This is a genomic window from Stomatobaculum sp., from assembly GCF_057248925.1.
Genome location: NZ_DBHIHF010000002.1, coordinates 57,672 through 150,452 on the forward strand (window position 1 = coordinate 57,672; position 92,781 = coordinate 150,452).

At 52.2% G+C, this 92,781-nt stretch carries 84 protein-coding genes, 1 tRNA gene, 2 pseudogenes and 1 CRISPR repeat array (1 of these 88 cut by a window edge); of the genes and pseudogenes, 8 read left to right on the top strand and 79 right to left on the bottom strand.

Going from position 1 to position 92,781, the window contains the following annotated elements; genetic code table 11:
- The 11 genes from ACO4XG_RS00845 to ACO4XG_RS00895 all read right to left on the bottom strand — a co-directional run.
- A protein-coding gene (locus ACO4XG_RS00845) for a type II toxin-antitoxin system HicB family antitoxin (protein ID WP_308508859.1) crosses the window boundary here: on the bottom strand, positions 1–13 show its beginning. Its footprint begins 302 nt before the window's first position; the window shows 13 of its 315 coding nt (coding positions 1–13); the start codon lies at positions 11–13; the stop codon falls past the left edge of the window.
- Positions 14–332: 319 nt separating this feature from the next.
- A CRISPR array of direct repeats spans positions 333–5,424; the repeat unit is 29 nt; unit sequence CGGATCACCCCCGCGCATGCGGGGAAAAC.
- Positions 5,425–5,456: 32 nt separating this feature from the next.
- On the bottom strand, positions 5,457–6,356 hold the full coding sequence (gene cas2e / locus ACO4XG_RS00850; RefSeq protein ID WP_308508858.1) for a type I-E CRISPR-associated endoribonuclease Cas2e: 900 nt from the start codon (positions 6,354–6,356) through the stop codon (positions 5,457–5,459).
- Entirely contained in the window at positions 6,353–7,294 is a 942-nt protein-coding gene (gene cas1e / locus ACO4XG_RS00855; RefSeq protein ID WP_308508857.1) for a type I-E CRISPR-associated endonuclease Cas1e, read from the bottom strand. The genes cas2e and cas1e overlap by 4 nt, the downstream gene beginning before the upstream one ends.
- An 8-nt stretch (positions 7,295–7,302) precedes the next feature.
- Complete coding sequence (gene cas6e / locus ACO4XG_RS00860; RefSeq protein WP_308508856.1) at positions 7,303–7,938, bottom strand: type I-E CRISPR-associated protein Cas6/Cse3/CasE; 636 nt, start codon at positions 7,936–7,938, stop codon at positions 7,303–7,305.
- A gap of 13 nt (positions 7,939–7,951) precedes the next feature.
- On the bottom strand, positions 7,952–8,662 hold the full coding sequence (cas5e, locus tag ACO4XG_RS00865; RefSeq protein WP_308508855.1) for a type I-E CRISPR-associated protein Cas5/CasD: 711 nt from the start codon (positions 8,660–8,662) through the stop codon (positions 7,952–7,954).
- Positions 8,662–9,801, bottom strand: a complete 1,140-nt coding sequence (gene cas7e / locus ACO4XG_RS00870) for a type I-E CRISPR-associated protein Cas7/Cse4/CasC (RefSeq protein ID WP_308508854.1) — start codon at positions 9,799–9,801, stop codon at positions 8,662–8,664. Before cas7e ends, cas5e begins: the two co-directional genes overlap by 1 nt.
- Positions 9,802–9,902: 101 nt before the next feature.
- Positions 9,903–10,553: a type I-E CRISPR-associated protein Cse2/CasB gene (gene casB, locus ACO4XG_RS00875; RefSeq protein ID WP_308508853.1), complete on the bottom strand. Its 651-nt coding sequence runs from the start codon at positions 10,551–10,553 to the stop codon at positions 9,903–9,905.
- A gap of 14 nt (positions 10,554–10,567) precedes the next feature.
- Complete coding sequence (gene casA, locus ACO4XG_RS00880; protein ID WP_308508852.1) at positions 10,568–12,301, bottom strand: type I-E CRISPR-associated protein Cse1/CasA; 1,734 nt, start codon at positions 12,299–12,301, stop codon at positions 10,568–10,570.
- Positions 12,270–15,077, bottom strand: coding sequence for a CRISPR-associated helicase Cas3' (gene cas3 / locus ACO4XG_RS00885; protein ID WP_308508851.1), 2,808 nt, complete (start codon positions 15,075–15,077; stop codon positions 12,270–12,272). The genes casA and cas3 overlap by 32 nt, the downstream gene beginning before the upstream one ends.
- A 597-nt stretch (positions 15,078–15,674) precedes the next feature.
- Positions 15,675–17,063 (bottom strand): DUF4236 domain-containing protein, encoded by a 1,389-nt coding sequence (locus tag ACO4XG_RS00890; protein ID WP_308508850.1) that lies wholly within the window; start codon positions 17,061–17,063, stop codon positions 15,675–15,677.
- Positions 17,064–17,540: 477 nt separating this feature from the next.
- The gene (locus ACO4XG_RS00895; RefSeq protein ID WP_308508849.1) at positions 17,541–18,083 is read right to left on the bottom strand and encodes a prolyl-tRNA synthetase associated domain-containing protein; all 543 of its coding nucleotides are present in this window, start codon (positions 18,081–18,083) and stop codon (positions 17,541–17,543) included.
- Between the two features lie 168 nt (positions 18,084–18,251).
- Here ACO4XG_RS00895 and ACO4XG_RS00900 point away from each other — a divergent pair, with 168 nt between their 5' ends.
- Positions 18,252–19,340, top strand: a complete 1,089-nt coding sequence (locus ACO4XG_RS00900) for an acyltransferase family protein (protein ID WP_308508848.1) — start codon at positions 18,252–18,254, stop codon at positions 19,338–19,340.
- A gap of 205 nt (positions 19,341–19,545) precedes the next feature.
- Here ACO4XG_RS00900 and msrB read toward each other — a convergent pair whose 3' ends face one another.
- The 7 genes from msrB to ACO4XG_RS00935 all read right to left on the bottom strand — a co-directional run bounded on the left by msrB (position 19,546) and on the right by ACO4XG_RS00935 (position 26,477).
- Positions 19,546–20,484, bottom strand: a complete 939-nt coding sequence (msrB, locus tag ACO4XG_RS00905) for a peptide-methionine (R)-S-oxide reductase MsrB (RefSeq protein ID WP_485129629.1) — start codon at positions 20,482–20,484, stop codon at positions 19,546–19,548.
- On the bottom strand, positions 20,460–20,963 hold the full coding sequence (locus ACO4XG_RS00910) for a rhodanese-like domain-containing protein (protein WP_308508846.1): 504 nt from the start codon (positions 20,961–20,963) through the stop codon (positions 20,460–20,462). The genes msrB and ACO4XG_RS00910 overlap by 25 nt, the downstream gene beginning before the upstream one ends.
- 121 nt (positions 20,964–21,084) lie before the next feature.
- The gene (locus ACO4XG_RS00915) at positions 21,085–22,050 is read right to left on the bottom strand and encodes a hypothetical protein (protein ID WP_308508845.1); all 966 of its coding nucleotides are present in this window, start codon (positions 22,048–22,050) and stop codon (positions 21,085–21,087) included.
- Between the two features lie 120 nt (positions 22,051–22,170).
- Positions 22,171–23,406: an ATP-binding protein gene (locus ACO4XG_RS00920; protein ID WP_308508844.1), complete on the bottom strand. Its 1,236-nt coding sequence runs from the start codon at positions 23,404–23,406 to the stop codon at positions 22,171–22,173.
- Positions 23,407–23,562: 156 nt separating this feature from the next.
- On the bottom strand, positions 23,563–24,369 hold the full coding sequence (locus ACO4XG_RS00925; protein WP_308508843.1) for a hypothetical protein: 807 nt from the start codon (positions 24,367–24,369) through the stop codon (positions 23,563–23,565).
- A 32-nt stretch (positions 24,370–24,401) separates the two neighbouring features.
- A complete protein-coding gene (locus tag ACO4XG_RS00930) occupies positions 24,402–24,989 on the bottom strand; it encodes a hypothetical protein (RefSeq protein WP_308508842.1) in 588 nt (195 codons plus the stop codon).
- A 342-nt stretch (positions 24,990–25,331) separates the two neighbouring features.
- Positions 25,332–26,477 (bottom strand): CdaR family transcriptional regulator, encoded by a 1,146-nt coding sequence (locus ACO4XG_RS00935; protein ID WP_308508841.1) that lies wholly within the window; start codon positions 26,475–26,477, stop codon positions 25,332–25,334.
- Between the two features lie 153 nt (positions 26,478–26,630).
- On the opposite strand from ACO4XG_RS00935, the gene ACO4XG_RS00940 reads away from it, so the two are divergent.
- A complete protein-coding gene (locus ACO4XG_RS00940; RefSeq protein ID WP_308508840.1) occupies positions 26,631–27,767 on the top strand; it encodes a glycerate kinase family protein in 1,137 nt (378 codons plus the stop codon).
- Between the two features lie 15 nt (positions 27,768–27,782).
- Positions 27,783–29,045 (top strand): GntP family permease, encoded by a 1,263-nt coding sequence (locus ACO4XG_RS00945; RefSeq protein WP_308508839.1) that lies wholly within the window; start codon positions 27,783–27,785, stop codon positions 29,043–29,045.
- A 92-nt stretch (positions 29,046–29,137) separates the two neighbouring features.
- Here ACO4XG_RS00945 and ACO4XG_RS00950 read toward each other — a convergent pair whose 3' ends face one another.
- From ACO4XG_RS00950 to ACO4XG_RS01050, 21 genes are all read right to left on the bottom strand, one after another.
- Positions 29,138–29,452, bottom strand: coding sequence for a hypothetical protein (locus ACO4XG_RS00950; protein ID WP_308508838.1), 315 nt, complete (start codon positions 29,450–29,452; stop codon positions 29,138–29,140).
- A gap of 263 nt (positions 29,453–29,715) precedes the next feature.
- Positions 29,716–30,099, bottom strand: coding sequence for a hypothetical protein (locus ACO4XG_RS00955; protein WP_308508837.1), 384 nt, complete (start codon positions 30,097–30,099; stop codon positions 29,716–29,718).
- The gene (locus ACO4XG_RS00960) at positions 30,096–30,488 is read right to left on the bottom strand and encodes a DUF2500 domain-containing protein (protein ID WP_308508836.1); all 393 of its coding nucleotides are present in this window, start codon (positions 30,486–30,488) and stop codon (positions 30,096–30,098) included. Before ACO4XG_RS00960 ends, ACO4XG_RS00955 begins: the two co-directional genes overlap by 4 nt.
- A gap of 24 nt (positions 30,489–30,512) precedes the next feature.
- Positions 30,513–31,118, bottom strand: coding sequence for a 3'-5' exonuclease (locus tag ACO4XG_RS00965; RefSeq protein WP_308508835.1), 606 nt, complete (start codon positions 31,116–31,118; stop codon positions 30,513–30,515).
- Between the two features lie 357 nt (positions 31,119–31,475).
- Complete coding sequence (locus ACO4XG_RS00970; protein ID WP_308508834.1) at positions 31,476–33,035, bottom strand: ATP-binding cassette domain-containing protein; 1,560 nt, start codon at positions 33,033–33,035, stop codon at positions 31,476–31,478.
- 145 nt (positions 33,036–33,180) lie between these two features.
- Complete coding sequence (locus ACO4XG_RS00975; protein ID WP_308508833.1) at positions 33,181–34,326, bottom strand: aspartate-alanine antiporter-like transporter; 1,146 nt, start codon at positions 34,324–34,326, stop codon at positions 33,181–33,183.
- Between the two features lie 237 nt (positions 34,327–34,563).
- Positions 34,564–35,220 (bottom strand): hypothetical protein, encoded by a 657-nt coding sequence (locus tag ACO4XG_RS00980; protein ID WP_308508832.1) that lies wholly within the window; start codon positions 35,218–35,220, stop codon positions 34,564–34,566.
- Positions 35,221–35,350: 130 nt separating this feature from the next.
- Positions 35,351–36,253 carry a HEAT repeat domain-containing protein gene (locus tag ACO4XG_RS00985; RefSeq protein ID WP_308508831.1) on the bottom strand — a complete coding sequence of 301 codons (903 nt, stop codon included), beginning with the start codon at positions 36,251–36,253 and terminating at the stop codon, positions 35,351–35,353.
- A 282-nt stretch (positions 36,254–36,535) separates the two neighbouring features.
- The gene (locus ACO4XG_RS00990; RefSeq protein ID WP_308508830.1) at positions 36,536–37,711 is read right to left on the bottom strand and encodes a M20 metallopeptidase family protein; all 1,176 of its coding nucleotides are present in this window, start codon (positions 37,709–37,711) and stop codon (positions 36,536–36,538) included.
- 114 nt (positions 37,712–37,825) lie between these two features.
- Positions 37,826–39,235, bottom strand: a complete 1,410-nt coding sequence (locus ACO4XG_RS00995; protein ID WP_308508829.1) for a YfcC family protein — start codon at positions 39,233–39,235, stop codon at positions 37,826–37,828.
- Between the two features lie 480 nt (positions 39,236–39,715).
- Positions 39,716–40,099, bottom strand: a complete 384-nt coding sequence (locus ACO4XG_RS01000; RefSeq protein ID WP_308508828.1) for a VOC family protein — start codon at positions 40,097–40,099, stop codon at positions 39,716–39,718.
- Positions 40,100–40,103: 4 nt separating this feature from the next.
- Positions 40,104–40,958, bottom strand: coding sequence for a hypothetical protein (locus ACO4XG_RS01005; RefSeq protein WP_308508827.1), 855 nt, complete (start codon positions 40,956–40,958; stop codon positions 40,104–40,106).
- 32 nt (positions 40,959–40,990) lie between these two features.
- Complete coding sequence (locus ACO4XG_RS01010; RefSeq protein WP_308508826.1) at positions 40,991–41,644, bottom strand: ABC-2 transporter permease; 654 nt, start codon at positions 41,642–41,644, stop codon at positions 40,991–40,993.
- The gene (locus ACO4XG_RS01015; RefSeq protein ID WP_308508825.1) at positions 41,641–42,507 is read right to left on the bottom strand and encodes an ABC transporter ATP-binding protein; all 867 of its coding nucleotides are present in this window, start codon (positions 42,505–42,507) and stop codon (positions 41,641–41,643) included. The genes ACO4XG_RS01010 and ACO4XG_RS01015 overlap by 4 nt, the downstream gene beginning before the upstream one ends.
- A gap of 1 nt (position 42,508) precedes the next feature.
- Positions 42,509–42,886 carry a GntR family transcriptional regulator gene (locus tag ACO4XG_RS01020; protein WP_308508824.1) on the bottom strand — a complete coding sequence of 126 codons (378 nt, stop codon included), beginning with the start codon at positions 42,884–42,886 and terminating at the stop codon, positions 42,509–42,511.
- Positions 42,887–43,132: 246 nt separating this feature from the next.
- Entirely contained in the window at positions 43,133–44,458 is a 1,326-nt protein-coding gene (locus ACO4XG_RS01025; RefSeq protein ID WP_308508823.1) for a serpin family protein, read from the bottom strand.
- A gap of 11 nt (positions 44,459–44,469) precedes the next feature.
- Positions 44,470–45,276: an aminoglycoside adenylyltransferase domain-containing protein gene (locus ACO4XG_RS01030; protein WP_308508822.1), complete on the bottom strand. Its 807-nt coding sequence runs from the start codon at positions 45,274–45,276 to the stop codon at positions 44,470–44,472.
- The gene (locus ACO4XG_RS01035; protein ID WP_485129631.1) at positions 45,273–45,833 is read right to left on the bottom strand and encodes a histidine phosphatase family protein; all 561 of its coding nucleotides are present in this window, start codon (positions 45,831–45,833) and stop codon (positions 45,273–45,275) included. The genes ACO4XG_RS01030 and ACO4XG_RS01035 overlap by 4 nt, the downstream gene beginning before the upstream one ends.
- Positions 45,834–46,002: 169 nt before the next feature.
- Positions 46,003–46,587 (bottom strand): hypothetical protein, encoded by a 585-nt coding sequence (locus ACO4XG_RS01040; RefSeq protein ID WP_308508821.1) that lies wholly within the window; start codon positions 46,585–46,587, stop codon positions 46,003–46,005.
- Entirely contained in the window at positions 46,587–48,824 is a 2,238-nt protein-coding gene (locus tag ACO4XG_RS01045) for a DEAD/DEAH box helicase family protein (RefSeq protein ID WP_308508820.1), read from the bottom strand. The genes ACO4XG_RS01040 and ACO4XG_RS01045 overlap by 1 nt, the downstream gene beginning before the upstream one ends.
- Before the next feature lie 529 nt (positions 48,825–49,353).
- Complete coding sequence (locus ACO4XG_RS01050; protein ID WP_009533344.1) at positions 49,354–49,662, bottom strand: type II toxin-antitoxin system RelB/DinJ family antitoxin; 309 nt, start codon at positions 49,660–49,662, stop codon at positions 49,354–49,356.
- A gap of 103 nt (positions 49,663–49,765) precedes the next feature.
- On the opposite strand from ACO4XG_RS01050, the gene ACO4XG_RS01055 reads away from it, so the two are divergent.
- Positions 49,766–50,116 carry an FCD domain-containing protein gene (locus ACO4XG_RS01055; RefSeq protein ID WP_308508819.1) on the top strand — a complete coding sequence of 117 codons (351 nt, stop codon included), beginning with the start codon at positions 49,766–49,768 and terminating at the stop codon, positions 50,114–50,116.
- Positions 50,117–50,170: 54 nt separating this feature from the next.
- Here the strand turns inward: ACO4XG_RS01055 and ACO4XG_RS01060 are convergent, their stop codons facing one another.
- The 10 genes from ACO4XG_RS01060 to ACO4XG_RS01105 all read right to left on the bottom strand — a co-directional run bounded on the left by ACO4XG_RS01060 (position 50,171) and on the right by ACO4XG_RS01105 (position 60,289).
- Complete coding sequence (locus ACO4XG_RS01060; RefSeq protein ID WP_308508818.1) at positions 50,171–50,809, bottom strand: methyltransferase domain-containing protein; 639 nt, start codon at positions 50,807–50,809, stop codon at positions 50,171–50,173.
- Between the two features lie 205 nt (positions 50,810–51,014).
- Entirely contained in the window at positions 51,015–51,764 is a 750-nt protein-coding gene (locus ACO4XG_RS01065) for a PepSY domain-containing protein (RefSeq protein ID WP_308508904.1), read from the bottom strand.
- A 137-nt stretch (positions 51,765–51,901) separates the two neighbouring features.
- Complete coding sequence (locus ACO4XG_RS01070) at positions 51,902–53,050, bottom strand: SseB family protein (RefSeq protein ID WP_308508817.1); 1,149 nt, start codon at positions 53,048–53,050, stop codon at positions 51,902–51,904.
- On the bottom strand, positions 53,043–53,885 hold the full coding sequence (locus tag ACO4XG_RS01075) for a DUF6630 family protein (RefSeq protein ID WP_308508816.1): 843 nt from the start codon (positions 53,883–53,885) through the stop codon (positions 53,043–53,045). Before ACO4XG_RS01075 ends, ACO4XG_RS01070 begins: the two co-directional genes overlap by 8 nt.
- 13 nt (positions 53,886–53,898) lie before the next feature.
- A complete protein-coding gene (locus tag ACO4XG_RS01080; RefSeq protein ID WP_308508815.1) occupies positions 53,899–55,476 on the bottom strand; it encodes a transglutaminase-like domain-containing protein in 1,578 nt (525 codons plus the stop codon).
- A gap of 84 nt (positions 55,477–55,560) precedes the next feature.
- Positions 55,561–56,739 carry a DUF819 family protein gene (locus ACO4XG_RS01085; RefSeq protein WP_308508814.1) on the bottom strand — a complete coding sequence of 393 codons (1,179 nt, stop codon included), beginning with the start codon at positions 56,737–56,739 and terminating at the stop codon, positions 55,561–55,563.
- Between the two features lie 32 nt (positions 56,740–56,771).
- Positions 56,772–57,863, bottom strand: a complete 1,092-nt coding sequence (locus ACO4XG_RS01090) for a dipeptide epimerase (protein WP_308508813.1) — start codon at positions 57,861–57,863, stop codon at positions 56,772–56,774.
- A gap of 267 nt (positions 57,864–58,130) precedes the next feature.
- Positions 58,131–59,039 carry a leucine-rich repeat domain-containing protein gene (locus tag ACO4XG_RS01095; RefSeq protein ID WP_485129630.1) on the bottom strand — a complete coding sequence of 303 codons (909 nt, stop codon included), beginning with the start codon at positions 59,037–59,039 and terminating at the stop codon, positions 58,131–58,133.
- A gap of 5 nt (positions 59,040–59,044) precedes the next feature.
- A complete protein-coding gene (gene pcp, locus ACO4XG_RS01100) occupies positions 59,045–59,686 on the bottom strand; it encodes a pyroglutamyl-peptidase I (RefSeq protein ID WP_308508811.1) in 642 nt (213 codons plus the stop codon).
- 60 nt (positions 59,687–59,746) lie between these two features.
- The gene (locus ACO4XG_RS01105) at positions 59,747–60,289 is read right to left on the bottom strand and encodes a helix-turn-helix domain-containing protein (protein ID WP_308508810.1); all 543 of its coding nucleotides are present in this window, start codon (positions 60,287–60,289) and stop codon (positions 59,747–59,749) included.
- A gap of 118 nt (positions 60,290–60,407) precedes the next feature.
- Between ACO4XG_RS01105 and ACO4XG_RS01110 the strand changes: the two genes are divergently transcribed.
- Positions 60,408–60,638, top strand: a complete 231-nt coding sequence (locus ACO4XG_RS01110; RefSeq protein ID WP_330670142.1) for a hypothetical protein — start codon at positions 60,408–60,410, stop codon at positions 60,636–60,638.
- Here the strand turns inward: ACO4XG_RS01110 and ACO4XG_RS01115 are convergent.
- From ACO4XG_RS01115 to ACO4XG_RS01150, 8 genes and pseudogenes are all read right to left on the bottom strand, one after another.
- A complete protein-coding gene (locus ACO4XG_RS01115) occupies positions 60,631–61,944 on the bottom strand; it encodes an alpha-amylase family glycosyl hydrolase (protein WP_308508809.1) in 1,314 nt (437 codons plus the stop codon). The two genes, ACO4XG_RS01110 and ACO4XG_RS01115, sit on opposite strands and share 8 nt — an antisense overlap.
- Before the next feature lie 268 nt (positions 61,945–62,212).
- On the bottom strand, positions 62,213–63,091 hold the full coding sequence (locus ACO4XG_RS01120) for a DUF4357 domain-containing protein (RefSeq protein ID WP_308508808.1): 879 nt from the start codon (positions 63,089–63,091) through the stop codon (positions 62,213–62,215).
- A gap of 147 nt (positions 63,092–63,238) precedes the next feature.
- On the bottom strand, positions 63,239–63,601 hold the full coding sequence (locus ACO4XG_RS01125) for a toxin-antitoxin system HicB family antitoxin (protein ID WP_308508807.1): 363 nt from the start codon (positions 63,599–63,601) through the stop codon (positions 63,239–63,241).
- Positions 63,588–63,838, bottom strand: a pseudogene (locus ACO4XG_RS01130) (toxin HicA). Before ACO4XG_RS01130 ends, ACO4XG_RS01125 begins: the two are co-directional and overlap by 14 nt.
- Positions 63,777–65,090, bottom strand: coding sequence for an adenylosuccinate synthetase (locus ACO4XG_RS01135; RefSeq protein ID WP_308508806.1), 1,314 nt, complete (start codon positions 65,088–65,090; stop codon positions 63,777–63,779). Before ACO4XG_RS01135 ends, ACO4XG_RS01130 begins: the two are co-directional and overlap by 62 nt.
- Positions 65,087–65,971 (bottom strand): hypothetical protein, encoded by an 885-nt coding sequence (locus tag ACO4XG_RS01140; RefSeq protein ID WP_308508805.1) that lies wholly within the window; start codon positions 65,969–65,971, stop codon positions 65,087–65,089. The genes ACO4XG_RS01135 and ACO4XG_RS01140 overlap by 4 nt, the downstream gene beginning before the upstream one ends.
- A 14-nt stretch (positions 65,972–65,985) precedes the next feature.
- Positions 65,986–66,855, bottom strand: coding sequence for a TFIIB-type zinc ribbon-containing protein (locus ACO4XG_RS01145; protein ID WP_308508804.1), 870 nt, complete (start codon positions 66,853–66,855; stop codon positions 65,986–65,988).
- A gap of 210 nt (positions 66,856–67,065) precedes the next feature.
- Complete coding sequence (locus ACO4XG_RS01150; RefSeq protein WP_330670022.1) at positions 67,066–67,509, bottom strand: flavodoxin; 444 nt, start codon at positions 67,507–67,509, stop codon at positions 67,066–67,068.
- 162 nt (positions 67,510–67,671) lie between these two features.
- On the opposite strand from ACO4XG_RS01150, the pseudogene ACO4XG_RS01155 reads away from it, so the two are divergent.
- Positions 67,672–67,980 (top strand): annotated as a pseudogene (locus ACO4XG_RS01155) (aldehyde dehydrogenase family protein); the annotation flags it as partial.
- Positions 67,981–68,218: 238 nt separating this feature from the next.
- On the opposite strand, the gene ACO4XG_RS01160 reads toward ACO4XG_RS01155, so the two are convergent.
- From ACO4XG_RS01160 to ACO4XG_RS01200, 9 genes are all read right to left on the bottom strand, one after another.
- On the bottom strand, positions 68,219–68,806 hold the full coding sequence (locus ACO4XG_RS01160; protein WP_308508802.1) for a sugar O-acetyltransferase: 588 nt from the start codon (positions 68,804–68,806) through the stop codon (positions 68,219–68,221).
- A gap of 438 nt (positions 68,807–69,244) precedes the next feature.
- A complete protein-coding gene (locus ACO4XG_RS01165; protein ID WP_330670141.1) occupies positions 69,245–69,529 on the bottom strand; it encodes a MarR family winged helix-turn-helix transcriptional regulator in 285 nt (94 codons plus the stop codon).
- Positions 69,530–69,555: 26 nt separating this feature from the next.
- Entirely contained in the window at positions 69,556–69,861 is a 306-nt protein-coding gene (locus ACO4XG_RS01170; RefSeq protein WP_308508800.1) for a hypothetical protein, read from the bottom strand.
- 638 nt (positions 69,862–70,499) lie between these two features.
- Positions 70,500–71,264 carry a methyltransferase domain-containing protein gene (locus tag ACO4XG_RS01175; protein WP_308508799.1) on the bottom strand — a complete coding sequence of 255 codons (765 nt, stop codon included), beginning with the start codon at positions 71,262–71,264 and terminating at the stop codon, positions 70,500–70,502.
- Positions 71,265–71,359: 95 nt separating this feature from the next.
- Positions 71,360–71,641 (bottom strand): helix-turn-helix domain-containing protein, encoded by a 282-nt coding sequence (locus ACO4XG_RS01180; RefSeq protein ID WP_485129632.1) that lies wholly within the window; start codon positions 71,639–71,641, stop codon positions 71,360–71,362.
- A 210-nt stretch (positions 71,642–71,851) separates the two neighbouring features.
- A complete protein-coding gene (locus ACO4XG_RS01185; protein WP_308508798.1) occupies positions 71,852–72,118 on the bottom strand; it encodes a Txe/YoeB family addiction module toxin in 267 nt (88 codons plus the stop codon).
- A 1-nt stretch (position 72,119) separates the two neighbouring features.
- The gene (locus ACO4XG_RS01190) at positions 72,120–72,386 is read right to left on the bottom strand and encodes a damage-inducible protein J (RefSeq protein ID WP_308508797.1); all 267 of its coding nucleotides are present in this window, start codon (positions 72,384–72,386) and stop codon (positions 72,120–72,122) included.
- 124 nt (positions 72,387–72,510) lie between these two features.
- Positions 72,511–73,722, bottom strand: coding sequence for a sensor histidine kinase (locus ACO4XG_RS01195; RefSeq protein ID WP_308508796.1), 1,212 nt, complete (start codon positions 73,720–73,722; stop codon positions 72,511–72,513).
- Complete coding sequence (locus tag ACO4XG_RS01200; RefSeq protein WP_308508795.1) at positions 73,719–74,426, bottom strand: response regulator transcription factor; 708 nt, start codon at positions 74,424–74,426, stop codon at positions 73,719–73,721. The genes ACO4XG_RS01195 and ACO4XG_RS01200 overlap by 4 nt, the downstream gene beginning before the upstream one ends.
- A 192-nt stretch (positions 74,427–74,618) precedes the next feature.
- On the opposite strand from ACO4XG_RS01200, the gene ACO4XG_RS01205 reads away from it, so the two are divergent.
- Positions 74,619–75,344 carry an ABC transporter ATP-binding protein gene (locus tag ACO4XG_RS01205; protein ID WP_308508794.1) on the top strand — a complete coding sequence of 242 codons (726 nt, stop codon included), beginning with the start codon at positions 74,619–74,621 and terminating at the stop codon, positions 75,342–75,344.
- Positions 75,341–76,861 carry an ABC transporter permease gene (locus ACO4XG_RS01210; protein WP_308508793.1) on the top strand — a complete coding sequence of 507 codons (1,521 nt, stop codon included), beginning with the start codon at positions 75,341–75,343 and terminating at the stop codon, positions 76,859–76,861. Before ACO4XG_RS01205 ends, ACO4XG_RS01210 begins: the two co-directional genes overlap by 4 nt.
- Before the next feature lie 232 nt (positions 76,862–77,093).
- Here the strand turns inward: ACO4XG_RS01210 and ACO4XG_RS01215 are convergent, their stop codons facing one another.
- The 13 genes from ACO4XG_RS01215 to ACO4XG_RS01275 all read right to left on the bottom strand — a co-directional run bounded on the left by ACO4XG_RS01215 (position 77,094) and on the right by ACO4XG_RS01275 (position 92,614).
- Positions 77,094–78,035, bottom strand: a complete 942-nt coding sequence (locus ACO4XG_RS01215) for a GNAT family N-acetyltransferase (RefSeq protein ID WP_308508792.1) — start codon at positions 78,033–78,035, stop codon at positions 77,094–77,096.
- A 93-nt stretch (positions 78,036–78,128) separates the two neighbouring features.
- Complete coding sequence (locus ACO4XG_RS01220) at positions 78,129–78,920, bottom strand: methyltransferase domain-containing protein (protein WP_308508791.1); 792 nt, start codon at positions 78,918–78,920, stop codon at positions 78,129–78,131.
- Between the two features lie 61 nt (positions 78,921–78,981).
- Entirely contained in the window at positions 78,982–80,211 is a 1,230-nt protein-coding gene (locus tag ACO4XG_RS01225) for an ATP-binding protein (protein ID WP_308508790.1), read from the bottom strand.
- Positions 80,212–80,327: 116 nt separating this feature from the next.
- Positions 80,328–81,878 (bottom strand): glutamine-hydrolyzing GMP synthase, encoded by a 1,551-nt coding sequence (gene guaA, locus ACO4XG_RS01230; RefSeq protein WP_308508789.1) that lies wholly within the window; start codon positions 81,876–81,878, stop codon positions 80,328–80,330.
- A gap of 206 nt (positions 81,879–82,084) precedes the next feature.
- The gene (gene uvrA / locus ACO4XG_RS01235; protein WP_308508788.1) at positions 82,085–84,907 is read right to left on the bottom strand and encodes an excinuclease ABC subunit UvrA; all 2,823 of its coding nucleotides are present in this window, start codon (positions 84,905–84,907) and stop codon (positions 82,085–82,087) included.
- A gap of 135 nt (positions 84,908–85,042) precedes the next feature.
- The gene (locus ACO4XG_RS01240; RefSeq protein ID WP_308508787.1) at positions 85,043–86,389 is read right to left on the bottom strand and encodes an FAD-dependent oxidoreductase; all 1,347 of its coding nucleotides are present in this window, start codon (positions 86,387–86,389) and stop codon (positions 85,043–85,045) included.
- Positions 86,390–86,544: 155 nt separating this feature from the next.
- Complete coding sequence (locus ACO4XG_RS01245; RefSeq protein ID WP_308508786.1) at positions 86,545–87,282, bottom strand: amino acid ABC transporter ATP-binding protein; 738 nt, start codon at positions 87,280–87,282, stop codon at positions 86,545–86,547.
- Complete coding sequence (locus ACO4XG_RS01250) at positions 87,272–87,964, bottom strand: amino acid ABC transporter permease (RefSeq protein ID WP_308508785.1); 693 nt, start codon at positions 87,962–87,964, stop codon at positions 87,272–87,274. The genes ACO4XG_RS01245 and ACO4XG_RS01250 overlap by 11 nt, the downstream gene beginning before the upstream one ends.
- Before the next feature lie 7 nt (positions 87,965–87,971).
- Positions 87,972–88,802 carry a transporter substrate-binding domain-containing protein gene (locus ACO4XG_RS01255; RefSeq protein WP_308508784.1) on the bottom strand — a complete coding sequence of 277 codons (831 nt, stop codon included), beginning with the start codon at positions 88,800–88,802 and terminating at the stop codon, positions 87,972–87,974.
- A 180-nt stretch (positions 88,803–88,982) separates the two neighbouring features.
- The gene (locus ACO4XG_RS01260; protein ID WP_308508783.1) at positions 88,983–90,317 is read right to left on the bottom strand and encodes a S41 family peptidase; all 1,335 of its coding nucleotides are present in this window, start codon (positions 90,315–90,317) and stop codon (positions 88,983–88,985) included.
- The gene (locus ACO4XG_RS01265; RefSeq protein ID WP_308508782.1) at positions 90,301–91,401 is read right to left on the bottom strand and encodes a PucR family transcriptional regulator; all 1,101 of its coding nucleotides are present in this window, start codon (positions 91,399–91,401) and stop codon (positions 90,301–90,303) included. Before ACO4XG_RS01265 ends, ACO4XG_RS01260 begins: the two co-directional genes overlap by 17 nt.
- 145 nt (positions 91,402–91,546) lie before the next feature.
- The gene (locus ACO4XG_RS01270; protein WP_308508781.1) at positions 91,547–92,392 is read right to left on the bottom strand and encodes a CvfB family protein; all 846 of its coding nucleotides are present in this window, start codon (positions 92,390–92,392) and stop codon (positions 91,547–91,549) included.
- Between the two features lie 149 nt (positions 92,393–92,541).
- A tRNA-Gln gene (locus ACO4XG_RS01275) sits at positions 92,542–92,614 on the bottom strand.
- Positions 92,615–92,781 lie beyond the last annotated feature (167 nt).

A 92,781-nucleotide genomic window follows, 5' to 3' on the forward strand; every position in this document is an offset into this window, starting at 1 on the left:
CGTATCTAGACATATGATTCTCCTTTAGTGCTCTTGAGCCTCTTCGGTCTGCGAGGATACTGCCGGTAGTTTTTTCCGGTTGGAACGTAGTCCGTCTATATGCTCGTGTAAATTTGGCTTTATACTTGCCCACAAAGGGTCGAGGATGAAATCAATCCCCTCTCTGCGTGCAAGCTTAGCGGCGGGAACAAAGTCGCTGTCACCTGAAATTAGAATAATCTGATCGACTTGCATCGCTCTGAAACGCAATCGCCCGCCCGAGCATGTGCACATAATCGATCCCCCCGTGTGCGGAAAAAACCTTTGCGGGGCTTCTCGCGACTCAAAACGGCGGAATCACCCCCGCGTATGCGGGGAAAACGGTTTCAGGAATAGAATCCTTAAATCCAAGTTGGGATCACCCCCGCGTGTGCGGAGAAAACACGAAGCGGATGCGCGACGAGATGGGCGTCAAAGGATCACCCCCGCGTGTGCGGGGAAAACTTCATCGCCAAACCGTAGTATTCTTACTCTTGCGGATCACCCCCGCGTGTGCGGGGAAAACAGAGAAATCGTTCTTAGCAGCAAAATCATAACAGGATCACCCCCGCGCGTGCGGGGAAAACTGGAGTACCAGGGCGACGGGCGATTGGCGACTAGGATCACCCCCGCGCGTGCGGGGAAAACAGCCCGTACCACGCACCGAACTTTGTGTAGTTCGGATCACCCCCGCGCATGCGGGGAAAACCAACCATTGGGGTTTTTCAAATGCTGCTAAACAGGATCACCCCCGCGCATGCGGGGAAAACTATCCTGTGCAACGGGTTTCTTTGCGCGCCACAGGATCACCCCCGCGCATGCGGGGAAAACAGGTCGTTGACCCACACCTCGCCCCACGTGCCAGGATCACCCCCGCGCATGCGGGGAAAACCCTCGCCGAGCCAGTCGGACACCAGCTGCGCGAGGATCACCCCCGCGCATGCGGGGAAAACCGTCCGATCCTAAGGCTCCCTGCCCTGTTCTCAGGATCACCCCCGCGCATGCGGGGAAAACCACGGAAGATGCTGCATCGGGAAGGGGCTGCAAGGATCACCCCCGCGCATGCGGGGAAAACATTTGTACGGAGGCAACGCGCATCGAGAGAATGGGATCACCCCCGCGCATGCGGGGAAAACCGGGCACGGGCACTATGTCGGACAACGGCGGGAGGATCACCCCCGCGCATGCGGGGAAAACTCAAAAAGCTTTATCGGCAGCTCATGAAGGAGAGGATCACCCCCGCGCATGCGGGGAAAACTTCTTGTGTAGCGTATGCATGGTAGAGCAGGAAGGATCACCCCCGCGCATGCGGGGAAAACTATTCATGTAGCTGATCTTTTTCCTTTCTTAAAGGATCACCCCCGCGCATGCGGGGAAAACAACGAATGCGACTATCAATTGCAATTTCGACTAGGATCACCCCCGCGCATGCGGGGAAAACTTAGAACAAGTTTTGAACAACAATATGGAAATAGGATCACCCCCGCGCATGCGGGGAAAACATCACGAATGGCGCGCTCTTTAAACTTAGCCAGGGATCACCCCCGCGCATGCGGGGAAAACAGTGCTTAACACATAGCGCAAAGGAGGCGCGAAGGATCACCCCCGCGCATGCGGGGAAAACCGCGGCTTTATAAAATTGGGAACAGACAAAATAGGATCACCCCCGCGCATGCGGGGAAAACTTGGAAAGAATGCGAATGTAAGCCCGCGAAGTAGGATCACCCCCGCGCATGCGGGGAAAACTCAATAACGGTCGTGTCGTCACCCTTCGGGCAAGGATCACCCCCGCGCATGCGGGGAAAACAAGTGCCTAAGACAAGCGCAAAGGAGGCGCGAAGGATCACCCCCGCGCATGCGGGGAAAACTTTCTACAATGGAGGTGATAGCCGGAAAACTGAGGATCACCCCCGCGCATGCGGGGAAAACTGACAGGGGTATCGGATGAGCAAGCAATCGACAGGATCACCCCCGCGCATGCGGGGAAAACTGAATGAGAAAATGGGGGCTATGAAAGCGGTTGGGATCACCCCCGCGCATGCGGGGAAAACAATCGTAAGTGATATTGTTGGCACGGTTCAGGAGGATCACCCCCGCGCATGCGGGGAAAACTCTTCTATCGTAGAACCTTCAATCGCGAACCAAGGATCACCCCCGCGCATGCGGGGAAAACTTCTTGTTTACATTGGTTTGCTATGTCAAGATAGGATCACCCCCGCGCATGCGGGGAAAACTCAATATTATCATCAGCCCTACCATCAATCGCAGGATCACCCCCGCGCATGCGGGGAAAACGCCGTAAGGATACTAATATCGGTCTGCAAAGGAGGATCACCCCCGCGCATGCGGGGAAAACTCCAGCGCGACCGTATTTGCATACACTTTCCCAGGATCACCCCCGCGCATGCGGGGAAAACAATATTGATTCCGTAAGTTCTGTAAACTATCAAGGATCACCCCCGCGCATGCGGGGAAAACACTCATCATCAAAGTCTTCTTCAACCTCTGTAAGGATCACCCCCGCGCATGCGGGGAAAACAACACATCGTCGCACACAAAACATTTCTTCTGAGGATCACCCCCGCGCATGCGGGGAAAACCCTGGTAGGATTTCACAATTTATCTCCTCTGCAGGATCACCCCCGCGCATGCGGGGAAAACAGCCGGACCCGCCGCCGCTGCAATCATTGCCCAGGATCACCCCCGCGCATGCGGGGAAAACCACGATTTGGGAAGATAATTACAAGGGATTTAAGGATCACCCCCGCGCATGCGGGGAAAACAAGAATACATTTACGGGGATACGGATTCTATAGGGATCACCCCCGCGCATGCGGGGAAAACGATGATGGACAGCGTATTATTACGGATACGGCAGGATCACCCCCGCGCATGCGGGGAAAACTTCGTTGAAGTTAATTGCGTTGCCATTGTCTGAGGATCACCCCCGCGCATGCGGGGAAAACTTGTTCTTTACTTTTGTTATTAAAGTAGTATAAGGATCACCCCCGCGCATGCGGGGAAAACTTATAACTTTTGTCAAGATTTGCAAGTTCAGCGGGATCACCCCCGCGCATGCGGGGAAAACTGTAAAAGCCGACCTTTTCCAACTGTTCACCGAGGATCACCCCCGCGCATGCGGGGAAAACACTAAGGGAACGCGAGACTATAGCACACAGGAAGGATCACCCCCGCGCATGCGGGGAAAACGTTTTCTTAATCATGTTTCTTTACTTGGTAATAGGATCACCCCCGCGCATGCGGGGAAAACGTCCGAACGGAACGAACGGAAATGATGAACGAAGGATCACCCCCGCGCATGCGGGGAAAACTCTATATGTAGTCTACCTTCTAATATACTTAAAGGATCACCCCCGCGCATGCGGGGAAAACATTTTAGTTGTTCGGAGTTTGTGCGTGCCCTTAGGATCACCCCCGCGCATGCGGGGAAAACACTAAGGGAACGCGAGACTATAGCACACAGGAAGGATCACCCCCGCGCATGCGGGGAAAACCGTATTTCGATTGCACGGTATCGCCGATGCAAAGGATCACCCCCGCGCATGCGGGGAAAACGACAGGAAAAGCCGGTAATTATCCACCACCTCAGGATCACCCCCGCGCATGCGGGGAAAACGCTACGCTGATAGCGCATCGAGAGAGCCGCTTAGGATCACCCCCGCGCATGCGGGGAAAACGTGTCCAAACTCGGCACCATGGCGGGGGATGCGGGATCACCCCCGCGCATGCGGGGAAAACTCGTAAAGCATCGCTTCGTCATATCCTGCCGCCGGATCACCCCCGCGCATGCGGGGAAAACTTGTCCGGACATCTACGCCAAGGGCCCGAAGGCGGATCACCCCCGCGCATGCGGGGAAAACAAAAAGTACAGCGCCCTGCAAATCGCGGCAGCCGGATCACCCCCGCGCATGCGGGGAAAACTCTACCGGATCTACTCGCTGCGTGGTCGCGTCCGGATCACCCCCGCGCATGCGGGGAAAACAAAAGCGTTGCCACTGATACTTTGTCCGTGTCCGGATCACCCCCGCGCATGCGGGGAAAACGCGGTGAGCAGGCCGGAGGCGTTGCGTACGGTCGGATCACCCCCGCGCATGCGGGGAAAACACCGCGGGAGAGTCGACATCTGCGTCCGAGTGCGGATCACCCCCGCGCATGCGGGGAAAACATCTACGCGGTAGAGATAGACGATGAGGCGACCGGATCACCCCCGCGCATGCGGGGAAAACGTTGGCCGCCAAGCAGAGGCACAGCAAGGACTCGGATCACCCCCGCGCATGCGGGGAAAACCTGGGCACTAACGCCGAGCGTGGCGCTTGCGCCGGATCACCCCCGCGCATGCGGGGAAAACCCCGTCATAGGTCAAAGCAAGAATTTTTGAGACGGATCACCCCCGCGCATGCGGGGAAAACTGGACAGAAGCTCTTGTGCGGGGACTACACCGCGGATCACCCCCGCGCATGCGGGGAAAACTATCTGCTTCGACAGTCTCTTTTTCCACATCTCGGATCACCCCCGCGCATGCGGGGAAAACCTGTAAATCGCGTCGCTGACCGAAATGTCGAGCGGATCACCCCCGCGCATGCGGGGAAAACCCGCAGGCTATCTGGCCAAGGAACGGGATGCGCGGATCACCCCCGCGCATGCGGGGAAAACAGCTCCTGTGCTGTCTCGTCGTAGTAGACGCGCGGATCACCCCCGCGCATGCGGGGAAAACTAGTACAAGCGATGACGCAGCTGCTCAAAACGCGGATCACCCCCGCGCATGCGGGGAAAACGATTGACATCGTGTCGATTACATGTACTTCGTCGGATCACCCCCGCGCATGCGGGGAAAACAGCGGTGGCTTAACTGCCCTGCCTCGATCGCCCGGATCACCCCCGCGCATGCGGGGAAAACCGTCTTTCTCATCCCCCGCTTCTTCCTCTTTTCGGATCACCCCCGCGCATGCGGGGAAAACGCGAGCGCGCTGTCCTCCGGATCTCTCACGGGCGGATCACCCCCGCGCATGCGGGGAAAACGTCGATGACCTGCCCGGGCACCGGCGGGAAGCCGGATCACCCCCGCGCATGCGGGGAAAACTGCCTCACGCTGTTCGCCGTAGTTGGCAGCGTCGGATCACCCCCGCGCATGCGGGGAAAACAGGACGACGACGCAGAGGATGACGGGCTTCACCGGATCACCCCCGCGCATGCGGGGAAAACTGCTAGAAGAGAGCGGCAAGACGCAAAAAGAGCGGATCACCCCCGCGCATGCGGGGAAAACCTTGTGCAGCAGCTCCACATCCGCGCGCACATCGGATCACCCCCGCGCATGCGGGGAAAACCAGAACACGAAACGACAATATTACCCGGCTTCCGGATCACCCCCGCGCATGCGGGGAAAACACTTCGGAAATGGCGTATTTCCGTGGTTGATCCTAGTCCTCAGCCTCAATCCTCTTTAACTTCTCGTAAAGCTGATGCGTCAAGCGGCAGTCAGCGAGCGCCCTGTGCGGCTCCAGTATAGCAAAATGAAAATACTTTGATAAGGTCAAGAGTTTGTAATCTTCCACCTCCTCTATCTTTTGCCGTGCAAGATTCAGTGTATCAGTAATGTGAGGATGTCCCGGCAAGATATTGTTTTGCTTGCAGGCCTGCTGCAGGAAACGCCAATCAAAACTCGCATTGTGACTCACAATTCGAGTATCTCCGATGAACTCCAGCAGCTCTTTCAGCACCTGTTCAATCGGCTTTCCCTCGCTTTTAAGCTTATCCGATGTAATTCCGGTCAATTCAACAATTGTCTCCGGTACAGCATCGCAGTAAATCAAGCTACTGTAACAGGATACTTCTCGCCCTTCCTCTACTCGGATAGCCGCAACTTCGATTATTTGGTCGCGCGTTATATTAAGGCCGGTCGTCTCCAAATCGAGCACCACATATTCTGCTGTACTTCGTTTGTGTGCCTGATGCTTCTGAATCTGCTGCACCTGATAGAACTTCTCCGCACGGCTCATCGCGGCCTTCTCTGTCTCAACTTGTTCGGAATTCTCTTCTCGTTTTTTTATCCCGGGCTTTCTCACCAGCTTGATGCCATCGTAATCTACCGGCAGCCAACTGGTATTATGAATTGCAAAGTCTAGTTTCTGCTCTCCGTTGCTGCTGTAAACCATGGTCGCTCTGCCATCTTTGACGTGCTCACAAATGCGTCCCCAAAGTTCATCGCGAACGCGTGCACTGAGATTCCCAACATAAACGCCTGTCGAAATTTCAAGCAGCCATTTAGACAAATCTCCTCGCACCTTGGGCGGACAATCCGTCAAGGTAATCACTATCATGCCTGCTCCTCCACGCTATACGAGATACCATGGCGAACCCTTCCCTCACGATTATCCCAGAGATAGATAACCTCGTCTTCTGCGACATCCTCTTCGCTTTCTGATAGTAAATAGTGTAAATCCCGCACCATACGTTCTAACAAATGATTGCGAGACATCGTATCTCTTACCTTTCGTCTTACATACGCAGGCAAATCCAGAGGATTTTCAGCGGTGGCCTCAAACGCAATCGGAATCGTAAATTCCGCCTTATAGAGATCCGCGAAATCATATACAAACGAAAGGTCGCCTCCCACATGGACAAAGCCAAGTCCCGGAGAGCAGCCCAATGCAACAATCACTGCATGTGCCAGACCGTAAAGGCACGCATGTCCCGCACTGAGTGCCTGGTTAATCGCATTACTCTCCTCAAAATCCCCCATTTGATATGCTCTTCCGTTCCAAGGAATTCCGTACTCCTTCGAGCACTTGCGGTATATTTCCCGTACTCGACTTCCTTCTCTTCCTCGAAGTTGTTGCAAGGTCAATTTGCTTACATCTTCTCCTGGAAAACGCATCGCATACATTTTCCTGACAACTGCGAGATGTAAGCGCTGGTTGCTGACCAATTTCGCTTGCTGTAACAGAAGGCCTGCACGCTTAGTGAGCGGGCGTCCGCTCGCATAATAGCGAACGCCGTGCTCTCCAACCCAAATGACAGTAACACCTGCATCTCCGATCAGCTCCATCGCACGGTGGGTAATGCTACTGCCCGGTCCCAACATCAGTACCGAGATGGCTGCCGCCGGAATATCTACCGTACCGTCATCATCCATCACTTCAATCGCACTGTCACGTCGATTCAGCTTGCAGCGTTCCAGATACAGAAAGGTCATTCGATCTTTGACCTGTGGTAACTGTTGTAATTCCGGGCGTATGATGCCTGGAATCTCTTTCATCTTTCACCTCAGGGCAGACGCATAATGGTGAGCAATCCCATGCCGTAAGCTCTTCCTCTGCCCATACCGCGGCACAGAAGCTCTTTGAATTTTTCTACATCCGTTACCGTTAAGACACCTTCGTAACTTACTTCACGGAGAGAAACAGATCGGTCTTTTTCTTCTCGTTTGCGGAAGATATGCCAGTCGTTTCCGACAACACGAAAATTTCCTTCCTCCAGCATAAATCCATGTTTTCCGGCCCGTTTCCTAAGCCAATCCTCTTGCTGAACCACGCCCGCACAAGCCCTTACCTTGCCACGTTTTCCCGTGCTTGCATGAGAAATGCTTTGCGTGGGATTCGCGACTAGTCGAAAACGCCACTGGCTCTGCTCTGTGATACGTGCCAAGAGCGGCTCATACTCTCTCGTCAAAAAGCCTTCTTTTAGATTTCCGTATTCACGTACCGCAGCCTCCAAGTTTGGCTTTTCTTCGCTGAGTACAAGGATATAAAGCCTACCTCCAAGTGAATCCAAACGCCAGAGTCTCCGTTCTCTGCCTCCGGAAAAGGCGCCTTCCACCATTCCATGAATCTTACTGCGAGAAGTAAGGAGTTTCCTTGTGCTCCTTCTGTCTGTATCCAGTTCCATACGTGTCAGATACATTCCTTCTCTCCTCTCACAGTTCAGCCATGGCATCATGTTCTTCTGCCGATTCTTCTGTATTTACATCATCCCGAAGCCAAATTTCTTTTGCGCGTCGATAACCGAATTCTCGTTTCATCGGATTAAAAGAAATCGGCACATCCTGTACAACAGCACCTTCCAATTCGTCCGGCATGCTGTCTAAACGGATATATCGACGCGTCCGCTTATTGCTTCTCGCATTTTGGTTCTGATTTTCTTCTTCCCGGAGTGCAGTCTCCAAGTCTTTTTCTCGAAGTCCCAGAACCAAGGGTAAGGTCGGTGGACAAGAGCGCCTTCCTAGAAACAACGGAAAGCAAGGCGTCCGTAACGCTGCCTCTAATTTTTCAAGAAATGCATCATCTTCTGACTCTAATCCCACCAAAAAAACAGCATCCGAAAGATAGTATCTCGATGTTACATATCCTATTTTTTCGGGTTCTTCATTTTTATCTTTTTTTGCTGTCTTCACCGCCTGTGCGGTATGGAAGTCCTTTATGACTTTCCCCTCTCGATCCACGCGAACTCCGAACCGCAATGCTGATAGTTCCGATAAATCAGCGTCTCGCCGAAGTCCCAATGCCGCTGCGAGCATCCCGATTACGCCGCTCTTCGATGGCTCTCGCTGCGTTCGTCTGCTCTCAAACTTGGACTCCGTACCCCACGCCTGCAGCGGTGCCGCAAGTCGCAATAAAAGCGTACTCATTATTTCTCTCCTGCTTTACTCTGCAGTTCACGCACGTATTTTTCCAGTAAATCAAGATTCTCCTTCATCGGTCGCTCACCGCACAATTTCTCCATATACTCTCCGGTGCCCAAAGCATATGTAGGTACTTCAACAAAGTTCTGATAACTCTTTTTCACATACTCCACAAGCCGCTCGACAGAGGGCTTGCTGAAGCCGTTGCGACTCACAACCGCATCTTCAAACGCGCCGCTAAAATTCACCGGCTGATCCTCTCGAATGGTAATGTAAACAGCGTCCGGAACGGTTCGGTTTGCAAATGTAGACTGCTTTCCGGTCGGCATCGAGTAGATAAAGGCTTCCGCAAACGTCCTGATAACCTTCTCCGGATTTCCGACCCACTCCTTAAATGCAGCCAAGCTGACAGTCGCATAACGATAGAGGGTAGAAGAGTTGAATTCAACCGTTCCCAAATGACCTGCACCTGAACTGTCTCCCACCTTAAGGTCATCTACCGCCGTGAAATAATCATATTCATTGTGTACGGTGTGTGTCGAAATACTGTGCGCAACCTGTGACGCAGCATCGTAGTTGATAGAAGGGTCTGTTGCAACCATACGTCCGAACAATATCATCTCAAAACTCGGATTATTCTTCAGTGCTAATCTCGCATCTTCTTTCAACTTTTTTTCTTCTTTTTTTCCTAAACTCCCATCCTCTGTAATAGTATCCACTACAAGCTTTGCCAACTCTCTAATCTGCTTCCAGCTGATATAAAGAAGCGTCTCTAATTCCTCTTTATTATAACTGTCTTCCTGCTTTTTGTTTTTTTTCTTATCCTTATGTCTCGACGCTCCTTTGCCTAAAATCGTTCCAGCCAAATCTTCACACTGCTCACGACTCAATTTGCCGTTCAACTTCTGGATTTCATCCGCAATCTTTCCACGGACATACTTTGTTCTGACACCCAATTCCTCTTGCGGAATATTCTGCTGAAAGTAAACACGCATAGCATGTTTCCACGCCTGTGAAGATACGCGCGCACGCATACTTCCCCCATAGACTGCAGTCTTAGGGCTTCCCGTGTCATCGCGATTGATGCAGCTCGGCGGCACTGTCTGAATCACATGAAAATCCACAAATAATCTCTTCTCATCCATAATTTCATCCTTTCCGGTCTGTTTGACCTACAATAAACTAACTTCATTCTCTATCGTATGCTCAAATTTTAATCCGCAGAGGTGCTTACAACTGTATCCTCTTACTCTTCACTTTCTGTCCCCGGCTTTTCTGCTGAGCCATCGTTTTTCAACCCTTCAAAGGATGAGAGCTCTCGGTAAAAATCACGTCCCCATTTAAGCCGCACTCCGTCAATCCGATCCGGATTCTGATAATCGTACAGATCCTTTGCAAGAGCTGCGTAATCCATCGGAATATCTTCTCGTTTGCAAAGCTGAATGATGTTTCTCAAATACCAACTAAATCCGGTCAGATCTGCTGCGCTTACTGCTACATTAAATCGCTTTATAATAGCTTCCTTGGCATCCGAATTACAACTGATTAACTGTGCGACTGCTCGTCCGAAGGTGTTTTTCTCTTGGAACATAAACTCGCTCTCAAGATTTCTCTTTCCCTGCTGGTGTAAAGCAAATAATGTAAGTGCTGTGAAAATAGCCCATTCCGCACGACTTGGCTTGCTACCTCGCCCCTCTAAGGACTCGGGCAAATCTGTGAAGAGCATGTCCCAGAGTTCCGGTATTGCACCCGGCTGTTCCCCGACACCGCGCCGCATTTTCGCAAGGATAGCTCGTACTGCCGCTTCGTTGGGATTGCTTTGCAAACTCATAAGCTTGCGCTTTACAAATTTAGCGATATCACTCTGTCGTGACTCTGTCTTACTCCTCTCTTCCATGCATACCTCCTCAATTATGAGTTTCTCCCCCGCAAAGCAGGGTATAGCTTATTGATTTCTTTCACCATGACCTCAAATGCAATCGGCGAAGCATAATGCTTTTTATCCAGTTCTTTTCCGGTTAGTGCTTTCATTCCGGCATCTCGTATGGTTTCTCTTCCCAAATCCAGCGCTATTTGCTTCGCAATCTTTTGCCACTCCAACACTTTTTCTTCCATTGCCTCTCCAAGACAATTCGAGTCAATAGAATTCAACCATCTTCTAAAAGGAACATCTAACGATGCGTAGCAAGTCTCTCGCCCCGCATCAACAACCGCTTTTCGCTGATCTTTGTCAGTACTGTATCCTCCGGAAAGCGCAACATTATAAAAGAACTTTCCGAATGTTTCTGTGAGTATCTCACACTTCTTAATCTCTTCTTTGATTCGATGAATCCATGCTATTTGGGAACGCTCCTCTGTTCCGGATAGAATTCCGGATGAAAACGCCAATGAATCCGAAAATGTATCTTTTACAGTCGCATTTTGATCTCCGTATTGCGCAGACACAATTTTAAATCTGCATTTTAAATCTGTGGTGCTTTTTAGCTTTCTGTAAAGCAACTGATTCCAACGAACCAGGCCCGGCATATGTCCGTCTTCATTCTCACAGAATATGCTCCCAAACTCTCTCCACATCTGACGATCCGGCTCATGTGTCTTTGGAATCATCCACTTCTTTTTCCCACTCTGCGAATCGATTTTCCAAACCGTCATTTGCTCTGTAAAAGCATTTTCCGGATTAAAATAGTCTCCGCTCAGAACCCAATATCCTTTGATATGACTGCTATCGCCACGCTCTAAAAGCAGTCTTCTGGATTGCCAGGTCAACAATTCTGCTTGATTCTCGGGAAGCGGATAAAGTTGTCGTTCTTCTTTGGACAACTCATTATCTGTTTTCTCCCAAATGGCCTTATTCTCCTCTTTCCAGAATTCATCCCCGTCTTTTAATAGCGTTAAGTTTAACAATAAAGTCTCAAACAGATTTCTTCCGGTCGCCGAAACAACACCCATTTTACCTAGCCATGCAAGTCCCGGCCCCTTACTACCTTTCTTTTTCTTTGTATCGTTATCCTGCTCCTCCGTCTTTTCCCCTCTTACAGCAGGCTTTACGGCACTATCATCAAACGCGTTGAGATATACCATCCATCTGCTTGCCTCTGCAAATGTTAGAGAATCCCGAGACACACCGCTACGCACAGGAAAAAGTCTAATTTTATTTGAACTCTGAGAAAGCTCTCCGTTCAATTTGCACGACGGATAAAGTTTTTTCTCATTCGCTTGTAAAACTTCCTTGACATCTTTCACCTGCCAAAACGGCCTCTCCTCATGAAACAACCAGAACCGCTCCCGCCACTGCTCTAGGTAGTCTTGAATCGGCTCTTCCGGAAAATGTCCCAAGTCATAAAGTGCTTTCCAGCGCCGAAACACTTCATCCTCTAACTCATCATCCTCCAAATCAAACAGTAAGTTCTCTTCTCCGTTCTCATCCACCCGAGAAAAGGTGCAGTGCAGTACCGCAAGCAACAGACGCAGCATGGCCACATCTTGCGCAGCCGTTTCACCGGCCAGATCCTCATACTCTTGCGCATGGACAAAGACATCTTTGAGCGATACCTCTTCGACACGACAATCTCGTGTTCGAACCCGTATCCACGGCTCATCCAGCAGGTTAAACTCAGGTTTTATCATCCGCAGCTCCTTTCTCATAAAACAGGCCTTCCTCCTCCGAGTACCACAAGCGAAACCCCGCAAGCTCTGTTTCCAACTGTTCGTTCAACAAGAGAAATGATTCCTCTCTCAACATCGGATCGTGCTTCCACTCACCGGATAACACAAGCTCATTCATCGGTTTCAGCGCATCGAGAGTCTTTTTGATTTGATATGCACGACAGAGCTTTCCGGGTAACTTCACACTTTGCCGCAACATGTCTCGTTTCTCTTCCGGAGAAGGAATACGTTCCACCGGAAGTCTCTGCCCTTCGTGTTGCCAGGGAAGATAGTGGATTTCATTTCCTTTTTGTAGAAATAGGAGCACTTCGATGCTGTTTTCTGAGTCTCTTACTTGCGCCTGTGCTTCCTCCTCGTCCAATTTGGTCTCCACATTGCTAATCCAGTTCTCAAGACTTCTTCTGGGCTTATCGAGACAGTATGTATCCGCTTTCGTCTTTTTACATCCGATTTTATTCTCCTCGCCCTTTTTCGCGTCTAGGTAAACTGCCTTCTCAGCACAGGATTCCCATTGAGGTTCCCATTCGCCGTAACAATCCTGAACCAAATTCGGAATATCCGTTGGCAGTGTGATTTTGTCCGGCAAACGCTTTTTGGTTCTCATGAGGAGATAATCCCCGTAAATGGCACGCGTTCCGGATTCAAGCGCATCTTCATCTGGCGCTATGACGTAGCACTGCGCCTCCCTCAGCTGTTCCGGCCGCATTGCGTCGTGTGTCGGATGGCGATGTAAGCGTCCCAAACGTTGCAGGAGTAAGTCCATGGGGCAGAGATCAGTGAGCATCACATCTCCGTCGATATCCAAGCTTTGTTCCAGCACCGATGTTCCGATTACTATCAAGTGATCTCGCTCCGCTTTGGCGGAGTGCTTCCCCAGTTTTTGCAACAATTCGCGCTCACGTGCTGCGCGGTCCGGCATCAAAAAAGCACTGTGCAGGAGAATAATCTCCGAATCCGGTATTTTCTCCCTAACTTCCTTGGCAAACTCTTGCGCACGGCGTATGGTGCTCAATATCACGATGGCGCAGCCGCCGTCCCGTAGCTTATCTCGCAACGTTTGAATGCGCTCCGATTCTTTGACATGTCGAATCGCTACACTTCTCGATGCACTCTGTAGTTGCAGCCCCTTCTGGTGAACCTCTTTTCCGTCGGTCCAAGTGAGCAGCGGATACGCACGCGAATATCTCCAATCCTCTTCTTCGCCTTGCGTAAACCGCTTTTCGCGCTCACGTATTTCTCGCTTAGATGTATTCAGATAGGCATCCACAAAATCGATGCGCCTTGACGCGGGCAGAGTAGCTGAGAGAAGAATTACCGGCACATGATAGGCACCGAGCCAGCACAGTGCGCGCTCCAGGTACACGCCCATGTAGGCGTCGTAAGCATGCACCTCATCGATAATCACGATTTTTCCCGCCATGCCGAGATGCCGGAGCATCAGGTGTTTTTGCTTCAGCGCAGCCATCAAAATCTGGTCCACTGTTGCTATTACAAAATCGGAGAGCAATACTTGCTTGCGGCCGCGGAAAAAGCTGTGTACTACCAGCGCTTTGCCTTCATCCTCACCGATGCACGCTTCCCCCGTGAACTCTCCCTTTCCCGCTTCCAGCAAATCGGCATAGTCCTGATTTAACTCCGCTTTGCCGTGCGCAAGGCGTATCGAGAGCTTCTCCTTGCTCTCTCCCTGAACCGCAACCTGCTCCTCCGCCCATGTCCTTATACGCGGGAATATACCGTTTGCCGTCGCCTGTGTCGGCAGGCCGAAAAAGAGCCCGCCGCTACCGCACTTTCCGGCAAATATTTCGGCAGCAGCAAGTGCCGCCTCGGTCTTACCGACGCCCATCTGCGCTTCGACAATGAGGATACCCGGTTCATTGACAACATCTGATATCTCCAACACTGCCTTCTGCAGTTCGTTGGGCGGGAAGCCAAAGTTTTCCGCAAAGGTTGTCTCGTCCATTCCGCCAAGCTCGGCCGACCAGACAGCCGGAAGCTTTAACTTTTTCCAAGCACTGCGAGTCCGCTTGGGATACATGTCTTCCCGTCCCAAATCGTCAATCGATATCGTTGGGTGGTAGAATTGATTGCTCGCGACCCAGTCCGCCATGACAAGAAGTCCGGAGAGTAAAACGCGCTGCGGTCCCGATAGTTCCGGAAGCTTTGTTATGTCTTGAATTCCGCTTACTTCTACGGCGTATTGCAGAAAGGCATCCCAAATGTCAGCCCACAGCTCAGCATCACTATCCTTGCCTCTAAAATTGACAAGATGCTCGTCAAACGTAGACTCGCTCACCGCCTCCTGGGGTTTTCCGTGATGTGCGCCGACAATCTCACAAATTCCTTCGTTCACTCCCCGCCGATGTAAAATCACCTGACCGGCCAACGCATGCGCGACTGCCGAGGGATCCGTAAATGTTTTTATATCCGCTATTTCCAGCCCCTCTTCCGCAAGCCGTTCCCGAACCTCCGGCAACATTTCTAAGATACGCGCCTGAAACACGGCCGTTGCCTTGCCGATATCGTGCGCCATTCCCAGGAATACACAGACCTTTTGAAACAGCGCTTCGTTTTCCTGCAGCGCTTCTTCACTGCCGCCGCAGATTTCTCGCCGAACGGCAGCCGGCAGCCAATGTTTCCAGAGTTCTTCCATGATTCCCGCTGTGTCCCGCGCGTGCATCCAGAGCGGCAGCCACTGTGCGCTGTCGTTCGGATTGGTTTTTGCCGCAAGACTGCGCATCAGCTTGCTTACATTCATGCTCTCCTCCTCGAGTTCTTAACATTCTCTTACAGTTTACCGCTTATAATCTTAATTTCAAGTCATGATTGCATATTTTCGACTTTATTATTATATCTATTTTGTCTAATTTGACGCAGCGGCATCATCTCTTACTATTTTGGAAATGTCACTTCTATTCATTTCGGTATTTTAGGCTCCCAACCGAAATCTCTAACCCTCATCTTTGATAATTTTACTTTACCACAGCACCTGTCCGAATTTCGGGACTCAATCCCCTTTGTCTATCTTCCGAAATCTTCCCACAAAAAAAGAGGCAGCTGCTTCCGCAACTGCCTCTCCCTCTCTCGACTCAAAGGTACAAAACCGTAGGATCAAACTCTCGTGTATTCTTAACGCCCATGTACAACATGAGTTCAGCGAGTTCTTCGTTCATCTTCAATTTCTTTTTCTTGACGCTCTCCGTTCCTTCCTTGAGGAGCGGCTAGCGTATGTCGCGCCCCACGGAGACGGCGTCCGTGCCGAGGGCAAGTGCCTTATAAGGAAGAACTTCATCGTTCCCGGTGTGAAAACCGAACTTCTTTATCCCCCATAATGTTCCGATATACAAGATGCTACTTACTTTACCGTAAAGTTATACTCAACATTGAAGTGTGCTCTTTTTCCGCTATTACGCCCTCCGTTCTCCTTCACATAAAGCTCCATAGGAACCGTGAACCCATTCACTAAATCTTCTTCTGTAACTTTGTAGGTTTTGGTCACCTCTCCTGTATCCGGTGTATCATCTTCTTCGACAAATTTGGCATGAAGCTTTATGGATTCTCCGGCAGAGACAATATATTCACCTCGCGTAATTTCACCGTTAATTTCAGTCGTATAACTCCATTCGTCTCCTATGTTGTTATCATCATCTCTGGTGTAGTTTACCCTGAGATTCATGAGCTTCTTTGATGGATTTACTGTCACTTCCGTCGAAGAAAATATTCCGTTATAGGCTTTTGCTGTAATAACAGCTGTTCCTCCCTTAATTCCTGTAACGGTACCGTCTTGATCTACACTTACTACGGATGCATCGGATGTATCCCATGAAACCTGTTGATTATCGGCATTTTCAGGAGAAATGATTGCCGGAATCTTAATACTCTGGCTTAGAGCTAACTCCCCGACGGAGCCATCCAAGTCTATTTTCTCAACTTCAATCGGTTGAGGCACAGTGACTTTTAGCTTTTCAGAAGTGATTGTTCCATCCTTTGAAGTTGCATATACATAGGTCTCACCGGGATTTACCGCTTCAAGCGTGTAATACACATCACTGCCGGACGTTCTTAAGGGCGATATTTTGACAACTTCCGAATTTGCACTGACAAACGTCACATCGCCATCACTTGGATCATAAAACAAGTCATTTGATGTGACCTTTACTTTTCCACCGACACCTGTTTCCCCGATTTTTACAGTTATGCCTTCACCATTGCCAAACGTGATTTCGCTGATTTTGCTCTTCTCTCCTTGGAACACAGTTGATTGCTCAATCTGTGAAGAACTATGATTTGTTGATTGATCGTTTTTATTTGCAACCGCAGCCATAATTAGATAAACACTCCAAGCTGCAACTATAAACCCGTACTTCTTACCGGGCGTCATTTCCTTTTTTCGAAGTAAAAGGATTGTCAATGGCAGCGGAAAAATGCTCAGCCATCCAAGCACCCACAGCAATGTGTTCCTCTTCTTAGGTCCTCCTGTATCCCCCATGCTTCCTCCCGTATCCCCCATGCTTCCTCCCGTAGTTCCTCCTTCTGATGTATTAGAAGTTTTCCTCTTGCCTTTACTTTCCTTCACATAAGATATTCCGGTTCCGGGAACAGACAGCGTTGTTTTACTTCCGCCATTTGCTCTTTTTGTTATTCGTGCTCCCTTTGTCCCGATGCTGTACCCGACTCCGGATTTACTGAGGTTGATTTTTGCTCCGCCGCCTAAATTTATGCTCTTTCTAAACCTAAGACCCATACCTCTCCCCCTTTACATCCCCTTAAAAACAAGTGCTTAAGAAATGACCTATTACCGTGTCGTTAAACTCGGATTTCTGCAAATCGAATTTGCTTAATCGATTTAGATTCCGTGTTTCGCCTCTATTTCTTAACTTTCCATTACGTTCTGCCGCTTTTTAATATTTACAACATCCCCCCCAACGCTTTCATCCCCGTATCTCTGTCTATGTTTTAACTTTACCACCTCACCTGTCCCAATTAACGGACTCAATCATCACCTCACTTTACCCCGCTAAGATTTTTCCACGAAAAAAGCAGCTGCTAAAGCAACTGCCCTATCCATCTCGCAAGGTTAGCAAACTGTTTCATCTAACCCTTCGATATTCTTACCGCTCGTGTAAAGCAAGAGCAACGCACACACTGCTTCCTCGCGTTTAACCCCACGCCTCCCTGCATAGATACTGCCGGAATACACTCGCTTACGGAAACCTGCTCCTCATCCCCCATGCAATTCCACGGAAAGGTAATTGTGCTTGACCGCCGTCAAAAAGGTTTCCAAAATATCCGTCCGCCGCAGTTTGAGCGATGATGTATTCACGCAGGGATGGCAGCCAATGTACTCGTCCCGAAAAAGGTCCTGATCTACGAGGAGTTGCACCTTGTGCTCATTGTCGTTCATAAGCCCCATGACACTCACCGAACCCGGGAAGAGTCCCAGATATTCGACCATCTTTTCGGCCGGGGCAAAGCTTAGGCGTGCGGAACCGATCTGCGCGGATAGTTCCTTGGTCTTAAAAGGCTTGTCCCCCGGCATCATCAGAAGATAAAAAGCGGTCTGCTGGCGGTTGCAAAGAAACAGGTTCTTACAAATGCGGCAGTTTAACACCTCGTCTATGGCCGCACAGACCTCCATGGTCTCGGCGGGTGCGTGATCCGCGCGCACATACGGAATGTCCAGTTGATCCAATAAATCATAGACCGCAAGTTCCCGCGCGGTTCTCTCGGCGCAGTCCTTGGGTCTGCCATGTTCTACATGCAAAGCGTTTTCCTCTTATTCTTCAAAATAATATATCCATACCATGATAGCGCATTTACCGCGCTGCCGCAAAATCAAAGTGTCTGTGGTATTTCTGCTTTTTTCCATGTAGTATGGACATAAAGCGGCTGCCGGAGACGGCAGTGCAGCTTACAACAGGAAAGGGTAACAATGAATACGGAACAAAACGGACAGCGGGCCGTCCGCCTGGACTTACTCAAAGCTCTGTCCATAACTTTGGTCGTCTTCCTCCACAATGCGCAGCTGAATCCGGGCAGTGTGATTGACAACGCCTTTATGATGCTCTGCACGAGCGCGGTTCCCGTCTTTTTCATGGTCACGGGTGCCATTCAATTAAACCGGACAGGCAGCATAAACTACAGGCGACATCTAGCCTCAATCGGCCGTTTCTACGCGCTTGTGATCTGTTGGAAAGTGCTCTATGCGGCTTTCATGCACTTCTTTTACGCGGTGCCGATTGACGGCAGTCTCTCGAATCTCGTGAATTACATCTTTTTCTTTCAGGAAATCCCGGGCGTCAGCACAGGGCATTTCTGGTATTTTCAGGCGCTGATTGCCCTGTATTTCATCCTGCCGCTATTACACCTCTGCCGCGAGAAAAAGCTCCTGCTCTATCTCATGCTGTTGCTCTTCGTTTTCTCCTGTGTGACCTTTGATCTGGTTTTATGCTTCCGGCTACTGCAAAAAATATCCGGAAAGCATATCCCGGATATGATGCTGCTCACGACCCTGAGTCCGTTTCATCCGACCTATGCGGTCTATATCCTCTACCTCTTGCTCGGAAAATGCATTTATGAGGAACGCGGAAAATGTGCCCGCTATCGGCGTTTTGCACCGGTCGCCCTTGTGCTCGGCCTCGCCGGACTGCTGCTCATCAAATATCTGCAAAGCGGTCTATGGTCCTGGCAGGGGGTGCACCTTGTGAGCGGTTACTATTACGCTTCCACCATGCTGATTGCCGCGGGACTCATGCTTCTCTTTGTCGGCCGGACCGCTGTCTCCGCACCGGAACAGTGGATCGGATGCGTCATCGGGCATCATACGCTCGGCATTTTCTTCTTACATCTTTTACTTTACACTGTCCTTGACCATACGCTCTATCCGCGCATCCGCGCTTGGAATTCCTGGTATCTGAATCTCCTCGAGAGCCTCGCTATTGTCATCCTCTCCGCGCTCTGCACGATTCTGTTCCGACAAGGAGTCCGGGCTTTTACAACCTTTTTCGGGCGCAAGTTTTGAGGCTCCGCTGCGGTAACAGCACTTCTTACCATGCCGCTTCGGTTTTGACCTTCCCATTCACCCCTTCTGTTTTCTTTCCGCTCAGTATCTTCGACGTATTCGATTGACGCTGTCCATGATTCATAGCAAAGCCCCCGCCGAGTCTCTTGACCCGGCGGGGGCTTCCACTTCAACTATTTGCTTTTACACACTTGCTTTTTATCACTCAACGCTCAAATAACTTCTTATATTCCCCGTAGCCCTCTTCTTCCAGCTTATCATAGGGAATAAAGCGGAGGGAGGCGGAATTAATGCAGTAGCGGAGGCCGCCTGTCTCGCGGGGGCCATCGTTAAAGACATGACCCAAGTGCGAATTTCCCTCTTTGGAGCGCACTTCCGTGCGAACCATGCCGTGCGAACGGTCGGTGGTCTCCTTCAGTTCCTTTCCTTCAATCGGCTTGGAAAAAGCAGGCCAGCCGCAGCCGGAATCAAACTTATCGAGGGAGCTGAACAGCGGCTCACCGCTCACGATATCGACATAGATTCCCTTCTCAAAGAAGTCATCGTACGCCCCGGTGAAGGGGCGCTCGGTCGCGGCGTTCTGCGTGACCTCATAGGAGAGATCACCAATCTTTTTGCGGAGCGTCTCCTTGCTCTCCTCTTCCGCAAGATGGAACATCTTCTGCGGAATGTGGCAGTAGCCATCCGGATTTTTATCGAGATACTTCTGGTGGTATTCCTCCGCCGAATAGAAGTTTTGGATGGGTGCCAGCTCAACCGCGAGCTTTGTTCCGTACTTTGCCTCCTGCTCGTCATAAACCGCCTGAATTTCCGGAAGCTGGCTCTGATCCGCATAGTAGATACCAGTGCGGTACTGAATGCCTTTGTCATTTCCCTGCTTGTTTACGGAAAGCGGATCGATTACCAAAAAGTACTTATCGAGCAGCTCACGGAGCGAAATCTTATTCGGGTCATACTCAATCTTCACGGTCTCTGCGTGTCCGCTGCTGTCGCAAACATCCCGATAGGTAGGAGCACTGTCCGGCCCGTTTGCATAGCCTACCTCGGTCGCACGCACGCCCGGGAACTGGTCAAAGTACTTCTGTAAGCCCCAGAAACATCCGCCAGCGAGATAGATGGTCATTTTACCAGTTCCCCCGTCCATGTCATGACGCCGCCAAAGTTGTAGACCTTCCGATAGCCGAGCTTTGATAATTTCTCCGCCGCAAGTCCAGCCCGATGTCCACTGCGGCAGTATATTAAAAGCACCTGATCCAAATCCTTCAGCATTTCCGGTCTCGTTCCGTTGATTTCCTCGTTCGGCAATAACACCGCACCCGGAATGTGACCGCTGTCATACTCCTCCTTGGTGCGCACATCGAGGATGATGTGACCGTCGTCCTGCTTCATCATCTCCCGCGCCGTATCCTGATCGATTGTCTGATAGCCCATGGCCTCCTGTTCCTCCTTGCTCTCGCCTGTTGTGCTCATCGAAGCGCTGCTGCTTGTCTCGGCAGCCGCCATCGATACCGCACTTTCTGTTGCCTTACTTGTCTCCGCAGACTCGGCCTTCTTCCCGCAGGATACCAGCAGCGGCAGTGCAAGTGCCGCAACAACTGCGAGGAGGTAGCGTCTCCTCTTCATGGCTTTCTTTCCTCCTTTTATCGTATCGCTTGCTCAAACTTTCGCTCTGATGCATCAATTTCGAAATTGGTTCGAAATTCACTTATAGTATACCACTTTGGTCGGAAAATGGAACTGTGATTCAAAGGTACTCTCTATCTGTATCTGCTTTCTGTTTCTTGTCCTTCAACTGTTCCAGTAGATACACGAATTGTTGCACCTGCGCTTTCCGGCTTGCCGGTGACGCATTTGTCTGTTTCGGTGTGTGATCTGACTGTTCCCGTATCTTACGGATCTGTTCCGCGATATCCCCAATCCCCCAACGTTCATCGACATCGTAGTTGTATTCCTTGATGCGGTGATAGGCGATCTCCTGCCACGGCTCGAGTGCACTGCCGTCCCTGCTTACAAAGAAGCCGGAATCCATGTAGCGGATGATAACATACTCCGAGTCCTTCCGGTCAAAGCCCCTGCCCTTGCTAAAGTCGATGCCCTTGCCGGTGTTCCGGGTCACAGCGGCCTCGAGGAGCGGCAGGGTAATCTCATTTATCGGAAGCTTCATATTCGGCATATCGAAAAAGCCGCCCTTTGCCTTCGTGTAAACGCAGAGTTCGCCCTGTGCTCCCTTGCTCACGCACTTGACTCTCTTGATATCCGCAAGCTTCACTTGATGCTTGGCGCCTCTGATGACACCGTAGGAGAGGCAAATTCTTTGCTCGCCCGGCGTTTCGCCGAGCTCCGTTTCGAGACTGAACAGATTATTCGGGAATTCCGCTCCCAACTTGCTCGCGGCAAAGGCGATGAGGAGTGGCTTGGACTCGCGAATGTTGTGGGCATTGTCACAGGGGATGGTATCGATATTCAGCTCCGGCAGGCTCATATCCCTCATGTTCAGGTCACAAAGGCGAACTTTGTAGCCGGCATTTTGGCTGCAGTAGTCCGTCAAATCCAGCGCTCCGATTTCCGCGAACTTCACATCCGCATTAACCTTGCCGTTTAGGCTCTTATAGCTGAAACCTTCCTTTGCAATCCGGACGGTATACCCGGCACCTTGCGGGCCTTTGTTCGAAAACTCCATGGCAGCGCCGTTATCAAAATATGTCTTCATATCTTCTCCTCTTTATTCCACATCCGGCTTCGCACACAGAAGCGCGTCGTCAATGGGATTGCGCACACAGGCTCTTTTTCTGAAAGAGAGGCCATCCTTGCGTCCACGGGACTCCGGAATTCAAATGTACCAGACCGGAAGTGCAAGGACATTTTCCCGCAAAACACCGGGCTCCGGGCAGAGGCAGACCACGGCGCCCATGCCGCGCTTCTTCTCCGGAATGGTATCGAGCAGCTGAAACGCCGCCGTCATATCCGCCTTCGGTCTGCTGCTCTGTTTGATTTCCACCGGATACAGAATGCCGTTCTCCTCGATGATAAAATCAATCTCAGACTCAGTTGTAGACTTCAAATCCCGTCCGCGATAATAGGAGACAAAGTAGCGGTAATCGAGACCGCGGTTTGCATAAGATTTTAAAATCTCCGAAATCACAAAGGTCTCAAAAAAAGCGCCGCTCATTGCGCCGTTTGCCAGTGTCTCAACCGTGAGCCATCTGGTCAGATAGGCAGCGAGGCCCGTGTCTCGGAAATAAAGCTTCGGCGTCTTGATGGCGCGCTTTAACACCGAGGCGGTGTATGGCTCTAAGAGGTAGATGATGCCCGACGCCTCAAGGATTGAAAGCCAGCGCTTCACCGTATCGGCATCCTTCCCGATTTCTCCTGCGATGTTGCTGTAATTCAGAATCTCACCCGTTCGCGCCGCACAGGCAATCATAAATTTTCGGAACGCATCCAGATCCTGCACCGCCGAGAGTTCGCGCACGTCCCGCTCAAGATAGGTCTTCACATAGCTTGAGAAGTACATCTGCCAGTCTACGATCGCACCCTGCACGCCCGGATACCCGCCGCGGTGGATGTATTCCCAGATATTCTTCGGCTTGACGACTGTCTTTTGCCGCTCCCGCAGATAATCAAGGCCCGGCACAAAGGGCGCGCTGAAGCTGTCGCCCGTCAGTTCCCGGAGCGATAAGGTCGAAAGTTCCAGAACCGCCACTCTTCCGGCCAGAGACTCGGAGGCGAGCCGCATCAGCGAGAAGGGCTGCGAGCCCGAGAGCAGAAACTGCCCCTTTGCCTCGCTGCCATCGCAGTGCAACTTCAGGTAGCGGAATAAATCCGGTACCCGCTGCACTTCGTCCATAATGACCGGAGGTTCATGCAGCATCATAAACATCTCCGGATTTTCCTTTGCCTGCTCCTCGAGAAAGAGGTCGTCAAAGGAGAGCTGTTTCCGCTCCGGGAACAACTCTCGCAAAAGCGTTGATTTTCCCGTCTGTCTCGCACCGGTAATCAGCACCGCCTTGAAACTTTGCGCCGCTTTGCACACCACATCTTCAATCTGCCGGTGAATGTACTCCATACGCTCCCCCTAAAATATTCCGAATTTGATTCGGTATTTATTCTAGGATAGCACAACGCCGCCGGTATAGAAAGAGCTCTTCGCATACAAAAGCAGCTGCCTCTATCGAAGCAGCTGCTTTCCCTTATCACTGTGCACTTATTTTCCTTGTATCTCTCAGCCCATCTTCTCGCCCCAGTGCTCGTTGACATCGTAGTTATATGCCTTGATACGGCGGTAGGCGATCTCCTGCCACGGCTCGCGGAAGCTGCCGTCTCCGCTTACAAAGAAGCCGGAATCCAGGTGGCGGATGATGATGTACTCCGAGTTCTTCTGGTCAAAGCCGTTGCCCTGGCTAAAGTCGATGCCGTTGCCGGTGTTCCGGGTCATCACGGCCTCGAGGAGCGGCAGGGTGACTTCGCTCAGCGGGAGCTTCATATCCGGCATGTCGAAGAAGCCGCCCTTCGCCTTCGTGTAGACGCAGAGCGTGCCGAGCGCACCGTTGCAAGCGCACTTGACTCTCTTGATATCCGCGAGCTTCACCTGATGCTTTGCGCCTATGATGACGCCGCCCGAGAGGCGGATGATTTTTTCACCCAGCGTCGCGCCGAGCTCTGTCTCGAGGCTGTCCAGATTGTTCGGGAATTCAGCCCCCAACTTGCTCGCGGCAAAGGCAAGGAGAAGCGGCTTGGTCTCGCGAATGTTGTGGCCGTTGTTCCAGGTTCTGGTGTCGAGATCCAGCTCCGGAACGCTCATATTCTTCATGTTCAGGTCGCGAAGCAAGACTCTGTAGTGGAAGTTCTGGCTCCAGTAGTTGGTCAGAAACAGAAAACCGATCTCCGCAAACTTCATATCCACATCGACCTTGCCGTTCAAGCTCTTATAGCTGAAACCGTCCTTCGCAATCCGGAGGGTATGGCCCGCACCGAGCATGCCCTTCTCGGAAAACTCCATGGTAGCGCCGTCATCAAAATATGTCTTCATCTCTTCTCCCCTCTATTTTGCTTCCGGCCAACTCACAGAAGCTCGTTGTCAATGGTATAGCTCATGTAGGCGCCCTTCTTAAAAAGACCGCCCTCCTTTAGACCCCAGGCAATCGCAGAGCAGGCAAGGCGCTGCGACTCTTTCTTTTTGACGCTCCGCGAGGTAAGCAAAATGCCTGCCGGGAAGAGTTTCGCAATCAGGAAGCTATAAAGGGAATCCGTCTCTCCTTTTTCCGCCTGCTTCGTGTGGAAGCTCGGATTGGTATCCCACCACTCGTTCGGCTTACAGAAGGAGCAGACCGCACGCATCTCGCTTGTGCCGAGGTTCTCGGCGCAGACCGCGCGAACCTGTTCGAGGTCCTCATCGGCAATCACACCGTCCGTGATCGAGTAGGCGTAGTAGGCGTTTGCAAGGCCGTCGTTATCGTCCTCGGTCTCCTTTAAGAGGTACAGATTCGACACGCCGCGCTTTGCGTACTTCTTCCACTTGCCGCCGATGTCTCGAAACGCCTTTCCGCTGTAGCGCGCGGAATCCCCGCTTTCCAGCGCGCGGCGCAGTTCTTCGAGATCCACGTCCTTCTTTTCCCACTCGTCAATCCAGTTGATACGTAAGTCTGACATGACTTTTTCTCTGCCTCCTTGGCTTTCCGGATTACCCTACCGTGACTATGGTTCACATCCTTTTTATTATAGAATTTTGCCTTGAAAATCTCAAGCTAGCGCGCCTGTTTCAGCGCTTTTTCTAAAGTACCGGCTTCCAAACCGGCAAGTGATACGGCATTCTGAATCACAGCTTCCGATTAGCTGTATCCAGATCACCGCCTTTCGCTTCCGATCACACATTTCGCCAAAGATTTCGCTTCCGAAAGACGGATAGAGCCGCTCCGGTTTTCTGCCGCTCTGCTTTCTGCTCTTTCTGCCTTTTCCCATACGCTACACCAGGCCTTTTTAAACCTTGCCCCGTCAGAGTTCCGATGTCGTTCCCGTGATATTTTCCGCCGCAGTCCCCGCCGCATTCGTCTCGGTGTTCCCGAACCCCAGTTGCAGCCCGAGATACAGGATTACACCCTCGCGAAACACTCTTGGGTCGTAGCCGGTCAGCGCGTGTATTTTGTCGAGCTGGTACTGGAGCGTGTTCTTATGGATGTATAGCTTCTCCGCCGCTGTCTTTAAGCTGCAATCTGCGGCAAAGTAAACCGCTAAGATGTGTCTTTCTTTATCGCTCAATTTCCCGAGTGTGCGCGTGGCATAGCTCTCGCGAACCGCGACCGGAATGGAGCCGCTCAGCAGTTCCAGATCGAGCTGCTCAAAATCCGCGTAGCCGCCTCTCTCATCGCCCGCGCGGGCCGCAATCTGTGCCTCCCGGAACGAGCGGTACTGGTGCACCAGCTTGTGATCCGCCCCCACGCCGACCGAGAGGATTTCCCGGAACTCCGCGGCGAGCCGCTCAAATTGCTGCTGTCTGGGCGGATAGTCGCCCCTCGGCAGTATCAGAATATACTCATTCGGGAAGCGGAAGGTATAGAGCGGACTTCCGGTCTCACGAAACACGGTCAGTATTTTCTGCTCCACCATTGAGAGGTTCGCGGGGTTATAGCGCGTCGAGAGCCGCACGAGCACGGTGCGGTAGCGCACTTCTTCGCTGAGACCGTGGGAGGAAAGGAAGTCTAAGTAAAAGCCGTGGTTCATGGGTTTCCCGGAACTCAGCGCCCGCACCACATAGTCGGTCTCGACCTGTGCATTCCGGTTTCTCGCATCGTATTCCTGCTCGCGGAGCAAAAGCGCCGTGATGCGCTGGGCGAGGTAGGCATACTTTCTCACTTCCTCGGGGACGCCGGTGATGCCGATGACCGCGACTATGGTTCCGTGATGCGAAAAGGGCAGGTTCACGCCCTGCTGCGTGCCGTAGAAGCTGTCGTTCTCCATGACCTCAATCGGCTGTCCGCCCTGCGCCGCACGGTGCCCGATTTCATGGTAGGTTCCCACTCGTTCGGGGTTCGTGCTCGCAAGTATGCTGCCGTCCGGCTGAATGAAATTAACATCGTGCCCGCAGACATCTTTCACGCTGTCCACAATCTGCTGCGCCGTCTTTTTGCTGATTTCCGCCATATTTTTGTTCTCCGTACCTAAAACTTTATTCTCAGTATATCACTTCCCATTCTCTGTAACATAGACCATGTTCGGCGATTCCGCTATTCTTACTACAGTTCGACAGCACAGGCTGTCAGTAGGCATCCGAAAACAAAACAAGGAGGAAACGAGATGAAAGTAGTGGTCGCCATTGATTCTCTCAAGGGGTCTCTCAGTTCTCTTGAGGCGGGCGATGCAATCCGCGCCGGAATTCTCAGGGCGGACAGCAGCGCCGAAGTCCTGGTGCGCCCGCTCGCGGACGGCGGCGAAGGCACAGTGGAGGCGCTCACCATAGGTATGGGAGGCACCCTGCAAGAGGTGCGCGTCACAGGGCCGCTCGGCGCGCCGGTCACTGCGGTCTACGGCATTTTGCAGGACGGCAAAACCGCAATCCTCGAAATGGCTGCGGCTGCCGGCATCACCCTCGTCGATGAAAAGGAGCGCAACCCGCTGAATACGACGACCTACGGGGTCGGAGAGATGATACGGGATGCGATTGCGAAGGGTTGCCGCCACTTTATTGTGGGCATCGGCGGTTCCGCGACGAATGACGGCGGCATCGGCATGTTGCAGGCGCTCGGCTACGGGCTCCTTGACAGCGAGGGCAAGCAAGTTCCCTTCGGCGCCAAGGGCTTGCAGGTTCTGGACCGCATCACGGATGAGAAGGTCATTCCGGAACTTGCGGATTGTACCTTCCGCGTGGCCTGCGATGTGACCAATACGCTCTGCGGCGATCAGGGCTGCAGCGCGGTCTTCGGCCCGCAGAAAGGCGCCGATCCCGGCATGATCATGCAGATGGACAAGTGGCTCGCCTACTATGCGACACTGGCGCGCGAAAAATACGAGAAGGCGAACCCGCGGCAGGCGGGAACGGGCGCGGCGGGCGGCCTCGGCTTTGCCTTCTTGACCTTTACCGACGCGCAGCTCGAATCCGGCATCAAAATTGTGCTTGAGGAGACCCGCCTCGAGGACTATGTGAAGGATGCCGACCTCGTGATTACCGGCGAGGGGCGGCTCGACGGACAGACTGTCATGGGCAAGGCGCCAATCGGCGTGGCACAAATCGCAAAGCAGTACGGAAAACCCGTCATCGCCTTCGCGGGTGCGGTCACCCAGGATGCGACCGCCTGCAACGCGCACGGCATCGATGCCTTTTTCCCGATACTGCGCCGCATCTCGACGCTCCAAGAGGCGATGGAGCCCGACAATGCAAGACAGAATATGACAGATACGGTCGAACAGGCACTGCGCCTGTTCCTGCTCAAATAAAAACGGAGGTTTCCCATGGACTTACAATTCACGACACTCGGCGCACTGATCGGACTGGTCGTCGCCATTCTCCTGATTATCAAAAAGGTACAGCCGGCCTACGGTCTGATTCTCGGCGCCTTAATCGGCGGATTGATCGGCGGCGGCGGGCTCGCGGGCACGGTCTCCACGATGGTGAGCGGCGCAGGCTCCATGATGTCCTCGGTGCTTCGCATTCTGACCAGCGGTATTCTGGCGGGCGCACTCATTAAAACCGGCGCAGCGCAGAAAATCGCAGAGACCATAGTCGACACGATAGGCGAAAAGCGCGCCGTTGCGGCACTCGCGGTCGCGACCATGATTATCTGCGCGGTCGGCGTGTTCATCGACATCGCTGTCATCACGGTTGCGCCGATTGCCCTTGCAATCGGTGAGCGCGCCGGCCTCTCGAAGAGCGGCATACTGCTCGCGATGATAGGCGGCGGCAAGGCAGGCAACATTGTCTCCCCGAACCCGAACACCATTGCCGTGACCGAGGCCTTTCAGCTTGACCTCACGGCTGTGATGCTTAAGAACCTGATTCCGGCGATCTGCGCACTCATCGCAACCATAGTCCTTGCTTCCCTGCTCGCAAAGAAGGCGGGCGACGGCATTTCGCAGAACGATCTCGAGGCGGCACCGGCAGAAAAGCTCCCGAATGCTCTGCAGGCGTTTGCGGGCCCGCTGACTGTCATTGTGCTCCTCGCGCTGCGTCCGCTCGCCAAGATTTCGGTGGATCCGCTGATTGCGCTTCCGCTCGGCGGTCTGGTCTGCATTCTGGTAACCGGAAACATCCGCAACCTGATTCCCTACACGGACTTCGGCCTCTCGAAGGTCATCGGCGTCGCGATTCTTCTAATCGGAACCGGCACGATTGCGGGTATCATCAAGGCTTCCGCGCTCCAGAAGGATATGACCACACTGCTCAGCGCCATGAACATGCCGGCTTTCATCCTGGCACCACTCTCCGGTATCCTGATGGGAGCCGCGACCGCTTCCACCACCGCAGGCTCCACCGTTGCCTCCCAGACCTTCTCGGGCACCCTGCTCGCAGCAGGTGTCCCCGCACTCTCCGCTGCGGCTATGATTCACGCAGGCGCGACTGTGCTTGACTCCCTGCCGCACGGCTCCTTCTTCCACGCGACCGGCGGCTCTGTCTACATGGACATCAAGAACCGCATGAAGCTGATTCCCTTCGAGGCACTGATCGGACTCACTTCCACGATTGTCGCTGTCATTCTGTATCTTGTGACGGCGTAAGAATTCGGCAGGCACAAAAAATAACGGCACAATAATAGCGGATGCAGCTGACTAAAATCAGTTGCATCCGCTATTTTTGATTCCCTGTTTTCTCAGTTCTCGTTCTGCGTATGTTCGGACAGCCATTTTTTCGCCTGTTTACGCAGCCAACTCCGCCGGTAAAGCGTACTCACCGTGACCGGCAAGACAGCAAACGGAAACATCATGATTACACCGACGGTCGCAAGCGTCGTATAGTGTACTCTGCCCTTTGCGCGCGCAATTTCATTGACAAAATCCGCCGCGCGGTCAATGAGCGTTCCGCCGCCGAAGAAACGAAGCAGCGCATACTCCGCGATAAAGATTCCGAGACAGATCACTATGATGGGAATCGTAACCCGCCCGCAGAGTTCAATTTTCTTCTCCATGGGAATTTTCTCTTCCCCCGGTATATTCCGAAACCAATTTTCCGCACGTTCTTCCTTGTTCATCTCTCGTCCCCTCTTCACACGGTCAAGCGGCATTCCGCCTGTATCCCTTCATCCCGATTGCGTATGTTGCCGCCGCTCTTGTTCTCGCGGCGTTTACTTGTCTCCGATCGCAACGAGGTGCAGGCGCTTCCTCCCACGAAATGCCCCTATCGTTTCTCCTGCACTCTTCTTTGCGCATGCATTTCACATGGCTTTCCGTTTCAGCTCTCCGTATCGTAGACCAGCTCGCCGCTGTAATAGACTTCCAGCGACATCTCAATCAGGCTGTTGTCATCCGGCAGTGTAAGGTAGCCGCTGTAGGTGAGTGTGTGGTCGCCATAGAGCTCGTCGACCAACTCAAAACTGTACTCGGTATAGCGCTCCAAAAAGTGCTTGAGCGACATGCGCTTCCCTTCGAACGCTCCGCGCTCTTTCTCCGGGCGCAACAAAAGAACCGCCACAAAATCGGGGTCTACATCCTCAATCGTAAGGCTGCCCTCCTCAAAAAAGAGGCACACGGAAGTCCCCGCATCCGCAATTTCCTGCACGATTCTGTCATGCAGGCTAAAGGGTGGCTTAATGGTGGGACGATATCTCGTAATCATGTCGCACCTCCGGAGTATTTGTCCTGCCTTCGCTCAAAGCCGAGGAAACGTGTTCCCTGAAAGCTCAACTGTCCGCGGTCACCTTCGGCCGACATTCCGTAGACCCTGCCGTCCACGTTAAACTCCGTGCGCTCACCGCTCTCTGCCTGAAAGGTGAGGAAATACGCGGTATTCGTACTCCCGACCGTGTTGGTGCCGCTGTGTCCCCAGACCGCGGTTCGCTTTCCCACGAGCACGGCGGAAACCGTTTGTTTCGGGGACCGGTTGTTCTTGTGCCAAGTGTCTATGCCCTGCACAACTCTCACGATGATTAAAACAAGGGCCAAAATAAAAATCAGAGAAAATACCGCGGCGAATACACCGCCGGCCAAGAAGATGTCGTCGTACATACGTTTCTCCCTTCCGCTTTGCTCTTACCGTTTTCTTCCTGTCTTGATTGATTTCCGCTTTGGATACGCTGTTTTCTCACTTTCCTCTGAACTGCTTGCTGATAGGTAGCAGCGCCGTATAAAGGGGGTGATGTCAGCGCCGGACTCCAAATAGCGAAGCAGAATCTCTGCGCAGGCGCGGCTGTCGCTGTCCGCCTTATGGTGATCCAGCGCAATGCCGTAGTACTCGCAGAGCACATTTAACTTGTGGCTCATTCCGGGCAACAGGCGCTTTCCCATCTGTACCGTACAAAGGTAGGGCACCTCGGGCTTCCATACGATTCCGTAAGCACTCAGGCATTTCCTGAGTACGCCCATGTCAAACACGGCATTGTGCGCAACCAGAAGCCCGCTCTCCATGAGCGGCGCAATCTCCTCCCATACCTTGGGAAAGGTCGGTGCGTGCTGCACGCTCTCCGCGCTGATGCCGGTGAGCTGCACATTGAAATAGTCGAACTGTGTCTCAGGATTTACCAAGGTATAATAGGAATCCACCACGACACCGTCTTCCATTACGGAAATGCCTATGGCACTCATGCGGTCGCTGAAACGGTTCGGTGTCTCCACATCAAAGGCAATAAAACGCGACATACTTACCTCTTTCTATCACTACACGCTAAACTTATTATAGCCGATTCTACGGGTTTCCGCGACTTGTCCGCCGCACTAAGGTTTTACACAGACGCACACATTCGACTCTGTTTTTCAACTCTGTTTTCGACTCTGTTTTTCGACCCAGTTCTCTCCCCCGCCGCAGCCCTGCTGCTTCTCTCTCCTCCGTAAAGCCTGCTCCGAAGCGCGTCTGTTTTCCCCTTTTAGTCTCTAGCGCCCTTATAGGGTCTTATACCGACTCAACTCTTTGACACGGCCAAAAAGCGGCGGAACGCGCTTCATTGCGCTTCCACCGCTTTTGGCCCGCTTGCTGATTCCGCTTCTTTCTCCGCAAGCTCAATTCTGTTTGCCGAATTCCGGCGCAGGCATAAGTCCCGCTTCCGTCAAACGTAACACGCGCGTACAAACCTCATCGATATATTTTCTGTCGTGGGAGATGCTGATAACAGCCCCCGGAAACGCGGCCAACAAGCTTCGAATCACAGGCCCCGAGAGCGGCGAAAAGTTGCGGGTCGGCTCATCGAGTATGAGGACATTCGCATCCGAGAGGCTCATTTTGAGAAGTAAGACCTTGGCCTTTTGTCCGCCGGAGAGTTCCCGCATGGGGTGATCCATCTCCTCTGCCGTGAATTTAAGCGCTCCCAAATAGGTACGAATTTTGGTGCGCACTGCCTTATCGCCGCTATTGTCCAGGAAGTCGACCGGGGTTCGATCTAATTCCAACAGATCCTCGTAGTTCTGCGGCATATACTGCGCGCGGAGATCTTTTCGCGCGAGCAAAGCCGCCGCAATTCCGCGCAGCAAGCTCGTCTTTCCCGCGCCGTTCTCGCCTATGATGCAGAGCTTTTCGGGCCCTCGCAGCTTAAGGCAGATGTCTCTCGCCAACAGACGCTCACCGTCCGGCGTTTTCAGTTCCGCGAGGGCATAGTCAATCACCGTTTTCCCCTGCGGCATCACTGTCGCCTCACCGCCGAGCCGAAAGAAGATAGCTTCCTCCTGCTCCGGCATTTCGGTCATCTCTGCGTCTTCCTTTTCGAAGCGCTTCCCCATGGCTTTTACCGCGTGCATCTTGTCTTTTAAGTTCTTTCCCTCGCCCGGTGCCTGCCGGGAAACACTTGATAACGCCCGCTCCACCGAGTTGTGGAGCCGCGCGTATTTTTCATCTCGGATCCTTTTCTCCTTGCGCTCGTTCTCCGCCTGTTGGGTCTTTCGCGCAAAAAGTTCCGCGCGCTGCTGCCGGTAGCGGGCGTACGTGTCTCGCACCACCGCATAGCGGCTCTCGCTTTTCCGCTTGAGCTGCTCTAAGTGAATCACCACCGTCGCTGTCCGCTCAATCAAGGTTTCATCGTGCGAGGTGAAGAGGACAATGCCTTCCCACCCATTGATCAGGCTTTCCAATAATTCGAGCGTGGCAAGATCTAAGTCATTCGAAGGCTCGTCGAGCAGGAGTATAGTAGGCCGCTCCAAAAAGATACGGAGCAGTTGTGCCTTCACCTTCTCACCGCCGGAGAGTGTGTCCATGCGCTGTTCTCCGTAAAAAAACTCCGGTGAAAGGCGAAAGCGTGCGGCGAGCTCCGAGAGTTCCTTCGCACTACAATCATAAAACGCATCCGAAGCCGAGAAAAATTCATAGACCGAATTCCCTTTCAGTTCCTCCGGCAGCTCCTGTGGTAGGTAAGCAAGTCGCTCCGCGCCCAAGATGCGTTCACCCCTGCACTCCGCATAGGCCGCGACAAGGACAGGGTCAAAAATCCACTTGAGCAGGGTAGACTTCCCGTTGCCCTCCTCGCCGACGATAACCGCCTTGTCGCCTGTATTCAGCACCAGGTTAAAGTTCTCCAGAATGACACGCAAGTCACGCCGATGTTCTATGGTAAGGCTCTTGATTTGGAGCATGGCCAACCTCCTCTCTGTCACTTCCTGTCCTCATTTTCCGGCACGCCACAGAGTCTGTCAAGGCGAACCCGCGCAACAAAAAGCGCTGTCTCGTTCTCACGAAACAGCGCTTCAAAATTTCTGTTTTTGCTCTCGTACAATGAACTCAGGATCCGAGCATCATCACGAGCAACTTCGGCAGAATCACAAGTCCCACCGTCGCAACCGGCTGGCAGGCAGCATAGAAGGAAGCCACCTTGTCATTGCCCGTCACGGTAATCAGCGCATTTAAGGACGGCGCCGAAGTCATAGCGCCCGTCGTTGCGCCGAGGGCACCGAAGAGCGGCATTTTGCAGAGATATCTCGCCACCACATACGCGAAGAGAATCGCGACCACGCTCATGAACGCACCGACCAGGAACAGCATAATGCCATACTGCTGCAGCGTCGACACAAACTTCGGACCCGCACCTGCACCGTTCTGCAAAAGGAACCATGCAATGCCGAGATCGCGAAGCGGCATCAGCGTCGACTTCGGCGCGGTCAGCTTAATCTTGCCGCAGTGGCCGATTGCCGAGACAAAAATACCTGCGATGATAGCGCCGCCGCCTGTGCCGAGCGAGAAGGTCGTGCCGCCGCCGAGCGGAACCTTGATGGCACCGATCAGCGCGCCGAGCGCAATCGCAACGCAGACTACGAACACCCCCGGGCCGTCGACCGTGAGCAGCGACTTATCGCCCTCGCTCTTCGAGACCGGTGCGTCCGGCAGCTTTGCATTTTCCGCATCGGCATCTGCCTTCAGGAACTTCGGCACCAGCTGAACGAACATCACAACCGAGATAATGCCGAACACATAGGCAAGACCGTAGCCCACACCGGCCGCGGACTTATCGCCGAAGAGCTCCTTGGTCGTCGCAAGACTCGCGGTGCAGGTCATCGCACCTGCCATGACACCGAGTGCAAGGTCAACCGGCAGCTTGAAAATTTTGACCGCCATGATGACCGTACCGCCCGCGGCTACCAGAATCGCAACGGTCGTCGCAATAAAGCCCCAGAAATTTGCCTTCAGATTCGTGACAAACGACGGTCCCGCCGAGAGACCGACACACGCGAGGAACAGTGCCAGACCGGCCGTGCCGATGATGGCCGGCACTTCCATGCCCAGTGCGCCGAAAATCAACGCCATCACCAGAACACCGGATGTGCCGAACTTCACACCTGCAAAATTAATCCTGCCGAATGCATAACCGCATACCAGCGTCAGAAAAATCATGAACACCGCATTGGTGCCCAAACCGTGAATGAAACCCATGACCCCTCCATTTCTTTGTAATGCCCTTCTGAAACTACGGTCATGGTAACACGATATTTCCTGTAGCGTCAATGAATCACCGCAAAATTGTTTGCAAATTTTGCTATTATCTTATTTTAGCGGTGAATGTTGGCATTTGCACTGTATTGTCAATTTTATAACGAAGATGCGGCCACCTCTCGTTTATCAGCAAAGCGCACAATAAATCGATGATTTAATCCGTATTTTATGTATATTTTATCTCTTAAAAAACCTTTTTTGCAACAGGACTGCCGCCAGGGCCAAAAGCGCATTTCCTCCGAGAATCACGACAATCCAGAACAGCGTAGAGGCAAGACTCTGCTCCCGCACCTTTAAAAAGCTGTAGGGTCCCGAGACCAGTCCCGCCGCGTTTAAGAGTATCATGGGCACGGCATAGAGGAGGGTCGTAAAGAGCGCGCGGGAGATGTAAGAAAAGGATGCGAGTTCATCGCCGAAGAGAAATAAAATCAGGGATAAGAACGGGCAGAGAAGATGGCTGAATAGTCTCGTTCCGTCGAGGAACTCATGCGCAAAACCGTTCTCCGGACCGAGTACCAGTAACACCACCGTAAAGGTCACAAGCAGACAGCTTGTCGCAATAAAGCGGAGCAGCGAAATCACCCCAGCCTCGCTCCCTTTCACGTTTCCGCCCCGGAAATAAGTCCAAAGATAGAGCGCCGAAGCTATGCCGCAGAGCAAATTCGAGTCTGTCGTATAAAAGCGGAGCGTAGCAAGTCCTTCGCCCGCAAAGCCGTGCACGACCACCAATAATTCAAAGAGCAAGAGCAGGACGTGCCCAATCGCGATAACCGCTCCCGGCTTGCTCCTTCCGCTATCTCTTAACTCCCTTGCTTGTTTTGTCCGATTTGTCATGAATTCCGTCTCCTTAAAACAGATGTAATGTGCGGCAAAAGAGCATTTCAGTGCCCGATATACGGCAGTTTGAACCAGAATTTATTATAGACAAAGCGAATAGACAACGCAATCAAAGGCGACAAGCAATTCAGGCTTTGCCGAGAAAACGGAGCGCCGATTTTCTCGCCTTTTCAATCGACTCGGACTCGGCCGCTTCCGCTGCCGCGGCGGATATCCACTTCTTTCCGAAGAGCGTCTGTGCCGCCTCTATCAGGATGCCGGCAGCATTCAAGTCGCCCTCCTTCTGTATTGCCGCCGCAAAGGCCGCCTTCGTTTTCTCCCGCAGAACATCTGCCGCCACACCGTGGAACGAGAGCTGCATGAGCGCGGCAGCCGCCCAGGCGCGGCAGAGCGCATCCGAATCGCTCTGCATAGAGTCAATCAGAAGATTGATTTCCGACTCAGAGCCGATCCAACCGAGGGCAATGATTTGCTTTCTTCGAAGCGCGATATCCGAAATTTCCCATCTTGCGGTCAGGAGTGCTGCCAGCTCTTTGGCGCGCGCGGCATAAAAGTCTCTGTGTCTTAGCTGTGAGAGGATTTTGGCGGCGAGGTAAGCGGTATCTATATAAAGACGCGCAGCACTTTCGCTGCCCTTCGCGCAGACCGTCTCTCTCCCCTTTCTGCAGTCCTGTTCACTGTTTCTCCAACAGCCCTGTCCCGCGTCTCGCTGCAGGTTTTTTGCGCCAAGTGTGTCGGTACTTATCTCCCCACCTGCACCCGAACCGACAGCTGCATTTTCCTCTGAACTTGTGCCCGTTTTTGAAGCCGTCCCAAACGCTCTGAGCCGCTCAAGTAAAAAGACAATCCCTGCTTCTCCATGCCGGTCAAAGCTGTTCTCGAGCATAAGCCTTCCGCCCGCCGCCCAATCCTCAGAGATGAGCGCATAGTGATAGGCAAGGTCATCGCTGTTCCCGAGCGCCGCAATTAGCTTAAGCCTCTCCCCGTCCGTTTTGATTTCCTCTGTCAGTTCACGATATGATTTCCGCAATGCCTCTCCCCTTCGATACTCCGTAGCGAATCATCAAAAGCCTGCACCCTTTCGGTGCAGGCAAGCTTTACATCCGGTAAGCGCTACTTTTGCTGTCGCTCCTCAATTCTATTTCTGCTTCTGTTGCTGACACCGTTTTCAACTTTTCTTACCTGACTCTGTTTTCTGCTTCGCTTGCTTAGCGCTGTATCCCACAAGCTGCTCATTTCTTCGCATCACTATGCTTTCTTGTTTTTATCCCCAAACTGCTGTTTCCGGCTACCGCAAGCTAAGGATATCTCTTTATTCTTGCTCCTCACCGTACTCCCGCACATACTCTAAGAAGTAGCGGACACCGAGTTCCAAGGCACTCTCATCGATGTCAAAGTAGGGGCTGTGCTGCGGGTAGCGCCGCGCCTCTTCCGAAAAACCGCCGCCGAGGAACAGAAGGCACTTCGGCGCCTCGTACTTGGCAAAGTCCTCGCCGCCCATCTGCTGTTCCCAGTCGAGAAGATGATCTTTTCCGAAAACTCTCTCGGCTGCTCTCCGCCCCGTGTCCACAGAGGCATCGTCGTTGATGGTCGGCGGCGGTCCCGGGTGATAATCGAGCTGAATCTCGGTTCCGGTCGCCATGGCAACGCCGTCCGCAACGCGGCGCAGCATCGCGGGATAGCGATCTCGTATCTCCGGATTAAAGGTTCTCGCGGTTCCCATGAGGTGCGCTTCTCCCGGTATCACGTTCGAGGTGGTGCCCGAGACAAACGAAGTCACGCTGATCACCGCGGGTTCCAGCGGATTCAGTTCTCTTGAGACCAGGCGCTGCAAGGACATGACCAGTTCCGCCCCCGCCACAATCGGATCCACCGTCTGGTGCGGCAGGGCACCGTGTCCGCCCTTGCCTTTCACGTGAAAGTCAAAGGTATCCGCCGCCGACATGACGGGGCCGTAGCGGAGCGAGGCATAGCCCGCAGGAATCTTACTCCAGATATGCATGGCGATCAGGCGGTCGCAGGCCAAGACTTCCGGTTCATCCTTCATAAGCCCTGCGCCGCTGTCCGCAATGAACTCCTCCGCGGGCTGGAATAAGAGCTTCACCGTAATCGTGAGCTCATCCTCCATCTTCTTTAAGAGCTTGGCCGTGCCGAGCAGCATGGTGATATGCGTGTCATGCCCGCAGGCATGCATACAGCCCTCGTTCACGGACTTCCATGCGACCTCCGAAAGCTCCGTAACCGGCAGCGCATCGATATCCGCTCGTATGCCGAGCACCTTCCCCTTGGAATGCTTCCCCGCTACGGTCGCAATCACACCGGTCTTACAGACCTTCACATAGGGGATGCCGAGTGCATCCAAATACTCGCAAATCTTTTTCTGTGTGTTGAACTCCTGCCAGGACTGCTCCGGGTGCGCATGAAAATAGCGGCGCAGTTCCACGAGTTCTTCGCGCAGCGCAGTTCCCTCTTCCAAAATATCTATCATAAAAACTTACCCCCTGACGTTTCTCTTATCGCGCGGGGACAAACACCGCTTCCGGCTTCCCCGCGCTCATCATGCTTTCTCCGTGTATCGCGTATCTTTAAGATCTTTCTCTGCTCAGAACGGTCCGTAGTGAATCTTGGTCGCGACAATCAAGGCTATCATACAGACCACAAATAACATCGTAATCAAGGGCGTGACAAACTTCCACCATTTCTTTAAGGGAATGCCCGCAATCGTGAGGAAGATGAGCAGAGTGCCGCTCGTAAACCAGAGCGAGTTCGTGAGACCGTCGCCGAACTGGAAAGCGAGTATCATCGTCTGCCGCGTCATGCCGATGAGATCCGCGAGCGGAATCAAAATGGGCATGAGTGCCATGGCTTTCGCGGAACCCGAGGTGATGAGACCGTTAAAAATCGCAATCACGAACATGACCGCAATCGCAGCGACCGGTCCCGGCAGGCTCTTTAAGGGTCTTGAAATGCTGTAGATAATCGGGTCTATGATTCCGGACGCCGTGAGTATCCACTGAATGCCGCGCGCAAGGCCTATCACCAGGGCCGGCACCAGGCCGTCTTTCGCACCGGCGCAGATTGCATTCACGATATCGTTCGGCGCCATGCGGTTAATGAAGCCCGCCGCAATCGCCGTGAAGAGGAAGCAGGCCGAGAGGTCATTCATCGACCAACCGAATTTCGCAACACCTGCGATGGCTGTGATAAAAACCACGACAAAGAAGAGCAGGGAAAGACTCTGCCCGCTGGTCAGCGGCTCCCGCATCTCCTGCGAGTAGTCAACCCGGAACTTGTCGCTGTCTAAGTCCGCGGTGAGCGACTGAATCTTTCCGCTCCGCACACCGCGCGCATAGCGCAGCACATAGAGGATGATGATGATGTCCGCGATGCAGAGCAGAATAAAGCGGAATAGGAAACCCGAGAACATCGGGAGCTCTGCGATTTCATCCGAGATACCGACGGTATACACGCTGGTCGGCGAGAAGGAGAAGCTGATCATATCGATCATCGCCGAGCAGGCAATGCCTGTCATCAGGTCATAGCCGAGTGCCAGGCAGAGCGAGAGCACAATCGGTATGAAGGGCACTATCTGTTCGTTCCAGCCGAGGAAACCGCCCAGTGCGCCGAAAATAATCATGATGAGCACAAGTATCTTCTCGTGTCCCACGCGCTCCGACTTCGATAGGATGCGCGCAACACCCTTATTGAGTGCGCCGGTTCTCTTGTAGACTTCGATACAACCCGCGACCAGCATGACAAGGAACATCATACCCGCCGAGGAGACCAGGCCGTTCGGCACCGCCTGGAAGATGGCCTGCGGTCCCAGATAGATTTTATCCGTGACGTGATAGGAATTCGCAATGACCACCGTGCGCCCGTTCAGCTGCTCGCGCTCAAAGGCACCCGGGCTGATGAAGAGCGAAAGAATGTAGCATCCCACAATGACGAGAAACACAATGACAAACGCATTAATCGAGCCGCGTTTCTTTGTTTTGTTTACCTGTTCTCCCATATTGCACCTCCGCACAACGTTTTGCTTTCCGTTTCCGTCTGATTCCTACTTAATTCCGAAAATCCGCTCCTTCAGCTCTTGTCTCCGCCGCCTCCCTTCGCTGCGCCCGGCGCTCTATCCAAAGACAGCCTCGACGCAAGTGCCTCTTACAATAAAGTCTCACTTTGTAACTTTGCTTTTCTTTATCATATACAGTTTGCGCAATTAATTCAACATTTAAGCGATATTATACAGCATTATTTCCAACTATTATTTTACCTTCCGCATATATATTGTCTATTTATCGACTATAAGCCCTTTTTATCGTCATTATGCTGTAGTTTATCCACAATCCACCTTGTTTCCGCTTCCGCCCCCGCACAGAACCGTTTCATAAAACAAATCGCCTACAAGAGCTTCTGCCGAAACAAGAAGAGCGACAGCCGCTTGCTCCCTTGGGCACGGCTGTCGCTCTTTTTCTTTGTGTTTTGCTGTGTCTTACTACACCGTCAATTCGATTTGATTTCCCTCAAAATCCAAAATGCAGGACTCGTAATACCCGTCCCCCGTGGTGCGCGGCCCGCTGATCACTTCATAACCCGCCGCTCTCAACTGCTCTGTCAGGTCATCCACCTTTTCTTTGCTTCCGAGCGAAAACGCAACATGCGCATACCCCGCGCGAAGCAGCGCCTTTTCCTGTACCGTCAAGTCGGGCTTGGTCATGAGCTCTAAACGCGCGCCGTCCGCAAAGGATATAAAGTAGGAGCGAAAGCCGGTCTTCTCATTGTGATACTGCGCATTTGCGCTTCCGTCGAAATAGCGGACAAAGAACGTCCGCGCGCGCTCCAGGTCGGAGACATAGAGAGCCACATGTTCGATTCTCATGTGCTCACTTTTTCCCGAAGAGCCTTGAAAAGAAACCAGGCTTTTTCTCTGCAGCTTTCTCGGGCTTTTGCTCCTCTTCCTCTGCCGTCTTTGTTTTTTCCGCCGGGGTCTCGTAATGGTGCTTTTCGTACTTCACTTTTTCTATGATTTCTTCCGTTTCCATTCCGCTCGCGGCTTTCACCTGCTCGATTGCGACTTTTTGATAGATGAAAGCACCCTGCGGGTCACAGAGACGAATGTCCGAGTAGCATGTCGACTTGTTGAGATCAAAGGGATTTACCTCCATGACCTCGGCCGCCTCCATGAGACCGCTCTCCGACTCATTTGCCTGACGTAACGAGGTAAGGAATACCTCCAGGTTGTCACCGAAAAATTCCTCGAGGCAGTTCCGAACGCCTGCATCGCTCTCGTAATCCTGAAGCAGGGACTTCACCTGCTCCGGCGCCATGTAGATGCCGGCCGCATAATTTTCACTGAGAATATCATGGTCCGGTTCCGGGATCCACTCCGGCACAAAGCTCTTCCACGGACTGCAGTAGCGCTTCACCTCCGGATGTTCCTCAATGAGAAAAGAGTATGCCGAGCCGCGGACATACTGATATTCCGTGAAGAAACCGCTGACCACCGCCATCCCGTAGAGTATGCCCTTTTCACTGGCTCTCCGGATGTCCCAGGCCGCAACAGTCTTCATGATGTCCAAGTATTTCTCCCCGTAAAATGACTCGTGTTCCGCCTGATACGCCTCCGCAAAGCGCTCCGCCACGCTGCTGTCTCCGTCCTTTAATGCCTTCATCGGCGCAAAGAAGCAGCGCTCCATCTCATCCCTGCGAATCGCATGATAGGTGATGTCAAATCCCATGGTGAACTCTCCCTTCTGTTTCCTGAAATTGTCTAGCAGTCCCGCCGTCGGTAGATACGGATTGTCAGTGCGTACGAAAAAACAAATGCACCTACTGCAGCTGACAGTATCATGATTCCGACTGCAATCGTTTCCCGCGCTGTCAGAGGGGTCGGGATGCGTGCATTGATAAAGCTGCTAATCGCAACAATGATGCCAAAGCCCAAAAGCAAGCTGATAACCAACAGGGCTTCGCCTCTTTCCTCTCCTCCCGATGAGCAATACAGCGGAAAAAAGATTGCCCCCGCAAACAAGCTGACACCGATCCCGCCTACATACAGATTAAAGACATCGGTGGGTTTGTCAAATAGAAAGCCCCGAAATACCAGCGATAAACCAATACCGCTTCCGGCAAGCAACATTCCGAAAACGAGCCAGAGCAGCAGGCTCAGAAAGTAGCTTCTCACAATCTCAGCTCTCCTTACCGGCATCGACAGCTTATACTTGTCCCACTTAAAGCCCCGTTCTTTCAGGCTTCCCACAAGCGAGATGAGCGAAAATCCGACCATGCAAAACAGGGTAAACGAAATGAGTAGCATTTGATTTTTCATAACAATACCCAACGCACAGAGCAAAACCATAAGAGCTGTAATTGCCTTCGCATTGTCCAAGGTCGCGAAATAATTGTTCTTCAACAGTCCCTTCATATCCGTTCTCCCTTGATCAGCAGCAGCATAATCTCATCAATGGACACATGGTCAATCACAGCGTCCCTGTATTTTCTTTGTGCGGCTTTGCTGTCGGAAAGCAGCACATCAATCTGATAATCCCGTTTCAGATAGGCAATCATATCTTCCTGCTTCAGGGCTTGAAACTGCTTCTCACTGCAGCGCATCACACCATAGTTATAACGCAAATCATCTTTCAGTGCGGAGAGAATCAGTTTCCCGTTGTGAATAAATGTAATGTAATCGGCTATTTTTTCCAAATCACTTGTGATGTGAGATGACAGCAAAATAGAGTGCTGTTCATGCTGCACAAAATCCAGAAACACATCCAACATCTCATCCCGCATAATGGGATCCAGTCCGCTTGTTGCCTCGTCTAAAACAAGCAGCTGCGGATGATGCGATAAGGCAGCTGCAATCGACAATTTCATCGTCATTCCTCTGGAATACTGTTTGATTTTCTGCGTCGGCGTCAATTTGAACTTCTCAAGATAATGGCGAAACAGCGTCTTGTCCCAATGCCTGTAAACACCCGCCATAATATCCGACACTTGATTTGCATTCAGATAACTCGGAAAATTAGCCCCGTCATAAACGACCGCAATCCGTTCTCTGATATCTGTATCGGAATCCCGCATCTCTTTTCCGAATAATTTGATGCTGCCGCCGTATTGCGCAATCGTATTTAGAATACAGCCGATTGTGGTCGTCTTTCCGGCTCCGTTTTCTCCGACAAAGCCTAACACAGCGCCATACGGCAGAGAAAAACTGATGTCCTCCAGCCTAAAACTTGATCCCGGAAATGACTTGGAGACCCGTTGTAGCTCTAATATATTTTCCATATTATTCGTCCTCCAGATAGAACAGCGCCAATAGCTCTGTCAATTTTTCAAGCGAAATCCGGTTTGTTCGGCCGATTTCCGCGGCGATTTGCAAATGTTCTTCGGCGATGCGCTGCTGTTCTTCCTGATAGAACTCTTTGTTTTGTGCGGAAACAAAACTACCTCTGCCAACCGTGGTTTCTATAAAGCCATCTCTTTGCAGCTCCTCATACGCTCTCTGAACAGTAATGACACTCACATGAAGTGATTTTGCCAGCGCACGCATAGAGGGAATCGCATCTCCCGCCTTCAGCTCCCCGCTTATGATCATAGCTTTTACCTGTGTTGTGATCTGCTCATAGATCGGTTTTCCGGTATTGTTGCTGATCACAATGTCCAAACCGCGTCCCCCCTCGCCAAAGTGTACTTATTGTATATGTACATTATATCAGCTTGCCGAGTGTTTTCAATAGAATTTTTCTCTTCTAATTTGCATCTTTGACCGTTTTCTAAGCGCAGCGGAAGATGTAGGCATAAAGATAGCGCAATCCGACTCCATAAAGAAGTCGGATTGCGCTATCTCTTTCAAAACCAAGCGGCTCCGAAGCCGCGTCAAAGGCACACCGCAAAAACTCATCTTAATATCTTATTCGATATTCCGCACCACGCCCGAGAACAGCAACGAACCGTCCTCCGCGGTTACGAGGAAGAGGAAGGGGCGGTCGAAGGTAATGTCCAGAGGCTCGCTCATCTGCATTGCCGCTCCCGCCATGGCCAGCATGGTATAGGCCGCTCCGGTCACCCCCCGCTCATCCACCTCTACCATGGCAGCGTGTGTCGCGCGATTCAGGAAGAAATTGTTATTTGCTTCCGTGAGCGGTTTAAAGTTCGCCTTGCCGGCATCCATCGCGTCTGTAATGCCCATGGCTGCAAGCGTTTTCATGAGATCTGTCTCCTCGGAAACCTTGAATTTCGGCAAGGTCAGATTCACGCGGTACGAAGTCCAGTGAACGCTGTCCGTCGGCGGCAACGCGTCAAAGACAGCCGCATACTCCGTGAGTTCGTTGACCGCAACGCCCTCCTTCGGGAGGTAAAAATACATGTCGCCGCTGTCCTTAAGGGGCAAGCGCACCGCGGTAAATTTCTCCGCTTCCATGACGCCCATGGTGTCGGTTTGATGCATCATATCAACCGTCGCATCGCCCTTGGTGCCATGGAAGGTCTCCTTTGTGTTGCCCGCGGCATAAAACGCATCAACCCATGCCGCCTTATAGTAGATGGTCGTGACCAGCGCCAAAACCGTATCCGGCTCAAGCTTTAAGTTCTTGGTGTAGTCCGTCAAAAGTCCGCCGGTGTTTTGATCTGTCCACTTGCGGAGCGCCTCGTCCATCTCCGCCGAGCCCGGCTTTCCGCGAAACGAAGACGCATAGTAGATTTTCGCGAGCCTCTCCAGAGTTTCCTCGTTGTAGCTCACGGAATTGTTGAGCCAGAGCGAATCTGCGAGTAAGCTCTTGATGAGCGGCGTGTCAACATAGTTGCTCTCCCAAAGCGCCGTAATGCGACTCTGCAGAACTTCAATGTCCGACGCCTCAAGCACATTCAGAATCTGCTGTCTGGTCTCTCCGTCGGAGACCTCTGCGAGCATTCCGAGGGCAATATAAATATTGAGCGGGGAGCAGACGGTATTATCATCCGACTCATTCAAAAGCTTCGGCAGCAAGCTCCGATAATAGCCGCGTAGTTCTGTCTGGTACGGTTCAGACAGAGTAATCTTCTTTTGATAGAACTTGAGCCAGTCCTGATACTCCTGGCTTTCCGCAAACGTCTGCGCATTCTTCTCCTCCGCCGCCGGAACAGGGTAATTCGCCTCCACCGCCTTCAGCGCAGCTGTCGAAGTACAGCCCGAAAGTGCGGACACGGACAGTGCCAGCGCCGTCAGCGTTGCAAGACTCTTTTTCCGGAAATGTTTCATGACTTACCTCCTTATTCTGCCGGTGGGTTTTCGTCCGGTTCCGTCAGTTCTTTCGCTCGTTTTCTGAGCATCTCTTCCTTGAAACGCTCCGCTGTTTCTGTCAGTGCTTCGTCTAAGTACACGGTACCCGCGTAAAATTCCCGCAGTATCCTCCGGAGAAACGACTCATAGGCCGGAAGTTCAGGCAGCATTCGCTGTAAGCCCTCTTCCTTGGAAAGAAGCGCCCCGCTCCGCAAAAAGCAATGATAGCGGCAGAGGTTCATGACAGAATCTACCATATCCACAGGCGCATCGTGCTCATCGTAAGCGATACTCTCCATAAAGCTCTTGCGGGAGATGTCGGGAAAAAGCGCCGTAATCTCCGGCCCTTCGAGCACTATGCCCTTCTGCCTTACGTTATAGATATGGCTTGTGATATCCTCATCCCTGCGCGATTCTTCATCCCAATTCTCCCAACCCGCCTCGCGGACATATTCATCCCAAAAGGGCGAATAATGGCATTCCGTGACATAGGGATGCGAACCCGCGCGAAGCTCCTTCTCCGTAAGCACGGAGACTTCAATCCCCTTCGCAGGCCCCTCCTCACTGAGTGCTCGAATCTCCTCTACAAAGTGAAGGCGTTCGGCTGCAGTGAGACACTCCGAAACCACCGCGAGCGCATCCACATCGGAGCGCTCCCAATGAAAAGCATTCTGTGCCACCGAGCCGTGGATATAGATGCCGATTAGCTTAGCTCCCAGAATGCATCTCAGTTTATTTTGAAACCGGCGCAAAAACCGGGTGAGTTTTTCGTTCTGTTCCGGAATATGACTGCTCATACTTGTCCCTCTTTTGGCCTCGGAAGCCACAGTGTGATTCCTTGCCCGTTTTGGTAATACGCTCTGCGCTGCTTTGTTATGAACCCCGCTTTTTGAAATTCTTTCACCAAGGTATGCATATAAAATCCATGCGTGACAAGGATGCAGTCTTCTCCCGCGGCGCATACTTTTCCGACCATTTTTTTCGCTCGGCGCTCTGTGAGGCGCCTGGGCTCTGCTTGCCTCGGATAATTCAGAAACCACTGGATTCTCCCCATCAAATTCCAAAACCAGAGGGGCAGCCGTAATTCCGTATCAAAACTTGATCTAAGAGGAACCTCATCCAAGAGTTCCGTCTGTTTTAATTTCGCTTTACCAAAGAAGCAAAGCGCAGTGCTTTTGCTTCGCTCTAAGCGGCTGATGTAAACAGTGCCCACTGCCTCTTGAATAACTGACGGCTTTGCGGCTTCAATCGGAGCTCTGTCGTACTCTCGACACGCCCGGTCAAACTCTGCCGAACTGTAAAGGCTGCGCCAGTCATATTTTACTTTACAATGCCTGATCAGAATGACTTTTATATTGCTCCTCCTTGCCTTCCGACAAACATCCCTTGGAAGCGGACCGCAGTCTGTACTGCCGGGCTGTAGCCTCTAATACCGTAGCGCTTCGATATGGAGCTCTGTTGGATTTAAAACAGGTACAAATGAATTATCTCTCTTTTGGCTTCGAAAGCAAAGTAAGTTTCCGTTACGATTTGCTTAAACTTTGATTGCCTCTTTCACTTTTCACGCGAAAACTAATCATATCATCCAAGCGAATCTCTTCGATGTCACAGCGCTGATTGCCCCGCAGGAAGGAGACCAGGCCGTAGCGTTCCATGCCTTGCTTGAGAAACGCCATGAGCTTTGCACTTCTGCGCTGATATCCGTATGCCCGCAAAAGCGTCTTGAGCTTCACTCGGACATAGTCCTGTTTCCCATGGTACAAAATCACAATCCGCATGCGCTTTAGATAAAATTCCAGCTCATAAAACTCCATCTCAAACAGAGCTTGGTTTGTTCCGAGAAGAGACTGCTCGTTTTTATCGTTTATCCCTTGCAGTTCTTTTGTGATGAGCGGAAACTCCGACGCAAGCGCCGCTCTGTCGTGAAGATAAGCGCCGCAAAAATGGACGGCCAACATCCAGTTCTTAAGATTGTCCCGATAAATCTCCGGGAGCAGGTTCTTCTCGAAGGTCCATACAAGCCGCTCAAGCGCATAAGTATCTTTTATCGCCAGGCCTATGCTCTCCTCAATGCAGGCCATCTCAAGCGGGGTAAGGCAGACCTCCATCAGTGATCTCCCTTTGCCCCGTTACAAGTCCTGCACAGAACCTGTAGATTTTCCGGAACGCTTTTTCCGCCCTGATTCATGGGGACGATGTGGTCTACCTGTAAGTAAATGCGGTTTCGAAACTGTTTTCCGCAACAAGCACAGACATAGTTTCCGCCCTTCACTTTGGCTTTCGCAAAGGCCTGTTCACGCAGGGCCTTTTCGTATTCCGCACCTCCCGGGTATTTGCGCATCTCACTGAGCGGCATATCCTCAAAGCGGCGCTTCCCGTAACTGACATTTTTCGTCTCAAAGGTTTCCGGTTCCACGATTCTCTGAAGTTCTATATCAACTTGACGTCTAAAATAACTCTTCATCCCGAAGAACAGGCGCAGCAGATTTTCATCCCCTTGTTCCCAGAGTTCATTCAAATACTTCGTCTGCCCAAGATAATTCATGCCTGACTCAATGATGTGTCGCGCAATCTGCGCCACATCGAGCTTGCTGTGTTCAATCTCATCAAAGGTATAGAAGGCCGGTACTTCACTGTGCTGCGCATAATACATCAGAATGTGACGGATATCTTCCGGGTCGTACGAGGGAATCATATCACCGGTAAAGAAGCTCGCCCTGCACTGCTCTTCCATTTCATCAATGAGCTCGGCCGGCGGATACTCGTCATCGTTTCCGTAGGATTGGAATAAGTCCGGCAGTGCCTTCATCAGCCCCTGATACGCCTTCTTGGTGCTGTCATAGACCATCACCTGCCAGCTCAAATCCATACCTTCCTGTTCCTGATACGACATCATATACATGCCGATCGGAATCCGTTTGTTAAAAGGCACCCTCTCTATGGCTGTTGTATCGACGGAATCATCCATGATAGCAGCGAACTCCTGGATTTTCTTAATCGATATCATACGGATGGCTCTTGCCTCACGCTCTGCCTGTTTGTCGGTATCCTCACCGCCTGCAAGTAAACTCTCCGGATTGACCCAGGCGATGTGCTCATTCCAGTTGTCCACAAAGGATACGATGTGCGCCGTCGCGGTACCTCCGGCAGCCTCTCCGCGCAGCGCGCGCCCTATCATCTGTGTCATCAAAATGGTCGATACCGTGGGGCGTGTCAAAAAGACGGTCTTGGTCTGCGGGAGATCCACGCCCTCCGTCAGTATCATCACATTGACCAGAACCTTTAGCTTCCCCTCTTGATATGCCCGAATCTTCCGTTCATTGTCTTCCTGGTTAATGTTGGCTCCGGTCAACTCATCCCGAATCGCGGACACCACAAAATCAGCCGGAATCCCGGCCTTGTTAAAGAGTTTCGACAGCGTAATTGCCTGTACCACATTCACCGCAAAAACAAGGGTCTGCCCGTATTCGTCTTGATTTTTCTGATACGTATTTACAATCAGTTTGTTTCTCGCCGCGCTCTCCGCAATGGCTTTGCTCAACTCCTCAGGGAGTGTATCGAAATGCTGAATCTTCTCCAAATCATCAAGGCCTAGGTTTTGTCCGTAGGACTCATCAGTCAGACAGGTTGTAAAAATCGGTTTTGCGAGAATGCGACGCTTGATTAACTCCTTTAAATCAATTTTGTAGGCAATCCCCCTGTGCTCCGGCATGCCGTTCAGGTAAAGATTTCCCAACTGTCCCGCGCCCTCCTCACCCGTGCGGAACGGCGTTGCGGTCAAGCCGATTAATTTGAGATGTTTGACCTTCTTTTGAAGGTACTCAATCACCTTGCGATAGGTCTTTGCCGTGCTGTGATGCGCCTCGTCAATCACGAGGTACAATTCATCTTCCCCTTTCAGCCACGAATTCAAGGCAGGAAGATTTCGCCCTATGCTGTCCTTGCTCGCAATCAAGATATTGTCCTTCGCTGTGATATCAACCGCGCGGTCGTGAGCCACCGCCCCGGATATAATGCGATAGGTAAAAGAGCTCGTGTGCGGAATCGTTGTCGCATACGCATATTTTTGAAACGACTCCGCGGCCTGCTCAAGCAAGGTGTGGCGATGTGCCAGCCAGAGAATCTTTTTGTTGCGGTCAATCGCGTGCTTCAAGAGCCAAGTCGATGCCGTATAGGTCTTACCGCCTCCGGTCGGGAGTACAACCAAAGTACTGTACTTCTCTTCCGTATCCATGACAGTCAAATTCTCCATGGCCTGCTTCTGATGCTCATAAAGCTGCCTCGGATTCGTACCCTTGATCGGCGCTACCGTTCCGTATGCCTTGTTTTCCGCATAGCCTTTCATCTTTCATTCCCCTCTTATTCTCATCCGCATCGACAAACAAATCGTTCGGTGTTTTTTATAAAAAGCACTCTCCAACACCTGTATTTTAGCACAGGTTTGACAGCCGCTCTAGCAAGGGGCAAGGAGCAAGAAACACAAAAAAGTCGCAGACCACGTCATTCAAAGTCTGCGACTAAACACTCATGCACTAACAACTACTGTCCTTCTCAACCCTCTCTACGATTCTTCAATCTCTGTCGAACATCGGAAGCTCCGTACAGAACATTCGTTACCGTGACAACATCCGCTTCGATGACATAGCAGACCAAAAAGTTATCTACCACCATCCTGCAGATCCCCATAGAGTATTCCGGTTCGGTGTGAAAACACCCAAAACGTTCGGGAAATTGGTCAAGCGTGAGGATGGCTTCCGCAATTCAATCGTACTGCCTCATTGCGTTCTCCGGCGCTCTAAACTGAACAGCGATATACGTATACAGCTCCTCCATGTCTCCGACTACTTGATCTGTAATCCGGACTGTATATCGCTTCATTTTCTGTGACTATCCCGAAACTTTGAAAATGTACTTGCGGCATCCTGCACCTTTCCGCTCCGGTAATCCTCATAACCTCTCCGTAGTTTTTCGCGAATTTCTTCTTCGCTCATCCCACGTGCATCTATGCCGGCGGGCACAGCGGGTAAACTCACTGCGAAAGGAAGACCGCCCGTAAGCACTATCTGATTTAAAAACAGATCCACTGCCGTTGACATCGGAAGACCTAATTGTCCGAGGATTGCCTCCGCATCCGCTTTCAATGTCGGATTGACCCTCAAGTTTAATGTCGCTGTTTTTTCCATGACAATTACCTCCTTATAAGATTGTAACGCCGTTTGCGTTACAATTCAACACAGATTGCCCTCTTCAACACTTCTTTCTTGATATAAGCTTCATGTCCTCGCCTTGGAATTTTCCTTCCCTTCTGTCGATGATGAAGTAATTCTTGAGCTCCGGTCACTCAATCAAAAGTTCTCCAAAGCCTGTCATGATTCCGATGTAAAGACCATACGTCTATATGACAGCCGCTTTCACGGCGTTTTTGTTGCCTTATCCAATAACACCTTTTTAAAACGCTTCATTGAGACACTTGAAAGCCATGTGGCGCGAATTGAAAACATGTACTATATCGCAGATGCCAGCAAAAGTCGTTCTCCCAAACAGCATGAGGAGCTGATCTCCGCCCTGCAAAAACACGACCTTGCGGCTGCCTGTGCTGTCGTGCGTAAGAACTGGGTCAACACTCTGATCTGTTGACCGTAAAAAAGAGCGGAATGCCTTAAGAAAACAAGGCGCTCCGTTCTTTTTTCTTTATTCTCTTGCGCGCAACGCCTCACAGTCAAGCTCCAGCACACCTGCACAAAATGAAATTTTCTCAAACCTAAACTCCGGAAACATCTGCTTCAGTTCGTCCACAACAAAGTAGATCTCTTCTTCATCCCAGGCATCGCCCACCTCCCTTCGACACTGCTCCAGCTTCTCCCGGTCCTCAAACATCACATCGCCGATTAAAAGCTGCCCGCCCGGGTTCAGCAGCTTGCGGAGGGCTTGCAAAAGCAGAAGCTTCTGCTCATCACCTAGATGATGTAGCGAGTAGGTCGCTATGATAAAGTCATAGCGTTCTCTGAGGAGCGGTTCTGCCAGCCCCTCTGCAAAGTCCCCCTGATAGAGCCTCGCCTCCGGCATCTTTTGCGCGGCAAGTTCGATCATATGCTCCGAAAAGTCCTGCCCATAAACGGTACAGCCCTTTTCATACAGCTTGGCCGTCAACCTTCCGCTTCCAAAGCCAAGGTCCAGAACAACAGCTTTCGGCTTTCGCATAATACTTTGATAGATGTTTCCGAGCACTGCTCTGTATCCGGCAAAGGGATAGGTGTTTTTTTCCTCGGAAATCCCCACAAACTTATCATAGTCTTCTGCCCAGAGATCAAAGCCCTTTTGATCCAACATAATTGCCCCTCACTTCGCATACCTTCTACAGACAAATTTCTCGATATTCGATCTGAATATCGGCCTGACGCTTACATTCAATCGGGCCGATTTTTCCATGTCATCTCTAGGTATATTGTAACGCCGTTCGCGCTGCCAATCAACGAACAAGAGCCCCGTTCGGAATCATTTTCCGAACGGGCCCTCTGTAAGGATCAATCGCGGTCTATATCATATACGATGATGCCTCCGGAGTAGGCATCATCGTATAATCATACTCTGTGTTTCCTACATAGAACTCGATCTCGTACACGCCTCTGCCGTCATCGTCATCGAGCTTCGCCTTGGAGAAGGATACCGAGGATGCCGAGACACCCGCGTGTCCCAGCGCAATCGACTTTGCACGATCCACACCGATAAAACCTCTTGCGGCCTCGGTTGCCGCCGCAGTCGGCGCTGCGGTCGCTGCGAGCTTGGTCTCCGGCACCGCGTGCTCGTTCACTTCCACGCTCTTATCCATGATGGCACCCGTGAGCGCATTGATCTCGTAGTCATACTCGTGGGTTGCGGTGTAGAAATCCAGGTCATAGTTCGGCACGCCGTCATCGTTTTCCGTATCCAGCTTCTCGGCGCTGATAGTAACTTCCGCCTCCATAAGTCCCGCGTCCTCAAGGGCAATCTTTCTCGCGTCCTTCTGCGTGATTGCCGCGGTGATGCCGGTCTTGCTTCCGCCCGCGCCAATCAGCTCAATCTTCTTCTTGACTACACTTCCGTCCGAAGCCTGAATCCAATAGCCGTACTCCGTTCCGTTCGCGGTGAACTCCACATCGTAGATGAAGTGGCCCTGCTCAAAATCGAACTCGGTGCGCACATTTTCTGCCGCGACCGGATCGACGCCCGCATCCGCAAAGGCTGTTCCGGTACCTACCGCAGTCAGAATGGCAAGTGAACAGAGCACGGTAAAAGCTGTCTTCATTCTATCCACGGAAGATTACGCCTTGATTCGTGTTTCAAATTATCTTCCTCCGCAAGGCCGAGGCCGTTATCTTTTACCTTTATTACAATCTGTTCTCCCGTTTCGTTCAAGGAAACCCAAATCCGACCGTTTTCGTCTCAGTCTTCATTCTCTCGGACATAGAGCGGCGGCTCTGTCCGCACACCGTCCGCAAATCCCGCACGCCGCAGGGTCACAAAATCCATGTAGCAGACGCGGTGCAAAAGATGGCGGCAGGCATTGTAAATCTCCTGAAAATACGCGCGGCAATTCTCCTCCGGCACATCCAGAATGATGAGATAGGACTGGGTTCCGTCCTCGTCGCTCTTTAGGAGCAAATCCAGCATGGCAATTTCCCGCCGCGATTTTGCATAGGCAAGCAGCGCGCTCTTTAAAGCCGTCACCTCTTCGTTTTCCGCCGGGTAGCCGAGCATCATCTTGCTATCCCGCTCGACGGTCTTACTCTGCATCTTGGCCTCCCCGAACTCACTCTGATACCCCGGAGAATTTTGAATGCTGCGGATGATGTCGGGCGAGACATAGAATAATTGCGGCCCGTAGGGGTTAATCACAAAGCCCTCGTTTTCCCGGAGCATCCCGACAAGCTGCGGAAAGTGGAGAACCATGGTCTCCCGCTTCCACCCGTTTGCCCCCTGCGCTTCCATCTGTCGTATGGCGTCCCAATCCGTATAGACCGGCAAGGCTTCCTCACCCTCATCCAGGGTGACGCGGGCAATGCCGAACTGCATGCCCTTTTTCAATGTCACCGTGCCGCTCCCCTCGGGCAGGCTTCCGTCCGTTCGCACTGCGAGCAGATAGTGGCTTCGCACCAGCTCACGGAAAAAGAGATTTAGAAAATCCCCTTCCTGCTGAAAGCGAAAAACGACCCGCGTGAGCCCAAGGAGATAGGGGTTTTCAATCGGCCGGTTCACATCGACCTCAATCTGATAGGGAATATTCGTAATCAGAGCGTAGGTCCAATCAAGGGATAAGCCCTCTTTTCCCGAAAAGAAGAGCTTCGTGTTTGCACCGCCTCCCTGCATCTCCTCTAAGACAGGGTGGGAGATGTTGCCGTCGCGGTGTAAAATCGTGACCCGCTCACCGACCGTAGCCTCGCCGAAGAGCTCTCCCTCGGCATAAAACCGCTCCCCGGCGTCCGGCACAACTCGCTCCGCCATCAGCGTGAAGCGAACGGGCGCCTTTTGCTGTTTTTCCGATCCGTCCGGCTCCTTTTTGCCGCCGAAGAAATTCTTCAGTGAATCAAACATTTCGTGCTTCCTCCCCGCTTCCGTATATCTTGACGGTCAGCAACAGTTTCTCTGCCAATCGTACCGCCTCATCACAGTGTTCCCTTTCAAGCAGAAACAAGCCGTGCGTCTCGCTGAACATGTCGAGCTCCGCGAGGCAGTCATCGTTCCACTGTGCACTCAGTTCCCGGCACCAGCCTTCTATATCACCGGGCGCCTCGTGCAGACCGTCTTCCCGGATTGCAAGCTTCCGCGCCTTGCAGAGTTCCCCGACCAACGCGAGGAAACTCTCCTTGTCGCACTTCCACTCAAGTTCAACCGCTTTTCTTTGCTCCAACATCTCCTCGTAAAGCGCATTCCGCGCTTCTTCCGCCGCTTCGATGCTGTCAGGCCTCTGCTTTTTTAAAAAGCGCTTTGTTCGCTCGCTGTCACCGAGCAAAAGCAGAGCGAGTTTTCGAAAGTCCGCCTGAATCGCCTTACCGTCTACACGCTGTACCTCGATATATCTGCTTGCTTCCGGGAGCTTTAAGCGGCTCACAAAGTTCCGCAAAATCCGCACTGCCTCCGGATAGCCGAGTGCCGGAATCATATAGGATTTGCCATCCACATCCAGATATAAGTCGACACCGTCCTTTTTCTTGTTGACAATCGCCTTCATCCGCGTGCAACCCTGAATTGCCTGCGGCGGGGTCAGTTCCATATATGGAATATATCCGTCCTGCATCGCTTTCAGCGTGTTATCAATTCCGATTATATTAAAACCGTTCCGGTTATAGTTCGGCTCCTTCATATGCCAGTCTTCGTAGTTTTGAAAGAGAACCCGCTGCATCCAGCTGTTAAAACTCCTGTCCCTCATTGTTTCCCGCTCCTTACGGACGTATCACCTGCCGTATCTCTTCTGCCCGCAGCACTTCTTTTCGGCGGCGGAATTCCTCGTAGCGAAGACCACGACCGTCCAGTTCCATCTCTCCCACCTGATTGTCGTAAGGGTCGGCGCGGAATTCCGGCTCCGGGAAACCCGTCTCTCCAAGTATACGCGCATTTGCCGCCATGCGCCACGGGTCCACGTTGCCGAAGTAGAAGCGGTGCAAGAGCTCGTCTCCGCGCTTCCAAGCGGAACCCCCGTAGGATAAATCCGCAGCCCGCCAACCGAAATCCGCGCTGTAAAAACGCACCCAGTCGTGGGCGCCGATAAACTTAGGCTCTGTCTTTAGCCCGCTCTCCCAGCGCGCCGGGATTCCGACCGCCTCGCAGAGCGATAGGAACAAGAGCGCCTGAATGCCGCAGTCGCCAACGCGGTCCGTCGCGCAGCGCTCCGCCATCCTGTCCAGGCAAAAATAAGAGGGCATGAAGCTGTAGCGCACCTTCTTTGTGATGAAGTCATAGAAGCACTTTGCCTTGACAAGGGGCTCCGTCGCCCCCGCGGTTAGCTCATCCGCAAGGCTCCTGAGGTACGCGCTCGGCGGAAACAAGGCGCTGTTTCGGCCGTTCGCTACAGACACCTCCATTCCGCTCGCCATACGATTTTCGTTGTCTCCCGCCCGATTTTCGTTACCTTCCGTCTTGCTTTCAAAGCGGTATTCCGAGATGCTTTGGGTCCCGCTCTCCTCTCTCTGTTCTATTCCTTGCTCCGCATGGACGCCCGTCTCCGCTAAGTCTTTGTATTCCGTTTTGTTTTCACTCGTATTTTTGCCCACAGCCTGCATTCTCTCCGCAAATCCGTAGACATCGCGATAGCTCTCGGTATGCAGGAAACGGTAGCGAAGCGTGAAAGGATGGTTTTCGCGTAGCCTTTCCTCCCAGAAGACCACGCGCTGCTCTGCCGCTTCCGCGCCGAGCAGTCCCCCGGCGCTCATCTCTTCGACCGCAATCTCACTCTGCTCTTCCGTAACACGCGGCAGAGGAAGGTAAGCCCGAACAAGAGCCCCTTCCCGGAAAACTGCCTCCTTCAATTCCAGTTCCGCGCGCACCGCGAGGCGCACAGAGAGTTCTCCCTGCGCCCGCATTTTTTCCGCGCTCTCGCTAAGCAACTTGCGGTCACTGCCGGGAACATGATGCCCTTGCTTCTCCGCCGCTACGGCAAAGAAGGGATCGGTTTTACAGAGCGAGTCAAAGAAGCGGCCGAAATAGCGCGGCTCACCGTCCAGATAGCGCCAAAATATTCTGCCGTCCGTGCGCAAGGAATCAAAGTCCGCCTCCGAAAAATTCGGAACATAGCGCCGCACAAGTTCCAGCGCTTCCGCCCTTGTATAGGGATATTCCGCGGGCAAACGGCGGAGTATTTCCAGCTCCGCGCGGAAGCGCTGCCGCTCCTCCGGGAGACAGTCTCCCGTTTCCAGCAAATGCTGCAAATACGCCTCTGCCTCTTTTAAATTTCCGCGCTCCTTCATCTGCTGCACCGGAGAAGGAAGCGGCAGGTACATGCTTTCAAAGATGCTCTTTCCCATTGCACTCTCCTTTAAGTCAACGGCAAAGGGATGCCCGCAGTGCGGGCATCCCAAGTTAGATAAGCTGTCACAAAGACTCTGCTGTTATAAAAACAGCCGCAACAAGACTCCCATACCGAGTCCGCAGAAGTTCCCGATTGCCGCGCCGAGCACGCCCATCAGGACACCGATGCCCGCATAGGAAGCGTCATAGGCAGATGCCACGATGGGTGCGGAGGCGGAACCGCCGATGTTTGCAAGCGATGCCGTCGATACCATGCAGAGATCCCAGTGGAAGACCTTCGAGAGCAGGTACATGAGCACCACATGGATGACCAGGATGAAAAGTCCGTATACCACCCACATGGGCGCCGCGAGCAGATCGGATACCGATGCGGTCGATGCGAGCAGCGAGACCACCACATAGAGGTATACATTCGAGAGCTCTTCGACCGCCGGGAGCTTGCCGAGCGAAGTACCCGCACAGATGAGTCCCAGGATACTGACAAAGACCGTCGTCAGGGTTCCCTTGTCAAACATACCGAGCCCCACACCTGCGAGTGCCGCATTGCAGCTCTTTCCGACCATCTGGGAGAGAGCCGAAACCATGAGCGAAAGACCGATCAGGAAAATCCAGTCCGCGCTGGTCGCAACCTTCTTCTCCTTTGCGACCTCTGCATTCGCACTCTCTGCAATGGCCTGCAGTGTAGACGTGTCCGCCTTGACCGAAGTGTTCCAGCGCCCCGCGTACTTGACCGCGAGCAGGAGGAGCGCTATCCAGACCGAGTAGCAAACGGTATCCAAAGCGAGCGCACAGCTGTATGCGCCCGCATCGACCGGAAGTGCCGCCTGCATGGCCGCCATGTTAGCGGAACCGCCGACCCAGGAAGCATAGAGCGCTGCAACCGCACCCCAGGTATCCGTGCCGAGCGTGCCCTTAAAAATCGGGTAGCCGATCAGGAAGCCGACCGCCAGTGTCAGCGAGCAGCCGAGGAAGATTGCCACCATGCGCCCGCCGAGCTTTGAGAGCTTCTTAAAGTCGCAGCGAAGCAGCATGACAAAAATCATCGCGTAGAGAATGTTGTTTTTGAGCGCCGAATACGTGTTTGAGCAGGCCTCGGAATTGTAGAGTCCCATGGTGCAAAAGACCATGTTCAGCACATAAATCCAGACCAGCGGCGGAACGATGTTAAAAATCTTCGCCTTGGTCTTTTTCTCCAGGAACAGCAGCATCCCGGCAAGGAAAATAAGAAACGCAATGTAGGTAAACCCGTTGGTGATCATCTCTTTATCCCCCATCTTTTATTGTTTGATGCTCAATCCAGGTAACGCAAGCCATCCACGCCGCGGATGCCCATGCCGGCCTCATCCGAAACCGTGATTAACTTCTCTTCAAAACGCGCACCGCCCAGTATCGGATCCTCGCTGCAGAGCACCGGACCATCCAAGTCGATGCGGGTAAAGACTTTCTTGGCGCAGGCGAGCTCAACCGCCGCATTCACCGAGATCTTCGCCTCCAGCATGCAACCAATCATGCACTCCACACCGTAAATCTCTGCCGCAGCCGCAATCTTCAGCGCGTTGTAGATGCCGCCGCACTTCATAAGTTTAATGTTGATTAAATCTGCCGCCCGCTGTTCCAGTACCCGCATCGCATCGCGCGGGGAGAACACGCTCTCATCCGCCAGTACGGGCACGTAGCTATGCTCGGTCACATATTTGAGCCCCTCGATATCGTGCGCCTTGACCGGTTGCTCGACAAATTCAAGCTTGAGTCCCTGCTCCTGCATCTCATTTAAGATACGCACCGCCTGCTTTGGCTCCCAGGCCTGATTTGCGTCAATGCGGAGGCGAATGTCAGCGCCGGCGACCTGACGTACTGCCCGGAGCCGCGCCACATCCAGCGTCGGGTCCGCGCCGACCTTAACTTTCAGGCAGTCATACCCGCGCGCAATCGCCGTTGCGGCATCCCGCGCCATCTCCTCCGGCTCGTTTACGCTGATGGTGATATCCGTCACCAGCTGTTTCCGTGCGCCGCCGAGAAGTTTGTAGACCGGAAGCTTATAAAGCTGCCCGTAGAGATCCCAGAGCGCCATATCCGCCGCGGCCTTCGCACTGCTGTTTCCGTGTACGCAGGACTGAACAAGCTGCATCAAATCCTCAAACGCATCGATATCTTTGCCGAGAAGGTTGGGGATGATGTGATCCTTCAGCGCCCCGATGATGGCGCCCGTCGTGTGCCCGGTCACCGCGCCCGTCGGCGGTGCCTCGCCGTAGCCCACCGCTCCCGTGTCGGTGTGAATCTCGAGAATGATATCCTCGACACTTGTCACCGTGCGAAGCGCTGTCTTAAAAGGCACCCGCAACGGCACCGAGATGCTGCCGAGCCGAATCTCCGTGATTTTCATGCCTCTCCTCCTTCTCCCCCAGCGCCATGCACGGGTCTCGGCTTTCGTGACCTTCCTTTGCTTTCACGCTAACACGACCCGATTTACGCTTTGAGTTTTGAATTATTATACAATGAACTCCTTTTTACGGCAATCGTTTTATACACTTTGACGGGTGCTTTTAGACAAAAAATCACTTTGACAGCAGGAAAAACCGGCCCGCAAATCCGTGTAAAATCGGACCTGCGGACCGGTATATCGTTCGTTTTCCCGGGTTTCGCCGCCTTACTACTGTACCTCTCTCCCGCGCGCAAGAAGCTCTGTCGGCAAATTGGGAGAAGCTTCTCTGCACCACTCCGCTACGCCGGTTTTCGGACTGTATTCGTAGGCAAGCCCTGCCTGCAAAAGTTTTCTTCCCGTCGCGAAGACCTCACAGTCCGCTGTCAGACGCCAGAGAGGCGAAAGGTCTTCGAGGCTGTCGCAGTTTTCGAGCCTTACGTATCTCAGTTGACGAAGACCGTCGAGCGGAACGAGCGACCGCAACTTGGCGCAGTAATCCAGGCGTAACGACTCTAAGTTTCTAAGCTCCGTGAGAAACGAGAAATCCGTCCAGGAGGAATTGTTTTTCACGCGAAGCTCCCGAAGCGAGGAAAGTGCTTCCAGTCCGGCAGGGCTGTTCGGCCGGTTGCCGTATACATAGAGGTAAGTGAGTTGCAGTTTGCCGATGCAAGCAAAAGACTCCAGTGTGGTTCCGCTCAGCGAAAGTACCTTAAGCCGCGTGAGCTTAGAAAGGCAAGCGCCGCTTTTTTTACTTAATCTGCCGGAAAGGCTAAGTTCCTCCAGCGTATCCGCATATTCCGGGAGCGCTGTGAGATCCGCTTCCGTGAGACCGAGGCTAAGCAATCGTTTCAGCGCTTTTAAGCCCGAAAGTCCCTCACCGAAGCAGCCTGAGACCGCTTCGCTAACCCGCTGCAATTCCGGAAGATCTACAAGCTGCCCCGGCTCTGTCGCACAAAATTCGATTTCCGGGCGAAGGCGAAAAAAGTCATTGAGCTTCTCCAAATCCGCCTCTCCCGGCCGATAGCCGCCCCAGGGACGGATCAGCCGTATTTTGTCATCCGACAATAGATCCGCCATATCTTCCGCCGTGAGCGGCGCTTCAAACTGGGCTGTGTCACCGTTGATTTTCTCAATCATGGTTGTCACGACTCTCTTCCGTAAGCCGTTTTTATATCCGTCTCATGTGCCGGTATCGCGGCAATTGCTGCCTCCAATGCCCTCACGATCTCGTCAAGCGGCATGGATTTGACACCCGGCTTATCTGCGGTCTGCTCCGGGATATAGGGCACATGAATGAAACCGGCCTTGGCACGGCTGTTTTTTTGATTCAGATGATACAAGACGCCGTACATCAAGTGGTTACAAACATAGGTCCCCGCGGTGTTCGAGAGCGCCGAGGGCAGTCCCGCCTTCCGTATGGCTTCCGCCATTGCCTTCACCGGCAGGGTCGCAAAATAGGCATTCTCTCCGTCCGCGAAAATCGGGACATCAATCGGCTGCTGTCCCGCGTTGTCCGGGATTCGCGCATCGTCCACGTTGATGGCAACGCGCTCCGGCGTGACTGCCGCTCTGCCGCCCGCCTGCCCAACCGATAGCACAAAGTCGGGCTGCTCACGCTCTATCGCTTCCTGAACCAGCCGGATGGACTCGCCGAATACCGTCGGGACCTCCAACTTCACGATTTCCAAGCCTGCGATTCCATTCGGAAGGCGCTTCACCGCCTCCAGCGCCGGGTTGATTGTCTCGCCGTCAAACGGCGTAAAACCTGTCAGCAACAACTTCATATCAAACCTCCTGTACACGTTTGGGGTAGAAACGCTCCGAAGAGACACTCTGCTTCGCCTTTACCGATAATAAATGAGCAGCACAGCCTTGGCATCCTTCTTTCCGCTATTTCTATAGGAATGCGCGCCGGAGGCATCAAAGCAGATGGCATCGTCCTTCTTGAGAAAATATTCCTCACCGCCGGTTTCCAGAACCAACTCTCCTTTCAGCAGCATCAGATACTCAAAGCTGTTCGCGGAATGCCCGATGGATGCGTGCTCGCAGCCCGGCTCCACCTCAATCTGATACAGTTCAAAGTTTCGATCTGCGGTCTTCGCATAATAGTTGAAGATATGGTACTTGTCCTCCGAAAGTGCGGAAATCTCCTTTTTCCGAATTTGAACCGCAGCCTTTTCCGGCATTTCCAAGAGCGCGGAATACGGCAACTGCAGTGCTCCCGTAATCTTCCATATCGTATTGATGGTGGGGTTTGCCTCTCCCTTTTCAATCTGCGAGAGAACCACCTTGCTGACGCCTGCCATGTTGGCAAGCTGCCCCAAGGTCAGGTTCTTTTCGTTTCTCAAGCGTTTCAGATTGTACGCAATGATTTCTCCGGCTTCCATGGCAGTCTCCGCAAGCGAAAATTATAATTTACACCTTGTGTGTTTTAGCGTTCGGTGGTATTCTTTCCCCGTTCATTTTATCTTACATTTTGTTTGTTTTGGTTTCAAGGAGGGCTTGATGAAACAAAAAGCCTTGAAAGCTGCCTTTCCCTACACACTTCCCATCTTTGCCGGTTTCTGGTTCCTGGCGCTTGCCTACGGCATCCTCATGAACGTGAACGGCTTCTCCTTTGTATACCCCATGTTCGAACCCGCAAGTCTCCGAGATGGCAGACCTGCGGGTTCTTTTTTGATTCTTTTTCAATTCTCTTTCGGTTCCGATTCGAGTACTGTTTCAAAGCTTAATTGAGTTTCCAAATGAAGTAGCCAAAGGGCGGCATTTGATATCCGTCGTGGAGGGCTACCTGCTCTCCGCGCAAAAGATCCGTCGCCGCGCTAATATCCGCCCCGTTAAAGTGCGCGTGATACGCTTTGTCCTCGGCGTTTAAACCGATCCAAATTCGCTCTCCCTCAAACTCCCGTTCAAATACCAGCTGACGGTTCGTGAGCACAATGCTCTTATAATCGCCGTGCGTGAGCGCCTTGTTGCTCTTATGAATCTCCGCAAAGGAGGCAATGGCATCCGTGAGCTCGTTCCACTCGGGCGCAGCGAGTTCCGGGCGGAGCGCATCGTCACTGCCATGGCCTTTTTCACCCAAGATGCCCCACTCGCTGCCGTAGTAAATGCAGGGGATGCCCGGCATGCCGAAAAGCAGGCAGTAGAGGAGGGGCAGATGTCGCTTCTCCTTTAGGATACTCGCCACGCGGGTCACATCGTGATTATCCGCAAAGCTGAGCAGATGCTCGCCCTGATAGATGGCATGACCTTCTTTTCCGAATTGACGGTTCAGCGCGTAGTTGATTTCAAAGAGGTTCAGGTCGTTAAAGCTCGAATACAGTCCCTTATAGCACTCGTAGTTCGTGCAGCTATGCAGCATCTCGGGATTTACAATGCGCTTATAGTCGCCGAACAGAATCTCACCGAGCAGGAAGAAGTCCGGCTTCACGGAATCGCAGAACGCGCGAAGCTTTCGCATAAAGTTCGGATTCAGACAGTAGGCCACATCCAGGCGCAGGCCGTCAATCTGAAATTCCTCAATCCAGGCTTTGATGCAGGAGAAGAGATACTCCGTCACCTGCGGATTATCAAGATTTAACTTGACCAGTTCAAAGTGTCCTTCCCAGCCTTCATACCAGAAGCTGTCGTTATAATTGGAATTCCCGTCAAAGTGAATGTAAAACCAGTCCTTATATTGAGACTGCTCCCGCTTTTGAAGCACATCTTGAAAAGCCCAGAAGCCGCGCCCCACATGATTAAAGACACCGTCCAGAACCACATGAATCCCGTTCTCTTTGAGTGCCTTGCAGACTTCCGCAAAATCCGCATTGCTGCCGAGGCGGCAATCAATCTTCGTATAGTCCCGCGTATCGTAGCCGTGACGGTCGGATTCAAACACCGGCGAAAAATAGACCGCATCCACATGCAGGCGCTTTAAATGCGGAATCCACTCCGTCACCTTCCGAATCCGGGGCACAAGCACACCGTTGTTCTCCTTCGGCGCACCGCAAAAACCCAGGGGATAAATCTGATAAAACACACTCTCCGTTGACCACATATTGACTCTCCTTAACACTGTAATGCCATTTTCCCGATTCCGCTCCGCAAAACTGTAGGCACCGTTTCCGATGCGGCGAAAAGCAATCGGGTTCGCAAACTTCTATATCTACACCCCTTTGCAAAACTCCGATAGCGGAGAAAGATCACAACTCAGGGCGTATGTACCTGTAACGCGAGTATACGCGGCGCAAGCTTCGGGGCTTCCGAAAATCCCTCGGTCGCCAATTCTCCGGCCGCTTCATGGCGAGATTCTCACGCGATACAGCTCACTTGCGATAACAATCGATTGGTTCTCCGGATTTTGTTTTCCAGGCATCCCAACCGTTGCAAGAAGCCCCCATGATAAATTCACCACAGGCAGAAGGAGATGTCAGTTCAATATCTTCCATCAATTTCCCATCTTCCACCTTAGCCCGGTTCCTTTTTTCATCGACAGACGGCGCCAGTCCGATTCCTGTTTCCGTCGCAATATCACTTCCTCTCAAAAGCGTAAATGTACCGTTCTTTACCCTCATCTCGCCTCGCAACAAGGTATTTCCGAGCCTTTTGATTTTCCTTGCAAAATAGTAGATACCCTCCGGTATTTTTGCCCTATCGCTTACCCGATAGCCGCATTCAAACTCTTCAAGGTCTTTTTCTGCCTCGGCTTCTTCGGAATTGGTAATCAAATCAAGTCCAAGAATATCCAGCATCTTATATACTTCGACAAGGTAATCGTCACAATTCTCCACATCGTCTGTGTTTGCCGTACCGGAGCTTGTCGTAAGCGTCGTATTGTGGTACAAATTCAGCTCGTTGATTCTGTGATTTAAGACGTCTTCCAAATACTGAATGGTACCGTCATTAAAAAATGTGCGCTCCTTAAACTGTGTCAAAATATAGCAGGCGGACCAGTTCTCATATTTATCGTCGTGCGCAGTGGGGCGATTTGCAAGACCATTTTTTGACTTTCCCACATAGAGCACGTCTTTCCCTCGTGTGTTTTTCCCGAATAAAATGTACACGATGAATAGATTCGGTATCACAAATCCCGGCTTCACTGCTTTTAGATTGGTATACGGAATCTTATATACCAGAATCGTGCTATTCGGTTTTGTCATCTCAACCGCGCCGTCGTTGTACTTGATGATATATCTGCTCGCCATGCTCAACACTCCTCTTATCAGCTTTCTATCACTATATCATGCCAAACGAAGGATACAACAAAAATGCGCCTCTGTGATTCACGGAGACGCATCCCTTATGTCCATTTATTCCGACCATTCGATCATCGAGTGCCAGCGCCTTCTCGCTTATGCTTTCGCCAAGGCATCATTCCTTGCAAGCAGATAGACGCAATATTGATTCATGCTAATTCCTTCCGCTCTCGAATGCTCTGCCAAGGATTTGTGCAGACTCTTCGGGAGACGGAGCTTAAATTGCCCCGAGTAATCGTCTAATTCACCGGGTTCCGATATCGGTATGCCATCCTCGAGGGCGGCACTTAGCCATTCGCGCTTTGCATCGAGCGCATTCGATACGACATGCTCAACGCTATCCCCAACGGTAATGCAACCCGGCAGTTCCGGATAGCGCGCCACATATCCGCCTTCATCCAAATCAGGCACAATCTCCAACTTATAGGGAAGATTCATATAGTATTCAAGACTCTTCATATGGTGCATCCCCCAGAACAACATCTCTTACCATTTCAACATACACTCTCTTAATCGGTTCATCTTCGGGATGGTAATCGGATTACTTCCCGGTTTCCTAAATGTGTAATGACTGCTTCCTCTTTTCGGTGCCTTCATGACATAGCCGTAACTTTCGAGTACTCTTCGCAATTCGTCAAAACGCAAGTCCTTCGACAATGTCAGAATCCTTCTCAGAAGCTTTTCCCACTTTGACATCTTTTGCCCCTGTCCTTATTTTATATGGTGTCGTATTTGGTGTCAACATTTCCGATTCGCTCAAATCTTTCAACTCAAATCTTTCAATCCGTATACACCGTATCCCCCTTCTCTCTCCTTCCCTTTCCACCCGCTCAAACGAAACATCCCCTTCTACAAAATACAGTCGATTACCCGTCTCATTTAAATGCGTAATCAGAATCGAAAGCTTGGTATCGCGGGCGCTTGAGAACATTTGAACCGAGTCTTTATCCCGCTCCACAGGCGCAAAAAAGGCCTCCATACTCTCATGCCGCGCATAGCGGAGTGTTCCCTGCCATTCGTTCGGCTGATTGGTGAGATCCTCTCCGACACCGGGGAGCTTGTCACGCTCTGTCTCACTGGGCAGCGGTCCCTCTCCGTGGCGCGTCACATAGCTTCGCGTCACATAAATTGCCTCATCCAGGGTGAGACCTCGCTTTTCGAGGAATTGCGCCGGGTTATGCATCCCTGTTTTTGAGGAGGTCAAATGCGGCGCATAGACTTCATAGTCCTCGTCTAAAAGAAGGCCCTGTCCGCTCTCAAAAATGAGATGCTCAAATTGCGAAAGCCAATCCCGGTTTGCATCCACCAAAGTCAGAAGACCTATGTTCGCCTTCACTTCCGCGACGTAATTTTGAAGCACTGTGTCATTTTCCAACAGTTCAAAGTACGGGTTCTCGCGATCTATGCCGAGCTCCGCCGCTCTTTTTCTCGTGTAGCGTGTCCGCAGCTCACGCAATCGCAGTAAGAGCTCTGTCTCACTCCATGCGGCGACTTCCTCTACGCTGAGCCCGTACCCAGCGCGGTTTCGCTGCACGCATTCATCGATGCCCATGCCGCAGGAACCGTGCCGCGCATCGCCGCGAGCGGCTTCCGCACCCATGTTAAGAAGCACATCGTCTATGGTGGTAGCGCGCGCTGTTTTCTCGGAATAGAGCAAGGGTACAAAGCCGACAACCTGCGTAAAGTCTGCGACTTCCTTCCCGAGTTGATAGAGATCCGGCATAAAGTGTTCCGCAAACAGCGTCGGTGCCCCGTACTCTGCCCCGGCACCGATCTGGTGGTGTACAAAGCGCCAAGCAGCCTCCGCATCTTCCACGGTGTGCCCGGCCTGCGCGCCGCCGTTGTGTTTAATAATCAGCGGCTTCCCGAGAACGCGAGAGAGGCTTGCTGTCGCAAGCCCCTTTCCCTCATCTCCGAAATTTTTTCCGATGACCGCAATGCTTCTCATAACTGAATGTCGGCGTCCGCCTGCAGCGAGAGCTGCGCAAGCGCCGCGCTGATGACCGGCCGGTTCAGCTCATCCCAACGCGCCAGAACATCCTCCCTCGCCTCGCCCTTTTGGAGCTGAATGGTGCTGATGATGATTTCCGGCAGGCAGGCAATGCTCTCGCGATCCAGCACCATGCAGTGCCCCGGCAGTAGTTCCGCATTCCCCTTGTTTTCGTGCCCTATCATAATATGGAACACATGGAAGGACTCCTCAACTTCCTTTAAAAGGCTCTCCCTCGTCACTTCCCCCGGAAGCGCATCCCCGATAACGCGCTCTACCGTAGCTCCCACGGACTCGCTGCGAATCTCCGCATTATCCCCTATGGTAAACAAAAAGCCCTTCTGCTTTCTCTTCCGAATCGCATCAATGTTGGTGTGTCTCGCCAAAAACTCCCAGAGGCAGGTGGGAACCACCTCTCCGCTTCCGCCGTTTTCAAAATAGAGTTCCAAGAGCTGCTCCGCAATTCGGATGTCCGATTCAAACTGCGTAACCTGCAGCGGAGACTTATCCTGAAAATCACCGTAGGCCGCGCACATGAGCGCCGGATCTTCAACCGCGCCGGTGGAGTAGAGCTTGGTAATCAACTCATTCAGGGCGCCGGTCGCAAGCTCCACCGCGAGATAGCCCATCGAAGCCGTCACATCCAGACCGACCACAATCGGCGTGGTATTCGGGTGTTCCTCCGAGTCAAAGCACTCCCGCGTGCCGATAAACTTAGGATCCATCTTCGGGTTGCATTCTGTTCTCTTAAAGACCTCTCCGACGCTCTGCCCGTTGGAGAGTTTTCTGCTGTTCTTCAGTTTCTGCCAATCCGCCGCCGAATAACTTCCGTACCCCATAATTTCCTCCTGACTCAATCCATTTTTGTAAAACGATGGCCGCCAAAGCCATCCTCAATCACCTTGTCCCAAGCCGCAAAGTCCGCGTAAGCATCCGCTGCGGGTTCCGAGGTAAGAAATAATTCCAGCTCCCGCGGGTGATGCATATCTTCCGCAACCGACTTCGCCGCCTCCCGGAGATCCCGCAAATCCCGCTTGCTCTCTTTTTTCTTTACATCTCGCCAATCGCCAAAGAGCATACCCTCATGCGTTATCGGGTTGATAAAAAGACTCGCCGCCGTGATGTTCCCGTGCTCCAGTTCCGAATACTCGAGGGCGCAGCAGATATTCTCCATGCGGGAGATGACCCAGGCCAAATGTTCCGATGCAAACGGCGCAAATACCTCCGCCGGGTAGAAATACGGCTTCCGCGTATAGATGAGGCCAAGCTTCCCCTCGTCCAGGTAGAGTTTGCTCTTCAACTGCGGAAAACAGCGGACCAGTTTCACATCCGCCGCGGGAAAGGCGAGCTGGGATAGCCCCCGCAAAAAGGCATTTGCCCCTTCCTCACGATCGAATACATAAACCACTGTTTCCCGGCAGAGGTAGCACACAAGCTCGGGATAGGAATAGTGGTCCATATAGGAAAGCGTCAGCGTTTTCCCGTTCTGCATGCGATAACTTGCACTGCCGTTCTCTTCCCAAAGTGTGTCTCCGCTGTAGTCCTGCTCCTTCGCATCCGCCTTGGCCTTATAGTAGGACAGCAGCTTCTTCCGGAATTCCGTATTCCCTTTTAATTCGGCATCCGACAAAAAGGCTCTTGCCCCGCAATACGAACAACGAAAGCCGCCGGCACTGCCGAGCTCCAGCTGCGCGCCGCACTGTTTACAGATATATTGAATCATGGTCCTCTCCTGACAGGGGTTGGCAATTTGTTTTTATCAAGCCCTATTGTACCCCATTGCTTTTCAGGATGCTACGCTTACCGCAAGGCTTCAAAGGGTAATAAAAACCGCAGCAAATGTGAAAATACATTTGCTGCGGTGCAGTTCACGGCGTACATTCAATTCTCTGAGGTACCTTCATCAGCTATTTCGTCAAAAGAATGATAGCGCTTATAAGCTGCGAATCCAGGCTTCCAACACATCAAAGCTGTAATCCCCCTTCAAAGCAATGCCGTCCCTTAGCACAGCGCCCTTACACTCTTTTCGATAGCGCTCCGGCATATCCCCGAAACCGCCGCCTCCGTGGGTGCAAAAGGGAATTACGGTCTTTCCGCTCAGATTAACAGCCCGAAGGAAAGACAACACCGGCGGTGCAAAGGTATGCAGCCAGTTCGGCGAACCTATAAAAATCAACTCTGCATCTCCAACAGGCTCTGCCCCTTCTTGAAGCGGCGGGCAGTATCCTCTCTCAATCTCTCCCCTTACTTCTTTCACAGCTGTATTGTAAGAATATGAATACGGCTTTTGAGGCTTCAGCTCTCGCAATTCTCCGTCTGTCAGTAAGGCAATATCTTCCGCCAATTTTCTAGTGATACCGGAATAGGAATAATACACAACCAGTGTTTTCAAAAGAGTATCTCCTCCGTTTCCCAAAACAGTCTCGCCATAGGCAACTCAATCCATACAGGGGGCAACTTCTTCCCTTCCGACCTAAACTCGGACTGATGCCTTCACTAATCGTAATTATAACATTGATATCGGCTTCCGGTATCTTCTCGTAATCAAGCTTGCGAAGAAGTATCCGCTTCTCCGTACGCTCTGACCGGTGCTGTCTTCGCACAGGATCGCCAGGTGATTGCAAAGGTGGAGAAAGCGCTTCGCAACGCTTCCGGAAACTTCTACATCAATGACAAGTGCACCGGCGCGATGGTCGGACAGCAACCCTTCGGAGGTGCAAGAGCTTCCGGCACCAACGATAAGGCGGGAACCACACTGAACATGCTTCGCTGGCTCAGCGCGCACGCAGTCAAAAAAGCCTTCTCCCCCTCGTCGGCAGTCCTCTATCCTTACATGAGTGAGAAATAAGAAGGACAGCCGAATATAAAAGGGAGTCGTTGCATCCGCCTCGGATGTAACGACTCCTTTTTCTTTCCGAATCAAGCTATTTCTTCCTAATACAATGGAACTGACAGGGAAACACTAAGCCCTTGCGGCTCCATTTCACAGGGATTGCTTCCGGATCTCATCCCCACAAATAAAACAAGCGCCGTCTTACCGTTTTGTATCGGTAAGACAGCGCCGTTCTTATTTACAGCCACAAACCTCATCTGTCCCAGTTTTTCTTTGCATCTTCCTCGGTAATACGGCGAATGACCTTGCAGGGGGTTCCGACCGCCACACTGTCGGACGGAATATCTTTCACAACCACACTGCCGCCCCCTATTACCACATTACTCCCAATCGTAACTCCCTGCATTACCTGTACCCCTGCGCCAATCCAGACATTATCGCCGACAACGATCGGATAAGCGTATTCCAGGCCCTGATTGCGACGCTCAAAATCAATCGGATGACCGGAGGTGTGGAAGCCGCATGACGGTGCAATAAAGACATCATTGCCGAAGCTTACACCGCCTGCATCGAGAATGACCAGACCGTGATTTGCATAGAAGTTTTCACCTACTTTAATGCGATAGCCGTAATCGCACCAGAAATCCGGCTCAATATAAACATTCTCTCCACTCTCGCCGAGTATTGTCTTTAGGAACGCATGCCTCCTATCGAGATCCTCTATCGGGAGATTGTTGTATTCTTGGCAAAGCCTTTTGCAGCGAACTCTGTCTTTTCCCAGTTCCTTATCGTAATTCGCATCATATAATTTCTGTTGCAACATTTTTTCTTTTTCCGTCATTTCTATGCCCCCCTCTTCTCTCGGCCGCCCGTCTACCGAGCTTCATCTTACACTCGCCACCGCTACATCACAACTTGATCTGCACATATATTTGAGAGCGTACTTGCCGCGCTTGAGGTTTGGGGAAACGAGTACATTGCCTAACTGCATGGACATGATGATTTAGAGGACCGCTCCTGACGAAAATAGAGCAGCCGCGTTCCGGGCTTTTGCCCGATATGCGACCGCTCTGTTTTTGTTTCCACTATCATGCTCCGTTTGGAAATAAGTCACCACAGCTCTGCTTGCTCCTCATTCGATTGTAGGAGCAAGCAGTGGATTTGCCCTACACCCTTCTTACGAAATCGTGATACCCCTACTCTTCTCGAAACGCCGAGGCTGCGGATGCAACGCAGCCCCCCTAAGTCGCGTTTCGGAAAGGCGATGTTCCTGTCACTTTTATTTTTCTCTCCATTTCTCCAGAAGCTTTCCGAGCAATTCATAGAGTGTTTTCTGCTCTTCTTCCGCAATCTCGTCAAAGAGGCCATTGTATTCCGCTTCCTGCCTGCCTGCAATCTCTTCCGCCGCCCGTTTTCCTTCCGCTGTCAGGCTGATGTCCTGAGAGCGGCGATCGCTCATGCTCTGCTCTCGCGCGATGAGCGCACGCAGTTCCAGTTTACCTAGAATCTCACTCACGGATGCTCTCTGTAGCTGCAGGCGTTCCGTCAGCTCTCTCTGCGACATTGTCCCGCCGTTCTCGGAAAGCTCTTTTAACACGCGTTCCTGGCCGACATAAGCCCCCTGCCGATGATACAGGTAGTGCCCGCATTCCCGCAGCCTAGCATACAGCCCCTTGGTTCCCTCGGCTTCGATATCAAACGGAAGTTGTCTTCCTGCTCTTTCTCCGTGACGGCCCTCGCCCTCATGCTTTCTGCGACCACGACATCCGTGAGTACCACGTTCGCCGTGAGCTTCATGCTCACCGTGAAATCCACGCCCACCGTGCGCTCCATGCTCGCCCTGAGCTTCATGATCACCTTGAAATCCACGCCCGCCGTACGGTCCATGCTCGCCATGCAAGGCCTCCTCCTCACGACCGTGTGCAGCGTATTCCCCTTTGCAGCTCTGAGCACTTCCATGTTCCTCAAGCGCAAGCTCCGAAACCCCATTCAGTCTGCGCCCTCTTTCGCATTTGAGCTCGGTCAGCAGGCAACGTCTGCCGCAGCCTCCGCACTTCTCCTCGCTACCATTTAATCTCTTGTTCTCTGTATTCGTATGCATTCTATCATCAACCTCCGTATGTTTCAAATCAACAAGTCTGCTGCTATTTTGTAATGTGCCTTACAATATGCATCATAAATCCTCTCCCATCATATTGTCAAGTACCTTACTGATATTTTATTTCCGCAAGCCCGGGTACGCAGATTCTCCTAAGCGATGCTCCCGAGAAGAACTGCGTTGTATTATTGCATTCGGTCAAAAGAGAGGCTGTACCCCTGAAAAACATTGGGGTTACAGCCTCTCTTATTCTGTTGCAAACGATTTAACGGAATGTCTGCCATTCCGTACATCACTCTTCTTCTGCTATGTGTAGTTTGTGAATCGCCCAAGCTTCTCCCAGCATTCCCGAAGAAAGACTCACGATAGCAACGGTGTCCCCCGGACAAAAGCGTTTTGGTCCAATCGTCTGATTTCTCCTTGAATCCGTTATTCTCTACTTCTTCTTTGCTACAATGTAGAATCTGTGAATACTCCCCTCCAGCAGTCCGTCTCTTTCAATGCTTTTCTGCGCTTCAAGCAGATGTTCAAAGCAGCTCTCAACGGAAAAGCCCGGAAATTCCCATTCGATAATTCTTGCAAACCAAACAAGAGCTCCGACATCAAAGAAACGAATCGGCCGTCGGACTTCTCCGCTCTCCAATATCTCAAAACCATGTTCGCGAAGTTCCGCCGTTTTAACATCCAGATATTGCTTTGGAAACGGTACTTCTGTGAGCTGAGGAAGCAGAAGCTCAACCAATTCCCGGTCATTTTCGGCTCCTACCTGCTGTGTTAGGAACAACCCGTCTGATTTTAATACGCGCTGCAGTTCTGCAACGTCATAGTCTCCGTGCCGGTTGGTGACAATATCAAAGCTTTGATCAGAAAACGGAAGCTTGTCTCCTCCTCCCGCCGCTTTGAACTCAATTCCCAACGGAAGCAAAACCTTTTTGCACAGTTCCACATTCGGCGGATAGCCTTCGATTGCTGCCGTATTTTCATAGGGGTGTCGGAAAGTAAGCAGAAACTCTCCGCCACCGGTTTCCATATCCATGAGCTTCATGCTGTCGCTTCGATATTTCTGAATAATCTTTCCAAAATCCCACGGCAAATCATCTTCTTCCGTATACCTGCCATGGATATGAGAAAAATCCCATCCATGAATACGGGCGATTTCCTCCTCCCTTTTCCAGCTTTCCTTTCGTTGTTCTACCGTCATATGAACTCCCTTCTCCTCAGGCATTTCTGAAAGTCTCCTTATGTTTTTAATAAGCTCCCACAGATAACGGAAATCCCTTAGCCGAATTACCGCGGCTAAGGGATTTTCATCATGAATTGTGTTAGGTGCGTTACTCTCAATCCATACCATTTCCTTCGCGAAGAATGCCTCTGCTTTCTTTTAAGAAGCTGTTCTCCTTTTCCAAATCCGGCTTTCTCACGCCGGAGACGATGAAATTCTTTCATCATCTCCGGCTGAGACTTCTCTTCATCATTGTTCTTGCATTCTTCACGATACGAGCATACCCAGTTGGAAACAGCGGCTCTGGATATGCCGTACTCAGCAGCAAGGCTGACAATCGTGCGTCCATCCCGAATGTGTGCACGAACACCCTGATGTTTTTTCCTCTGCTGGCATTATAAGCTATTAGGCAGAGGTGTTACAAATTCACTGTACCACTACACTAACCCATTTGAGTTTTGTTTCTTGATATGATTTGATTCAGATAGATTTCAGTTATCCCATTTCTACAGGTGCACAAACTGCTGTTATCAATTTGTTATCATAATGAATGACTTTACACCCTATCAATGATCGCCGTAATGGCCTCCGCACTGAATCACCGTAATTCGCCCGGCATCTGCTGTAAAGATCAATCGGTTCTTCTTATCAATACGAACACTCGCATATCCGGACATATTTCCCTTTAGCAGTTCAACTTTTCCATAATCAGCCTGATAACCATTCCGCAAAATATCTTTGATCAGGTTATTGATCTTTTTGCAAAGAGTCTTGTCTTTCTGAAGATCGACATACTCCAGCCATGCATCCGACTGCCAGTACAAATCTCGCATGTCAGGCATCCATCAGATCATGGTGAACCGCCTCGTTATTCTGTACCTCACGGATTCTTCTCATGAGTTCTGCGGCTTCCTCCGGAGTGAATCCATTTTCATCGCGAAGAGAAAAGCTCATGCTCTGATTGCGAACAGCCTGCTTGACCAGCGCGAGTGTAGCAGCGGACATTGTCAGTCCCAATTCATTACAGAGCGAGCTGTACTGCTCCCTCGTTGTTTTATCCATCTTGAATGTGAAGTTGGTCATTTCTATTGTATTAGACATTTCTACTACCTCCTAATCGAGATATATCACTAATCAGTGTGTATTTCAAGTGTTTTTCGTGTGCTTAGTGCATTGCACTCTTTGGAAATGCCAAGTTGTAATCCGAGGCTCTTTGGAATTGCCTCTATCTCAGCCGAATGGTACAAACCAATCCGCCCTGTTCGCCGTTTGCAAAGAATAGTTTCCAGCGGTGCCAATTCGCCACTTGTTTTACAATCTTTAATCCAAGGCCATGCTGCCCGGTGCCGAACTCCCCCTCATAGCCTCTGCTGTTCAGTCTGCGCAGAAGTTCTTTTGACACACCTTTTCCGGTATCACTAAGTTTCAGAAAGACATGATTTTTTCGATCCTGATACAGCCGCATTTCAATCTTGCATCCGTCCGCATTATGTCGAATTGCATTATGAAGCAAATTCATGACCGCTCTCTCTACTAAATCTTCATTGAAGCAAAGTTCCGAATCCTGAAGGCTGTCCTCGATTTCGAGTGTGAACCTGTATCTATCATCCTCCATCTGATTCATGATTTCTGTGAGCGTCTTTCGGAGAAAGCGGCCGATTCTCACTTTCTTTTTTTCAAATTTCCCTGCGCCAAACTCCAGCTTGCCGGAAAGATTCAGATTATCCACGAGCCGGCGGAGCCGGATTCCTTGTGACTCAATGGATTTCGCTCTTTGCCTGACCTCTTCCTCCCGGGTCGAAGCGGCTATCATTTCCGCATTGCCCATTACAATGGCAAGCGGTGTGCGAATATCATGTGATACGCCTGCAATCCACTCTGTACGCTCCTCTTCCCTTTGCTTTGCGCGTCGCCTCTGTATCCGGGTCGGAACTGCCACCAGCACAACGATATTGGACAAAAGCAGCAACGGAACTATCTTCGCAAGGTAATTTAACAGGTTCACATCAAACTCAAGGGTATATTTCCATACCTGATCTTTTTCTCCTCCGATCACGAGCAAGCCCTGCTCGAAAACATAGCTGTGTACCGGATAATCCTCAAGATAATATCTGGCAAACTTGGCAACGTCCTGTAAGGTATAGGTTTTTCTGAGCTCTTCAGGGAGCGCTACACTCCACAGAATGTTTCCGTCTTTCCCTAATATCATGGCAAACTGCCCGTGCTTCAAAAGACGTTCCGTTTCTTGCTCATCCAAGGCATACCTTCCGTTGTTTACCGACAGATGTGTCAGTATCTCCTGCGGATACTGATAATCGACCGAATGATATCGAATCGCCGCAATCCCAACAATCAGTAGATCCGTAAAGAACAGAAACGCCATCATCAGCACAATGCCCGTAAGCAGTTGCAGCCTATTTCCCAACCTTCGCTTCATGCTTCCTTCTCCAACTTATAGCCAAGCCCCCGTACCGTGATGAGATATTTGGGTTTTGACGGCTCTGCCTCTACCTTCTCCCTCAAATGGCGCATGTGGACAATCAGCGAACTTTCTAAGCCAAAACTGCCGTCCGGCCAGAGGGCGTCACACAGAGCGTCTGTTGTAACGATTTTCCCCCGGTTTCGGAAAAGAATCTGAAAGAGCGCCAATTCCTTTGCAGTCAGCGCGGTATCCTTCCCGTTCCGTGTAACAGTTCCGGCATCCATTGAGACAAGCGTTTCCCCAAGACGAGCCGACTGTCCTTTCTCCTCAAAATGATAGGTTCGTCTCAGTACCGCGCCGATTCTGAGCAGCAGTTCCTTTGGAAGAAAGGGCTTGGTGATGTAGTCATCCGCCCCGAGTCCAAGCCCTTTTAAGCGTGCTGTGTCCTCATCCCTCGCCGACAAAAAGATCACCGGCACATCATACAGATACCCCGTCTCTTTCATCTGAGCATAGAAATCAAATCCATTCCCATCCGGCAACATGACATCCAACAGGATCAGATCGTAATGCTGTTTCCGGAGCTTTTCTTCCGCCTCACTGCAGTTGCTGACAGCATCAACCTGTGAATACTGTTCTCTTTTGAGCAGCGCCGTTACAATGTCTGTCAGTTCCTTTTCATCATCTATCGTTAATATTCTGCATTCGCTCCTATCCATCTGCGGATCCTCCCGAATCTATTTTCGTTGATTGAAGCGCCACAAGTATGCGGTGCTTTTACTATACGGTATCCCGACATTTCTCCCAAGGCTTTTGCATTTTCTTAATGTAAGCATAAGGTAAGCACAAGGTTCGCATAGTCTTCATCGGATATCCTGTCATTGTAAAACAAGCAAGGAGGACAGAATACGATGACCTACATTCTGGAGACAAACGGTCTGAGTAAACAGAGCGGTAAAAGCTATCGCGTGAACGATCTTTCGATGGTTGTTCCCGAAAACTGTGTCTACGGCTTTCTCGGGCCGAACGGAGCCGGCAAAAGCACAACACTCAAGATGATTCTCGGGCTGATTCAGCCGAGTCAGGGCAGCATCAAAATCTTTGGAACAGTTATGAGCTCCGCCAACCGGCTGTCGATTCTTCGGCAAACGGGGAGTCTGATTGAAAACCCGGGCGGCTACGGGCACCTGACCGGTCTTGAGAACATGCAGATTATACAGAAGCTGAAAGGGGTCAATGAAGCGGAAATCAGCTCTGCGCTGAAGACCGTACGCCTCTATGACCAACGCGATAAGAAGCTCAGCAACTATTCTCTCGGCATGAAGCAGCGGCTCGGTATCGCTATGGCAATCTTGGGGAATCCGAAGCTACTGATTCTGGATGAACCGACCAACGGTCTTGACCCCGCCGGGATCCAGGAAATGCGTCAGTTAATCTGTTCTCTCCCGAAAGAAAGAAACATGACCGTTATCATCTCCAGTCATCTCCTCAGCGAGATTGAACAGATGGCCGATCAGGTCGGCATCATCCACCACGGTCGTATGCTCTACCAGGGATCGCTTGCCGATCTGGAAACCCACGGAGACAATCTGGAGGATGTATTCCTTGAAATGACAGGCGGGAAGGAGTCCTTATGAATCAGATAGCTGCAATTCCAAAGCTGGTCTCCGTTGAGTTCAAAAAATCCCGACATAAGCACTCTTTTTTACTGCTTGCAATCGCTGTCCTGTTGAATTACTTCTTTCTGTTTCACGGAAAGTCTCCCGATCGGCAGGCATGGTACAATGTTTTCTTTGCCATTCCGCTGATTGATACTCTGATTCTGTCTGTCCTGATGGCTGTCCTTGCCAGTCAGTCGGTGGACATGGAACATAAAGGTAACATGTGGAATCTCCTGCCGACGCTGGAAAGCAGAGCATCCGTCTATCTCGGCAAACTTCTCTATGGGTTCATACACTTGACCTTATTCTGCCTCCTGCAGATGGGAATGGTGATTCTGATGGGCGTCAGGCTCGGATATGAGGGCAATATTCCGTTCTCTCTGATCGGAACCACCTTTCTGGCAGAGCTGGTCAGCGGAATGATTGTCTATCAGCTACAGTGCCTTTTGTCACTCCTGTTTCCCAGTCAGTTCGCAGCGCTTTCGATCGGCTTTGGCGGCACGCTGACAGGTCTGTTCCTTGCCTATGTGAGCACGAAGGCCTGGACTCCGTGGTCCGTCCTACTCTCCCTGAGTCCCCTCGGTATGGATTATCAGAGGGCAACGAGAACCATGACACTTTTCCTACGACAGATTACGCCGCTTGAGATTCTGACTGCGCTTGTTTACCTTTTCGGTATTTTTTTGCTGGGTCTATATCTTTTTACAAAATCAGAGCAAGGGGCACTCAGCATAGGCACAGGCGGGCACAAAGCATCCAAGTCCGTTCACAGCAGACTGCCTGTGGAACTGATCAAACTGAAGCGCAATCCCATATGGATTCCGTTTCTTCTGATTCCGCTGATTTCGGCAGTCATCGGAACCTTCAATTTCACGCAGAATCAGGGTATTTTACAGAACACCTGGGAAGATCTCTGGACGCAGCAGTCCCTGTTTCTGGGAATATTTTTCCTCGCGCCTCTGGTGGGGATTCTTTGCAGCCTCCTATGGCGGATGGAGCATCAGGACAGCAACTGGAACCTGATTCTGACAGTCACCACGCCCGAAAAACTGGTTAAGGATAAGTGGATGACGTCTGTACTTCTATCATCCGTCTGCATTTTGTGGATTGCTTTCATCTATCTTTTTACCGGCAAAATTATACTGAGACTTCCCGGAGAGGTGCCCGAACTGTTCTGGATTCGGATGCTAAGTGCCGCTATCTGCCTCGCTGCCGTCAGTGCTGTGCAGAGTATGTTGTCTATGATTTTCCGCTCCTTCGCCGTCCCCATCTCACTTGCTTTTGTCGTGAGCATTGCAGGTCTTTGGCTGACCGTCAAAGGTGCTTATTATGCCCTCCCGTATTCGATGCTGATTTATGGAATGGGAAGCAGCTCGATTACCGGGGAATTGAACATTCCCGTGCTTCTTGCCTCCTGCTGCTTCTATATTTTCGGAGCAATTACATGCAGCATCCTCTTCCTAAAAAAGTCGGATGTGCGCACGCACGTTTGACAGTAATTCTAGCAATGTGGGGTCAGTCCATCCACGGCAGGCGCCTTCAATGAATCAGACAGAGCCATACTCCGAAACAAAATAGAGCAGGTTCTACCGAACTTATAGTTCGGTAGAACCTGCTCTTCTTATTTGCGTGTGCAACAAAGAAATTAAATCCGAATGATTCCGGTTCTCTGTTAGGATTGGCCTCGATTCGCTTTCCCATCAAACCGTTCCGGCGGAAGTATCATTACAAAGTCATTGCATATATCTGGCACGGATTCCGTTCATCCCATAAAGTCGGAAACAGCTCAAACTCCTTGAATCCGAGCGACCGGTAAAAGCGGTTCGTGGCATCATACGCAGCATAACGTCCCATTTGTACCGTCTTCACTTGCATAAACGAATATCCGTGATTTCGGGCCGCTGTTTTTGCCTGCTCGAACAGTTTCCGCCCTATGCCTCTTCTATGATAGTCTTTTAATATGCCCATCACGGAGAGTTCTACGGTTTCTTTTCCCGTCTCTTTTAGGCAAAGAAAACCGATCGGTTTTTCCGCATCCAAGGCCGCAAAAAACGGCTGCACGGCACTTTCTTTTATGTATTGCTCTCTTGCTTCGGGAATACCGAACCACTCGGGAAGCGCTTCCAGTATACTTCGGGAAATCCTCTGCTTCTCTGCCGCTTCCTCGACACTGACAATTCGTATGTCGGAAGCATCTGTTTTACCATTGTCAGCCACAAGGCGATACACAAAATTCAAGCAATCCGGAACGATATCATCTATGTATCCGGAATCAACGAATCCAGCTTTCTCATAGACACGGATTGCCTGCACATCTTCCCTTTTTACACATACCTCAACACAAGCATATTTCTGTTCTGCTTTGAGCGCGACAAGAATGAGCTCTAATGCTCGAAATCCGTATCCTTGGCCCTGAAATTTCTTATCAATCATGAATTGCTGCAATTCATAGCAAGCCGGTTCATCGTCCATATCCCGTACCATAGCCAAACCAACGGGAGTTCCGTCCGCAACAATGCCAATGACTTTTGCGCGGGAATTACGATAGACATACCCTCTTGCTATGATACCGATATTACTTGCAAGAAATGTTTTTTGACTTTCATCAACGGATAGTCCGGCAAAGTCCATCCAATTTTCTTCGCTTAGCTCAATTAAATTGACCATTTTTATTCTCCGACCTTTAGTTGTCCCTGAGATTCACTTATAAGAAAAGAGCTGATTGCTCTTTTCTTATAAGAAGCTGGATTTCTCTATACCTCAGAAATCGGAAATGTCGATCGGTGCCGATATCTTCTTGGCAACAATATAAAATCTGTGAATACTCCCCTCAAGCAATCCGTCTCTTTCAATTCTTTTCTGTGCCTCAAGCAAATGTTCAAAGCAGCTTTCAACGGAAAATCCCGGAAACTCCCATTCGATAATTCTTGCAAACCAAACAAGCGCTCCGACATCAAAGAAACGAATCGGCCGTCGGACTTCTCCGCTTTCCAGTATCTCAAAATCATGTTCGAGAAGTTCCGCTTTTTTAACATCCAGATATTGCTTTGGATATGGTACTTCTGTGAGCTGAGGAAGCAGAAGCTCAACCAACTCGCGATCATTTTCGGCACCTACCTGCTGTGTTAGGAACAATCCTTCTGATTTTAATACGCGCTGCAGTTCTGCAACGTCATAGTCTCCATGCCGGTTGGTGACAATATCAAAGCTTTGATCGGAAAACGGAAGCTTATCTCCTCCTCCCGCCGCTTTGAACTCAATTCCCAACGGGAGCAAAACCTTTTTGCACAGTTCCACATTCGGCGGATAGCCTTCGATCGCCGCCGTATTTTCATAGAGGTGTCGGAAAGTAAGCAAAAACTCTCCGCCACCGGTCTCCATATCCATCAGTTTCATGCTGTCGTTCCGATATTTCTGAATTATCTTTCCAAAATCCCACGGTAAATCATCTTCTTCCGTATACCTGCCATGAATATGAGAAAAATCCCATCCGTGAATACGGGCGATTTCCTCCTCTCTTTTCCAGCTTTCCTTTCGTTGTTCTACCGTCATATGAACTTCCTTCTCCTCAGGCATTTCTGAAAACCATAATATTTAATTAGTAACTTACACCTTATATCGCTTGCCCCAGCAGCCAGTCAACTACATTCACAACCTGCACACCATTGTAATTTCCCTGGCTGAAACGGTCCAAGGTAAGAATGGTCTTTGGATAGTTATCCCGCACTTTCTGCAGTGGAGCTATTTCCCTGTCGAATGTTGTCTGTTCCGTCAGATTTGCTGTCACCTGATAATATTCATAGATTCCATCTTTTCTGACAACAAAGTCAATCTCCAGTTCTCCAAGCTTTCCGACCCATACCTCATATCCACGTCTCTTGAGCTCAAAGAAAATCACGTTCTCCAATGAAAAACCAAGATCATACATTTGCTTCGGAAGAATAAGGTTACGTATTCCAAGGTCCGAAATATAATATTTTGACACATTTTTCAGAAGCTGCTTTCCGGAGATGTTGATGGGACTTACTTCATAGAAAATATACGGCTCCACCAGCGCTTCAACATAATCAGCCACTGTGGACTGAGAAACTTTTCTTCCTGTGGATGTAATAAACCCAGCTATTTTTTTTACGGAAATCGGGCTTCCCACACTGCCTGCCAGAAACCTGGATATGTTTTTCAAAAGGCTTACATCGTTGATCTTCCGCTTGTTAGGATCATCGCTCTTTCGCATTTCCCGTTCTTCAATATCTTTGATCAGAATGGTATTGTAGATTCCCTCCAGATAGGTATGAACTTTGTTTGTATCCTTTCCAAGCATTGCCACAAAGGGAAATCCGCCGAACCCCAGATAGTCGGAAAATGTCCTGTCAGGATTTTTGCCTCCCGCCGCATCCATATATTCACGGAAAGACAACGGCAGCATATTGATTTCAACATATCGGCCTGACAGAAGCGTTGCCAGTTCGCCTGACAGCAGAAATGCATTGGACCCGGTAATATAGACATCTACGCCTTCCTTGATATAGAGACTGTCTACCACCTTTTCGAACTGGTTCACCTTCTGAACCTCATCCAGAAAAATATAGACCGGCCGCAGCTCTCCTATCCTCTCGGTAATATATTGATACAACTTCTTATAATCTAAGAGATCCTCATATGCCAGATCCTCGAAATTGATACTGATGATCTGTTCCTTACTGACGCCTTCGGCCTGTATTTGCTCCCGGTATTCTGCGAGAAGTGTCGACTTGCCCAATCTGCGGATCCCGGTGATCACCTTGATTACCTTCTCATCTTTCCACTGATCAAGAAGCTCGAGATATTCCTTTCTCTGTATCATAAAAGACCTCCTGTCTGATCTGCATTCATTTTAATGCAGGCCAGATAGAAGGTCAACATGTATCCCGATTTCGGTATAAATATCTGTATTATTTATTTATGTCCCGGTTTCGAAATTTATTCCAACTCAATCGTCCCCGGCGGCTTCGAGGTCAGATCGTAGAACACGCGGTTCACGCCCTTCACCTCGTTTACGATGCGGTTCATGACGGTCTGGAGCACCGCAAACGGAATTTCCGCGCACTCGGCGGTCATGAAGTCGTCTGTCTTCACGGCGCGGAGCGCGACGGCGTAGTCATAGGTGCGGAAATCGCCCATCACGCCGACGGAGCGGAGGTTCGTGAGGGCTGCAAAGTACTGGCTGAGCTCACGCTCTAGGCCTGCTTTCTTGATCTCCTCGCGGTAGATGCTGTCTGCCTCCTGGACTATCTTAACCTTCTCCGGCGTGACTTCGCCGATGATGCGGACGCCGAGTCCCGGGCCCGGGAAGGGCTGGCGGTACACGAGCGCCTCAGGAAGTCCGAGCTCTAAGCCGACCTTTCGCACTTCGTCCTTGAAGAGGTTGCGGAGCGGCTCGATGATTGCGCGGAACTCAATGTTCTTCGGCAAACCGCCCACGTTGTGGTGGGACTTAATCACGGCGCCCTTGCCGAGGCCGGATTCGACCACGTCGGCGTAAATTGTGCCCTGGCAGAGGAAATCGACTGCGCCGATTTTCTTCGCCTCGCGCTCAAAGATGCGAATAAACTGCTCGCCGATAATCTTCCGCTTCTGCTCGGGCTCTTCGACTCCCTTCAGTTTCTCGAAGTACTCGGGCCCCGCATTCACGCGGATAAAGTTAAGATCGTACTTTCCCTTCGGTCCGAAAATGGCTTCGACTTCATCGCCCTCGTCCTTCCGAAGAAGGCCGTGGTCCACAAAGACACAGGTCAGCTGCTTGCCGATGGCCTTTGCCATCAAAGTCGCCGCGACCGAGGAATCCACACCGCCGGAGAGCGCAAGAAGCACCTTGCCGTCTCCCACAGTCTCGCGGATGCGCTGTATCTCTGCCTCTGCAAAGCTGTCCATGTGCCAATCGCCCTTGCAACCGCAAACGTCATAGAGGAAGTTGTGAATCAGCTCCTTGCCGTACTCGGTGTGCTGCACTTCCGGGTGGAACTGGGTCGCATAAATGTGACGCGCCGTATCCTCCATGGCCGCAACCGGGCAGTTCTCGGTGTGCGCGGTCACGGTGAAGCCGGACGGCACCTTGGAGATATAGTCCGTGTGGGACATCCAGCTGGAAATCTCGTCCGGAATGCCGCGGAACAGCGTTGCATCCGTCTTTACTTCCGTCTTGGTCTTGCCGTACTCGCTGACCGGTGCGGTCTCAACCTTGCCGTCCAGGGTGTGCGCAATCAGCTGTGCGCCGTAGCAGAAGCCGAGAATCGGAATGCCGAGATCAAACACCTTCTGATCGATGTGCTGGCTCTCCTCTTTGAAGACGGACTGCGGTCCGCCCGTAAAAATGAGGCCCTTCGGCTGCATTGCCTTTAACTTGTCCAAATCGATGTCGGAAGCATATACCTCCGCATAAACGCCTTCGTCGCGCACGCGCCGTGCAATCAGCTGGTTATACTGCCCGCCGAAATCCAACACAATAATCTTTTCCTGTTGTTCGAGTCCCACGTCGCTCTCCTCTCTGAATAATCTTCCGTCATCATATCACATTTGCGGGCGGCACAACAATCTGCAATCCTTTTTCTCCGTTCAAATCGCGTTTGCTATGCTGCGTCAGCAAAGCAATTCCACTGCTCCTCGAACTGTATGCACCATAGGTGCAAGAAAGCTGCCAAAGCTTCGGTAGTCTCAGCTTTGGCAGCTTTGCAAACAGTTCACAGGTATTTTTTCAGATAGCGTCCTGTCCAGGAATTCTCGACCGCCGCCACTTCCTCCGGGGTGCCTGCGGCAACCACGGTGCCGCCGCCATCTCCCCCCTCGGGTCCCATGTCTATGATATAGTCCGCCGTCTTGATGACGTCTAAGTTGTGCTCAATCACGATAACGGTATTTCCGCTCTCGGAGAGGCGTCTTAGAATGTCCACGAGCTTATGCACGTCCGCAAAGTGGAGGCCGGTGGTCGGCTCGTCCAGAATGTAGACCGTGCGTCCGGTGCCGCGGCGCGAGAGTTCGGCCGCGAGCTTAATACGCTGTGCCTCGCCGCCCGAGAGCTCGGTGCTCGGCTGCCCGAGGCGGATGTAGGAGAGGCCCACATCCATCAGGGTCTGCATCTTTCGCGCGATGCTCGGCACGTTCTCGAAGAAGCTGCAGGCCTCCTCGACTGTCATGTTAAGCACATCGTAGATGGTCTTCCCCTTGTAACGAACTTCAAGAGTCTCTCGATTATAGCGCTTGCCGCCGCAGACCTCACAGGGCACGTAGACATCCGGCAGGAAGTGCATCTCGATTTTCACGATGCCGTCGCCCGCGCAGGCCTCGCAGCGCCCGCCCTTAATATTAAAGCTGAAGCGTCCCTTCTGGTAGCCGCGCGCCTTCGCATCCGGCGTTGCCGCAAAGAGGTCTCGAATCAAGTCGAAGACACCTGTGTAGGTCGCGGGATTGGAACGCGGCGTTCTGCCGATCGGGGACTGGTCGATTGCAATGACCTTATCGAGCTTGCCGTCCCACTCGATGCTCTGAAACGCGCCCGGGTGCTCGTGCGCGCGGTTTAACTTCTTCGCGAGGTACTTATAGAGAATCTCGTTGACCAGAGAGGACTTGCCGGAACCGGAAACGCCGGTCACGCAGGTCATGACGCCGAGCGGAAACTTGACCGTCGGCTTTTTTAAGTTGTTCTCGGCAGCGCCCTTTACTGTGAGGTACTGATCGGATTTCCGCCGCTCCGCGGGCACCGGAATCTTCTTCACACCGGAGAGATACTGTCCCGTAATGCTGTCCGGGTTCTTCATGAGATCCTCGGCGGTTCCCGCCGCGACCACCTGTCCGCCGTGCTCGCCGGCGCCCGGGCCTATGTCGATAACCCAGTCCGCCGCGCGCATGGTGTCCTCGTCGTGCTCGACCACGAGGACCGAGTTGCCGAGATCGCGGAGGTGCTTTAGGGTCGCAAGGAGCTTATCGTTGTCCCTCTGGTGGAGGCCTATGCTCGGCTCGTCCAGAATGTAGGCGACGCCGACCAGACCGGAGCCGATCTGGGTCGCCAGACGTATGCGCTGCGCTTCGCCGCCGGAAAGGGTCGCCGTCCCACGGCTTAAACTCAGGTAGTCGAGTCCCACATCGATTAAGAAGCTCACGCGGTTATGAATCTCTTTTAAGATCTGCTCGCCTATCTTTCGCTGCGTCTCCGTGAGCGCAAGGCTGTCCGCAAAGTCGCGGAACTTGACAATCGACATATCCGTCGCATCGTAGATGTCTTTGCCGCCGACTGTGACCGCGAGGCTCGACTTCTTGAGGCGCTTTCCGCCGCAGGCCTTACAGGGCGTGATGCGCATGAAGCTCTCATACTCCTGCTTCATGGTGTCGGAAAAAGTCTCGCGGTAACGGCGGTTCTCGTTTTCGATGAGGCCCTCAAAGGCGACCTGATAGGTACCCTCGCCGCGCTGGCTCTTATAGAAAACCGGCACTTCCTTCCCCTTGGTGCCGTAGAGGATCAGCTCCCGCACGGATGCGGGGTAGTCCTCAAACGGCGTGTCGAGCGAAAAGTTGTAGTGCTCCGCGAGCGCGTTTAAAAGCGCATTCGTAAAGCTTCCCTTCTGGCTGCTCGAGTTCCAACCGGGCGCTATAATCGCGCCCTGATTCGGCGAAAGGCTCTCGTCCGGAATCATGAGACTCGGGTCGAACTCCATCTTGTAGCCGAGACCCGCACACTCCGGGCAGGCACCGAAGGGGTTATTAAAGGAAAAGCTTCTCGGCTCCACCTCTTCGATGGAGATACCGCAGTCCGGGCAGGCAAAGTTTTGCGAAAAGCGCAGAGTCTCGCCGTCCACAATTTCTGCCTCGGCAATGCCGTCCGCAAGCGCGAGCGCCGCCTCGAGCGAATCCGTGAGTCGCTGCTGAATGCCGTCGCGAATCGAGATGCGGTCCACAACAATCTCGATGTTATGCTTGATGTTCTTATCCAGCACGATTTCTTCGCTCAGCTCGTACTGGTTGCCGTCCACACGGACGCGCACATAGCCGCTCCGCTTTGCCTTTTCGAGCACTTTCTCATGTCTGCCCTTCTTGCCGCGCACCACGGGCGCAAGGAGCTGCACACGGGTCTTCTCCGGCAGAGCGAGCAGCTGATCCACCATCTGGTCTATGGTCTGTCGCTGCACCTCCCGCCCGCAGTTCGGGCAATGCGGTATGCCGATGCGCGCGTACAGAAGACGCAGATAGTCGTAGATTTCGGTCACAGTTCCCACGGTGGAACGCGGGTTCCGGTTGGTGCTCTTCTGGTCAATCGAAATCGCAGGGGAGAGCCCTTCTATGCTCTCCACCTCCGGCTTCTCCATCTGACCGAGAAACTGTCTCGCATAACTCGAGAGCGATTCCATGTATCGCCGCTGCCCCTCGGCGTAAATCGTATCAAATGCAAGGCTCGACTTTCCCGAGCCCGAAAGGCCGGTCAGAACCACCAACTCATTCCGCGGAATGTCCACATCGATGTGCTTCAAGTTGTGTTCGGCCGCGCCCCGTATTTTAATATATTGTTTTGCCATTTCTTCCTCTATCGCCTGTCGCCTGTCGCAGGTACAAACAAAGCGCCTCTTCCCTTGGCAGAGGCGCAAAACACAAATCACATATTCAGTATAGCGGCAGAACCGTCCCACGGCAAGGGAAAAGAGAACATTTGTTTATGCGAACAAGTCGTTAAATGCCTCGGTCATCGTGGGATGCGTGTAAATCTGCTCCGCAAGCTCGGAAGCGGGAATCTTGCTGTCCATCGCGCGCTTCACAAGGTTAATCATCTCCGGGGACTCCGGGCAGAAGAGGTGAGCGCCGAGAATGAGACCCGTGCCCTCTTCCACCAGCACCTTCAGCGCGCCGCGGGTCTCGCGGAGCACCTGTGCCTTCGGGATTGCCGCGGTCGGAAGCAGGGTCTTCTTAAACTGCTTTCCGGCTGCGACCGCCTCCTCCTCGCTTAAGCCCACTCTCGCAAAGGGCGGGGTCAAAAAGACCGCATAGGGCACGGCGCCGCGGTTTTCGGTGCTGCGTCCCTTGCCCTTCAGGGCGTCGCGGACAATGCGGAAGTCATCGAGAGAAATGTAGGTAAACTGAAGCTCACCGCGCACATCGCCCATCGCGAAGATGTTCGGAACCTTGGTGCGGCACTGCGTATCGGTCACGATGCCGCCGCGCGCCGTGAGTTCAACGCCCGTGTGCTCGAGGCCGAGATTAGCACTGTTCGGCTTTCTGCCGGTCGCAAGGAGTACTGCGTCTCCCGTTTTCTCTTCTGCCTTGCCGCCCACGGTAAAGCGCACGCTGCCGCCCTGAATCTCTTCGACCTTCGCGCCCTTGATAATCTCGATGCCGCTCTCAACGAGGGTCTTCTCGATGAGTGCCGCCATCTCCTTATCCTCGCGCGGAATGAACTGCTCGCTGTCCTGAATCACCGTGACCTTGGATCCGAAGTTATTATAGTAGGATGCAAACTCGAGGCCGATGTAGCCGCCGCCGATGATGACGAGCTTCACCGGAAGCTCGGCGAGTTCCATCATGCTCTCGCTCGTGAATACCTTCTTGTTGTTTTCGATGCCCGCAATCGGCGGAATCACCGTGACCGCACCGGTGTTGATAAAGATGCGCTCTGCCTCTGCCTCATCCACGCGACCGTCCGGGAACTGAAGCTTTACGTGGTGCTGATCCAGAAAGACTGCGCGCGCATCAATGATCTCCGCACCGGTCGATGCGATTTTCTCATAGTTCTTTTGACGGAGGAAGCCCGTGAGGCGCTGCTTCTCCGCAATTGCCGCCCGGTAGCGCTCCTTCTTCTCCGCTAAGCTGCCGCCGAAGGTAGCCGAGAGCGCTGCGCTGTGCTCCAGAGACTTCGAGGGGATGCAAGCCACATTGATGCAGGTGCCGCCGTAGCGAAGGGGATTCTCTTCCACCAGCGCGGTCTTCTCGCCCTGCTTTGCGAGATAGCCTGCAAGCGTCTTGCCCGCCTTGCCGAAGCCGATAATCAAATTTTTATATTGTCTCATCACATGACCTCCCGATTGATGTCAAATACAAAATAAGAATGATTCTTAAATTAATCATAGACCTTTCGCGCCTCCGCGTCAAGCGGAAGCAAAAAAGAGGAAGGTGTAAGCCGAATTACTTACACTTCCTCTCTGTCACTGCGCCTATCCCCGCCCTATAATACCTTACTTAAAAAACTCTGCAATCTCTCGTTTTTCGGCTTCCCGAATAATTCCGCGGGGCTTCCCTCCTCGAGGAAATAACCGTCCGCCAGGAACATGACACGGGACGCCACCTCACGCGCAAAGCCCATCTCGTGGGTCACAACGACCATGGTCATCTTCTGCGCGGCGAGATCCTTCATGACGTTCAGCACTTCTCCGACCATCTCAGGGTCGAGCGCGGAAGTCGGCTCGTCAAAGAGCATCACATCCGGCTTCATGCAGAGCGCCCGCACAATCGCGATACGCTGCTGCTGCCCGCCCGATAACTGCTGCGGATAGGCGTTCGCTCTCTCGGCAAGCCCAACCTTACGAAGCAGTTCCATTGCATAGGCCTCTGCCTCCTCCCGGCTCCGCTTCTGCAGTTCCATCGGCCCGAGGGTCAGATTCTGCAAAATGTTCATGTGCGGAAAGAGGTTAAACTGCTGAAAGACCATGCCCATGCGCTGCCGCACGCGGTCTATATCCGTCTTTTTGTCGCAGAGATCCACGCCCTCAAAGAGAATCTGCCCGGAGGTCGGCTCTTCGAGGCGGTTTAAACAGCGGAGAAAAGTCGACTTTCCCGAGCCCGAGGGGCCGATTACACAGACTACCTCTCCCGTCTGAATCTCTGTCGTGATGCCTTTCAGGACTTCCTGCTTTCCGTAGGCTTTCCGGAGTTCGTTTACCTGAATCAAAGCGTTAGCGCTCACCGGTCTTCAACCTCCTCTCCAGATACTTGACGCCCGCGGAGAAAATCATCACGAGGCAGAGATAAATCAGCGCCACCGCCAGCATGGGCAGGTAGGGGGAATACGTGCGGCTGCGGATGATATCACCGCCCTTTGTAAGATCGTTCAGCGCGACATAACCCGCAACCGAAGTCTCCTTCATCAGAACAATGAACTCATTCGCCAGGGTCGGAATCACATTGCGCACGGCCTGCGGCATCACGATACGCCACATGGTTTTCCAATAGCTGAAGCCGAGGCTGCGCCCCGCCTCGTACTGACCGCGCGGCACAGCCTCGATACCGGTCCGGAAAATCTCCGCCTGGTAGGCGCCCGAGTTGATACCGAAGGCAATGATTGCGACCAGAATCTGCGGAATGCGCACCGAGGCAAAGATGCCGAAATAAATCAGCATGAGCTGCACGACCACAGGCGTTCCGCGAATCACGGTCAGATAGACGCCGCCGATCGTGCTGAGCAGGCGAAATTTGCCGGTACTGCGGTGTGCCTCGCGCACCAGTGCGACCGAAAAGCCGAGCAGCACGCCGAGCAACACCGCAAAGAAGGTGACTTCCAGCGTGACCGCAAGGCCGTTGGTCAGATAGCGCCAGCGGTTATCCGCGATAAAATTCCGCTGAAAATCGTTTGCAAATGTCTGAAACATTCTTTCCTCACTCTGCCTTCGTGTACTTCGCCGCAATCTCGTCGAGCTTGCCCTCGGACTTTAGCTCCGCAAGCGCGCCGTTGACGGCATTCAAGAGCTCCGTGTTGCCCTTCTTTACGCCGATTGCATAAGACTCGTCAGAATAGCTTGTATCCAGCGCCTTGATGCCCGGCACTTCCTTGACAAACTGCTCTGCGGTCTGGCTGTCCACGATAACCGCGTCAATCTTGCCCTGGGTGAGCGCCTGCACGGCCTCCATGCTCTTCGAGAAGCGCACCACCGCGTCATCGCCAAAGTCTTCCGTACTCATGAGGTCGCTCGTCGTGCCCTGTTGCACACCGATTTTCTTGCCCTTCAGGTCATCCTTATCCGCAAGCGTCGAATCGTCCTTCACCAGAATCAGCTGCTTGGCGCTCGCATAGGTGTCCGAGAAGTCCATGTTCTGCTTCCGATCCTCGGTAACGGTCATACCTGCCGCCGCGAGATCCGCCTTGCCGGAAGTCACTTCCGGAATAATCGCATCAAAGGCGACATCCTCAATCTCCAGCTTCAAACCGAGCTTCTCGGCGACTGCCTGACAAATCTCGACATCGATGCCCTTGATGTCATTGCCCTCGTGATATTCGTAGGGCGGAAACTCCGCATTTGTGACCATTGTGAGCTTACCCGCGCTCACGGTCTTTACCTTTGCCGCATCCGCCGCCACGCTACCGGCCGATACACTGCTCTCGCTGCCCGCTGCCGCGCTGCTCTCCTCGCTCTTCTTGCCGCCGCAAGCCATGAGTGCCATGCCCATCAGTCCGATTGCCGCTGCCACCGCAACTTTTTTTAATTTCATCTTTTTCCCCTCCTGAATCCGGTTTTCATTTTCTCTTGCCCCATTATATACGCCCTGCCCCGAAAAAGGCAAGCTGTTATTTGCAAAAATAATCTATAATACTTATTTTTATGCATTCTGGGTGAGAAAAGAGACAGACGCCTCAAATTTCCGGTCGGTCTGTCTCATCTCGTTTTCTTCTTATTCTTCCTGTACAACTTCCAGCGCACGCGCAAGCTGTGCGTCCTTCTCGCCGTTTTGCACATCGCCCTCTTCAGACTCTGCCTTGACATCCGGCGCGACACCCTTGCCGTGGAGATCAAAGCCATTCGGCGTATAATAATGCTGTGTCGTGAGTTTCACCGCCGAGCCGTCGCCGAGCGGCATCACGAACTGGACAATGCCCTTGCCGAAACTCGTCGTGCCGACCAGTTTTGCGCGGCCGAAGTCATGGTAGGCACCCGCAAAAATCTCCGAGCAGCTCGCCGAACCCTTGTTAATCAGAATGACAGTCGGCAGATTCACCTCGTGCCCGTCGGTCGCGTAATACTTTTCGCCGACACCGTCCCGCCCTGCCGTGTAGACCAGAAGGCCGTCCGGCAACATGTAGTCGAGCATCGAGATGCAGGAGTCCAGAACGCCGCCCGGGTTGTTGCGAAGGTCAATGACCAGACGCTTCATGCCCTTCTTCTGGAGCTCATCGACCGCCTGTTTGAACTGATCCGATGTCACGGTGTCGAACTGAAGCACGCGGATGTAGCCGATTTTATTCGCCTTCATCTCCGACTCGACCGTCGGCATCACAATGTTGCGGCGCGTCACGTTAAACGTGAGTTCCTCGTGCTTGTCACCGCGAAGTACCTTGATTTCGACGCTGGTTCCCTCTGCGCCGCGGATATAACTCGCGACCAGGACATCCAGATTTTCTCCGGTCACATCCTTTCCGGCGACCTGGTAGAGAATGTCGTCGGGCTTGAGCCCCGCCTCTTCGGCCGGGGAGCCCGGGAATACGGTCACAATGCGGCTGATTTTCGTATCCGGATCCTGATTCAGCACAGCGCCGATGCCGGAGTACTGCCCGCTGGTCTCTTCGGTCAGCTTCTTATACTCGTCCGCCGTGTAGTAGACCGAGTAGGGATCGCCGAGACCGGACATCATGCCCTTGTAGATGCCGTCCTCGACATCCGTCTCCTTCTCATCAAAGAGATAATTCTTGTATATCACATTCTGCAGAAGGCGCATTTTCGCCTCGATCTTATCGTAATTCAGATCTTTCGGATTGGCGCTCGCCTCAGCCGGGGTGGCCTGCGTCGTCTTGTCCGCCCGGTAAGGCCGGCGATTGCCGCTCACCCGGAAAAACAGAACTGCGGCTGCAACCGCAAGCACTGCCACGCAGGCAAAAAAGCCGACGAAGAAGCCCTTCCAGTAGCCCTGCTTCCGCATATGATAGTCGCGCGCGTGTCGCACGGCCGCCTCAGCCTCTTTCCGGGCGCGGGCTTCCTCCTCGTCGTTCTTCCACTCAGAATTTTCTGCCATCAAATACCTCTTCCTTAGAACTCATATACTTGACAACCATCAGCGCAATCTTAAAGGTGATGGCGTCCTCGAAGACGCGGAGGTCGAGACCCGTGGTCTTCTGCAGTTTGTCGAGACGGTACACCAGGGTATTCCGGTGGATGTAGAGCTGTCTCGAGGTCTCCGAGACATTCAGGCTGTTCTCGAAGAACTTGTTGATGGTCTGCAGGGTCTCCTCGTCAAACTGCTCGGGGGTCTTGCCCTCGAAGATTTCGCTGATGAACATCTTGCAGAGCGAAGACGGCAGCTGATAAATCAGGCGGCCGATGCCGAGCTTGTTGTAGGCAACAATGGTCTGGCCCGGATAGAAAATCTTGCCGACTTCCCGCGCCATCATAGCCTCTTTGTACGAGCGGGACACATCCTTGATGTCCTTCACAATCGTACCGTAGGCGATATTCACATCCAGAATCTCCGCCGCGCGGAGCCCCTCGATCACCTCGCGCGCCGCGTGGTCGAGCTCCTCAAAGCTCTCGCCCTCGCGCACTTCGCGCACCAGGATAATCGTGCGACCGTCGACCGCCGTCACAAAGTCATGCCCGCGATTTGCATAGATATTGCGCACGGTCTCGAGCGCACTCATCTCCTTCCCCGCCTCGGTCTCGATCACAAAGCAGACGCGGCGCGCCTGCTCCTCAATCTGGAGCTTCTTTGCGCGGTTGTAGATGTCGATTAAGAGGAGGTTGTCGAGCAGTAGGTTCTTGATGAAGTTGTCGCGGTCAAAGCGCTCCTTGTAAGCTGTCAGGAGGTTCTCGACCTGAAACGCCGCGAGCTTTCCGACCATGTAGACATCCTCGCTTGCACCGCAGGCAACCAGAATGTACTCGAGCTGGTTGTCATCAAAAATTTTAAAGAACTGATAGTTGCCGAGCACCTGTGCGTCCGCCGGCGAATTGGCAAAGGTATAGGCTGCGGCTTCCTGTGTCTCCGCCTCCGGAAACGTTCCGGCCAGCAGACTGCCCTCGGTGTCCGTGATGCAAAGATCCACGCGGGTAATTGCCTTCATTCCCTCCAGGGTGGACTGCAAAATTTGGTTCGATATCATCCCTGTCTCCTTTCAATCGCGGTGACACAGCTCCGCTGCTACCGTGTTTTCAAAGAATTTCACATTCAATCAGAACCATCATAAGGCAGTTTGACAAGAATAGCAAGCATACAAGCGGAGGACAAGGCTAATTTTTAGGCAATATTCATGATTTTTTCAGCAACCCTTGTGGCGTCTTGACTACTTTCCCGGCTTTCAAGAGGCGCCCGAGTGCGCGTTTGAACGCATTCTTCGAGAGGCCGAGCGCAGCCTCGATTTCCGCCGGATTGCTCCGGTCGTGATAGGGCAGACTTCCGCCCGCTTCGTCCAGTTTTCTGAGCAGCAGTTCCGCGTCCTCATCCATCTGCTCGAAGGCTCTGCGCCGGGGGCTTAAATCCAGCTTTCCGTCCTCCCGCACGCGAATCACACGCGCCGTGATTTCCTGTCCGACCGAGAAGTTGCCGTAGGCCTCGGACTTCGGGATCATGCCGAAATACTTGTCATCGACCGCAACATAAATGCCCGGCTCGCCGAGCTCGTAGACTGTGCCGCGCACCACCTGTTCTTTCGCGACTCCCTCCGCCGCTCTCAAATGACGGTACACCCGCATGGTCGCGGCAAGACGGTCGCTCTTGTCGACATAGAGCGCGACCAGCACCTGCATGCCGGGCTTAATCTCCCCGACCCGCTCCCGGAACGGAAGCAGCACATCGCGCTCGAGCCCCATGTCGAGAAACGCGCCGATTTTCGTGATCTCCCGAATCTCAAGCTTTCCGACTTCGCCGACCGTGAGCAGGGGGCGGCGCGTCGTCGCAATCAGGCGGTCCGAGCTGTCTTTGTATAAGAAAACTTCGAGCGCCGTGCCCTGCGCCGCCCCCGCAGGCAGCTGCTTCTTCGGGAGCAGCACGGTCTCCTCCCCCACCGTGTCCGCTGCCGCGCGGAGAAAGACACCGAACTCCTTTTGTCTCTCAATCACCAAAGTCTGCATCACGCCAAGTTTTAAGTACTTCATGCCCTACCGCCTTTCCAAAATCGCCTCTCGGCGAATCATCAAATCCGAATATCCAACGTCCTGAAACAACGCACTGTCTCAATCATAGCCACATATCGGTCAAAATAACAGATACAAAAAAACCGAGCCGGACGGCTCGGTTTTACTCGCTGGGCTAGAAGGATTCGAACCTTCACAATGACGGAGTCAGAGTCCGTTGCCTTACCATTTGGCGATAGCCCAATCACAAGAACAAAGAGAGTATACCCGTTTTGTCTCTTGCTGTCAATTGCTTTTTTGAAATACTTTTTATTGGGATGATTGTAAGATGAACTAGGACAATAAAAAAGAGCCTATGACGAACTCGTGGTATGATGAAGTTACCACACAACACAACACCAGGAGGTTCG

What these genes read in the sequence shown, in the direction of transcription:
- cas2e (WP_308508858.1), bottom strand. Translation starts at nt 6,356, where the DNA reads ATGATAGTGATTACCTTGACGGATTGTCCGCCCAAGGTGCGAGGAGAT.
- cas1e (WP_308508857.1), bottom strand. Translation starts at nt 7,294, where the DNA reads ATGAAAGAGATTCCAGGCATCATACGCCCGGAATTACAACAGTTACCA.
- cas6e (WP_308508856.1), bottom strand. Translation starts at nt 7,938, where the DNA reads ATGTATCTGACACGTATGGAACTGGATACAGACAGAAGGAGCACAAGG.
- cas5e (WP_308508855.1), bottom strand. Translation starts at nt 8,662, where the DNA reads ATGAGTACGCTTTTATTGCGACTTGCGGCACCGCTGCAGGCGTGGGGT.
- cas7e (WP_308508854.1), bottom strand. Translation starts at nt 9,801, where the DNA reads ATGGATGAGAAGAGATTATTTGTGGATTTTCATGTGATTCAGACAGTG.
- casB (WP_308508853.1), bottom strand. Translation starts at nt 10,553, where the DNA reads ATGGAAGAGAGGAGTAAGACAGAGTCACGACAGAGTGATATCGCTAAA.
- casA (WP_308508852.1), bottom strand. Translation starts at nt 12,301, where the DNA reads ATGAGAAAGGAGCTGCGGATGATAAAACCTGAGTTTAACCTGCTGGAT.
- cas3 (WP_308508851.1), bottom strand. Translation starts at nt 15,077, where the DNA reads ATGAATGTAAGCAAGCTGATGCGCAGTCTTGCGGCAAAAACCAATCCG.
- ACO4XG_RS00890 (WP_308508850.1), bottom strand. Translation starts at nt 17,063, where the DNA reads ATGGGTCTTAGGTTTAGAAAGAGCATAAATTTAGGCGGCGGAGCAAAA.
- ACO4XG_RS00900 (WP_308508848.1), top strand. Translation starts at nt 18,252, where the DNA reads ATGAATACGGAACAAAACGGACAGCGGGCCGTCCGCCTGGACTTACTC.
- msrB (WP_485129629.1), bottom strand. Translation starts at nt 20,484, where the DNA reads ATGGACGGGGGAACTGGTAAAATGACCATCTATCTCGCTGGCGGATGT.
- ACO4XG_RS00910 (WP_308508846.1), bottom strand. Translation starts at nt 20,963, where the DNA reads ATGAAGAGGAGACGCTACCTCCTCGCAGTTGTTGCGGCACTTGCACTG.
- ACO4XG_RS00915 (WP_308508845.1), bottom strand. Translation starts at nt 22,050, where the DNA reads ATGAAGACATATTTTGATAACGGCGCTGCCATGGAGTTTTCGAACAAA.
- ACO4XG_RS00920 (WP_308508844.1), bottom strand. Translation starts at nt 23,406, where the DNA reads ATGGAGTACATTCACCGGCAGATTGAAGATGTGGTGTGCAAAGCGGCG.
- ACO4XG_RS00925 (WP_308508843.1), bottom strand. Translation starts at nt 24,369, where the DNA reads ATGAAGACATATTTTGATGACGGCGCTACCATGGAGTTTTCCGAGAAG.
- ACO4XG_RS00930 (WP_308508842.1), bottom strand. Translation starts at nt 24,989, where the DNA reads ATGTCAGACTTACGTATCAACTGGATTGACGAGTGGGAAAAGAAGGAC.
- ACO4XG_RS00935 (WP_308508841.1), bottom strand. Translation starts at nt 26,477, where the DNA reads ATGGCGGAAATCAGCAAAAAGACGGCGCAGCAGATTGTGGACAGCGTG.
- ACO4XG_RS00940 (WP_308508840.1), top strand. Translation starts at nt 26,631, where the DNA reads ATGAAAGTAGTGGTCGCCATTGATTCTCTCAAGGGGTCTCTCAGTTCT.
- ACO4XG_RS00945 (WP_308508839.1), top strand. Translation starts at nt 27,783, where the DNA reads ATGGACTTACAATTCACGACACTCGGCGCACTGATCGGACTGGTCGTC.
- ACO4XG_RS00950 (WP_308508838.1), bottom strand. Translation starts at nt 29,452, where the DNA reads ATGGAGAAGAAAATTGAACTCTGCGGGCGGGTTACGATTCCCATCATA.
- ACO4XG_RS00955 (WP_308508837.1), bottom strand. Translation starts at nt 30,099, where the DNA reads ATGATTACGAGATATCGTCCCACCATTAAGCCACCCTTTAGCCTGCAT.
- ACO4XG_RS00960 (WP_308508836.1), bottom strand. Translation starts at nt 30,488, where the DNA reads ATGTACGACGACATCTTCTTGGCCGGCGGTGTATTCGCCGCGGTATTT.
- ACO4XG_RS00965 (WP_308508835.1), bottom strand. Translation starts at nt 31,118, where the DNA reads ATGTCGCGTTTTATTGCCTTTGATGTGGAGACACCGAACCGTTTCAGC.
- ACO4XG_RS00970 (WP_308508834.1), bottom strand. Translation starts at nt 33,035, where the DNA reads ATGCTCCAAATCAAGAGCCTTACCATAGAACATCGGCGTGACTTGCGT.
- ACO4XG_RS00975 (WP_308508833.1), bottom strand. Translation starts at nt 34,326, where the DNA reads ATGGGTTTCATTCACGGTTTGGGCACCAATGCGGTGTTCATGATTTTT.
- ACO4XG_RS00980 (WP_308508832.1), bottom strand. Translation starts at nt 35,220, where the DNA reads ATGACAAATCGGACAAAACAAGCAAGGGAGTTAAGAGATAGCGGAAGG.
- ACO4XG_RS00990 (WP_308508830.1), bottom strand. Translation starts at nt 37,711, where the DNA reads ATGATAGATATTTTGGAAGAGGGAACTGCGCTGCGCGAAGAACTCGTG.
- ACO4XG_RS00995 (WP_308508829.1), bottom strand. Translation starts at nt 39,235, where the DNA reads ATGGGAGAACAGGTAAACAAAACAAAGAAACGCGGCTCGATTAATGCG.
- ACO4XG_RS01000 (WP_308508828.1), bottom strand. Translation starts at nt 40,099, where the DNA reads ATGAGAATCGAACATGTGGCTCTCTATGTCTCCGACCTGGAGCGCGCG.
- ACO4XG_RS01005 (WP_308508827.1), bottom strand. Translation starts at nt 40,958, where the DNA reads ATGGGATTTGACATCACCTATCATGCGATTCGCAGGGATGAGATGGAG.
- ACO4XG_RS01010 (WP_308508826.1), bottom strand. Translation starts at nt 41,644, where the DNA reads ATGAAGGGACTGTTGAAGAACAATTATTTCGCGACCTTGGACAATGCG.
- ACO4XG_RS01015 (WP_308508825.1), bottom strand. Translation starts at nt 42,507, where the DNA reads ATGGAAAATATATTAGAGCTACAACGGGTCTCCAAGTCATTTCCGGGA.
- ACO4XG_RS01025 (WP_308508823.1), bottom strand. Translation starts at nt 44,458, where the DNA reads ATGAAACATTTCCGGAAAAAGAGTCTTGCAACGCTGACGGCGCTGGCA.
- ACO4XG_RS01030 (WP_308508822.1), bottom strand. Translation starts at nt 45,276, where the DNA reads ATGAGCAGTCATATTCCGGAACAGAACGAAAAACTCACCCGGTTTTTG.
- ACO4XG_RS01040 (WP_308508821.1), bottom strand. Translation starts at nt 46,587, where the DNA reads ATGGAGGTCTGCCTTACCCCGCTTGAGATGGCCTGCATTGAGGAGAGC.
- ACO4XG_RS01045 (WP_308508820.1), bottom strand. Translation starts at nt 48,824, where the DNA reads ATGAAAGGCTATGCGGAAAACAAGGCATACGGAACGGTAGCGCCGATC.
- ACO4XG_RS01050 (WP_009533344.1), bottom strand. Translation starts at nt 49,662, where the DNA reads ATGGAAAAAACAGCGACATTAAACTTGAGGGTCAATCCGACATTGAAA.
- ACO4XG_RS01060 (WP_308508818.1), bottom strand. Translation starts at nt 50,809, where the DNA reads ATGTTGGATCAAAAGGGCTTTGATCTCTGGGCAGAAGACTATGATAAG.
- ACO4XG_RS01065 (WP_308508904.1), bottom strand. Translation starts at nt 51,764, where the DNA reads ATGAAGACAGCTTTTACCGTGCTCTGTTCACTTGCCATTCTGACTGCG.
- ACO4XG_RS01070 (WP_308508817.1), bottom strand. Translation starts at nt 53,050, where the DNA reads ATGTTTGATTCACTGAAGAATTTCTTCGGCGGCAAAAAGGAGCCGGAC.
- ACO4XG_RS01075 (WP_308508816.1), bottom strand. Translation starts at nt 53,885, where the DNA reads ATGAGGGACAGGAGTTTTAACAGCTGGATGCAGCGGGTTCTCTTTCAA.
- ACO4XG_RS01080 (WP_308508815.1), bottom strand. Translation starts at nt 55,476, where the DNA reads ATGGGAAAGAGCATCTTTGAAAGCATGTACCTGCCGCTTCCTTCTCCG.
- ACO4XG_RS01085 (WP_308508814.1), bottom strand. Translation starts at nt 56,739, where the DNA reads ATGATCACCAACGGGTTTACCTACATTGCGTTTCTTATTTTCCTTGCC.
- ACO4XG_RS01090 (WP_308508813.1), bottom strand. Translation starts at nt 57,863, where the DNA reads ATGAAAATCACGGAGATTCGGCTCGGCAGCATCTCGGTGCCGTTGCGG.
- ACO4XG_RS01095 (WP_485129630.1), bottom strand. Translation starts at nt 59,039, where the DNA reads ATGATTGAGAAAATCAACGGTGACACAGCCCAGTTTGAAGCGCCGCTC.
- pcp (WP_308508811.1), bottom strand. Translation starts at nt 59,686, where the DNA reads ATGAAGTTGTTGCTGACAGGTTTTACGCCGTTTGACGGCGAGACAATC.
- ACO4XG_RS01105 (WP_308508810.1), bottom strand. Translation starts at nt 60,289, where the DNA reads ATGGAAGCCGGAGAAATCATTGCGTACAATCTGAAACGCTTGAGAAAC.
- ACO4XG_RS01110 (WP_330670142.1), top strand. Translation starts at nt 60,408, where the DNA reads ATGAAACAAAAAGCCTTGAAAGCTGCCTTTCCCTACACACTTCCCATC.
- ACO4XG_RS01115 (WP_308508809.1), bottom strand. Translation starts at nt 61,944, where the DNA reads ATGTGGTCAACGGAGAGTGTGTTTTATCAGATTTATCCCCTGGGTTTT.
- ACO4XG_RS01120 (WP_308508808.1), bottom strand. Translation starts at nt 63,091, where the DNA reads ATGGCGAGCAGATATATCATCAAGTACAACGACGGCGCGGTTGAGATG.
- ACO4XG_RS01125 (WP_308508807.1), bottom strand. Translation starts at nt 63,601, where the DNA reads ATGAAGAGTCTTGAATACTATATGAATCTTCCCTATAAGTTGGAGATT.
- ACO4XG_RS01135 (WP_308508806.1), bottom strand. Translation starts at nt 65,090, where the DNA reads ATGAGAAGCATTGCGGTCATCGGAAAAAATTTCGGAGATGAGGGAAAG.
- ACO4XG_RS01140 (WP_308508805.1), bottom strand. Translation starts at nt 65,971, where the DNA reads ATGGGGTACGGAAGTTATTCGGCGGCGGATTGGCAGAAACTGAAGAAC.
- ACO4XG_RS01145 (WP_308508804.1), bottom strand. Translation starts at nt 66,855, where the DNA reads ATGATTCAATATATCTGTAAACAGTGCGGCGCGCAGCTGGAGCTCGGC.
- ACO4XG_RS01160 (WP_308508802.1), bottom strand. Translation starts at nt 68,806, where the DNA reads ATGACGGAAAAAGAAAAAATGTTGCAACAGAAATTATATGATGCGAAT.
- ACO4XG_RS01165 (WP_330670141.1), bottom strand. Translation starts at nt 69,529, where the DNA reads ATGTCGCAGAGAGAGCTGACGGAACGCCTGCAGCTACAGAGAGCATCC.
- ACO4XG_RS01170 (WP_308508800.1), bottom strand. Translation starts at nt 69,861, where the DNA reads ATGGCGAGCATGGACCGTACGGCGGGCGTGGATTTCAAGGTGATCATG.
- ACO4XG_RS01175 (WP_308508799.1), bottom strand. Translation starts at nt 71,264, where the DNA reads ATGACGGTAGAACAACGAAAGGAAAGCTGGAAAAGGGAGGAGGAAATC.
- ACO4XG_RS01185 (WP_308508798.1), bottom strand. Translation starts at nt 72,118, where the DNA reads ATGCGAGATTTGTACTGGCAGTCGGATGCATGGCTGGAGTATGTCGAT.
- ACO4XG_RS01190 (WP_308508797.1), bottom strand. Translation starts at nt 72,386, where the DNA reads ATGTCTAATACAATAGAAATGACCAACTTCACATTCAAGATGGATAAA.
- ACO4XG_RS01195 (WP_308508796.1), bottom strand. Translation starts at nt 73,722, where the DNA reads ATGAAGCGAAGGTTGGGAAATAGGCTGCAACTGCTTACGGGCATTGTG.
- ACO4XG_RS01200 (WP_308508795.1), bottom strand. Translation starts at nt 74,426, where the DNA reads ATGGATAGGAGCGAATGCAGAATATTAACGATAGATGATGAAAAGGAA.
- ACO4XG_RS01205 (WP_308508794.1), top strand. Translation starts at nt 74,619, where the DNA reads ATGACCTACATTCTGGAGACAAACGGTCTGAGTAAACAGAGCGGTAAA.
- ACO4XG_RS01210 (WP_308508793.1), top strand. Translation starts at nt 75,341, where the DNA reads ATGAATCAGATAGCTGCAATTCCAAAGCTGGTCTCCGTTGAGTTCAAA.
- ACO4XG_RS01215 (WP_308508792.1), bottom strand. Translation starts at nt 78,035, where the DNA reads ATGGTCAATTTAATTGAGCTAAGCGAAGAAAATTGGATGGACTTTGCC.
- ACO4XG_RS01220 (WP_308508791.1), bottom strand. Translation starts at nt 78,920, where the DNA reads ATGACGGTAGAACAACGAAAGGAAAGCTGGAAAAGAGAGGAGGAAATC.
- ACO4XG_RS01225 (WP_308508790.1), bottom strand. Translation starts at nt 80,211, where the DNA reads ATGATACAGAGAAAGGAATATCTCGAGCTTCTTGATCAGTGGAAAGAT.
- uvrA (WP_308508788.1), bottom strand. Translation starts at nt 84,907, where the DNA reads ATGGCAAAACAATATATTAAAATACGGGGCGCGGCCGAACACAACTTG.
- ACO4XG_RS01240 (WP_308508787.1), bottom strand. Translation starts at nt 86,389, where the DNA reads ATGAGACAATATAAAAATTTGATTATCGGCTTCGGCAAGGCGGGCAAG.
- ACO4XG_RS01250 (WP_308508785.1), bottom strand. Translation starts at nt 87,964, where the DNA reads ATGTTTCAGACATTTGCAAACGATTTTCAGCGGAATTTTATCGCGGAT.
- ACO4XG_RS01255 (WP_308508784.1), bottom strand. Translation starts at nt 88,802, where the DNA reads ATGAAATTAAAAAAAGTTGCGGTGGCAGCGGCAATCGGACTGATGGGC.
- ACO4XG_RS01260 (WP_308508783.1), bottom strand. Translation starts at nt 90,317, where the DNA reads ATGGCAGAAAATTCTGAGTGGAAGAACGACGAGGAGGAAGCCCGCGCC.
- ACO4XG_RS01265 (WP_308508782.1), bottom strand. Translation starts at nt 91,401, where the DNA reads ATGATATCGAACCAAATTTTGCAGTCCACCCTGGAGGGAATGAAGGCA.
- ACO4XG_RS01270 (WP_308508781.1), bottom strand. Translation starts at nt 92,392, where the DNA reads ATGAAGTACTTAAAACTTGGCGTGATGCAGACTTTGGTGATTGAGAGA.